Source organism: Pseudomonas sp. C321, from assembly GCF_055407105.1.
This window is the reverse complement of sequence record NZ_JBUZRB010000009.1, coordinates 1-115,343: the sequence shown is the minus strand read 5'-3', so window position 1 is coordinate 115,343 and position 115,343 is coordinate 1. Positions and strand designations below refer to the sequence as shown.

The following is a 115,343-nucleotide window of genomic DNA, read 5'->3' as shown; positions in this document are numbered from 1 at the left end:
AATGCGCCCGCCCCCAGCACCCTGGCCAAACCCTTTGGCTCGCTGATGATGCAGGCCGGTATTGATCTGCTGCCGGACTGGGCCAGTGACATGCTTGGGCAACAACAAAGCCCGTTGCAACGCCAACTGATCCGCGCAGGTGTCAGGCGTAGTGCGCCGTTGTTGCGCTGGGCAATGCGTAACGGCTCAGTACAAAGAGCCCACAGGCGTATGGGCCTGCTTTAAAAGCATCGCAGACTTGCCCGCGATAACTGCGTCAGCGGCACCACAGAGCTGAGAACTGTTAAACTCCTGCGCCCCCAATCACCCAGCAAGGCGCGCTCCATGTCTTCCCTGAATCAGGCGCTGCGCGCCGCCCTCGATCATCGCCAAGACCTGCTTGTTGAGCTTCACGCGCAAGGCACCGATAGCTATCGCCTGTTTCACGGCAGCCAGGAAGGCGCCGGCGGCCTGACCATTGACCGCTATGGCCCGCAGCTGCTGGTACAAAGCTTTCACCAGTCCTTGGAAAGAGGCGATCTGTTGGAGCTGCACCAAGCCATTAATCAGCACCTGGGCCTGGAACTGCTGCTGGTCTACAACGACCGCTCCCGAGGCAACTCGCGCATCGACCGCGAAGACACGGTCTACTGCGTAGAACCTGCCGCCCTGGAAGACCTGGTCGGCCACGAATGGGGACTCAATTACCGCGTGCGCGGCCGCCATGCCGGGCAAGACCCCCTGCTGTTTCTCGACCTGCGCAACACCCGCGGTTGGGTCAAGGATCACAGTGCCGGCAAAAGCGTACTGAACCTGTTCGCTTACACCTGCGGCGTGGGCCTGAGCGCAGCGGCCGGTGGCGCCCGTGAAGTGTGCAACCTGGATTTCGCCGAGAGCAACCTCGCGGTCGGTCGCGAAAACGGTCAGCTCAACCCGCAACTGCCGGCCATGGAGTTTGTGCAATCGGACTACTTCCCGGCAATCCGCCAGTTGGCTGGCCTGCCGATCACTCAGCGGCGCGGCCAGAAGCTACCGAGTTATCCACGCCTGGAGCAACGCCAATACGACCTGGTGTTACTCGACCCGCCAGCCTGGGCCAAAAGCGCCTTCGGCACCGTCGACCTGCTGCGTGACTATCAAAGCCTGCTCAAGCCGGCGCTGCTGGCGACGGCCGATAGTGGCGTGCTGATCTGCTGCAACAACCTGGCAAAAGTCAGCATGGATGACTGGCGTGAGCAGGTACTGCGTTGCGCTGAAAAAGCCGGGCGTACGGTCCGCGACTGGAAAATCATGACCCCGGGCGCGGACTTTCCCTCACAAGACCAGCAGCCACCGCTAAAGACCCTGATCCTGCAACTGTAGGACTTGTCCAAAAAGTATCCGCCTACAGTAATAAAGGCGCTGTTCTTCGGAACCGTAAACCCGTGCCATACTCCAAGGCACTCCTAATCGACGTAGATGGCGCCTCACATGCCCAAAGGATTGATACGCGCCGCTGGCGCCTTGCTGACCGCCCTTGCACTCTACAGCTTGCTGGGCTTCCTGATTCTGCCCGGTATTGCCCTTCGCGTAGCCAACCAACAGTTGGCCAATTACGCCACGGTGCCAGCGCGCATCGAGCGGATCGAGCTCAACCCGTTCAGCCTTGAATTAACCCTCTGGGGCCTGAAAATCGGCGACCCGGGCAAAGAGCAGGTGGGCTTTGAACGCCTGTATGCCAATCTGCAGATCGACAGTCTCTGGATGCGCGCCCTGCACTTGGCGGACGTACAACTGGATAAGCCGAAGACCGAACTGCTGTTCGACAAGTCCGGCACACTCAACCTCGCGCAGTTGTTCAAACTGCCTGCCAGTGAGCCCACCCCAGCCGACCCAGACAGTAAACCGTTCCCGCTGCGCATCGAGCGCATCAAGCTGGCCGACGGCTACGTACACTTCCAGGATTTGCGCCCCAGCGAACCCATTGAATTTCTCTACGACAAACTCGACTTCGAGCTGAAAAACCTCAGCACGCTGCCCGACGACAATGCCGATATGACCTTGGTCGCGGCCGGCCCCGAGGGCGGTCAGATCGACTGGAGCGGTAATTTCAGCCTGGTGCCGATTGCGTCCGAGGGCAAGCTCAAGGTCACCGATGGCAAGATGAAGGTCTGGTGGCCGTATGTGCGTGACGCGCTGCCGCTGGTCCTCGAAGACGGCTTGCTCAACCTCAGCACCGACTACAAGCTGAACCTGGCCAAGGAAACCGAGCTGAACCTGACCAACACGTCCGTAAGCATCGCGCCCTTTGCCATCAAGGCACCGGATGGTCGGCCACTGGTGCGCCTGGAGCGCCTGGACGTCAGCGAAACGACGGTGGACCTGGCCAAGCAGCAAGTGATCGTCGGCAAGATCCGCAGCAACAAACTCGAAACCTGGGCCACCCTTGAAGCCGACGGTCAATTGGACTGGCAGAAGCTGTTCGCCAGCCAGCCGAGCAAGCCTCAAGCAGCACCTGAGCCCGTGACTGCACCCGCCACCGCCGACTCGCCCAAGCCTCCCGCGGCACCCAGCAAACCCTGGCAAGTGCTGCTCAAGGACGTCCAACTGCGCAACTATCAGGTGCATTTGGCTGACCGCCAGGCTAAACCGGCGGTAGCGCTGGAGCTGGGTCCACTGAATGTCGACTTGCAGAATTTCGACAGCCTCAATCAGAGCCCTTTTACCCTCAAGCTCGACACTGGCGTGGGTAAACAAGGCAAGATCCAGGCAACCGGCCAGGTCAACCTGAACCCGGTCAGCGCCAAGTTGAAAGTGGACACCAAGGACATCGACCTGCGGGTCGCCCAGTCCTATATCAGCCCGTTCATTCGCCTGGAGCTGCGCAGCGGCATGCTCGGCAGCAATCTCGACGTAAACCTGAAGAGCACCGAGCCCCTTGCATTCCAGATCACCGGTCGCGCGCAGGTTGATCAGTTGCACACCTTGGACACTCTCAAGACTCGCGACTTCCTCAAGTGGCAGCGCCTGGTGGTGGAAGGCCTCAACTACCAGCACGGGGACAGCCTCTCGATCGACAAGGTCAACCTGCTGCAGCCCTATGCACGCTTCATGATCAACGACGACCGCACCACTAACGTCGATGACCTGCTCATTCCGCAGCCGGCCGACAGTGGCGCGAAGCCGGCGGCTAAATCCACAACAGGCAATCAAAAGCCCCTGGGCATTCACATTGGCCAAATTGCGATCAATGACGGTTCAGCCAACTTTGCCGACTTCAGCCTGACCCCGAACTTCGCCACCGCCATTCAGCAACTCAACGGTCAGATCGGCACCATCGACAGTCGTCAGGCCAAGCCCGCCAGCGTCGACATCAAGGGTAAGGTCGACCGCTATGCGCCTGTCACCATCAAGGGTAGCGTCAACCCGTTTGACCCGATGGCGGCGCTGGATATCGCCACCAGCTTCAAACGCGTCGAACTGACCACCCTGACGCCGTACTCGGGCAAATTCGCCGGGTTCCGTATCCGTAAAGGTCGACTCAACCTGGACCTGCACTACATCATCACCAATGGCCAACTGAAGGCGCAGAACAAGGTAGTGGTGGAACAATTGCAGTTAGGCGAAAAGGTCGACAGTGCAGACGCCGTAGACCTGCCGATTCGCCTGGCAATTGCCCTGCTCAAGGACACTGACGGCAAAATTTCCATTGAGTTGCCGGTTACCGGAGACCTGAACAACCCGCAATTCAGCGTGATGCCGATTGTCTGGCAGACCCTGCGCAACTTGGTGCTGCGTGCAGCCCAAGCGCCATTCAAGTTTATCGGTGGGCTGATTACCGGTGGCGGTTCAGAAGACCTGGGCACTGTGTCGTTCGCAGCCGGCTCCAGCGACCTGAGCAAGGACTCCGAATCGGCGCTGAACACCTTGGCCAAGGCGCTCAAGGAACGCCCAGCCCTGCGCCTGGAGATTGAAGGCACGGCCGCTGCCAGCAGTGACGGGCCTTTGTTGGCCGCACAACGGCTGGAGCGGGAATACCAGTACAACTACTACAAGATACTCCAGCGCCGTGGCGATAAAGTCCCGGCCCAGGCGTCGCTGATTGAAGTACCCGAAAGCGAAAAAGCGCCGCTCCTGGAAGGCATCTATCGCACTCGTCTGAAACAGCAGCCGCCAGCTGAGTGGAAAGACCTGAGCCGTGATGAACGTACCGCGAAGTTGCGGGACGGTTTGATCAAATTCTGGAGCGCAAGCGACGTGCTGCTACGCCAACTGGGCCAGGACCGCGCCAGCAGCATCAAGGACTTCCTGGTGGACAAAGGGCAACTGGAAGACGACCGGGTTTACTTTATCGATGCCAACCTGGGGCAAGCGGAGAAGGATGGTCGGGTGATTACCCAAATGCATCTGGATGCCGAGTAACCCCAACGACGACCCGGGCACCCCCATAGCCGTCAAGCATTAGCGAGGCTGCGTGTCAGGGCGACTCGGGGTAGGGGGCCGACCTGATGGAGGTGGTGCGGCCGTCGTAGCCTCGCTGGAGCTCGACTACTGCTACGGCTTATTCCCTCTCCCACATAGAACAGGCCCCGGCACAAGTGCCGGGGCCTGTAATGACCACATCCGTGTGGTCGGTCGCATGAACCTGTGAGGTGCATTGAGCAGATATCTAACTGAGCAGATATCTAACTCGCTCGCCGCCGCCTTCGCCTAGTCCAGACGATTTGTTGAGCGTTACTCTGCTTTCAGGCCGTCGGCCGAAACAGCTTTAACGCCTTTGATCTTCTTGGTGATGTTCACCGCAGTAGTTTTCTGCGCTTCAGTCACAGCGACGGTCGAAGACAGGGAAACTACACCTTTGTTGGTTTCGACTTTGATGTCGGTGCCAGGAATGCCTTTCTCGGTGACCAGATCACTTTTCACTTTGGTGGTGATCCAGGTGTCGGAGGTCGCTTCCTTGGCCTTGGTCACTTCACCGGCAGCTACAACCATAGGCGCCTGGGAAGTTTGAGCGAAAGCCACGTTGGCCATGGTCAGGGTCAGAGCGGTGGCAGTTGCAGCAGCGATAGCGAACTTCTTCATACGAGTAACTCCTGTTTTATAAAAAGTCTGCAGCGTGTAAACGCTGATGCTGCAGGGTTACCAGTACTATTGCAGGCGCTGTGCCAAGTTTTTATCACAATAAAAAACCTTAAAAATCAGCATGTTATAAAAATAATGATTTTCGAAATCGTGCAATTTGCATGAAGCCAATTGTAGCTGCATGCAAGTTGCGGTTTTTGAGTTTGGCTAAACAGCTGATTTCATGGCACTTTCCTGCAGACATGAAAAAGGGACTCCGAAGAGTCCCTTTTCAGCGTACAGCTACGGGGTGATTAAACGCCCGACGCCTTGGCTGCTGCAACGTCCTTGATGGACAGCTTGATACGACCGCGGTTGTCCACGTCCAGTACCAGCACTTCCACTTCCTGGCCTTCTTTCAGAATGTCGGTCACTTTCTCAACGCGAGCATCGCTCAGCATGGAGATGTGAACCAGACCGTCCTTGCCCGGCAGGATGTTGACGAATGCGCCGAAGTCGACGATGCGCTCAACCTTACCAACGTAGATCTTGCCGATCTCGGCTTCGGCAGTGATGCCAAGAACGCGCTGACGCGCGGCTTCTGCGGCTTCCTTGGTTTCGCCGAAGATCTTGATCGAGCCGTCGTCTTCGATGTCGATCGAAGCCTTGGTCTCTTCACAGATCGCACGAATAGTCGCGCCGCCTTTACCGATGACATCACGGATTTTGTCGGTGTCGATTTTCATCGCGATCATGGTCGGAGCATTTTCCGACAGCTCGGTACGGGACTGAGCAATGATCTGGTTCATCTGACCGAGGATGTTCAGGCGCGCTTCCAGGGCTTGGCCCAGAGCGATTTCCATGATTTCTTCGGTGATGCCTTTGATCTTGATGTCCATCTGCAGCGCGGTAACACCTTTGGCGGTACCGGCTACCTTGAAGTCCATGTCGCCCAAGTGGTCTTCGTCACCCAGGATGTCGGTCAGGACGGCGAATTTCTCGCCTTCTTTAACCAGACCCATGGCGATACCGGCAACTGGGGCCTTCATTGGCACACCAGCGTCCATCAGAGCCAGGGAAGCACCGCAGACCGAAGCCATGGAGCTGGAACCGTTGGACTCGGTGATTTCCGATACGACGCGGATGGTGTACGGGAACACGTCAGCAGCAGGCAACATGGCCTGAACCGAGCGACGAGCCAGACGGCCGTGACCGATTTCGCGACGACCAGCACCGCCCATACGACCACACTCGCCCACCGAGAACGGAGGGAAGTTGTAGTGCAGCATGAAGGGGTCTTTTTTCTCGCCTTCCAGGGTGTCCAGCAGCTGTGCGTCACGGGCAGTACCCAGAGTCGCGACTACCAGAGCCTGAGTTTCGCCACGGGTGAACAGAGCCGAGCCGTGGGTTTTAGGCAGAACACCGACTTCGATGTTCAGCGGACGTACGGTCTTGGTGTCGCGGCCGTCGATACGTGGCTTGCCATTAACGATGTTTTCGCGAACGGTGCGGTATTCGATTTCACCGAAAGCGGCTTTGACTTCGCTGGAGGTCGGCTGACCTTCTTCACCGGACAGCTTGGCAACAACCTGATCTTTCAGCTCGCCTAGGCGAGCGTAACGGTCGGCCTTGATGGTGATGGTGTAAGCCTGGGAGATCGCGTCGCCGAACTCGGAACGGATAGCGCCCAGCAGAGCAGTGGCTTCTGGCTTTGGAGCCCAGGTCCAGGTTGGCTTGGCTGCTTCGGCGGCCAGTTCTTTGATGGCGTTGATCACCACCTGGAACTCGTCGTGAGCAAACAGTACCGCGCCCAGCATCTGGTCTTCGGTCAGCTCTTTGGCTTCCGATTCAACCATCAGAACGGCTTCCGACGTACCGGCAACGACCATGTCCAGGCTCGAAGCTTTCAGTTGTTCGTAAGTCGGGTTCAGCAGGTAGCCAGTGCTTTCGTGGAATGCAACGCGGGCACAGCCGATAGGACCATCAAAAGGAATACCGGAGATTGCCAGTGCAGCCGAAGTACCGATCATCGCAGCGATGTCCGGATCAATTTTTTTGCTGGTAGAAACGACGGTGCAGACAACCTGCACTTCGTTCATGAAGCCTTCTGGGAACAGCGGACGGATCGGACGGTCGATCAGTCGGGAAGTCAGGGTTTCTTTCTCGGAAGGACGGCCTTCACGCTTGAAGAAACCGCCAGGGATCTTACCGGCAGCGTAAGTCTTTTCCTGGTAGTGGACAGACAGAGGGAAGAAGCCCTTGCCTGGATCGGCTTGCTTGGCACCAACAACGGTCACCAATACGCTGACGTCGTCGTCAACGGTGACCAGCACTGCGCCGGAGGCCTGACGGGCGATACGGCCTGTCTCGAGGGTAACGGTCGACTGACCGAACTGGAATTTTTTGATTACCGGGTTCACGGTGTCCTACCTTCTTTGTGGCTCTTGGGGAACTTGTCTTCTTGCGAAATTCTTGGGCAATGTCGGGAGTCGGCCCAACGCCTGTCCAGGGTAAAACGTGTATCCAGATAAAACTTGAGGCTGGGAGCCTGCCATGGGCCAGCGGGAATCCCACTGACACACGACAGACAGCCAACCTCTAGCGCAATCGCTGATTAGCGACGCAGACCCAGGCGACCGATCAGAGCCTGGTAACGGCCCAGATCTTTACCTTTCAGGTAATCCAGCAGCTTACGACGCTGGTTTACCATACGGATCAGACCACGACGGGAGTGGTGATCTTTACCGTTGGCCTTGAAGTGACCTTGCAGTTTGTTGATGTTGTGGGTCAGCAGTGCAACTTGCACTTCTGGCGAACCAGTGTCACCAACAGCTTGCTGGTAGTCAGCTACGATTTGAGCTTTTTCTTGAACGTCGAGAGCCATGAGGCAATCCTTTTATCAGGAAACCATCCAAGGGACAGTTTCAACAGGCCAGGGACAAATCCCTGTATCTAAAAATGAGTAGTGACCGTGCCTGCTAACAGCCACCCTCGTTCCAGTTTGTATAAAAGCTGCTGCGCTTTTACCTCAAACTGGTTCCGGTCATTCTGACCGAATCAGTCGACGCGGCGCGATTCGCCCGTCTTCGCTCACTTCACCGATACCGATAAAGCGACCGTTATGATCCTGTACCCGCACCATGCCGAACTTCGGGGCATCCGGGGCGCGTACCGGTTGGCCGTTAAGCCAATAGAACGCGCTGTGCTCCGAGAAGTGCAGCAATGGCCAATCCAGCAAACCGCTGTCCGATGGCATCAGGAAGCGATCAACCGCCTCGTTGCCGCCTTCGGCATGTACGGCTTCCAGCTCTTCCAGCGTGACCGTCTGGGCCAAGGTGAAAGGGCCTGCCTGGGTCCGTCGCAGTTCTGCAACGTATGCGCCACAGCCTAATTGCTCACCAATATCTTCCACCAGGGTACGGATATAGGTGCCTTTGCTGCAGTCCACCGCCAACCGGGCAGTGTCGCCTTCGCAGGCGAGCAATTCCAAGCGCGCAATAGTAACAGAACGCGGTTCGCGCTCCACCACTTCCCCAGCACGCGCCAGCTTGTAAAGGGGTTGGCCATCACGCTTGAGCGCCGAGTACATCGGCGGTATCTGACTGATTTTCCCACGAAAAGCGGGCAAAGCAGCTTCAATATCAGCACGACCAACGGTCACGTCACGAACCCGCAAAACATCACCTTCGGCGTCTGCCGTGGTGGTCGTCTTGCCCAGTTGCGCCAGGGTTTCGTAACCCTTATCGGAATCAAGCAGGTATTGCGAAAACTTGGTGGCCTCGCCAAAGCACAATGGCAGCACGCCAGTGGCCAGGGGATCGAGACTACCGGTGTGCCCTGCCTTCTCGGCATTGAGCAGCCAGCGCACTTTCTGCAAGGCAGCATTGGAGGTAAAGCCAATGGGCTTATCGAGCAGAATGATGCCGCTGACGTTACGACGGATACGTTTGACCTGAGCCACCGATTACTCCTTGGCGTCTTCAGGTGTGGCCGATTCCGGGCGCTGGCTGTCTTCAGCCACGGCCCGCTCTATCAGTGCCGACAAGTGCGCGCCACGCACGACGCTTTCGTCGTAGTGGAAGTGCAACTGAGGGACGCTGCGCAGCTTCATCTCACGCGCCAACTGCATGCGCAGGAAGCCTGCGGCGGAGTTCAGCACCTTGATGCTTTGCGCGATATCTTCGGCGTTGTCCTGACCCATCACAGTGATGAAAATCTTGGCGTGACCCACATCGCGGCTGACTTCAACGGCGGTGATGGTGACCAGGCCTACACGTGGGTCCTTAACTTCACGACGGATCAGCTGTGCCAGCTCACGCTGCATCTGATCGCCGATACGTTGGGTACGGCTGTATTCTTTTGCCATGTCTTGTTACCTGTTACTGCCACACGGTGAAACCCATGGGGTCTGAAAGCGGCAAACGCCCGGCCTGACAAAAGCCAGACCGGGCGTTGCGTTTAGAGTCCGGACGCTGCGCCGGGCACTTGCGTGCCGCGGCCCATCGTGGCCCTTGAAGTGCGCGAGTTAGAGGCTGCGAGCAACCTGAACCTTCTCGAAGACTTCGATCTTGTCACCGGCCTTGACGTCGTTGTAGCTCTTGACGCCGATACCGCATTCCATGCCGGCACGTACTTCAGAAGCGTCATCCTTGAAGCGGCGCAGGGATTCCAGCTCGCCTTCGAAGATAACGATGTCTTCACGCAGTACACGGATTGGACGGTTACGGTGCACAACACCTTCGAGCACCATGCAACCGGCGATCGCGCCAAACTTCGGCGAACGGAACACGTCGCGGACTTCAGCGATACCCAGGATGTTCTCCCGGACGTCACTGCCAAGCATGCCGGTAAGGGCCTTCTTGACGTCTTCGATGATGTCGTAGATGACGTTGTAGTAACGCATATCCAGGCCTTCCTGCTCGACGATCTTCCGTGCGCCAGCATCGGCACGCACGTTGAAGCCAAACAGTACAGCGTTGGAGGCCAGTGCCAGGTTAGCGTCGGATTCGGTGATACCACCGACACCGCCACCGACAACACGCACTTGCACTTCGTCGTTACCCAGGCCATTCAAGGCGCCGTTCAACGCTTCGAGGGAACCACGGACGTCAGATTTGAGGACGATGTTAAGCGTCTTCTTCTCTTCCTGGCCCATGTTCTCGAAGATGTTTTCCAGCTTGCCGGCGTGAGCACGGGCCAGCTTGACTTCGCGGAACTTGCCTTGACGGAACAGAGCCACTTCACGGGCTTTCTTCTCGTCTGACAGTACGCTCATCTCGTCGCCAGCGTCCGGGGTACCGTCCAGGCCGAGGATCTCGACAGGGATGGAAGGACCGGCTTCCTTGATAGACTTGCCGTTCTCGTCGAGCATGGCACGTACACGGCCATAGTTCGAACCGACCAGGACCATGTCGCCTTGGCGCAGGGTACCGTCTTGAACCAGAACGGTTGCAACCGGGCCACGACCTTTGTCGAGACGCGATTCAACCACAACACCACGACCTGGGGCCGAAGGGGTTGCTTTCAGTTCGAGAACTTCAGCTTGCAGCAGGACCGCTTCCAGCAGCTCGTCTACACCGGTACCGACTTTCGCCGAGACCGAAACGAACGGCGTATCACCGCCCCACTCTTCGGAAGTCACGCCGTGAACCGACAGTTCGCTACGGATGCGATCAAGATCGGCGCCCGGCTTGTCGATTTTGTTCACTGCGACAACCAATGGAACACCAGCGGCCTTGGCGTGCTGGACAGCTTCAATGGTCTGCGGCATTACGCCGTCGTCCGCTGCAACTACCAGGATCACGATGTCAGTCGCCTTGGCACCACGGGCACGCATGGCGGTAAACGCGGCGTGACCTGGGGTATCGAGGAAGGTGACCATGCCGCGGTCGGTTTCAACGTGGTACGCACCGATGTGCTGGGTGATACCGCCGGCTTCGCCTGCAGCTACCTTGGCACGACGGATATAGTCGAGCAGCGAGGTCTTACCGTGGTCAACGTGGCCCATTACGGTCACAACTGGCGCGCGGGAGAAGGTCTCGCCTTCAAACTTCAGGGACTCGGCCAGGGAATCTTCCAGGGCGGTGTCGCTGACGAGGGTCACTTTGTGGCCCAGCTCTTCAGCAACCAGTTGGGCAGTTTCCTGATCCAGTACCTGGTTGATGGTCGCTGGAGTACCCAGTTTGAACATGAACTTGATGATTTCAGCTGCCTTGACCGACATCTGTTGAGCGAGGTCGCCCACAGTGATGGTCTCGCCGATCTTCACTTCACGCACGACAGGGCCGGTTGGGCTCTGGAAACCGTGGGCGTTGCGTTTCTTCAGCTTGGCTTTGCCGCGACCACCACGACGGAAGCTGTCGCTTTCTTCGTCGGTAGTACGTGGAGCAACCCGCGGCGTTGGCGCCTTCTCTTTGACCGAAGCACGATGTGGAGCGTTTTTGCGCTCACCATCACCACTGCCACGACGATTGTTATCGTCGGCACGTGGTTTGTCCGGACGACGAGGTTCGTCGCGCTTACGAGCGTCAGCTGCAGGGGCTGGTGCTGTGGCAACCGGAGCGGCCTCACGCACAGCCTCTACAGGTGCAGCAGGTGCCGCAACTGCATCAGTACCAGCCGGCTGGCGACGCGCTTCTTCTTCGGCGCGACGCTTGGTTTCTTCTTCAGCCTTCTGACGAGCAGTATTTTCTACTGCGCGACGTTCTTCCAGTTCACGTTTGCGCTCGGCTTCGATTTCTTCCGGGCTGCGCTGTACGAAGACTTTCTTCTTGCGTACTTCAACGCTGATGCTCTTGCTACCAGCAACACGCAAGGTGCTGGTGGTTTTGCGCTGCAATGTAATCTTGCGCGGTTCTTCCACTTTCGCCTTGTGGCTGCTCTTCAAGTGAGTCAGCAAAGACTGCTTCTCACTATCGCTCACACCTTCATCGGCGGCGGTGTGCGGCAGACCTGCCTCACGCATCTGCTGCAACAGGCGCTCTACCGGTGTTTTGACCTCATCGGCCAGTTGTTTCACCGTGACTTGCGTCATGCACTTCTCTCCTCAGGCCGCGCCTAATTACTCGAACCAATGGGCTCGGGCGGCCATGATCAACTTGCCGGCACGATCATCGTCAATGCCGTCGATGTCGAGCAGGTCGTCAATAGACTGCTCGGCCAGGTCTTCGCGGGTAATTACGCCGCGCACCGCCAGTTCCATCGCCAAATCCTTGTCCATACCCTCAAGCGAGAGCAGGTCTTCGGCCGGATGGGCGTCTGCCAGCTTTTCCTCAGTAGCGATGGCTTTAGTCAACAAACGATCCTTGGCCCGAGCGCGAAGCTCGTTGACAGTATCTTCGTCAAAGCCGTCGATGTTGAGCATTTCTTCCAACGGTACGTAGGCAATCTCTTCCAGGCTGGTGAAGCCTTCATCTACCAGCACCTGTGCCAGGTCTTCGTCGACTTCCAGCTCGTCGATGAAGTTGCGCAGGATGTCACCGGTTTCTGCTTGCTGCTTAGCCTGGATGTCCGATTCGGTCATCACGTTCAGGGTCCAGCCGGTCAACTGGCTGGCCAAACGTACGTTCTGACCACCGCGACCGATGGCCTGAGCCAGATTGTCTGCGCCAACGGCGATGTCCATTGCATGGGCATCTTCGTCAACGATAATTGCCGCGACTTCGGCCGGTGACATGGCGTTGATCACGAACTGCGCCGGGTTATCGTCCCACAGCACGATGTCCACACGCTCACCGCCCAATTCGCCCGACACTGCCTGGACGCGCGAACCGCGCATACCAATGCAAGCGCCTTGCGGGTCGATGCGTTTGTCCTTGGAGCGGACCGCGATCTTGGCGCGCGAACCCGGATCGCGGGACGCAGCCATGACTTCGATCAGGCCTTCGGCAATTTCCGGCACTTCAATGCGGAACAACTCAATCAGCATTTCCGGCGCGGTACGCGACAGGATCAACTGAGGGCCGCGGTTTTCAGTGCGGATTTCCTTGAGCAGCGCGCGCAAACGCACGCCAACCCGGAAAGTTTCGCGAGAAATGATGTCTTCACGGGCCAGCAACGCTTCGGCGTTGTTACCCAGATCGACAATCACATTGTCGCGGGTCACTTTTTTCACGGTGCCGGAGATGATTTCCCCCAGGCGCTCGCGATAGGCGTCAACGACTTGAGCACGCTCGGCTTCGCGAACCTTTTGCACGATGACCTGCTTGGCGGTCTGTGCAGCGATGCGGCCGAACTCGATGGAGTCGATCTTTTCTTCAACGACATCGCCAACGTTGGCACCAGGATGCGTTTCAGCAACCTTGCTTGGCCAGGTTTCGATAGCCGGATCATCAAGATCAGCTTCTTCAACGACCGTCCAGCGACGGAAAGTCTCATAGGCACCGGTGTGGCGATTGATTTCCACACGCAGATCAACTTCGTCCTCAAAACGCTTTTTGGTAGCGGTGGCCAGGGCCAGCTCCAGCGCTTCAAAAATCACGTTTGCCGGTACGCCCTTTTCATTGGATACCGACTCAACAACCAGCAGTACTTCTTTGCTCATCGTACGCCTCGCCTTTCGCAAGCCATTGGATCCGCGGGATCCGCGTCTCAGTCAAAACTGGGAATAATGTTGGCCTTGTCGATCATATCGATCGGCAACAGGAACTCATGGTCTTCTACCTGCACCACGATGTCCTGCTCTTCTACACCGCGCAGAAGGCCCTGAAAGTTGCGGCGCCCTTCAAAAGGGGAACGCAACTTGATCTTCACTTGTTCACCGGCAAATTTTGCAAACTGCTCAATAGTGAACAGTGGGCGTTCCATGCCAGGCGAGGAAACTTCAAGGGTGTATTCAACGGCGATTGGATCTTCAACATCCAGGACACCACTGATCTGACGGCTGACAATGGCACAATCGTCCACCAGCACGCCGCCCTCTTTATCGATATAAACACGCAACATTGAGTGACGACCCTGAGCCGAAAACTCAATACCCCAGCATTCATAGCCTAGGGCCACGATCACCGGGGCCAACAAGGCCTGCAACTCTTCTAGCTTGCTCGACACCTGAACCCCCTAGTGCATGTATGTGCATGCTATGCAAAATAAAAAAAATGGGCGAAACGCCCATCCTTGAAACGCCGTCGAACAGCGGCGTTGAAAGTGTCCAGCTAACAAAAAGCCCCTTAAAAGGGGCTCCGCTAAAACTGGTTGCGGGGGCCGGATTTGAACCGACGACCTTCGGGTTATGAGCCCGACGAGCTACCAGACTGCTCCACCCCGCGACAAAGCTGGGGCGGAAGTATACGACCGATCCCTTACAGGGTCAATGTAACCTTCCACCTACAAGAAAGCCCGCAACAGCGGGCTCTCCTGACAATTGGTACCGAGAAGGGGACTCGAACCCCTACACCCTATGGGCACAACCACCTCAAGGTTGCGTGTCTACCAATTCCACCACCTCGGCAATACAACATTTACAGCGTGTAACCCTTCTTACTTTTGCTCTTGAGCTGGAGGCACGTCAGTCGCTGGGGTAGCCGACTTTTGCTCTTGAAGCACCGGTACATCATCAGAAGCCGGTTTTGCTTTTGGAACTTCCAACACTGCTGGGTTTGGCAAACCTACTTGAGTCAGCACATGAGCTTTCTCTTTAGCAAAGTAACCTAACCCCAAGCTGGTTATGAAGAAACCGGCGGCAAGTATAGCAGTAAACTTACTAAGAAAGGTAGAGGAACCTTGGCTTCCGAACACAGTATTTGAAGCACCTGCCCCGAAAGACGCACCAGCGTCCGCACCTTTACCCTGCTGCAGCAATACCAGAGCAACAACGCCCAGTGCACCCAACAGATGAAAAACGACTACGACTGTTTCCAGCATTTTCTCAGTTTCCCGCGGCGCGACAAATCGCACCGAACTCATCTGCATTCAGGGAGGCTCCACCAATGAGCCCCCCATCGATATCCGGCATGCCGAACAGTTCGACCGCATTGGCCGCCTTCACGCTGCCGCCGTATAGAAGCCGCACACCTCGTGCGACCTCAGAATTCTCTGCCGCCAACTGCGCGCGGATGGCTGCGTGCACATCCTGCGCCTGTTGCGGCGAAGCAGTCAGCCCGGTACCAATGGCCCAGACCGGCTCGTAAGCAATTACTGCACTTGCAAAGGCACCGACCCCCAGCTCCTCAATGATACTGCCCAGCTGACGCCCGACAACCTCAAGAGTTTTCCCGGATTCACGCTGCTCAAGGGTCTCCCCTATGCACAGCACCGGAATCAAGCCACAAGCCTGTGCCGCTGCGAACTTGCGATTAAGTGTCCCATCACGCTCGCCCATAATCTGACGACGCTCGGAGTGCCCAACAAGCACCAGGGAACAACCCGCATCAACCAGTTGACTAGGCGCAATCTCACCAGTCAACGCACCCTGCATGGATTCCACCGCAGAGTTCTGCGCGCCGACCTGAATCGACTTGCCTTTCAAGCCATCAATCACTTGATTGATATACAAGCAAGGCGGGAATACCGCGACATCAACACCGCTAGGCAAGGCCAAATGACGAAGGCCGTTGATCAGCTCAGCGACACTGGCGCGGGTACCGTGCATTTTCCAGTTACCAGCTACCATAGTGCGACGCATGCTGTACCCCGTCGGTCAAAGTGGGCGCAGATGTTACCCAACCACACCATCACTGGCAAGCCGAATTCAGGCGCAAACTTCAGTTACCAGTTTTGCCAGCTCTTCGGCATAGCCACGAACCTGGCTTTCATCCTCACCTTCGACCATCACCCGGACCAAAGGCTCGGTGCCAGACTTGCGCAACAAGACCCGACCACGACCTGCCATGGCCGCAGTAACGCGCTCGCAGGCCTCCTTGACGGCCGGATGCTCGACAGGATTATCACCGCCCGCAAAACGGACGTTAAGCAGCACTTGCGGGCACTTGCGCAGCGCCTGGCGCGCCTGAGCGAGGCTTTCTTCGCGACGTCGCAATGCCAGCAGCACTTGCAGCGCCGCAATGATCGCATCGCCGGTAGTGGTGTGCTGGAAACACACTATATGCCCGGAGTTTTCCCCACCCACCTGCCAGTTACGCTCCAGCAGGTCAGCGATCACGTAACGGTCACCAACATTGGCGCGCACAAACGGAATACCCAGATCTGCCAGCGCCAACTCCAGCCCCAGATTACTCATCAAGGTACCGACAACGCCGCCCTGGAGCTTATTACGCTCATGCAAGTCGCGAGCGATGATAAACAACAGGTCATCACCGTCGACAATGGCGCCAGTGTGATCGACCATCAATACTCGATCACCATCACCATCGAAAGCGATACCCAGGTCGGCGTGCTCGGCCAATACTGCCGCCTGCAACTGCCCCATATGGGTCGAGCCACAGTTGTCGTTGATGTTCAAGCCGTTAGGCTGAGCCGACAGCACCGTCACGTGCGCGCCAAGCTCCTTGAATACACTGGGAGCCACCTTGTAAGTCGCACCATGAGCGCAGTCGATGACGATTTTCAGGCCAGCAAAATTGGTACTGCTCGGTACGCTGCTTTTGCAAAACTCGATGTAACGGCCAGAGGCGTCGTTAATCCGCGAGACCTTGCCCAATTTGCTCGACTCGACGACGGTCATCGGCGCATCCAACAGCTCTTCGATCATATGCTCGATCTCGTCCGGCAGCTTGGTGCCCTGGCCCGAGAAGAACTTGATGCCATTGTCGTCATGGGGATTGTGCGAGGCACTGATCACGATACCGGCTTCAGCGTGAAAGGTACGCGTCAGGTAAGCGATCGCCGGCGTAGGCATGGGCCCCAGCAGCATCACATCGGCCCCAGCGGCGGACAGGCCCGCCTCCAGCGCGGACTCAAACATGTAACCCGAGATCCGCGTGTCCTTGCCCACCAGGATGCGGCACGCACCCATGCTGCGGAACGCCATCCCGGCGGCCCAGCCGAGCTTGAGCATGAAATCCGGAGTAATCGGAAACTCACCAACCCGACCGCGAATGCCATCGGTGCCAAAGTATTTTTTAGTCATAAGTGCTCCATCATTCTTATTCGGCTGATTCAACCGCTGCAATCATCCGCACCACATCTACCGTCTCGGCTACGTCATGCACACGCAAGATACGCGCACCCTTGACTACGGCAAGCGCCGCGAGAGCCAGGCCGCCATGCAGCCGCTCTCCTACCGGACGATTCAACGCCAGACCTATCATGCTCTTGCGCGAAACCCCAACCAACAGGGGGCGACCAAGGGCATGCAGGGATTCCATATGCTTGAACAGACTTAAGTTGTGTTGCAGTGTTTTGGCAAAACCAAACCCCGGATCGAGAATAATCCGCTCAGGGGCGATCCCGGCTGCGGCGCATTGGGCAATACGCTCGGCAAGAAACTCAGCCACTTCCCCGACAAGGTTGTCGTAATGCGGGTCGTCCTGCATGGTCCCCGGCTCATCGCGCATGTGCATGAGGCACACCGGCAGCCCAGTCGCAGCGGCCGCATCAAGGGCACCATCACGCTGCAAGGACCTTACATCATTGATCAACCCTGCCCCCAACCTCGCTGTTTCGCGCATGACGGCCGGCGTCGACGTATCCACCGAAATGATCACGTCCAACTCGCGATGAATGCGCTCAACAATCGGCGCGACGCGCTCCAATTCCTCCAAGGGAGAAACTGCACGGGCGCCGGGACGAGTTGACTCACCACCAACATCAATCAGAGTGGCACCCGCAGCAACCATCGCCTCGGCATGACGCAATGCCGCATCAAGCTGACTAAAGCGACCACCGTCGGAGAACGAGTCGGGAGTTACATTGAGAATGCCCATGACATGCGTATGGGACAAATCAAGAACCCGACTGCCGCAAGGCAACCGGGTTGAGGACAACACAGAAGTCATTTCAAACCTTAATGATCAGCAGCCGGGCCGCCGATCGGGGTTTCAGGGCGTTCGTCCTGTACAACCGGCGGTGTACCCGAAGTGCCCGAACCACCCTCCCAATCGCGAGGCTCGCGAGGAGTGCGACCAGCCATGATATCGTCGATCTGCTCGGCATCGATGGTCTCGTACTTCATCAAGGCATCAGCCATGGCGTCGAGCTTGTCCCGGTTATCCGTAAGGATCTGCTTGGCCGTACCATAGCATTGGTCAATGATACTGCGCACTTCGGAGTCGATCAGCTTGGCGGTCTCACCGGAGAAACTTGCACCTTGACCGCCACCACCACGACCCATGAACACTTCGCCTTCATCCTCGGCATACATCAAGGGACCAAGCTTTTCCGAAAGACCCCATTTGGTCACCATGTTCCGCGCAATCTGGCTGGCGCGCATGATGTCGTTGGAGGCACCCGTGGTGACACCGTCGAAGCCCAAGGTCATCTCTTCAGCAATCCGGCCGCCATACAGCGAACATATCTGGCTGATCAAGGCACGCTTGGAGAGGCTGTAGCGATCCTCTTCCGGCAGGAACATGGTGACACCCAGCGCCCGACCGCGAGGAATGATCGATACCTTGTAAACCGGGTCATGCTCAGGCACAACGCGCCCCACAATGGCGTGACCAGCTTCGTGATAAGCGGTGTTGCGCTTCTCTTTCTCAGACATGACCATGGATTTGCGCTCGGCGCCCATCATGATCTTGTCTTTCGCCAACTCGAACTCTTTCATTTCAACAACGCGCTTGCCGGTACGTGCGGCAAACAACGACGCCTCGTTCACCAGGTTGGCCAAGTCAGCGCCGGAGAAGCCTGGGGTACCACGGGCAATTACGGCCGGAGCCACGTCGTCGCCCATCGGCACTTTGCGCATGTGCACTTTCAGAATTTGTTCGCGACCACGGATATCTGGCAGACCAACTACGACTTGACGGTCGAAACGACCTGGACGCAGCAACGCCGGGTCAAGTACGTCAGGACGGTTGGTAGCCGCGATAACGATGATGCCGTCATTCATTTCAAAGCCGTCCATCTCAACCAGCAACTGGTTAAGGGTCTGCTCACGCTCATCATGACCGCCGCCCATGCCGGCGCCACGATGGCGACCAACGGCGTCGATTTCATCGATGAAGATGATGCACGGAGCGTGCTTCTTGGCCTGTTCGAACATGTCACGAACACGGCTGGCGCCAACACCGACAAACATCTCGACGAAGTCAGAACCGGAAATGGTGAAGAAAGGTACTTTGGCTTCACCAGCAATGGCCTTGGCCAACAGGGTTTTACCCGTACCTGGAGGGCCCACCATCAGCACGCCGCGAGGAATACGGCCGCCCAGGCGCTGGAACTTGCCCGGATCACGCAGGAACTCAACCAGCTCGCCCACTTCTTCCTTGGCTTCGTCACAACCAGCAACATCACCCAAGGTGGTCTTCACCTGATCTTCGGAGAGCAGGCGCGCCTTGCTCTTGCCGAAGCTCATCGGCCCGCCCTTGCCTCCCGCACCACCTTGCATCTGGCGCATGAAGAACATGAACACGGCGATAATCACCAGGATCGGGAAGCTGGCCACCAGGAGCTGGGTCCAGATGCTTTGCTGTTCAGGCTGTTTGCCTTCAACGACTACGTGGTTATCCACCAGGTCGCCGATCAGGCCATTGTCCTGGATTGCCGGACGAATGGTCTTGAAGCTGTCGCCATCGCTGCGCTTGCCGGTAATCACGTAGCCATCAACCGCTACGCGCTCGACCTTGCCATCCTTAACTTGCTGGATGAAGTCGGAATAGTTGAGGGTCTGCGGCTCGTTAGGGCTGGAGAAGTTGTTCATCACCGTCACCAGGACAGCCGCGATGATCAACCACAGGATCAGATTCTTTGCCATATCGTTCAATTAACTACCCTCTGAAGCAAGCTCCGCTACTGGCGCGTGCTTCGCATGATATTCATCGGCCTAACTTACTACATTACCGACAACTCTGGCAGGCGCCGTCTGTAACCCTTTGTGAAACTTTGACTACACAATATTCGTAAAGCTTCGTGACGAAAGCGATATAAAAAAACCTATCGACTCCCTTCAATCTCTCAAAAACGCTCATCGCTGGCAGCGCCTTCAATGCCACGGAAACCGCGACCCAGCAAATACTGCTCGCGGGACCTGCCCCGTGAAGAGTCAGGCTTGCGCGTCTGCACCTTATCGAACAGCTTGCGGATGTTTTTGTGGTATTCGTCGAAGCCTTCACCCTGGAAGACCTTGACCAGAAAATCACCACCAGGACGCAAAACCCGACCAGCCAGGTCCAATGCCAACTCGCAAAGGAACATCGCTCGCGGCATATCCACGGCTGGTAATCCACTCATATTGGGGGCCATATCGGAAATCACAAGGTCTACCTGCGATTTTCCAACGGCTTCGAGAATCTGCGCCAGCACGGCGTCCTGGGTAAAGTCACCATGGACGAAGGTCACATCCGGGATGCTGTCCATTTCCAGAATATCGGAAGCGATCAAACGACCCTGCCCACCAATCAGACGACTGGTCACCTGGGACCAGCCACCGGGGGCTGCGCCAAGATCGATAACGCTCATGCCAGGGCGGATCAACTTGTCCTTTTCCTGGATCTCCAGCAGCTTGTAACTGGCCCGGGAACGGTAGCCATCCTTTTGCGCCATTTTGACGTAAGGGTCGTTGAAATGCTCTTGCAGCCACTTAAGGCTAGTTTTGGAACGGGCCACGGGCCACCTCAAAAATAAACGGGTCGTGATTAACTGGGCGGTCCCGGACTCGCTCGGGTAAACTGGCCGCCGCTTTTTACAAGATCAGACACAGGGGTCAGATTATGCCGCTCACTCAAGAGCAGAAGAAACAGTACAAATCCATTGGCCACCATCTGAAACCAGTTTTGACTGTGGCTGACAACGGTTTGACTGAAGGTGTGTTAACCGAACTTGAACGCGCATTGGGCGATCACGAACTAATCAAGATCAAGGTCAGCATCCTTGATCGCGAGGCGCGCCTGGCGGCCATTGCAGAACTCTGCAAGGCCGGCAAAGCGGACCTGGTTCAGGTCATCGGCAAAATGGCACTGTTGTATCGCAGGAACTTCAGCGCCAACAAGCAACTGTCGAACGTCCATCGTTTCAAATGATACAAGGGTTAAGGGCGCGCTTCGCGCGCCCTGCCGCTCCACCCCGGCGCCGGTTGCACAACCAGCACCAAGCCGGAGAACCCTAGCACAAGATAGCTGAACAGCTGCCAGCGCAACGCTTCCGGCAGAAACATGCGCACCAAGCAATACATTGCGCACGCATACAACGCCATCAACAGCAGTTGCCCGCGAATATCCCGCCACAAACTCCCCAAGCCTTCGGCCTCGATCAGCACCAGCGCCTGAAGCGTCACGCACGCCGCTGCAAAACCCACCAGCAGCGCACTCAATAATCCGCCGACCTCATCAATCAGCAACGGCGCCAGACCAATCAGGCCCAACACCGGTAAGACACCAATATGCAACAGCCACAGGCCGCCGACCCAGAGCATCTGGGCCAACTGCCAGAGCATGGCGCCCGCACGTAGCGGGCGCCGCCTCTCAGATGTGACGAACTTCGACAATCTCGTACTCGATCACGCCACCAGGCGTCTTGACGGCCACCACATCACCCTCTTCCTTGGCAATCAAGGCGCGGGCCAGTGGCGAACCGACGGAGATCTTGCCGAGTTTGAAGTCAGCCTCGTCCTCACCCACGATGTGGTAGGTCACGCGCTCATCAGTCTCGACGTTGGCGATTTCCACGGTCGTACCAAAAATCACCTTGCCGGTGCGCGGGATGGTCGTGACATCAATGATCACCGCGTTCTGCATGCGGCCTTCGATGTCACGGATCCGAGCCTCGACCATACCTTGCTGCTCACGAGCGGCGTGGTATTCGGCGTTTTCCTTCAGGTCACCCAATTCGCGGGCGGTCCCGATGTCCTGACTCAGCTTCGGACGGACAACCTTGGTCAGATGAGCGTGTTCTTCTTCCAGGGCCTTGGCGCCCTGGACTGTCATTGGGTACTTGATCATGCCTTCAATCCTGCGTGTAGATCCTGCAAGCGGCGCACAGTCTTTTCTGGACCAAACTTGAGCGCTTCACAGATAGCTTCGCCAGCAGCAATAGTGGTGGTGCAATAGATTTTGTGCTGCAAGGCGTTACGACGAATGGAGTAGGAGTCCGCAATCGACTGGCGACCTTCGGTGGTGTTGATGATCAGAGTGACTTCGTCATTCTTGATCATGTCGACCACGTGTGGACGGCCTTCAGTCACCTTGTTCACGCGACGCACTTTCAGGCCTGCCGCCTCGATCAGCTTGGCAGTCCCGGCAGTAGCCACGATTTCAAAGCCCAAGTTGATCAGATCACGGGCCACGCCTGCAACCAGCGGCTTGTCATCATCACGCACGCTGATGAAGGCAGTACCGCCGATCGGCAGCACTTCGCTGGCGCCCATCTGGGCCTTGGCGAACGCTTCACCGAAGGTGTCGCCCACACCCATCACTTCACCGGTGGACTTCATCTCTGGGCCCAGGATCGGGTCCACGCCAGGGAATTTGGCGAATGGGAACACCGCCTCTTTCACACTGTAGAAGTTCGGAATGATTTCCTTGGTGAAGCCGATTTCCTTCAAGGTCTTACCGGCCATCACACGTGCGGCAATCATTGCCAGGGAAACACCGATGCACTTGGAAACAAACGGCACAGTACGGGAAGCACGCGGGTTGACTTCGATGACGTAGATGTCTTCGCCTTGCAGCGCCAACTGTACGTTCATCAGGCCGACCACACCCAGCTCCAGGGCCATTTTCTTAACCTGTTCGCGCATCTCGTCCTGGATGTGCGCTGGCAGCGAATACGGCGGCAGCGAGCAAGCGGAGTCACCCGAGTGAACACCCGCTTGTTCGATGTGCTGCATGATCGCGCCGATCACTACGTCGGTACCGTCGCAGACCGCATCCACGTCCATTTCGATGGCGCAGTTGAGGAAGTGGTCCAGCAGCACCGGGCTGTCGTTGGAGACTTTCACCGCATCGCGCAGGTAACGCTTGAGTTCTTCTTCCTCGTAGACGATTTCCATCGCCCGGCCGCCCAGTACGTAGGAGGGACGCACCACCAGTGGGTAACCGATCTTGCTGGCTGCACGGATGGCTTCGTCTTCGCTGCGTACGGTGGAGTTTGGCGGTTGACGCAAGTTCAGGCGCTCGACCATCTGCTGAAAGCGCTCACGGTCTTCGGCACGGTCAATGGCGTCAGGGCTGGTACCGATGATCGGTACGCCGGCCTCTTCCAGGGCACGAGCCAATTTCAGCGGAGTTTGGCCGCCGTACTGGACGATCACGCCTTTTGGCTTCTCTACACGAACGATTTCCAGCACGTCTTCCAGGGTCACTGGTTCGAAGTACAGGCGATCCGAGGTGTCGTAGTCAGTGGAAACGGTTTCCGGGTTGCAGTTGACCATGATGGTCTCGTAACCATCTGCGCGCAGGGCCAGTGCCGCGTGTACGCAGCAGTAATCGAACTCGATGCCCTGACCGATACGGTTGGGACCACCGCCAAGGATCATGATCTTGTCGCGGCCCGACGGTGCAGCTTCGCACTCTTCCTCGTACGTCGAGTAGAGATAAGCGGTGTCGGTGGCAAACTCGGCGGCGCAGGTGTCAACGCGCTTGTAGACCGGGTACACCTCAAGCTTGTGACGGTGGCGACGCAGGCTTTTCTCGGTGACACCCAGCAGCTTGGCCAGGCGCATATCGGAGAAGCCCTTGCGCTTGAGCTTGTACATCATGTCGCGGTCGATGCTGGCCAGACCCAGGGTCTTGACCTTCTCTTCGTCCTTGATCAGGTCTTCGATCTGTACCAGGAACCATGGGTCGATCATGTTCATGCCGAAGATCTCTTCGACGGTCATGCCGGCGCGGAAGGCGTCAGCCACGTACCAGATACGCTCGGCGCCCGGCACGGTCAGCTCGCGCTTGAGCACGCTCATGCTTTCCGGATTGCTCAGGTCGAGCTTCTCGTCCAGGCCGCAAACGCCCACTTCCAGGCCGCGCAGGGCTTTCTGCAGGGATTCCTGGAAGGTCCGACCGATGGCCATGACTTCACCCACCGACTTCATCTGGGTGGTCAGGCGAGCGTCGGCTTTCGGGAATTTTTCGAAGGCAAAGCGCGGTAGCTTGGTCACGACATAGTCGATGGACGGCTCAAAGGACGCCGGGGTCTTGCCGCCGGTGATGTCGTTCGACAGCTCGTCCAGGGTATAACCCACAGCCAGCTTGGCCGCGATCTTGGCAATCGGGAAGCCAGTGGCCTTCGAAGCCAGGGCCGAAGAACGCGAAACACGCGGGTTCATCTCGATCACGACCATACGGCCGGTGTTCGGGCAGATACCGAATTGAACGTTGGAGCCACCAGTTTCCACGCCGATCTCGCGCAGTACCGCCAGGGAGGCGTTACGCAGGATCTGGTATTCCTTGTCGGTCAGGGTTTGTGCAGGAGCCACGGTGATCGAATCACCAGTGTGCACACCCATCGGGTCAAAGTTTTCAATGGAGCAAACGATGATGCAGTTGTCCTTTTTGTCGCGGACAACCTCCATCTCGTATTCTTTCCAGCCGATCAAGGATTCGTCGATCAGCAGCTCTTTGGTCGGCGACAGGTCCAGACCACGAGCGCAGATTTCTTCGAACTCTTCACGGTTGTAAGCGATACCGCCACCGGTACCGCCCATGGTGAAGGACGGACGAATGATGCACGGGAAGCCAAGCTTCTCGAGGACCACATTGGCCTCTTCCATGTTGTGGGCGATACCCGAGCGCGGGCAATCAAGGCCGATGGACTTCATCGCCTTGTCGAAACGCGAACGGTCTTCAGCCTTGTCGATGGTGTCGGCATTGGCACCGATCATCTCTACGCCGAACTTTTCCAGAACGCCTTCGCGCTCCAGGTCCAGGGCGCAGTTCAGTGCAGTCTGGCCGCCCATGGTTGGCAGCAGTGCGTCTGGACGCTCTTTTTCGATAATCTTGGCAACGGTCTGCCACTTGATCGGCTCGATATAGGTGGCGTCGGCCATGTCCGGATCGGTCATGATGGTGGCTGGGTTGGAGTTCACCAGGATGACGCGGTAACCCTCCTCGCGCAGGGCTTTACAGGCCTGGGCGCCGGAGTAGTCGAATTCGCAGGCCTGGCCGATCACGATCGGGCCAGCGCCGAGAATCAGGATGCTTTTTATGTCTGTACGTTTTGGCATGGGTTTGTCACTCAAATCCGCAGGTCAGTCGGCAAGCCGTCTTGAACAATCCTTGAAGAGCCTGAGGGGGCCGCCGGTTTCCCGTGCCACCCTCAGGCCACTCACTTAGCGTCGCTTGGCCATCTCATTGATGAAACGGTCGAACAGCGGCGCTACGTCGTTCGGGCCCGGGCTTGCTTCAGGGTGGCCCTGGAAGCTGAACGCGCTCTTGTCTGTGCGTTCGATACCTTGCAGGGAGCCGTCGAACAGCGACTTGTGAATCGCCCGGACGTTGCCCGGCAAGGTCGCTTCATCCACCGCAAAACCGTGGTTCTGGCTGGTGATCATGACGACGCCGGTATCCAGGTCCTGCACCGGGTGGTTGGCACCGTGATGGCCGTGCCCCATTTTTAGGGTCTTGGCACCGGAGGCCAGGGCCAACAGCTGGTGACCCAGGCAAATGCCGAATACCGGAATCTCGGTCTCCAACACGTCCTTAATGGCCTGAATCGCGTAGTCGCAAGGCTCCGGGTCACCCGGGCCGTTGGACAGGAACACACCGTCCGGCTGCAAGGCCAGTACGTCGCTGGCCGGGGTTTGCGCCGGCACCACGGTCACGCGGCAACCGCGCTCGACCAGCATGCGCAAGATGTTGTGCTTGATACCGTAGTCGTAAGCCACTACGTGATACGGCAGCTCGGAGGCTTCGATGGTGGCATGGCTGTCGGTCTTCAAGTCCCAGACAGTGGAGCGCCACTCGTACTTTTCCTTGGTACTGACAACTTTCGCCAGGTCCATGCCTTTCAGGCCAGGGAAACCTTGCGCCGCGGCAATCGCTGCTGCTTCGGAAATATTGTCACCGGCCATGATGCAGCCGCTCTGCGAGCCCTTTTCACGCAGGATGCGTGTCAGGCGACGCGTATCAATACCTGCGATCGCCACTACGTTGTTGGCTTTCAGGTAATCGGACAGGGACATCGTGCTACGCCAGTTGCTCGCAACCAGTGGCAGGTCACGAATCACCAGACCGGCCGACCAGACACGATCAGACTCGGCATCTTGCGGCGTAGTGCCGGTATTACCGATGTGCGGATAGGTCAGGGTAACGATCTGTTGGGCGTAGGAAGGATCGGTAAGGATTTCCTGATAGCCGGTCATGGCGGTGTTGAACACCACCTCTCCAACGGTCTGACCGTCGGCTCCAATGGCTTCGCCGCGAAAAATGCTGCCATCAGCAAGGGCGAGTATGGCTGGCTTAGTCAAGAAGACCTCCCGTAAATAAAGCCTGAAAGGGCGATCGCAGGTTGCAAAAAAGCGGAGTGACGTATGGACACGTCACCCCGCTTCTTCACTGAATTATTCTGCGCGCTTTTAGTGGACACACTAAAGCTGTAGCTTACAGAAAAAGGCTTTTTTGGTCCACCGCTAATGAGCCTTAAAGGCAGGGGAATGCGACAGGACGTCGCTTAGCGGGTAAAAACAGAGCCCTAGGTTAATGCCTGAGCCCTGTTTTAGCTACTGCTTAACGCAGTTCAAGCACATCTTGCATGTCGTACAGGCCAGGCTCACGACCGTCCAGCCACAACGCCGCACGCACCGCACCCTTGGCGAAAGTCATACGACTGGAAGCCTTGTGCGTGATCTCAAGGCGCTCACCCTCTGCCGCGAACAACACCGTGTGATCACCCACCACATCACCGCCGCGAACGGTAGCAAAGCCGATGGTTTCACGATCGCGCACGCCGGTATGGCCTTCGCGGCCATACACCGCCACTTTCGACAGATCACGGCCAAGCGCATCGGCGATCACTTCACCCATGCGCATCGCCGTACCCGACGGCGCATCGACCTTGTGCCGGTGATGAGCTTCGATAATTTCGATGTCCGCATCATCACCCAACACACGAGCTGCCATGTCGAGCAACTTCAGCGACAGATTGACACCAACACTGAAGTTGGCAGCAAACACAATCGGGATATCCTTACCCGCAGCAACCAACAGCTGCTTTTGCTCGGCATTCAAGCCGGTGGTGCCAATGACCATGGCCTTGCCCGCCTTGCGGCAGAACGCCAGGTTTTTCAGCATCACCTCTGGAAGCGTGAAATCGATCAACACATCGAACTCATCAATAACCTTTTCCAGGCTACCGGACAACGACACACCGATCCTGCCCAGCGATGCCAACTCACCGGCATCGGCGCCGATCAGTGTGCTGCCCGGCCGAACGATCGCCGCCGTCAGACCCGACAGAGGCGAGCGCTGCTGCACCGCCTCAACCAGGTTCTTGCCCATGCGTCCGGCCGCGCCCATCACAGCTATACGTCGCATACTCACGTCCTTACAGGTCGCCGAAGAAGCGCTTCACGCCTTCGAACCAGCCAGCAGTCTTGGGCGAATGAGTGTCATCGCCCGCCAGGGAACTGCGCAACTCTTCCAGCAGCTCGCGCTGACGACGACCCAGGTTAACCGGCGTCTCTACCGCCACACGACACATCAAGTCGCCAGCACCACCACCGCGCACCGGCGCAACGCCTTTGCCACGGATACGGAACTGCTTGCCGGTCTGCGTACCCTCGGGAATCTTGAGTTTGACCCGACCATCCAGCGTCGGAATCTCCAACTCACCACCCAGAGCCGCATCGACGAAGCTGATCGGCACTTCACAAAACAGATGTTTACCGTCGCGCTGGAAGATAGCGTGCTCGCGCACATTGATCACCACGTACAGGTCGCCCGCCGGACCACCTTGAGCGCCCGCCTCACCCTCACCCGACAGGCGAATGCGGTCACCAGTATCAACACCCGATGGCACTTTCACCGAAAGGGTCTTGTACTCTTCGACACGGCCTTCACCGTGGCAGGAGTCGCACGGATCGGAAATGATCTTGCCCTGGCCATGGCAGCGCGGGCAGGTTTGCTGCACCGAGAAGAAGCCTTGCTGCATGCGTACCTGACCGATACCACCACAGGTCGGGCAAGTGATCGGCGAGGAGCCTTTCTTGGCGCCCGCCCCGTCGCACGGCTTGCAGTTGACCAGTGTCGGCACACGGATATTGACGCTGGTGCCACGCACTGCTTCTTCGAGGTTCAGCTCAAGGGTGTAGCGCAGGTCGCTACCACGCTGGGCACCGCCACGCTGACCGCCACGACCACCACCAAAGAAGTCACTGAACACGTCGCCAAAAATATCGGAGAAGTTCTGGCCGCCAAAACCGGCACCGCCGCCACCCATGCTTGGATCAACACCAGCGTGGCCATACTGATCGTAGGCCGCCCGCTTGTTTGGATCACACAGGCACTCGTAGGCCTCGTTGGCCTCTTTGAACAAGTCTTCGGATTCTTTGTTATCCGGATTACGGTCCGGGTGGTGCTTCATCGCCAGGCGACGGTAAGCCTTTTTCAGGTCCGCCTCGCTGGAACCGCGCTCCACACCCAACACTATGTAATAGTCACGCTTTGCCATAAGTCTTTGCACTCTTAAGGACGTTCGGCAAACCCCTCCTGAGCCTCGCCAAACTCGTTGAGCCCCAATACAGGCCCGGACCCAACTCACGTCAATTCAACGATCCTGGTCTTAAATGTTTTCAGCCAGGAACCCGGCCAAAAAAGCGGCGACTGTCGCTCGGAAAGCAGGAGCATCCCCGATCACACCGCCAGCATCCGAACGCTGTCGCATGCTGTAAAAATTCGCGTGCCCCAGACACGCCAACGCGGGAGCAAGCTCCCGCGCGGCGACATCCTACCAGTCACCGCCTGAAAGCGGTCAACCGGCCGACCAACTTACTGCTTACTTGTTTTCTTTGACTTCTTCGAACTCGGCATCGACAACATCGTCGTGCTTGGCTTCAGGCTCTGCTTGCTGCCCAGCGCCATCAGCCGGCTGGCCTTGCTCGGCATACATCTTCTGAGCCACTGGCGCGGAGACCTTCGACAGCTCCTCAACCTTGGCTTCGATAGCAGCCTTGTCGTCGCCTTTTACGGCGGCTTCCAGGGCAACTACAGCAGCTTCGATCGCAGTTTTCTCTTCGCCAGTCACTTTGTCGCCAGCGTCAGCGACCATTTTGCGAGTCGAGTGAACCAGTGCATCACCCTGGTTACGGGCAGCTGCCAACTCTTCGAACTTGCGATCTTCCTCGGCGTTGGTTTCAGCATCGCGAATCATCTGCTGAATTTCTTCCTCGGACAGACCGGAGTTGGCCTTGATCACGATCGACTGAGTCTTGCCGGTGGCCTTGTCTTTGGCGCCTACGTGCAGAATGCCGTTGGCGTCGATGTCGAAGGTCACTTCAATTTGTGGCACACCACGTGGTGCTGGTGGAATCTCGGCCAGGTCGAACTTGCCCAGGGACTTGTTCTGACCAGCTTGCTTACGCTCACCTTGCAGCACGTGAATGGTCACGGCGCCTTGGTTGTCGTCGGCAGTCGAGAACACTTGCGATTTCTTGGTAGGAATCGTGGTGTTTTTCTCGATCAGCGCAGTCATCACGCCGCCCATGGTTTCGATACCCAGGGTCAACGGGCTTACGTCCAGCAGCAGAACGTCTTTCACGTCGCCGGCCAATACCGCACCCTGGATGGCAGCACCCATGGCAACCGCTTCGTCCGGGTTGACGTCTTTACGCGCTTCTTTACCGAAGAACTCGGTCACCAGCTTCTGAACCAGTGGCATACGGGTCTGACCGCCGACCAGGATCACATCGTCGATCTTGCCAACGTCGATACCCGAGTCTTTCAGAGCAATGCGGCAAGGCTCGATGGTGCGTTGAACCAGGTCTTCAACCAGCGATTCCAGCTTGGCGCGGGAAATCTTCACGTTCAAGTGCTTAGGACCGGTGGCGTCTGCAGTGATGTACGGCAGGTTCACGTCAGTCTGCAGGCTCGAAGACAGTTCGATCTTGGCCTTCTCAGCAGCTTCCTTCAGGCGCTGCATCGCCAGCGGGTCACCCTTGAGGTTCATGCCGCTTTCTTTCTTGAATTCGTCAACGAGGTAGTCGATCAGACGAATGTCGAAGTCTTCACCACCCAGGAACGTGTCACCGTTGGTGGCCAACACTTCGAACTGGTGCTCGCCATCAACTTCAGCGATTTCGATCACGGAAACGTCGAAAGTACCGCCACCCAGGTCGTAAACGATCACAGTGTGGTCGCCCCGAGCCTTGTCCATGCCGTAAGCCAGAGCGGCTGCGGTTGGTTCGTTGATGATACGTTTTACGTCCAGGCCAGCAATACGGCCAGCATCTTTGGTCGCCTGACGCTGACTGTCGTTGAAGTAGGCCGGAACGGTAATGACCGCTTCAGTCACGGCTTCACCGAGGTAGTCTTCGGCGGTCTTCTTCATCTTTTTCAAGATTTCAGCCGAGATTTGTGGCGGCGACATTTTCTGGCCGTTTACTTCAACCCAGGCGTCACCGTTGTCAGCCTTGGCGATTTTGTAAGGGACCATCTTGATGTCTTTCTGTACGACTTCTTCGTCGAACTTACGACCGATCAGACGCTTCACCGCGTACAGGGTGTTATGCGGATTGGTCACAGCCTGACGCTTGGCGGACTGGCCCACCAGGATTTCGCCGTCGCTGGCATAAGCCACGATGGACGGAGTGGTGCGCGCGCCTTCGGCGTTTTCAATAACTTTGGATACGCCGTTTTCCAGCACGGAGACGCAGGAGTTGGTAGTCCCCAGGTCGATACCGATAATTTTGCCCATGATTTACTCTCCCGAAACTTTGGATTTGGTTGCCGCAGCAGTGGTGGCTAACTGCGGTAGCACTTAAACGCTTGACTTATAAATGGGGGCCTTGCGGCTAATTTCAAGCTTGCTCATCAATCGAAGGTGCGACCGGTGCAGGAGCCTTGCTCACCACCACCATCGCCGGACGCAACAAACGACCGTTGAGCTGATAACCCTTCTGAAACACCTTCAATACGCTGTTGGGCTCAACATCCGCGCTTTCCTGCATCGCCATTGCCTGGTGGTGCTCAGCGTTGAACGGCTCACCGCCTTGCGGATCGATAGCTTCCAGCTGATAACGCTTCAGGGTGTCCTGGAACATTTTCAGGGTCAGTTCGATCCCTTCGCGCATGGGGCGGATGTTTTCGTCGTCCGGATTGGACAACTCCAGGCCACGCTCCAGGCTGTCGATGATCGGCAACAGATCCCCGGCAAATTTTTCCAGAGCAAACTTGTGGGCTTTTTCTACATCCTGCTCAGCGCGACGGCGGACGTTCTGCAGATCGGCAGCAACACGCAAAGCCTGATCCTGAGCGCCTGCCAGTTGCTCTTCGAGCACTTGCACACGAGCCGCCAGGTCTTCACCCGATGCTTGCGAGGCCTGGTTGGCGTCTAGATTTTGCGTATCCAGCGTCTGTTCGTCAGCCATAGATTTCTCCTTTCAAAATCGTGCGCGAACTCGACTCGCGCTTCTGTTCCGGTATATGGGGCCACAATTTTCAGGTTCAAGGGCACCGATGTCTTTGACATGTATTGGATCAACTTCCCCGACTCATTCCTTGGTGCACTAAAAAACACCTATCACCAAGCGAATCGAGCTAAGCGGCAGGATTGTCAGCCCAGAACAAAACACTGTATAAATAACCATACCTTAAGCTTGGGAGCGGCCGTCATGCTGGTGCACCTGTCTGTACACAACTACGCCATCGTTGAACACCTGGATCTTGAACTGGATCGCGGGATGAGCGTAATCACAGGCGAAACCGGCGCCGGCAAGTCGATCATGCTTGATGCCCTGGGTCTCACCCTGGGCGATCGCGCCGACAGCGGCGTGGTTCGCCCAGGCGCCGACAAAGCCGACATTCTCGCGACCTTTGACCTGGCGGATATCCCGGAAGCCGGCGCCTGGCTTGCCGAACGCGATCTTGATAGCGATGGCCCATGCATCCTGCGCCGCGTGATCACCGCCGAAGGGCGCTCGCGCGGCTATATAAACGGCACGCCCTGCCCTCTTGGCGACTTGAAAGCCCTGGGCGAGCTGCTGATTGACATCCACAGCCAGCATGAACACCAGTCCCTGCTGAAAACCGACACCCACCGCCGCCTTCTCGACGAATACGCCGGCGCAACCGACCTTGCGCGCCAGGTGCAATTGGCCGCACAGCGCTGGCGCCAGACCCGCCAGGAGCTGGAACGCCTCTCCAACTCCGGCGACGAGCAGCGCGCCCGCCACCAATTGCTCAGCTATCAGCTCGAAGAACTGGAAAGCCTGGGGCTGGGCGAAACAGAGTTGGAGCAACTGGAGCAAGAGCACAAGAACCTGACCAATGCCGAAACCCTGCTGGGTATTTGCCGACAAGTGGTCGAGCAGTGCAGCGAGAGCGATTCCGGAAATGTGCTTAACGCACTGACCGCCAGCCTCAATCGCCTGTCGAGCGTGAACAACTCCTCCGGCTCGCTGAATGAAGCAACGACCCTGCTGACCAGCGCGCAGATTCAGGTGGAAGAGGCCGTGGGCGAGCTGAACCGGTTCCTTGACCATTTCGACGCCGACCCAGCGCGCCTGCAAGAGATAGAAGAGCGCCTGGACACTATCTACACACTGGCGCGCAAGCATCGAATCCAGCCAACCGAAGTGGCGACCATGCAGCAGAAGCTGCTGGATGAAATCGAAACACTAAATGCCAACGATGAATCCATCGAACGGCTGGCGGACGAACTGGCCTCCTTCGCGCGTCATTATCAAGAGAAGGCCCGTGAACTGAGCGATCTGCGGCATCAGGAGGCCACCGGCCTGGCCTGCGCGGTGGAGCAGGAGATTCAACGCCTGGGCATGCCTGGCGGGCGCTTCACCATTGAACTGCACGCCAATACCAGTAATGAATTGCTGCCCAATGGCCTGGAGCAGGTGGAGCTACTGGTTAGCGCAAACCCTGGCCAACCGTTGAAAGCGCTGGCAAAGGTCGCATCCGGTGGCGAGCTATCGCGGATCAGCCTGGCGATCCAGGTCATTACCGCCCAGACCTCACGAGTTCCGACACTGGTATTCGACGAGGTGGACGTAGGGATCGGCGGGCCTACAGCCGAGATTGTCGGCCAACTTCTGCGCCGGCTGGGTGATCGCGGGCAAGTATTGACCGTTACCCACTTGCCACAGGTGGCTGCGCAAGGGCATCAACACCTGTTTGTACATAAGGTGCGGGGCAGCGACGCAACCCATACCGCCGTGTCCAAGCTGAACAAGACCGAGCGGGTGGAAGAGGTGGCGCGCATGCTCGGCGGTATCGACCTGACCAAGGAGTCCCTGGCCCACGCGAAAAAAATGGTCGTGACAGCAAAGGCCTGAGCCAAGCCTTACAGACCATTTCCCTTCCGACACAAAGCACGAAGGCGACCCTAAGGTCGCCTTCGATCGTTTCGCAGAGCGAATCTGCGTAGATTTCTTACTTTTTCTTACGGATGTACAGAACCAAATTGTGATCCACCAATTCGACTCCGTGCGCCTCGGCGATAGCATTCTGGAGCTTCTCGATTTCCGGGCTGACGAATTCGACAACTTCGCCAGTTTCCACATCGACCATATGGTCGTGGTGGCCGCTGTCAGCCAATTCGAATACTGCATGACCGCCGTCGAAATTATGACGAACTACCAGCCCTGCGGCTTCAAACTGGGTCAGTACACGGTAAACCGTGGCCAGGCCGACATCCTCGTTAGACTCCATGAGCGCCTTGTAAACATCCTCGGCACTCATGTGGCGCTGCTCAGCAGAATCGAGCATTTGTAGAATTTTGACCCGTGGCAGGGTCACTTTAAGGCCGGCTTTACGAAGTTCGCTATTTTCAACCATGGTCAGCTTTCTCGCGGATGCTGCTTCGCAGCTTCTCTTAATACGGGTATGATCGGCGTTTACGTTGTCCCAGCCAAGATAGTGGAAGTCGCCCACCGATGCAAAACACCAAGCTCTTGCTAACCAGTTTCACCTTTGTGGGACTGCTCGCACTCGCCGGTTGTTCATTCCCCGGGGTTTACAAAATCGACATCCAGCAGGGCAATGTCGTCACGCAGGACATGATAGACCAGTTACGCCCGGGAATGACCCGACGGCAAGTACGGTTTATTATGGGCAATCCCCTGCTGACTGACACATTCCATGCCGATCGCTGGGATTATCTCTATAGCCTGCAGCCTGGAGGCGGGGAACGCCAACAGGAGCGCGTCAGTGTCATCTTCAATGGCAATGACCAGCTCAGCAGCCTGTCCGGTGACTTCATGCCCGGCGTAAGCCGCGATGAAGCCCTGCTGGGCAAGGACAGCGGCACCAACGTCACTGCGCCTGCGCAGAATGGCGAACAGCCAAAGTCCGAGGTGCCAGCCAAGCCAGGCTCCTTGCTGGATAAAATCCAGAAAGACGTCGACGGTGTGCAAACTGTTCCGGTGCCGACTCCAGAACCTTTGGATTCCAGCCCGCAGTAAGTTTAAACGCCCAACAAAAAGCCCGGCATGCCGGGCTTTTTGTTGCCTGTGGTTTCACAAATCACCGATTCTGCTGCTTCGCGCTGGCGGCCTTGGCCGCACGCAACCGGCGAACTTCTTTCGGATCAGCCATCAAAGGCCGATATATCTCAATGCGATCCCCGGCTTGCACAGTACGAATATCAGCGTCGACTACGACTTTCCCAAAGATCCCCAATGGACAGCCCGCCAGATCCAGTTCAGGAAACTGCGCTGCAATCCTCGACTCCAGTACTGCTGCCCTCACACTCGTGCCCGATGCAACCGCCAGCACCAACAACACCTGACGATCCACCGCGGCGTAGACCACCTCAATTTCGATCAATGACTCAACCATGCAATTGCTTGGCCCGCTGGCAGAAAGCATCCACCAACGTGTTCGCAGCCTGATTGAACAGCGGCCCGAGCGTAGCTCGCACGATAGGACCGGCATAATCGAACGCCAGGTCCAGGCTGATCTTGCAGGCTTTCTCCCCCAAGGGCTTGAACACCCAGACGCCATGCAACTGGCTGAACGGCCCTTCCTCCAGGTTCATCTCGATGGAGTGGCCAGGCACCAACGTATTACGTGTAACAAAATGCTGACTGAGCCCGCTCTTTGCCACTGCCAGACTGGCACGCATGTGTTCATCGCTGCTCTCCAGCACCTCGGCGGACGAACACCAGGGCAGGAATTCCGGGTAACGCGCCACATCGTTGACCAGGTCATAGAGCGCTTGCGCCGGATAGGGCAACAGGGCCGAGCGTTGAATATGCGTCGTCATGTGAGCGTTATTTCCACAGCTGAGCGGCAAACATCGCGAAAGAACTACATGATTCGCGAAAGAAAGAAATCTAAAGAAGAGCGTGTATTGTCCGGGATTCAGCCAACACGCTCAAGCACGCAGGTTGACCGTAGCCGACACGCTCGCAACTCCCTATAATGCCGCCCCTATGGCTAAACAAAAGAAACACCCCACAGGGACCATCGCGCAAAATAAAAAGGCGCGACACGATTACTTCATCGAGCATCGGTTCGAAGCTGGTCTGGTCCTGGCCGGCTGGGAAGTAAAGAGTCTGCGTGCCAGCAAGCTACAGCTGGTCGACAGTTATGTGCTGCTCAAGGATGGCGAAGCGTGGCTGCTCGGCAGCCATATCACGCCGCTGACCGCTGCCAGCACCCACGTCATCGCCGACCCGGTACGCACCCGCAAGCTATTGCTCAATGCCCGCGAACTGGAGAAGCTGGCCGCCGCCGTGCAACAAAAGGGTTACGCGTGCATCTGTCTGTCGTGGTACTGGAGCAAGCACTTGGTCAAGTGCGAAATCGCTCTGGGCAAGGGCAAGAAGGAATACGACAAGCGTGACACCGAGCGCGAGCGCGATTCCGACCGAGAATTGCAGCGTGCCGTACGTAACAAGGGCAAGGAAGATTAATCTTTCGCTCTAAATATGTGGCGCGATTGAAAAGATCGCAGCCAGCGGCCGCTCCTGAAAGAGCTACCGCAGGCTGCGATTTTTTGCATTAAGCAATCACATCCCTTTGCGCCGCTCCGCCCGAGCCATGCGCTGAACCTCCTGACGCACTTCCTCCAACACTTCCTGCACATACAGCAGGTGACGCGTGGAGACTTCCCGCGCCTGCTCGGCTCTCCCCTCGATAATTGCGAGGTACAAATCCCGGTGCTGACTGATCAGCATGTCCCGGGTTTCTGTGCGCTGCTGGTACATGCCGCCAATGTTAGTGACCACGTTGCGCTTGAGCAGGTCGAACAGGCCGCGAATGGTGTGCAGCAGCACTGCGTTGTGACTGGCCTCGGCGATGGCCAGGTGAAACCTGGCATCCGCTGCCCCCTCTTCCGCCCGGCTCACTTCATCAACCCGCGTGTAGCAATCCTGCAATGCGTCAAAGGCGGCGGTCAGCCGCTCGCGGTCTACTTCGGTGGCGCGCTGTGCGGCGTAATAGGCGCAAGACGCTTCGAGGGTCTGGCGAAACTCCAGCAGATCACGCTGGGCTTCCGGGTTATTTTCCAGCAGGTACAGCAGCGGATCACTGAAGGTTGAGCCCAGGGTTTCAACCACATAGTTGCCACCGCCCTGGCGACTGACCAACAAACCTTTGGCGGACAGTTTCTGAATTGCCTCACGCAACGACGGGCGTGACACGCCGAACTGCTCGGCCAGTGCGCGCTCGGCCGGCAAGCGCTCGCCCGACTTCAACGTGCCCTCAAGGATCATCCCCTCAAGCTGCTCGACAATATCGTCAGACAAACGGCGCTGACGCACCTGATCAAACCCCATAACTCACTCTCCACCATCCCGACCAAGTCGCCGGGCCCTCTATTCTGGCCTATTGCCGCGCTGCCGGCACCTATCAGAGCCCCTTTGATTTAGCCGCCCAGATCATTTGCCCGCCAGCATTCGACCAAAGTTTCACAAGCGACAAATTGACACATCGCCCCCAAGGCTTTTAACCTAGCCAACAGCGGTTGTAAATTGGTATTACCAATTAACCAAATCGGCTGCACAGTGCATGACCAACAACAATTAGGGGCCACCCCATATGCAAACCTGGCAACAGCTCTACAGTCCACTCGGCAACCTCGGCTTGTCCGCATTGGCCGCCGTTATTCCCATCGTATTTTTCTTCCTGGCCCTGGCCGTGTTTCGCCTTAAAGGCCACGTCGCGGGCAGCATCACATTGGCGCTGTCGATCCTGGTGGCGATCTTCGCCTTCCAGATGCCGGTAGACATGGCGCTCGCCGCTGCTGGCTATGGATTTGCCTACGGCCTATGGCCGATCGCCTGGATCATTGTCGCCGCCGTATTCCTCTACAAACTGACGGTCAAGAGCGGCCAGTTCGAAGTTATCCGCAGCTCCGTGCTGTCGATTACCGACGACCAGCGCCTGCAAGTGCTGCTGATTGGCTTCTGCTTCGGCGCATTCCTCGAAGGTGCAGCCGGTTTCGGTGCACCGGTAGCGATTACCGCCGCACTGTTGGTAGGACTGGGCTTCAACCCCCTGTACGCCGCCGGCCTGTGCCTGATTGCCAACACCGCGCCCGTGGCCTTCGGCGCGCTGGGTATCCCGATCATCGTTGCCGGCCAGGTGACGGGCATCGACGCCTTCAAGATTGGCGCCATGACCGGTCGCCAATTGCCGCTGCTGTCGCTGTTCGTGCCATTCTGGCTAGTGTTCATGATGGACGGCCTACGCGGCGTCAAAGAAACCTGGCCGGCAGCGCTGGTGGCGGGCTTGAGCTTCGCCATCACCCAATACTTCACCTCTAACTTCATCGGCCCGGAACTGCCGGACATCACCTCGGCCCTGGCCAGCCTGATTTCCCTGACCCTGTTCCTGAAAGTCTGGCAACCCAAGCGCACCGCAGGCGCACAAATTGCCGGGGCAACTTCCAGCGCAGCCGTCACTGCCCGCGTCGGTGGTTTCGGCCAACCTCGCACTTCCGTGGCTTCGCCCTACAGCCTTGGGGAAATTTTCAAAGCCTGGTCACCGTTCCTGATTCTGACGGTACTGGTCACCATCTGGACCCTCAAACCGTTCAAGGCGATGTTCGCTGCTGGTGGCTCGATGTACAGTTGGGTCTTCAATTTCGCGATCCCACACCTGGACCAACTGGTGGTCAAGGTTGCCCCGATCGTCACGAACCCGACCGCCATTCCTGCAGTGTTCAAACTGGACCCTATTTCCGCCACCGGCACGGCTATTTTCTTCTCGGCACTGATCTCTATGGCAGTGCTGAAAATCGACTTCAAAACTGGTCTGACCACTTTTAAAGAGACCCTCTACGAGTTGCGTTGGCCAATCCTGTCCATCGGCATGGTGCTGGCGTTCGCGTTCGTTACCAACTACTCCGGCATGTCGTCGACTATGGCCCTGGTCCTGGCCGGTACCGGCGCAGCATTTCCCTTCTTCTCGCCATTCCTCGGTTGGCTGGGGGTATTCCTGACCGGTTCCGACACGTCGTCCAACGCCCTGTTCAGCTCCCTGCAAGCCACCACCGCCCACCAGATTGGTGTCAGCGACACCCTGCTGGTCGCGGCAAATACCAGCGGCGGCGTGACCGGCAAGATGATTTCCCCACAATCGATCGCCGTGGCTTGCGCAGCAACAGGCTTGGTGGGCAAAGAGTCCGACCTGTTCCGCTTCACCCTCAAGCACAGCCTGTTTTTCGCCACGATTGTCGGGCTGATCACCTTGGCCCAGGCCTACTGGCTCACCGGCATGCTGGTGCACTAAGCCGTGCAGGGATTAGGGTAAGAACCGACGCCGGTCAGCGATTCCGGCGTCAGCTATTCACAACCCGGTCTGTAAGGCCGCCGAGCAATCAGCGGCCAACACGGACGGATAACCGGGACCACCCGGAGAATGCGCCTGATGAGCGAGCTTTTTTACAATGCCGTGCCTAATGCCACCCGTGTCGCGCCGCCCTTGGCCGAACCGCGCCAGTACCCCGGCGTAAAACCTCAACAGGTCTACCTGTTCGGTACCTGCGTAGTGGACCTGTTTTATCCCGAAGCCGGGATGGACGCGATTCACCTGCTGGAGCGCGAAGGCATTCGCGTCAACTACCCCCAGGGACAAAGCTGCTGCGGGCAACCGGCCTACACCTCGGGTTACACCGAACAGGCCCGACAAGTGGCACGCTCGCAACTGGCACTGTTTGCCGATGACTACCCGGTGGTGGTGCCTTCAGGCTCCTGCGCGGGCATGTTGCGCGAGCACTATGCCGACCTGTTCAAGGATGAGCCCGAAACGCTCAAACAGGTGCAGGCCCTCGCCGCTCGCACCTACGAGTTGGCGGAGTTCCTGCTGTTCGTGTGCAAGGTCCAGCTCAAGGACAGCGGTGCGCCAGTCAAGGTGGCGCTGCATACCTCTTGCTCGGCACGCCGGGAAATGAACACCCACCTGCATGGCCGTGAACTGCTGGCGCAACTGAACAACGTCGAGCGGGTCGACCACAGCCACGAAAGCGAATGCTGCGGTTTCGGCGGGACGTTCAGCGTGCGCATGCCGGATATTTCCGGGGCGATGGTCGCCGACAAGACCCGAGCCCTGAAAGAATCCGGCGCCCACCAAGTATTGAGCGCCGATTGCGGCTGCCTGATGAACATCAATGGCTCCCTGGAGAAACAGCAGGCTGCATTGCGCGGTCAGCACCTGGCCAGCTTTCTCTGGCAGCGAACCGGGGGTGCACAATGAACACCGCCACGCTGATCCCCACCGTCGACGTGTCGGAAGATTTCCGCTCCCGCGCCCATCAAGCCTTGGGTGACGCACAACTGCGAAACAACTTTCGCAGCGCGATGGACTCGCTGATGACCAAACGGGCAGCGTCTTTTAGCGATGCCCACGAACGTGAACACCTGCGAGCCCTGGGCAATGCTGTGCGTGCCCGGGCGCTGTCCAAATTGCCTGACCTGCTGGAGCAGCTTGAACAGAACCTGACCCGCAACGGCGTCAAGGTGCACTGGGCGCAAACAGTCGAAGAGGCCAACGCCATCGTGCTGTCGATCATCCGCGAGCGCGAAGCCATACAGGTGATCAAGGGCAAATCCATGGTCAGTGAAGAGATGGACATGAACCACGTCCTCGCCGCCCAGGGTATTGAATGCCTGGAGTCGGACATGGGCGAGTTCATTGTTCAACTGGACCACGAGAAGCCTTCCCACATCATCATGCCGGCCATTCACAAGAACGCCGGCCAGGTCGCGTCGCTGTTCCACGAAAAATTGGGCGTGGAGTACACCAAGGACGTCGATCAACTGATCCAGATTGGTCGTAAAGTCTTGCGGCAAAAATTCTTCGAAGCCGACATTGGCGTCTCCGGTGTCAACTTCGCCGTGGCCGAAACCGGCACCCTGCTGCTGGTGGAAAACGAAGGCAACGGGCGCATGTCGACCACCGTGCCGCCAGTGCATATTGCCGTCACTGGCATCGAAAAGGTCGTCGAAAACCTGCGAGATGTGGTGCCGCTGTTGTCGTTGCTGACCCGCTCGGCCCTTGGCCAGCCGATCACCACCTACGTCAACATGATCTCCGGCCCGCGCAAGGCCGATGAATTGGACGGCCCCGAGCAAGTGCATCTGGTACTGCTGGACAACGGCCGCAGCCAGGCCTTTGCCGACAGCGAACTGCGCCAGACCCTCAACTGCATCCGCTGCGGCGCCTGTATGAATCACTGCCCGGTGTACACGCGAATCGGCGGCCATGCCTACGGCGAGGTGTACCCAGGCCCTATCGGAAAAATCATCACCCCACATATGGTCGGCCTGGCGAAAGTCCCCGATCATCCCAGTGCTTCGTCGTTGTGCGGCGCCTGCGGTGAAGTGTGCCCGGTAAAAATACCAATCCCTGCGCTGCTGCGTCGCCTGCGGGAAGAGAACGTCAAAGCCCCCGACAGCCCTCATCAGGTGATGCGCGGCCAAGGCAGCAAGTACTCGCGCAAGGAACGTTTTATCTGGAACGCCTGGGCCCGACTCAATAGTTCACCGACGCTGTACCGGCTGTTTGCCTTCTGCGCCACCCGTCTGCGCGCCCTGGCGCCGAACAACCTCGGGCCGTGGACGCAAAACCACAGTGCGCCGAAACCCGCCGCACGCTCACTGCATGACCTGGCCCGCGAGCATCTGGCCAAACAGGGAGGTCGCTGATGAGCGCCAAGCACAACATCCTCGCCAAATTGCGCCATAGTCTGACGGGCACCACGCCGGTGCCTGACAACTTCGACGAAGCCCTGGTGACTGAGATCTACACCTACACTGCCGAGCAACGTATCCCGCAACTGCGCAAGCTGATGGAAGCGGTACACACTGAAATCCACCTGACGTCTGGTGCCGGCTGGCCAACGTTGCTGGCGCAACTGCTGCAAGACCGAACATTGCCCAGCCTGCTGATCGCCCCAACCACGCCCCACGGCCGGTGTGTTACCGAACACTGGGCGAACAATCCGCATCTGCCGGTGCTAAAAGCCTACAACCGTCCGGTAGAAGAGTGGAAAGCCGAGCTGTTCAATGACACCCCAGCCAGTCTTACAACAACCCTGGGCGCTATCGCCGCAACCGGTAGCTTGATTCTCTGGCCAACGCGGGAAGAGCCGCGCCTGATGAGCCTGGTGCCGCCGGTGCATTTCGCCCTGCTCAAGGCCAGTGAAATTTACGATAATTTCTATCAGGTCCAGCAGCAATTCGCCTGGGCCCAAGGCATGCCCACCAACGCCCTGCTGGTGTCCGGTCCGTCGAAGACCGCCGACATCGAACAGGTGCTGGCCTACGGTGCCCACGGCCCGAAAGACTTGGTGGTATTGATCCTGGAGGACCAATGAGTCTGCCCGCAGCGTTCCTTGATGATGTCGCACGGCTGATCCCGAAAGATCGGCGCTTCGACGATGCGCTTTCCACTCTGGCATTCGGCACCGACGCCAGCTTTTACCGACTGATCCCACAGCTGGTCATCCGCGTCGAGTCGGAAGAGGAAGTCGTCGACCTGCTGCAACTGGCCCAGCGCGACCGCGTACCAGTGACCTTTCGCGCCGCTGGCACCAGCCTTTCCGGTCAGGCCATCAGCGATTCAGTATTGATCGTGCTCGGCGACAACTGGAACGGTCGCGAGATTCGCGGCCAAGGCACGCAAATCCGCCTGCAACCTGGGGTAATCGGCGCCCAGGCCAACGCCTGGCTGGCACCGTTCGGACGCAAGATAGGCCCTGACCCGGCGTCGATCAACGCCTGCAAGATCGGCGGCATCGTCGCCAACAACGCCAGCGGCATGTGCTGCGGTACGGCGCAGAACACCTACCACACACTGGCCGGAATCCGCCTGGTGCTGGCCGATGGCAGCCGCCTCGACACCGAAGATAGGGCCAGCGTCTCGGCATTCCGTGAGCAGCACGGTGACCTGCTTGAACGCCTGGCGACCCTGGGCCGCGAGACCCGGGCCAATGCTGAATTGGCCGCAAAAATTCGCCACAAATACCGTCTGAAAAATACCACCGGCCTGTCACTCAACGCGTTAGTGGACTTCGACGAACCACTGGATATCCTCAGCCATCTGCTGGTGGGCTCCGAGGGCACCCTGGGTTTTATCAGCGCAGTGACTTACGAAACGGTCATCGACCACCCGAACAAAGCCTCGGCGCTGATCGTATTCCCAGACGTGGAAACTTGCTGCAACGCAGTAACGGTGCTGAAAACCCAGCCGGTTTCAGCAGTCGAACTGCTGGACCGTCGCAGCATGCGTTCGGTGCAGGACAAACCCGGCATGCCGGCTTTCGTACAGCAACTGTCGGAAAACGCTTGCGCGCTATTGATCGAATCCCGCGCGGCATCGTCCTCGCTGCTCCATGAACAACTGGCGCTGATCATGGCATCCCTGGCCGGTTTCCCGGTGGAGAAGCAAGTCGACTTCACTGAAGACCCGCTGGAAAACGCCCGCCTCTGGGCCATCCGAAAAGATACCTTCCCTGCCGTCGGTGCCGTACGCAAAACCGGCACCACCGTGATCATCGAAGACGTCACCTTCCCAGTGGAACAACTGGCTATCGGCGTAAACCGCCTGATCGAGTTGTTCGACAAACATCACTACGACGAAGCCATCCTTTTCGGACACGCTTTGGAAGGCAATCTGCACTTTGTCTTCACCCAAGGCTTCAACAGTGCCGAAGAAGTCACACGCTACCAGGCGTTCATGGACGACGTGGCACAATTGGTGGCGGTGGAGTTCGGCGGCTCCCTGAAGGCCGAACACGGCACTGGCCGCAATATGGCACCCTTCGTCGAGCTGGAATGGGGCAGCGATGCTTATCAACTGATGTGGCAACTCAAGCGCCTGCTCGACCCCAACGGCATTCTCAACCCGGACGTGGTGCTCAGCGAAGACCCGCAAATCCACCTGAAAAACCTCAAGCCTCTGCCGGCTGCCGACGAGTTGGTGGATAAGTGCATCGAGTGCGGTTTTTGCGAACCGGTATGCCCGTCGAAAGGCCTGACCTTGAGCCCGCGCCAGCGCATTGTGATCTGGCGCGATATCCAGGCGAAAAAACGCGCAGGCATCGACACCACCGAACTTGAAGAGGCTTACCGCTATCAGGGCATCGACACCTGCGCCGCCACCGGGCTTTGCGCTCAACGCTGCCCCGTAGGCATCAATACCGGTGACCTGGTGAAAAAGCTGCGCAGCCGTGACGCTGACCACACGAAAACAGCGGAGTGGCTGGCGACGCATTTTGCAACAGTATTGCAAGGCGCACGCTTTACCCTTCACGTGGCCAACGGTGCGCGGATGTTACTGGGCGCGCCACGCCTGGCAAAACTTTCCGCCACGGTGACCAAGCTGTCCAAGGGGCAAATTCCCCAATGGACCAGCGCCATGCCGCAGCCGGAAAAGGCCATTCGTTTCAGTCCGACCGTCAACGATGAACGGCCACGAGTGGTTTACCTGGCGGCTTGCGTATCCCGAACCATGGGGCCGGCAGCGAGTGACAAGGAACAGATGTCGCTGTACGACAAAACCCGTGGTCTGCTGGAAAAGGCCGGTTATCAAGTAGTCTTCCCGGACAATCAGGACAGCCTCTGCTGCGGCCAGCCTTTCGCGTCCAAAGGCTACGCCGAGCAAGCCGAGCACAAGCGCCAGGAACTGATCGGCGCCCTGCTTCACGCCAGCCGTGGCGGCCTTGACCCGATTTATTGCGACACCAGCCCTTGCACCCTGCGCCTGGTTCAAGACTTGGGCGAAACGCGCCTGGACCTCTACGACCCGGTGCGCTTCATCCGCACACACTTGATGGACCGCCTCGACTTCACGCCTCAGGACGCGCCCATCGCCGTGCATGTCACCTGCAGCACCCAACATCTGGGCGAAAGCCAGGCCTTGATCGACCTGGCCCGGCGATGCAGCAAAAACGTAGTGATCCCCGAAGGCATTCACTGCTGCGGTTTTGCCGGTGACAAGGGTTTCACCACACCCGAGCTGAACGCTCACTCACTGCGATCCCTGAAAGAGGCGGTGCAATATTGCAGCGAGGGCATCTCCACCAGCCGTACCTGCGAGATCGGCCTGAGCCAGCATGGCGGGATTGATTATCACGGGTTGGTGTACCTGGTGGATCGTGTCACTCAGGCGCGAACTCACTAATCCGGCAATAAAACAGAACCCCTGCGCGCCCGCGTAGTCATCTGCATAGGCCTCGACGAACGAGGCTCATCAGTGACCTCGCTGGCTGCACGGGAAATCCGGCGGCATCGAGCCCTCTTTGCACAAGGAGATACCCATGAAGCGTTCCGCTCTTGCTGGTTTGTTCGTTACCGCTGCAATGCTGGCTTCCCCGGTGTTTGCAGCCGGTACAACCGATGACCTGTGCCAGATCAATCTGGACAAAATCAACAACGGGAAAGCGTTGCTCGCCACTGACACCAGCGGCAAAAGCGGCGAAATTGATACGGCCGTCTCCCAAGCCAAAGCCGCCCATGCAGCGGGGGACGACAAGAGATGTATCGAGATCACCTCCAAGGCCCTGCAAGATCTGCAGGACAGCGACAAAGGCGGCAAGTAATTCGCCAACCGCTCAAGGCCAACCTTCGGGTTGGCCTTCTGTGACCGTTTGACGTACACTGCGCAGGCTTGTCGCTCATTAAGAAACACCGAGCAACAAGCACGGGGCCGTTTAGGATTCGACGCTGGTTGCGAACCTTTAGGTGCATGCCGAGTTGGTAACAGAACTCGTAAATCCACTGTTGCAACTTTCTATAGTTGCCAATGACGAAACCTACGGGGAATACGCTCTCGCTGCGTAAGCAGCCTTAGCCCTTCCCTCCTGGTACCTTCGGGTCCAGCAATCATCAGGGGATGTCTGTAAACCCAAAGTGATTGTCATATAGAACAGAATCGCCGTGCAGTACGTTGTGGACGAAGCGGCTAAAACTTACACAACTCGCCCAATGCACCCTGCCCGTCGGGCGGCTGAGGGTTAACTCAATAGACACGGCTACGCATGTAGTACCGACAGCAGAGTACTGGCGGACGGGGGTTCAAATCCCCCCGGCTCCACCAAATAAGCTATACAAATCAGGCACTTAGCGTTTATCGCAAGTGCCTTTTTTGTGCCTGATTGGGCTGTTTTGGCTCGGTTATGCCGACTTAATGACAGCTTCCATATCTACTTGGCAAGCCAATCCCGCCTCACATCCTCACGACTTTTTTCAGTCGCTTTTATGTTGCGAAATAGCGTCCCAGCTGGCTGGAGAGCGTATTAAATGGGTGTCTGCTTACACACAGAGACCCAGACATGCCGACACATACCCACAGATCAGCCACACCTCTCTACAGCGCTGCTTTGACCCTCAGCCTTGATCTGCTCAAAGAGTGTTTTGGCGCTCCTGCGGTTGTGCTTTGCCCGAAACGAATCGGCCTTGAGCGCCTGTTCCAGGGGCTCGTGAAATGGACTGAGTTTGTTGAAGCCTGTGCACCGCTGGTACGCCGGCTGAGTTGCTTCGGGTGCTCTGACCCATTTTCGGATGGTGTTTCTCGACAGCCCGGTACTCTTGGCTATCTGATGCAGCGAGAGCTTGTCGCGGAAGTACATCCGCAGGATTTTTCCCAACATTTCCATGCTGATCACCCTGTGTTCTCCTGCTCGAGAAAGTGAGCAGAAGCAGTTGAACACCTGGGTCAGTTTTCGGTCAGCGGCAACAGCGTACAACGTCCTTGAGGAAAAATGGAATGAGGCGGCAAAAGAACTCTTGGAAGTCGGCGGGAAGCTCTACGCGGCGGCGCGCCTGATCGACCGTGATGCAGTGTCGCTTCATAAGCTGGAAATTCCTGAGCAGGGAGAGAACTTCGGCAGCTGGCAGTTCCGTGATCTGGCTAATCGAGTGGACCTACACCCTATGCGAGAACTTCTTTCGATGTAAGGAATGGACAAAATTTACACCAAATAAAAAGCCGACAAAAAGTCGGCTTTTTATATCCACCCCAAATACCACAACGAAATTGCAGTGACCGCCCAGACTTAACGGCGCATACATAAAACTTAAAAACCTGGATTATACGAGTTAAAAACCATACTTACGTTTCCGATTCAAAAATGCGGGCTCTGTCCCTTCAAGAACCTCTATCACTCTCGCCCTTATTTGAGGCGATTCTATAGCCCCACTAACATAAGAAAAATTCTTACTAACCTTATCGCAAGTCGCACACACAATCTGCTCTGCATCACAAACCACCGCGAGGTTCGGATTATGCGTAACCATAATAATTTGACGCTTCTTTTTTGCAGACTTGATACACTCAACCAGAACTTTAAATATTGTTTGATTATCCAAATTCTCTTCTGGCTGATCGATAACTAAAGGAACATCATCTTTATCGACCATCAAATAGAAGACCAATAGCAATAACCCCCGCTCTCCCGGTGACAACTGGCTTATCTCTTGCTCATCATAAGTTAGTGAATAGTGAGGTTTGAGATATGAAAGCCCAAACAAATAGTCATACAACTCCACCGGACGATCTTTATACTCTTTACGCAACTGCTCTGGAATAGAAAGCTCTTGAGAATCATCCGCATCTATACGGCGATCAAAGTGGAGAAGATCATCTATTCGCTCGACAAAACTCTCAACAGAAGTGACGATTAGAAAGTCCGTCTCTTTGATTGTACGCCGAACAATTATTCCGCTCTCATCTACCCCACTAAAACTACCTCGAGCTTGTCGATTAATGCGTCCCAGAAACGCATCTTGAAAGCCATCCTCAACAATCTGTACATCAAAATCCAGCGGAAGTGGCATTTCCATTTGAGCCGTAGACTGTACGAAGCTCTGCACAGGCTGATACAAAACTTTATACTCATCGACTACTTTTTCTATCTGTTCGTATATCTGACGCGTTATTTTAATTCGTGTGATTTTCAGCTTGTCCCGCTTATTTGGCAAATCATCCAACGATGATATCTGAAACTCAAACCAAGCGATCGAACCGTTTCTTTCTTTATCTCCAATCAACTCAGCTTGGGCACGCACCCAATTAGCAACCTGCTCGCGATAAACCAAAAACAAACGTTCTTTCTCCCCCAATTTACTCTTTAAACTAACTATCTCAGATTCATACTTTTTCCTCCGAGAAAGCAATCCTTCCTCCCCTCCTTCCGTAAGTAACACTTCCTGAGCATTTAATATTTTTCGGAACGCTTGCCCCTCTCGCTCGACTGGCTCCAAATTAACAGTAAGGGAAACCAAGTCTGATGCTTTTAACTCAGTTTCAGCATCTGAAAGCATGACATCTAAATCAGTCATAAAGCTAGCATGAGCTTTTTCGTGGTTACGAACAGCCTGAAAAATGCGCGTCATGTGCGCCAACCCTTTGTTAGCGTCAGTTTTTAGACTTCTAGCTGCCTCTTCCTCTGCTTGAATATTCGCTAGATGAAGATCTAAATCGCTCAATTGCGCAGTTGCCGCCTCTGCTTCATATTTCGCGGCATCAGATTCTTGTGGATTCTCAACAAGCGCCGGTCGCGCGCCTTCTAGCGCCGCTAACTCTCGTTTCTTTTCGTGCAGTTGCGAAATAAGACTTTGACGAGATGCCGGAGATAGCCTCTCCTCAATGGAGACTATTTCAGAGTTAATCTTAGACAACGTCTCTTGCAATAATTTACGCTCATCCTCTAGCTCAGAAACTTTAAACCCCAACAAATCATCCAGTGAATCAAAACCTATCCGTTGGTCCTCCGGAACATGTGTATATATGATTTTCCGAAGCTCGCCATCAAACGTAGAAGACCCACCCCCGGCGAGCTCATTACAAAGAGTCTCAAGATAGCTCTGAGGTAAATATTTCACTCGTTCAACGCTGGAGAACTCAGGATCTTCTCCTAAGTTTCTTTTTGACTCACTACCATCATGCCAGCGCAACACGGCATTGAACTGTGATGCGAGTTTATTCCTAGGATCTCGAAATCGACCCTCATTCAAAAACGAAAAACTTTTATGATTCCGGCTATCCCCAACCAATGCAATAATATCCGCCAGAGCACTTTTACCACTACCCTTATTACCAATAATTGCTATTAGATCATTATTCAATCCTATATCAACATCAAACCAATCATCCACAACTGTGGAGTCGATTTTTTTCTTGATTGAAATAGACGATACATATTTCGTTCGATTTCTCGCCACGAGCAAACTTTTTTCTGGAATATCACCAACAAAAACTCGTTCATCAAATTCATTTACAGCCTGTACTAGCCCCTGAAATGTCGGATCTGCCTTTATCCACGTAAAGCACTGCCCTATACGATCCTTATCGTCCGACGTACTCAGTGCGTGAGCATCAGAGCAATCAAGTAATTTGGCGTTAACATTTGACTCAATAAGCTTTTTCCTAGCCTTATTGTAAGCCTCTGGATTTGCAGACGCGGTAAACACAATATCGACTTTATTAATAACATTTCGCTTTTCGGCAATGGACTGATCAGTCCACTTCATATTATCCCACTCGCACTTACCTACAGCTAAAAGATAGTGGCCTGCGAGGTCATGACGATCCAGTGCCTTCAGTACAGAGTCTAAACTGACACAGAGATTATTGAAGCCCTCTTGCAAAGAAGAAGAATAGTTGGCTCGTTGATCTGCAGGCGCAGCATCGATTATCATCTCGCCGAGCCGCACTAAGCTTTCTGGAGTGATAACAGCTTGCCACCTACCATTAAAACCTTCACTTTCAGGAATCAACTGATAGCTTTGCACTAACGCGCTGAGAAACTGCTGCCGAATTACTTCTGGAGGAAGTTGATCAAAAATCACATGGAGATTTATTCTATTCCAGTCAGATTTTGAATAGCTACCATCTGCTGCCTTCTTTACTGTCCCAGCAAATTTATCGAGCCGAAGCTCCAAAACAGGAAGTACAAGATCGATATTACTCAGACGACCCGCCTCCTTATACTTTAAAACCCTGGCATAACCCTCCACAAATATATAGTCATTTATACCAATAACTTTAAACTCTGGAGGCAAGTTTTCCAAATCAGAAATAAACGCTTCCCAAGCTTGCTCTTCTTCGCCAGGATAATTATGAACAATTGAAGAGGGCGTGTGTACGTGCAGATCCCATTTTCTCCAGGTGGAGCCTACTTGACTCATATCCATTTTCAACGTCCTTATCTGAACTCTCTGAAGAGGGCCTGGCAAATTTGCCAGCTTGAAGCACCAATTTTAGAACCGATCTAAAAACTTTCTTTACTGAGGTTAGCTTGAATATCTTCGCGCGTTGCATCAACCTCATATCTTTTCGAGATCTGCATTAGCATTTCTGCGACGTAAGTATGAGTCAACTGTACTCGCTCAGCCTGGTCTTTATAGTATGTTGCCAAATCTCGCTCCTGACCTCCCCCATCCCAAGGAGATCGACAAGTGACACCCCGATTATTCATTGTTCCAACACAGAATCCGAGACGCATATGCTCCATTTCAGGTATATCCAACACCTCTCTCACCAAACCGAGAGGTCGAGTTCCATCCTCATTAGCTGGAGCATGTGCAAAAATCTGCCCCAAAGTTTGATCACACATAGTCAATCGGTCGGCGTTGCCACATAACTCTCGCGCTACGCGAATGAATTCATTGAAAGCGTTCCCGTTAATACTTCCATCACTATTTGTTCCTGGGAGTCGCTTGCATGAGTGCAAAATGCTAAACGCACGCTGCGCAGCGGACTTAGTACTTTCAGTAACGGAATTTTCGCGCTCTCCGTGTTCAGGCTTGCACATCAGACAAATTAACTCGCTGAAAAATTTAGGTTCGGACATCACTCCTTCGTACAAGGCTGCAGCTTTAGTCTCACTGCCATATCTGAGAAGTGGAAATAACCCGAACTCGAGCTGCATTAGAGGCAGCCGGTCAATTTTTTCAGAAGCCTCCAGCTTTTCCAAGATTCGAGTAAGGTGCCAAGCCATAATCTGTGGACCTGCCCCCTCCTCTCCGCTTGCTAGTTTTTGAAGTATCATAAATAGCAGAACTGGTGAAACCTTCTCAATCGAAGATTGACAATATTGGAGCGCTGCACGTGGGCGCTTCGAATTTAATAGACGGCCTATTACATACTCTAGATCTGCGTCCTTATCTCGCTGATAAATATGAACACCCTCCCAGTAGAATTCAGATACATCTGGGGCGCAACCGCTTAACAAATGCCAAACATGCTGCCTAGGTGATACTAGCATTAAAAAATTGGCAATTTTTTTGGATGACCAATTCTCCTGCTTACCAAGAACAACCACTGCTTCAACAATCTCGCTACTGCGTTCAACTGGAGTCGAGCCCAAGACCCCTTTAATAAAAATAGCGAAGGGCGTGTTTTCAGTAAAGTCTCCACCTTTCATAGCGAGCCAAGTAGGCCAGTCTTCACTATTGAAGTCGATGTGAGCAAGAACCTCCCCAACCACTCCAGGCTCAACACATTCTTCAATCAATCTTTCAATACCGTCGATACCACTATCTTTAATAATCTCATTTACGGCTGCCAATCTAATATCAGCTCTAGCCTTGCTAACGCCCTCTAAATCGTCATGATTGTCTTTAGCAGGAAGTTCCAGCCAGTGACTACTGAACAGCCAGCGATGACGGTAAATCAGATCGTACGGTTCCAGCCGCTCGCACAACGAAAACAAAGGTTTCAGCCACTCATCCAACTCATCTGCTGGGCCATCATCGTAGTTACAGTGCCAATGAATTATCTTACGGAGTGCACCAATTAGATTCTCCTTCTCCTGATCACCACTTGTAGAATTGGTAAATTCTTCAAATAACGGTAGCACTCGCGAAATTTCATCTCGATATCTAAATATTGTTTCTTCCAGCAAACAAACAATTCGAGAAGGGTTTCCTTGACTAAGCTCGATCAGCTTCTCGGAGGCTATAGTCTGCATTTCGTAAAGTTCAGCATGTGTGATGTCACGTCCCGCGCCAGCATCGTCTTCCCGCCACCTTGGTCGATGCGCCGGGGTAGCAAACTGTTGACCACCAGATACGAGTTTTTTCAGGACGTTAAATGCAGCTTCAGGATCCTTACTGATCAACAGATCCAGCACTTTAATACGTTCGGAACAACTAGCCGCGGTTTGAGGAAACCACGCACGAAATAAACCGAATAGGCTCTCGCTAGGCTTGTTCCCCCAATTACCGTTCATAGGAACGTGGCTTAACTGAGCGAGTATGAGAGCGACAGGGGCGAGCCTTCTTGGAGACCAGCCCAAGCACTCTAATGCCCAAAGCAAACCGGAATGCCAACACCGTGCCGATATCCCCGTAGTGCTGGATTCGGTGATAAGCGCAGTCACCGGCGCATCGGGCATCCGTAGACTGCTTTGCAAGACGCGAATAAAATCATCTGGCGCGGCCTCTGCTAGCGTGGGTAAATAGCTTGCTAAAGATAGCCATCTCCGCCAATCAGCCCCATCCAGCAACTCATGGACAAGCCTAGCTACCCGTTCTTCGATATTGAGTGCCTGGAAACCTACTTGCTCTGGTCCACGCACTGCTAGCTTCACAAGCGAATCGCAAACCGATTCAAAGAGCAATCCAGAGTACGGATGGACCTTGCCGTGTATTTGAGCCATCCACCGGTCTTCGTCTGGCAGATCTAACTGTGGATCATGTGCTGAAAGCATTTCCAGAGCGATGGAGAAAAATCGCTCTAGTTGTGCACTAGTAATCCGGTCACCACATTGATTTAGTAGTTCTAATGGTGACTTGGCTTTCCAGATTGTCCCTATATTCAACAACGGTGCATCGTCTAATCGAACAAGTTGACGTAAGTCGTATTCAACTTCTTCGTAGGAGCGAGCAGCGATCCGCGCTACTACATGTCGATCCGCTTCTTTGTCCGCATTCCATGCACCCAATAGGCAAATGAGAGGAAGGCTGGCTGCATGAGGCGTGTCCAGCCACGCTGGACGCTGTACTGCAGGATTTTTAGCTCTCTCGCGACGAAGTACAGTCCAGGAACGACCAGTGCTTAAGGCATAGCGCTTGGCATCAGACTCTTCCATTCCGATGTCAATCAATGCTTTCTCAAACTCGTAAATGTTTGGCCGCTCTAAAATAAACTCATTCCCAGTCGGTTTACCGGCCAGATCGCCTGTCGCGTGGGGCACGATTACTTGCAGGTCCTCGCGCAGAACTAGATTTGAGGCGATTTCAGTTCGAGCCACAATCGCAATCCGTAGTTGAGGGTTCGCGTCCACATATCTCCACCCCTGAGATTCGGTCACTACCAACGCTTGATGCTGTAGGTCCCCAGTTGCCATGACTACCGCTACCGCGAAGGCTGTCGCCTCCTCCACGCTATCAGCGCGTATTACTAGGGGATTGATGGGGCCAGACGCGGCATTGACGGACTGAATTTTTTCACCTAACGCGCTTAACACTAGGGATCTGTCCATGAAGAGAGCGCTGGGAGTGATGGTAGGGCTGCACTGTCGTGCCCAAGAACTCCAATAGCGAGAGAGACTAATGACACCCAAGCCACTCAAGCCCAAATCCTCGGCGAGCTGCAGAGCTATTGAAGGACTTTGCTCCAGCCACTGCTCCAAATCGTCCGCATCATAAGCTCGGACGTCAGCCCACTCGCCCTTACGGCGCTGCTCTTCAATCCAACTGGATTTTTTTTGCCAGCGCCGGGGAGTAACAAATACAAACGTGCATTTCGAGCGTTCTTCCTTACTAACCTGCTCAACCCGCTTTTGATAGTCGCCGCTAGCCTTCCCGAGTACGTTCTGGTCGCAGCCGATTTCCCAGAGCGATGCTCCAGAGGGCACCCAGGCGGTCCCCCCTTCACTGAAAAGAACACCGTCCCATCCTGGTACGTAGGTTGAATCGCCGGCAGGGAATGAAATCTGTCGTGTAGCTCCCGGTTCATAACAAAGCCGCCTAACCCATCGGGGCAAATCGGATTGTGCTTCCTTCGCATGGGTGTTTGCCCAATTGACTATATGGGAGGCTGTTACTCGCATCATTCACTCCTTAAATGTGGGCGCTACTGGCTGCAAACGGAGGATTTACCCACAGACACTTGACCTTATGCACACAGGTAATAACAACCAATGAGCCCGAATAGGCCTGCTCTATGGAGATTAACAGCCCCCCAATCCCCTCAGCCACAAGCAATCTGGTTGTCGAGGATTGATTAATGACCCAGCAAATACAATCTCCGCAAGAAAGGCTGCGCATTGCAGTAGTCATAGCCGAAACCCCTCCGATGTAACACTACTGCCCAGATATTAAGTCGGTGTAGCGGACGCAAAAAAATGGCTGAACATAAAATCTCTTTTATTTTCAATACGTTGTCTACAAAGATACACCTGTAACACTTGTTTCACAGGAAACAAATGACTTCTCCTTAAGCCCCCCTAGAACCCCATGCGAGGGTAACCATCAGCGCGAGAACCGAGTTGTCTCCTTCCTTCGGAGTTTCTACCGGCCTCGACTAGCCAACATTGGTAACGGGCAGATTAAAGTTCTGGGGCCCCAGAGGAATACCCCTCGACACGGGGCGAGTAACCCGCCCGATCTTGTTAGCGGAAAGGTGCCCAGCTTAGTGAACAGGTGAACTTGGTGAACTGCGGTTCACCTGTGCATCTGCCCTATAGCTTTGGAGGTGGTCGGGGACCCTGGGCAATTGCGATTGGTACGGGGCAGAAAAACCGCGCGTTCGTGTTAGCGGGTGGATTTTTGAAGTTGGTTGACAGGTTGACTCGGTTGACGAACGCCATGCGTGCGTTATCAGCAACACAAAAGGATATCTTTACCAGCACGGTAACGATGACCTTTTTTCTTCAAGATCCTTTCAATTTCAACGTTGAAATTTCAGTAAGCTGGGAAGCCTATCGCTACCACGATGTCGCGGGTTTCCGACCCCGTGTGCAGCCGAAAACGTCAGGCCCCCCCGCTGTTTCTGCGCTCTGAAAACCTAATGTTCTCAGTGGGCCTAGCCGGCGATGCATCGATCTAGGTATGGTTCCATCTCGTTAAAATAAGCAGGGATGCGCTGTGTTCTGGAAGAAAGATAAATCGATCCGTGTGGAGTTAGTGACCCCCATCACCCTCGTAGCCCAAAATCCTCTAGTGACACCGCCGGCCAAAACTGCCCCCGAGCGAACACCCGAACTGAAGGGGTCTGAAACCAACATTGACTTGGCATTTAAGCTCATCAACTACGCGGGCCTTGGCCTTCAAGCGGCGCTCGTGGTGTATGGCTACTCTCTTCTAGTTGGCTACTACAATGGCTTTGGTATCGATACCAACGAAATTGCCCTGAGTACACCTAGCCTGCTTCTCTACGGCTACATCAGCCTGTTCTCTGGCGCTCTGGCCGCAGCGAGCTACGTCCCAATCATCGGCCCAGGTATTCTCGCCTTTTGCTTCATCGCAGTAGCGGCGGCTTTTGTAAGTCTTGTGGGCAATAATGCAAGAGTAGATACCGTTATCGGCCTAGCATGCTGGATTGGTTTCCTGATTTTCATGGCCTTTTTTGCCCCATCGATGGGTGTCCAACAGGGCATAAAAATGAGCACGGCTTAAGTGAAGGGCTTTACTCCTCAGGAGCTTAGTAAGGGCCTAGACAAGCAACACTCTCTCACCACTGATAAGGGCGCGAAACTGACAGGCACGCTTATATTGGCTGACGGCAAGAGCACATTTCTTCTGATAGAAAGAACCGTGTACAAAGTAGACAGCGCTAGCGGTCGTGTACTGCGGGAGACCCTACTGTCTACTAAGCCAGACCTGATTCCCTCGTCAAAGCATGAAATCCGGAAAAATGAGAATTCAGGGGAAGTGCAATGAGCTATACCGCCGAAACCTTCAATGTGATGATCGCGTCTCCAGGCGATGTTGCATCCGAGCGAGCAATTGTTCGTGACGTCATCTACGAGTGGAATGCGGTCAACTCAAACTCCAGGAAGATTGTCCTACTCCCTATTGGATGGGAGTCGCATTCATCTCCCGAGATGGGTGCCCCTCCCCAAGCCATTATCAACAAACAAATCGTTGAAAATTGCGACCTGCTTGTAGGGGTATTCTGGACGAGAATTGGTACTGCAACTGATGGCTATGCGAGCGGCACCGTTGAGGAACTGGAAAGGCATATCGAGTCCGGTAAACCCGCAATGCTTTATTTTTCCTCTCAGCCTGTGGCCATGGATATGGTCGACTTGGAGCAGGTTGCAAGCGTTAAAAAATTCAAAGCTGATTGTCAACGTAGGGGGTTGTACGAAAGCTACGACAATCATGCTGACTTTAGAACGAAGCTCTACCGCCACCTGCAATTGAAGGTGAATCAACATCCCCTATTTAACAAAGCGCAAAGCCAACAGGTTACAGAAGTCGTTGAGTCCAAAACGGAGATTCCCGAGCTAACGGTTGAAGCCCGGGTTTTGCTGAAGGAAGCGAGTCAGGATCTGCATGGAAGCATCATGTACATCCGTCACCTGAACGGCACCAACGTGCAGACAAATGGCAAGAATTTTGTCGGTAGTGGAGATAGGCGAGAAATTGCAAAGTGGGAGCATGCCCTCGAAGATTTACGCACGAAAGGATTGGTCGTTGCACGAGGTGCAAAAGGAGAGATGAACGAGCTTACAAATCTGGGCTTTCAGATCGCTGACATGATCGAGCTTTAACCCTAATTAAGATTAGGAGAAGGGAGCGTGTATCCCGTGCTGTATCCCCAGAAATCAGCCCCTAGGTGCGGACCAATAGAAATGGGGATAAACAAGTCGAGTTCAAACGACCCCGGCCCACCACTTCAACGAAAAAAGACGTCCTAGGACGTCTTTTTTTGTGCCTGGAACTCAGTAAATATGGGGGCTTTCAGCGCCATTGGTTGGCGCTCCGCAGAAGCTTCTTGAGTTCCAGCGATTTTGGTATTCCAAATGCTATTCCCTGCCTTCCGGGGCTAGTTTTTGGAATGCCAAAAGGTGTCATGGAGTACTTCTCATATACGCTCAAACCACCTGCCTCTCAGACCGTCAGCTCGGCCTAGGCAAATTTTCGGTCTTGCTGACCAACAAAATGCTGGCAGATTTTACGTAGCCGCGCAGACTGCAAAACGGAGCATGCGTTTTCACACAATCTGGACCCATAGCGGCCCATCGCATGAGGCAGAAAACGGGGGGGGATTTAGTTTTAGATGTGCTTTTTAGTAAAAAATTTGCACTATTAAAAAAGGAAGCTGGACACTATTTCCAGTTTCCTTTTTATAATTTCACATGCGATCTCGCATTAACCGCCGGCACTAATAAGTACCCATGGCGGTTTCTGCGTTGACAAATAAATGTCTGTTATGCGTTTGGAGGCGTGCCTTCCGCGTGTGACAAAACTGCTTCGATTTGGATCAAAGCATCTTGAAGCAAAGCTGATACACCCACTGTCCTTCGTGCAGGAATACCGCCTGGGAAGAATGTTGTGTAAACCTCATCTACAGCGTCAATATCTTCGATATTTTTGAGGAAGATATTTATCTTAACCACATCACCCATAACGTGATTGATACTTTCCACAATTGCCTTGATGTTTTTCAAGCACTGACCAGCCTGCTCTTTTACACCACCGCCAACCACTTCACCCGTTTTTGGGTCTACAGGCAATTGAGCTGAGAGGTGGTTGTAATGAGAAAAAGCTACCGTTTGTGTAGATAGAGCGCTTTTTGGTGCGTCTTCTGTATTGTTTGCCCTGATGACGAGGCCATGTCTATCTTCAACAATTTGCGGTGGTGTGCCATCGCCGTGTGACACAACTACTTCGATTTGTACCAAAGCATCCATAGGCAAAGCTGAAACTGCAATTGCCGTCCGTGCAGGAACATAGGCTACGGTCCTAGCGATAGCTGAGTCTGGGAAAAATGTTGTGTAAACTTCGTTTACAGCTTCAATATCCGAGAGATCTTTAAGGTAAATATTTACTTTAACAATATCATCAAAAGGAACGTCGATACTTTCTAAAATTGCCTTGACATTCTTCAGGCACTGACCGACCTGCTCTTTCACACCACCCGCTACCAATTTCCCAGATTTTGGGTCGATAGGTAATTGGGCTGAAAGGTTATTATAATGAGAGAACGCTACAGTTTGCGTAGACAGAGAGCTTACTGGTGCGTTTTCCGTATTTTTTGTAGTCTTTACTAGATCGCCTGCCTGTGGCGCGTTTGGAATTGTACCCTCGCCGTTCGACACAAGTGCTTCAACTTGCACCAAGGCATCCATAGGTAGGGCGGCAACTGCGACGGTCGTCAGTACAGGAACATAGCCAGAAAAAAATGTTGCATACACTTTATTTACAGCGTCAACATCTGAAATATTCTTAAGAAATATGCTGACTTTAACAATATCATCCATAACATGGTCGATACTTTCTAGAATTGCCTTGATATTTTCAAAGCATTGCCCTGCCTGCTCTTTTACACCACCAGCTACCAATTTCCCAGATTTTGGGTCGATCGGCAATTGAGCTGACAGGTTGTTATAATGAGAGAACGCTACAGTTTGTGAATATGGACCTATACTTCTTGCAGCATTTTTCGTATTTCTTGCCAATACTGCGTTATAGCCACTCATAATAATACTCCGCTTTTTTCTGGGACTTCGTGGATTGCGTGGCAAATTGGGTTGCTTGGCAAACACGGACAATATAAACCTGAATACGCTCACAAATATGACAAGGATCAAGTCTCTGACTAGTTATGTCTTCCGTTAGCCGTATAGATCCGGACGTGCGCAATTACCGCACCCGGCTACTGCATTGAGTTCTAACGCCGAGGCTAGTTATGGGATAAGGATATATATGTAGCTCGTGCGGATAGGAAATGAACAACCTGGCTAGCGCAGCCATGCGCTCCCGGTTCAGTCGGTGTCGCTGGCTGATCGGCTGACCGCGTTGTTGCTCCAGCACTTGATCGTGGTTTCCGGCGCGAACTAAACCACCGCTCCGAACAACGCCCCCACCAACGCTGTAATGCCCATGGCCAGGGCGCCCCAAAGCGTCACGCGCCAGGCGCCGATCATGACCCTGGCGCCCCCGGCCTTGGCGGCGATGGCCCCCAGCCCCCCGAGAAACACCAGCGACATACCACAAATCCACGGCACAACACTCTGCGTTGGCGCGATGAAAATCACCGCCAACGGCAAGGCTGCGCCAACCACAAAACTGGCGGCCGAGGCAAGAGCGGCCTGTAGCGGTTTGGCGGTGAGCGCTTCGCTGATACCCAGTTCGTCCCGGGCGTGGGAGCCGAGGGCGTCATGGGCCATCAATTGGTCGGCAACCTGATGCGCCAGTTCGGGTGATACACCGCGATGCCTGTAGATATTGGCCAGTTCGGTGTGTTCGGCCTTTGGGTCGCTCGCCAGTTCGGCCCGCTCCCGGGACAGGTCCGCCCGTTCGGTATCCGCCTGAGAATGCACGGAGACGTATTCGCCCGCCGCCATGGACATGGCACCCGCCACCAACCCCGCCATCCCGGTGACCAGCAGGGTTGAGTGAGTGGCGTTGGCGGCAGCGACGCCAATCAACAGACTGGCGGTGGAGACGATTCCGTCGTTGGCCCCCAGGACGGCGGCGCGAAGCCAGCCGATACGATCACTGCGGTGAGACTCGGTATGTCTGTGCATGAATTTCATGGTTTAACGTGACTCACTGTCATTGTGCGGATAAGACCGTTTGTAAAAACGTTCGCTCGGCAAGGGGACTCAGCGCGTTTCAATCTGCGCCTGCAATTGGCCACCGACAATGGATATTTCCTTGAACTGTTTACCGTCGCGCAGCACGAACAACGCGTCCATCTCGCGCGCCTGCGCCAGGCGTGGGCCTTCGATTTCGCCCAGCACCATCAGCGCCGTGGCCCAAGCATCGGCGAGCATGCACGAGGCCGCCACCACGGTGACGGCCGCGAGAAGGTTGCACAACGGTGCGCTGGTGGCCGGGTTTATGGTGTGGGCATAGGACTGCCCCCTCACATCGACCCAGTGTCGGTAGTCCCCGGACGTGGCGATGGCGGCATCACTGAGTTCCATCACACCCATGACTTCCCGCACGCCCCGACAGGGTTTTTCAATGGCCACGACCCAGGGCTGAGCATCAGGTTTGACGCCACGGGCGCGCATCTCGCCGTCGATGCCAACCAGGTAGCAGGCGATGCCAAAGCCCTCCAGGCAGCGGGCCAGTTCATCGACGCCAAACCCCTTGGCGATGCCATTCAAGTCAAGGTTGAGCGGCGCACGTTTACGCACTTGATTGCGTTGCGGGTCAACCACCAGCGCTGCGCTGGCGGACAGCCTGGTTCGCGATGGCATCGTACCGAGCGCCGGCTCCGTGACTGATTGTTCGCCGGGACCGAACCCCCAGGCGGCCACCAGATCACCGACGGCGATGTCGAAGGCTCCGCTCGATTGCTGACTGACCCGCAGCGCGGCGGACAGCACCGTGGTCAGCTCCTTGGGCACAGACAGCCATTGCTGCTCGGGCGCCGTGTTGAGGCGGTTGAGGTCGGAGTCGGGTCTCCAGGTGGACATTTGCTGGTCCACCCGGCCCACGGCACGTGCCAGGCTAAGGCCGATCTCGTCGGTATCGATCCCGACACCGGCATAGAACAGCGCGGTGTAACGGGTGCCCATGGTCTCGCCGTTGAGGCTGTAGCGTTGCACATCAGTAGACATCTTCACGGTAGCGTCCTTGTGCCTTGAGGATCAGCACGCTCAGGTTGAGCGGCGCCAGTACTTCATCCAGGGCTTGCATCACGCCTTTGGCCATCTCGCGACTGCCACACACCAACACTTGGGCGCCTTTTTCAATTAGCCGGCGCAAGGCCAGGGCATCGCTGATCAGCCGGTCTTGCACGTAACTGCGGTCCTGCACCTGGGAAAAAGCTGCGCGCAATACGGTCAGGCGCCGGTCTGCCAGGTAACGGTTAAGCTCCGGTTCGTAGAGAAAATCCGAGGCCGGGTTGCGCCCGCCCCAATACAAGTGCATGGGATGTCGGGCCTTGTTGTTGCGGATAAAACCGGCCAGGGGACCAATGCCGGTACCGGCGCCGATCAGAATCACCGGGTGCGCACCCGACGCCGGACGAAATTGCGGGTTGGGCTGGATAAAGGCTTCGATCGACGCGCCGATGTTCAGGCCATGAAGAAATTCCGAGCACACGCCGCCTTCGTGTTTACGTACGCAGATCTCCAGCACATCGTCTTCTGAGCTGCTGGCCAGCGAGTAAAAACGCGGGACCGGGCTATCCGGAGGAAAAATCCCAACCAGGTCACCGGCCAGAAAGCCCGGCATCTCGTTGGGTGCCTTGAAGCGTAGTACGTGGGTCGGCGCATTCACCTGTTCGCCGTAGACGATGCGCTCCGTCAGCTCCAATTGATGGGTGTGCGGCCGCTGCGGGGCATGGACCAGTAGCAGGTCATGCCCCAGTACTTCGCCCAACGCATGGCCCCAGCGAGCAAACTCCTGAGAGGACTGACGGTTGACGGTTTCCAGCCCCAGCAACGACGAACCACCGGCCTGTAACATGGCGTCCTGCACCTGATGGGCGTACTGACAGAACTGCGCAAACTGCCGGTCACCCAAACCCAGCACGGCAAATGGCAGGCCGGGTTTGAGGCCGACTTTGGTCAGTCGTGCCAGGAACTGCGAGGCCGAGGCCGGTGCGTCGCCGTCGCCGTGGGTCGCGGTAAGGATGAACACGCGCTGAGCGTTGCCGTAGTCGTTGGCGTATTGATTCATCGCCGCGCTATGTACCCGATGTCCGGCCAGGTGCAAGGCTTCATGCAAGGTTTTGGCAAAGCCCCAGGTGCTGTTGTTTTCACTGCCCACCAGAATCACGCTGTCGGCGGATTGGGCGGGGCTGTTGTGGCGGATGTTCGGGCCGGCCTTGCGGCGGCGCCACCACAGCAGAATGCCGGTCACGCTCATCAACGGTACACAGAGGGCGCAGAGCCCGAGCGGCAGACCCAACCACCAAAGACCTTCACCGGTGTGCAACCGGTATATCCATTCGTAAACGTTGTGCATCGAGTCGTGGGTTTGATAGGACAGCAAAGCACCGCTGGCCGGGTCCACGTAGCCATCGCCTTGAGCCGTGCGCAGGGAAAACACGTCCTGCGGATTACCGGGGCTTGGGTAAACCAGTTCGCGCAGGTCATTCAGGTCGGTGGCCTGCAAGGCTTGCAGGTTCGCCACTGGCAAAGCCGAGCCGGCGCTGACGTGGGCGGGGTAGGCCGGTTCACTCTGACTGCCGTCGGAGATCAAGCCGAAGGTAGTGGCCGACATATAGAGCCCGCTCAATGCCGACAGCAGCAGCCCGAGCACTGCCAGGCGCCCGACTTGCGCGTGCCAGCGCTGGTTGAAGGTGCCCTGCAGTGGCCGGAGCAGATTTCGCCAGCCGCCCAGGCGACGGGCCAGCAACAGCGCGCCGGACACCGACAGCATCAACATGAACAGCGCCCCGGCGCCCGACACCCCGTGGCCCGGTGTGCCCAGAAACAGCGAGCGATGCAGGTCTTTCATCCAGCGTGAGAAGGCCGAGGGCTCGTAGGGCGCGAGGCCCTGGCCGGTCAGTGGGTCAACCTTTTCGGCCCCGGCCTGACCGTTCTGGTTGTAGTAGACGATGACCGTGCCGGACGCTGTGCGCTGGATTTGCTCCACGCCCGGGAAGTGGCTGGCAACACGCCCGGCCAACTGGCCAACGTTGAGATGCCCGATAGCGGTGGACGTGCTGTGCAGGCGTTCCAGGGCCGGATCAACGGACAACACCGCACCGCTGATGGCCAACAGCATGACCAACAGGGCAGCGATCAGGCCGGGCAGTGAATGGAACTGGCGAAGCATGTTCAGCCTCCAGAAATGGCAGGTGCTACAGATCGTAAGTAAAGGACTCGACGTAGGTACTGCCGGTCACCGGTTTGCCTGCGCCCTTGGAAGTCAGAGGTACGCTGACATCGGCGCGGGCATCACGCTTGTCCTCGACGGCGCTGTCGATGCGGATCTGATACCCGGCATCGATCAAGGTGTCTGCCAGTTCAACGCTGACTTTGAGGGTGCGCCCGCTGCCGACACTGGCCCCGCTGACCCCGTCAAATTCGCTCGGCTTCATCCCGCTGCCACGAGCCCAGTCGGTCAAGTGCCGGTAGTACTTGGCCTTCTTGCCGGCCACCCACAGGGTTTTCTGGTATTGGCCATTGGCGTCGGTGACGTAGATCGCCAGATACGCATCGTTTGCGCTGTAGTCCTTGAGCTGGGTGGTCAGCGTCACTTCACGGGCCTGGGCCAGGCCCGGCAGGACAATGGCACCGACGAGGCAGGTTGCAGCGATGATTTTTTTCATGGGAGTGTCCTGTTTGAGTGTTGTGGCGAGAGCCTGGACCTGCTGGCTGACAGCAACCTGAAAGGCCTGGAAAAAATCAGTTCTCGGGCGGGGGCGATCACTCAGGGGGACGGCTGACGAGATAATCCCCGGCGTCGCCATCGTCGCGAAAATTGATCTGCAACGTGCGCAGACGCAGAGAGGCCGGCGCGTAGCGAGCTTCGATAGCGTTGCCCTTGCGGTCAGCACCCTTGAGCTTGTAGCAACCGTCGTCGACCTTGATGCGCTGCACGCTCCAGCCGTATTGCTGCTCCACCTGCTGACGCAAGGTTTCGCGCGGTTGCCAGTCGCTGACCGGGTCGCTGCAGTCGTCATCGGCCAGGGCATAACCGCTGAGCAACAAGCTCAACAGCGCGGTACTGGCAATAAAGCCTGTTTTCATGATCTGTCTCCTGCGGGGGGTGGCATCTGAGGCATACCCTAAGGTGCATTCCTGACAACCAACTGAATCTTCAGATTCACGTCAGGTAAGGCAATTAAGGTGTTGCACGACAACCATCACAGGAGGTGCCAGATGCGAGTTTTATTGGTCGAGGATGCACCTGGACTGGGGGAGGCAGTGCGCGAGCAGATCGCCGATGACGGCCATGCCGTGGACTGGGTGCAGCGCCTGGACCATGCGCGCAACAGCGTGCGCACCACGCCTTACGACTTGATCCTGCTTGACCTGATGTTGCCGGACGGTCGCGGGCTGGACTTTTTGCGCCAGCAGCGCTCAGCGGGGGACGTCACCCCGGTGATTATCCTGACCGCCCAGGATCAGATTTCCGATCGTATCGCCGGCCTCAACGCCGGGGCCGACGACTATCTGGTCAAACCGTTCGACCTGTTCGAGCTCTCGGCTCGTGTGGCCGCAGTGGCCCGACGTTACAGCGGCAACCCCAATCCGCAGATCAAACTCGGCGATTTGCAGGTCGATATGAGCGCCCGTACGGTACATCGCTGCGGTGCGACCGTGGACCTGACGTCCCGCGAGTGGGCGCTGTTCGAAGCGTTTGTCCAGCGCCCCAGTGCGCTGCTGTCCAAATCGCAGTTCGAAGAACGCTTGTACGCCTTTGGCGCCGAAATCGAGAGCAACACCATTGAGGTCTACATCAGTCGCCTACGTAAAAAACTGGGGCGCGAGCTGATTGAAACCGTGCGCGGGATGGGTTACCGGTTGATGTCCGCATGAAGTCGTCTTCAAGTCTGCAAAAGCGTCTTGGCCTGGGGTTAACCCTGGGCATGACCTTGCTCTGGCTGGGGGCGACCGTTGGCGCCTGGCTGGTGGTGCAACATGAGTTGAACGAAGCGTTCGACAGCGCACTGGAAGAGACCGCACAACGCATCCTGCCCCTGGCCGTGCTGGAAATCAGCAACCGGGAAGAACCCCGTGAGGCACAGCACGTGGCCACCCTGAAAATGCACAAGGAATATCTGACGTACCTGGTGCGCAATGCCAAGGGTGAGATCCTGATGCAGTCCCACGACGCCAACCCGAAGATTTTCAACAAGCAACCGGCTGAAGGTTTTTCCACCACTAAAAAATACCGTCTGTATGGCGCCAGCGCACTGCGGGAAACGGTGTTTATTGAGATCGCCGAACCCCTTGACCATCGCCGTGAAGCTGCGCGGGAAGCCTTGTTTGCCTTGTTGTTGCCGTTATTGGCGCTGATTCCCATCAGCCTGTTGGGCACTTGGTTGTTTGTGCGCATCAGTCTGCGCAGCGTGTTGGCCTATCGTCGTGCTGTGGAGGCTCGCGGTGTGGGTGATCTGTCGCCAATTAAAGTGGAGCGCCTGCCTGCAGAAATCGATCCATTGGCCGACGCGGTCAACCATTTGCTGGAGCGTTTGCGCAAAGCCTTGGAGGCCGAGCGCAGCTTTACCGCCAATAGTGCCCACGAACTACGCACGCCACTGGCCGCGACGCTAGCGCAGACTCAACGGCTGTGCCAGGAAGCGCCCGAAGGCCCGTTGCGAGTGCGTGCGATGAAGATTGAAAACTCGTTACGGGAGCTGGCGCGGCTCTCGGAAAGGCTTATGCAACTGGCCAAAGCCGAGGGTGGCGGGCTATTGTCCGAATCGCCCCAGGACCTGATACCGTTGCTGGCCCATGTAGTCGATGAGTGGAACCACAGCCGCGGGTACCGGATCGAGTTGCAATTGCCAGCCCAGGTCAGCGTGTACTCGGCCATTGACCCAGACGCCTTCGGCATCCTGTTGCGCAACCTGATCGAGAATGCGCTGAAGTACGGCGCAGCGGAACAACCGATTGTGGTCAGCCTCACCGACCAGGCGTTGCTGAAGGTGGTCAACAGTGGCCCGACGGTGCCTGAGCCGATGTTGCAGCGCTTGACCGAGCGCTTTGTACGGGGCAACAGCGAAGCCAGCGGTTCAGGGTTGGGGTTAGCGATTGTCAAAACCATTGTGCAGGGAGTCAACGCGAGAATGGTATTGGCTTCGCCTGCAACAGGTCGACAGAACGGATTTGAAGTTTGCATCTGGTTACCGCTCGCGTCGACCATCGAAAAGGCTGAGTAAAGTCATCTAAACGCGCACTTTCCTCAGGGCGACTCAATGACGCCAGCAAAATGAGCCCCTCATATCGAGTGACAAAACCAGGGTCGATTCAGTAAACGGCAGCCCGCCGGCTCAACGGAACTCGAAGAGTTCGATGTGCAGGTTGGCTTCCGGAATCTGGATGGCACGCATCAGTTCACGAACCTGAGCCAGTAACCCCTTGGGACCACAGAAACTGACCTGAACCTTGTGGGGTTCGGTCTGGGCTACTGCCTGACGCAGGGTTTCGGCCAACTGATCGACGCCACCGACATTGCCTACGAACTGCACTCCACGTACCTCGGCCATGGCTTGCAACTGTTCGGCGGGCGGGAAGGCCCGCGAGGGGTTGAAGCAATAGACCAAGGTGGCTTTGTCGAAGTCTTGGCCGCCCGGGTCTTGCAACCAGGAAATAAAAGGTGAAATACCCACACCTGCGCCAATCCAGACTTCTCGTTCGGCCTGGGGCTGGCGCTTAAAGCGTCCATAAGGGGCGTAGATATCCGCGAGCATGCCAATTTTGACCTGCTCGCGCAGCTTTTGGGTGTAATCACCCAGGGCCCTGATCACGAACTCAATTTGCCCATTTGCCTCATAGGCGCTGGCAATGGTGAACGGGTGCGGCTCACGCAGACCCTTTTGCTTCATCGCCAGAAAAGCGAACTGCCCGGCCTTGAAGGAAAACCCTTTATGCACGGTTGCCAGTGTCAAATGTAGCGCGCCTTTGTCGCTGGAAACTGCCGTAACTCGGTATTCCCCTGCACGGGCGAGAAATGGATAGAGCATCAGTTTATAGAGTGCTGCCACCACACCCAGCCCGCAGAACAGCATCAACCAAATGCCTGAAGGACTGGCCAGGGTGATGGGTGACTTGAAGCTCAGCCAATGCAAAATTACGATCAGAAACAGCGGGCCGGATAATTTGTGCCACCAGCGCCAAAGGCGGTAAGGGATCTTACGGTTTAAAGCGAGCAGTACAATCAGGCCCAAGGTGACGTAGCTCAATTGGCGTACCAGTCGCGTCCAGTACTTGGGGAGTTCCAGAATAGGTACGCTGTTCCACACGTCCAGGTTAGCCTTGAACACAAAGTGATACGTGGCAAATACCAGAGCCCAAATTCCCAGCCACTTATGCGAATCATAGACCCGGTCCAGGCCGCCAAACAGGTTCTCAACCACACGCCAGCGACTGGCCAACAGGCAGGACGCGGCCATATAAACCAACGCTGTAGTACCGAGGACCAGGCTCAGGGTCGCCGAGGTCAGCCAGGTATCAACAGGGACCTCAATCAACAAAGTAAGGGTGGTGATTAGCAATATACCAACGATACAGTGCCAGCTTTTCAACGTGAATGCTCCGATCATCAATCCGTTGTCATGGGGACTGAAATCTAGCCTTCCGTGGAAGTTTCAGGGGCTTTAGACCTTAGCAGGTTGCTGAAAGGGGAATATGACCTCGGTCATCATCAGCCCAGAGTATCGTCTGAACCACGATATGCGGATGACTTACTATAAGCGTCCGAGCTACGCCGCAATCACCGACCGGCGCCCACCATGGATCAACACATGAACCGCCAGGCCCGCCGCCAGCCCCCAGAACGCGCCGCCCACGCCCAGCAAGGTCACATTGGCTGCCGTTGCCAGGAACGTGATCAACGCTGTCTCACGGGTGCGTGTATCGGCCATCGCATTGGCCAGGCTGGTACCAATGGCCCCCAGCAAGGCGAGGCCCGCCAGCGTGGTGATAAAGGCCCGCGGCAAGACCATGAATAAGGTCGCAAGCGTGACCCCGAAGATGCCGACGGTAACGTAGAGCAGACCGCACACCAGCCCGGCAATGTAGCGCTTGGACGGGTCCTCATGGGCGTCCTTGCCTGTGCAGATGGCTGCTGTGATGGCCGCGACGTTGAAGGCGTGCGCACCGAACGGCGCCATGAGCAGCGAGCCCAGGCCGGTGACGGTGATAATCGGATTGGCACTGGTCTTGAAGCCGTCATTGCGCAGCACCAGCATGCCGGGAATGTATTGCCCGGTCAGGGTGATCACGAACAGTGGCAGCGCCACGCCCAGCAGCGCAGCAATGGAGAACTGCGGCATTTCAAAGACCGGCGCAGCCAGTTGCAGATGAATGCTCTGCAAGTCAATCCGCTCCTGACCGATCAGCATTACCAGGCCGATCAGCAGAATCCCGACCATCGCAAATCGCGAGGTGAAGCGACGCAGCACGGCGTAAGACGCCAACAGCACGATCACCAGCAACGGGTCGACGCTGGCGCCACCAAACGCCGCCACGCCAAATTGCAGCAGGATACCGGCGAGCAAACCAGCAGCGATGCCGCCGGGGATCAGCCGCACCAGGCGTTCGAACGCACCGCACATGCCCAACACGATAAAACCGATGGCGCACATGACGTAAGCGCCGATCACTTCACCGTAGGGGGTAAACGGCATGACGGTTGCCAGAAAGGCGACGCCGGGTGTCGACCAGGCCGTGATGATCGGCTCGCGGTAGCGGTAACTCAACCAGGCCCCAGTCACGCCAACGCCGATGCTCACCGACCAGACCCAGGACGCGGTTTGCGCCGCGCTGAGTTGCGCCAGTTGCGCGGCCTGGAAAACCAGGACAAAGGTTCCAGCGTAATTGACGATCACTGAAATCAGCGCGCTGATGCTGGGGGCGATGATATCGGTGGGGCGCAGTCCGGTGGCTGATCGGCTCATGGGGGCGTTCCTTGCTGATGGGGTTGAGGCGTGCAGGAGAAATGGCTTCACTCCCCTGGCAGTCAGGGCTCAAAGCCTAACAGCCAGCCGGACCGCCCTCTCAGTCCACTTCCCCTTATCCAGCCAGACCGCATTATCAGGATTGGCCCCCGTCGAATGACTAACGGATTGCCTTGGCCAACTGCTGTATAGCCGTCTCGATTTCATTCGGGGTGAGCGCCGCGAACCCCAACAACCATCCTCCCTGGGCAGGCGGCTGGGCATAGAGGCGGCTCAGGCTCGGCAACTGGATGCCCACCCGTGCGGCCTGCCTGATCGTCTCAATCTCCGACCAGCCTTCGGCCAGTACACAAGGCATCTGCAATCCACCCGGAGGCAAGCGGGCCGTGACGATTTCACGCAGATGACGCTGTACGGCTTGCCCCATCGCGTCACGGCGAGCCCCATAGATTTTGCGCATTGCGCGAATGTGGCTGGCGAAGTGACCGCCCTCCATAAAGCGCGCCAACGTCAGTTGCGCGATCTGCGGGGTGTGGCCATCCAGAATGCTGCGGGCGTAAGTCATGGGTTTGACCAGCTCAACGGGCAGCACCATGTACCCCATCCGCAAACCGGGGTACAGGGACTTGCTGAATGTGCCCAGGTAAATCGTTCTCTGGTACGCGTCCAGCCCTTGCACGCAGGCGGTCGGCAAACCTTCATAGTGGAACTGGCTGTCGTAGTCGTCTTCGATAATCCAGCCTTGGCGCTGCTCGGCCCAGGCGGTCAGCTCAAGGCGTCGCTCCAGGGCGAGGGTGGCGCCGGTGGGATACTGGTGTGAAGGCGTGACATAGACGGTATTGGCACCGCTCTTGTCTGCGCGCAGTTGATCCATGCACAAGCCTTTGTCGTCCACCGGGATCGGCACAATCTTGAGCTGAGCCATTTCGAAGGCCTTGCGCGCACCGAAGTAGCCAGGATCTTCCATCAGGATTGGCTGACCGGCGTCCACCAGAACCTGGGCGCACAAGAACAGTGCCTGGCGGGTACTGGACAATACCAGCACCTGGTCCGGCGTCACGCGGGCGCCGCGCTCCAGGTTCAGATAGTCGGCAATGGCCTGGCGCAGTGGTTCGGCGCCTTGTGGGTCGCCGTGCAACAACACGCTCGATCGGCAGTCCTTCAAGGTCTGGCGCTGCAAACGCTCCCAGATATCGACCGGGAAGGTGCGCGTTTCCGGCAGCCCTGTCGCGAAAGCCTTGACCACTTGCTGGTCGCAAACGCCGCCACTGGCGAGGATGTCCGCGCCCCTTGCGCTGAGCGCTGCGCACACACTCACCGGCGTGGATTTACGCCTGCGCACGCCACGCAGGCTCGGCCCGATTTTCTCGGAAACGAAGCTGCCCGAGCCTTCACGCCGGCAGAGGTATCCGTCCAGTTGCAACTGGACGTAGGCAATCTCCACCGTGTCCCGGGACATACCCAATGACCGTGAGAGCGTGCGGGTGGCGGGCAAACGGCAACCAGGCGCAAGCACGCCTTCAAGAATCAATTGGCGCAGTACCCGCTGCACGCGTACGCGCAAATCCAGTGAAGCCAGTTTTGAATCCGCAAGGCGGATCTTGAGCGTATCCAGCTCGAAGTTGTGGGTCATGTACTTTGCCAGGGAAGAAGAAGGCGACGTGCTCAAACCATCCATCTTTGTTCGGCGATGCCGATATGTCCATGAGCAAGATCGGCAGTGCGTTTCGGGACGGCGCAATGGTAGGTATTTCACACGGTTCAAAACCGACCACTTCAGCTCAACCTGGCAGGCCAATCCTGTGCCGGTTGTCTGGGATATGATGGCGACCCGGCGTTTTGCTGAAGATAAACGCACGATTTACCTGGGGCCGGTACATTCCAAGGGAAATGCTTGAGCCATTGGCCGTTGCTACGCCAGGGCTAGCCTTATAAAAACTCCTCACTCATTCACAATTCGTTAAGAATTGCCCTCGTATACTCGCCGATTGCCTGGAACGTTCCCCCGAACGCTCCCCTGCCCCGGTAGCCAGAATCCATGACGCGTCCTGCTCCTCTGCTGCTTCTGCTTGGCTGTCTGTTGTTCTTTTTTGCCCTTGGCAATCACGAGCTGCAAGGCTCGACAGAGGCCCGGGTGGCCGGGATCGCCATGGCCATGCACCTGGATAACGACTGGGTAGTGCCGCGACTGTTTGGTGAGCCCTTCCTGGAAAAACCGCCCTTGAGCCTGTGGCTCGACGCGGGTGCGATTCGCCTGTTTGGCGCCAGTACCTGGGCGGTGCGGCTGGCCTCGGCGTTTGCCGGGTTGTTCAGTGTGATGCTGCTGTACGGCATGCTGCGCAAGTTCGGGAGGCCAAAGACCCTGGCGTTCGTCGCGGCCCTGATGCTGGCAACCATGGCCAGTTACTGGAGCAACGTACGCGGTGTCGGTGAAGACGCATTGCTCAGCCTGGGCGTGACCATGGCGCTGCTGGCGTTTTACCAGGCGACCCGCCCCGAGGCGAAGCAATCATCCGCCATGTGGGGCCTGTTTACCCTGGGAATGGTGATCGCCACCTTGAGCAAAGGCGTACTGGGCCTCGCGATGCCGGGCATCGTGATCTTCGTCTACCTGGCCTGCACCAGCCTGTTGGACAAGCGCCTACGGATCGGCGACTGGCTGCGGCCAGGGCTGTTCACATTATTAGCGTTGGTACCGTTGCTGATCTGGTTGGGCTTTCTGTTTCAACGCGACGGGATGCAGGCGGTCGGTGCGGTGCTGTGGACCAACAGCGTCGGACGCTTCAGTGGCTCGTTTGTCGAAGCCGGGCATTACGAGCCCTTCTACTATTACCTCGTCAAATTGCCCGAGGCGTTCCTGCCGTGGAACATCCTGGTGTACCTGGGGCTGTGGCATTTTCGCAAAAGCCTGGCACGCAATCGTTATCGACTGTTCTTCAGCGTGTGGCTGGTGGCGCAATTCACCCTGCTGACCCTGGCATCGAGCAAGCGTACGGTGTACCTGATGTCACTGACGCCGGCCGCCGCCGTGCTGGCAGCGGAGTACGCTGGCGTACTGCTGGACGGGTTAAAACACCGCGCACGCACATCGAATTTCGCCGAGCGCTTTTATGACCATCGGCGCGGCCTGATCAGCAGCTTCTTTGCCCTGGTGATTGCCAGCTACCTGGTCGCCGCGTTCTGGTTTGCGCCCAAGGCCGATGTGCGCCAATCGTTCGTGCCGCTGGTCAGCCAGATCCAGGCGCTGCAAGCCGAGGGCAAGCAGGTGGTGTTGTATCAACCGAACGAACGAATCGCCGGAGCCACGGTGTTCTATACCCAGGCGTATCTGACCATTGTGCAGTCGGAGCCTGAGCTGCGAACGTTCCTCGCCGCAAAGCCGGGCAACGTGGCGATGCTGGATCGCACCGATCAACTGACGGCGCCGGTGACGGTAGTCAAGGAGATGGCGGTGAACCGGCAGCGTTACTACTTTGTCGAGCAGTGATCAGAGGGAACGCCTACCACAACGCCAAATCGTAAGTCAGATAGACCCGATAGTTATCCCGGTCGCGGGCATAGGTCGAACGGTACGGCGCCTTGCGTAGCCCGGTGCCCACAACGGGCCCACAACCGGGTACATCTGAGCCGGGATTTTGCGTCGCGATTGATCCTGACGATTCTTCCTGCGAGCGCCGCAACCGACCTCTGACCGCCCCTCAAGTGCCCTCTCGGGGCGCTTGCATTTAATGGCCCCCATCCCCACATCATGCCTTCTTGAAAAAACTGTTTCAGCTCTCGCCCTGGCTGCCGATATCTCCTGACTAACTATAGGCTGGGCGAACTCCCAGTAACTGTCGTACACGTAATCTGTTCCAGGAGGAATTAGATGAACCAGTGGTTCGGTAACATCAGCGTCAACCTGAAACTGGGACTGGGCTTCGGCTTGGTACTGGTGCTCACCTCGATCCTGGCCCTCACCGGCTGGACCAGCCTCAGTGGCCTGATTGACCGTAGCAACTGGATGAGCGACATCAACCAGCTCAATGCTTCGCTGACCAAACTGCGCATCGTTCGCCTGCAATACATGCTGGCCAACGGCGACGAAACCGTGGCGCAAAACGTGCAGAACAGCCTCGACGACTTTGTCGCCCAGCAGCAAAAACTGCTGAGCAGTTTCAAGAGCCCGGAAAACCTCAAGCTGCTCAACGAGCAGAAGAGCATCATCACGGCCTACCAGCAATCCCTGAACAAAATGCGCGAGGCCTACCGCACCGGTAACGCTGCTCGCCAAACCATGGGCGACCGGGCCGACGCTGCGGGCGTGCTAATTACCGCCCTGGACCGCAACGTGCGCCAGATGCCGGAAAGCCCTGAACGCTTCGCCGAGTTCGATGCCGTCAACCACGCCAAGGAACAGTTTCAAGTGGCCCGCTATGAAGTACGCGGCTACACCGGCGACACCAACCCAGACACCGAAGCCCGCGCCGCTGCGCAAATTGAGGCTGCAATCAACGGTTCGAAAGGGCTGAGCGCAGTATTCGGCACCAGACAGAAAACCGAGCTCGCCGCACTGGAAACAGCCCTCGGCGCCTACCGCAGCGCGATGCAAACCTACAAGGCTGCCAACGCCAATATCGTCCTCGCCCGCCAGGAGATGACAGTCCAGGGTGCAGGCATTCTCGCCCGCAGCGACGCGTTGTACGACATCCAGCTGGAGCGCCGCGACATGGAAAGCGCCCAGGCCCGCAGCCTGCAACTGATCAGCACCCTATTGGCACTGCTCGTTGGCATCATCGCCGCGCTGATCATCACCCGCCAGATCACCCGCCCACTGCGCGAGACCCTGGCCGTGGTAGAGCGCATCGCCTCCGGCGACCTGAGCCATAACATTGCAGTCACTCGCAGCGATGAGCTGGGCGTGCTGCAACAAGGCATCCAGCGCATGGGCACCACTTTGCGCGAATTGATCACGGGTATCCGCGACGGCGTGACCCAGATCGCCAGCGCCGCCGAAGAGCTGTCGGCCGTGACCGAACAGACCAGCGCCGGGGTCAACAGCCAGAAGATCGAGACCGATCAAGTAGCCACCGCCATGCACGAGATGACTGCCACCGTGCAGGAAGTCGCGCGCAATGCCGAACAAGCTTCCCAGGCTGCCTCGGATGCCGACAGCCAGGCGCGCGAAGGCGACAAAGTGGTAGCCGAGGCCATCACCCAGATCGAACGCCTGGCTGCCGAAGTGGCTCGCTCCACCGACGCCATGGCGCACCTGCAACAAGAGAGCAACAAAATCGGCAGCGTGATGGACGTGATCAAGGCCGTGGCCGAACAGACCAACCTGCTGGCCCTCAACGCAGCCATCGAAGCTGCCCGTGCCGGTGAAGCCGGTCGCGGTTTTGCCGTGGTCGCCGACGAAGTACGTGGCCTGGCCCAGCGCACGCAAAAATCCACCGAAGAAATCGAAGGCCTGGTAGCCGGTTTGCAGAACGGCACCCAGCAAGTGGCCACTGTGATGAACAACAGCCGCAACCTTACCGACAGCAGCGTCGAGCTGACCCGCAAGGCCGGTGTGTCACTGGAAAACATCACCCGGACGGTGTCGAATATCCAGTCGATGAACCAGCAGATCGCCGCCGCTGCCGAACAGCAAACCGCTGTGGCTGAAGAGATCAGCCGCAGCATCGTCAACGTGCGTGATGTGTCGGAACAGACCGCAGCGGCCAGTGATGAGACGGCCAAGTCCAGCGTGGAACTGGCGCGATTGGGCGGGCAGTTGCAGCAGATGGTTAGTCACTTTCGGGTGTAGCACGCTCAACTCTGGCGAGGGGCTTGCCCCCTCGCCACAGAGTATGCGTCAGCCTTAAATTTCTTCGACAAACACCAACCGATTACCGGATGGGTCACGGATGGTCATCTCCCGCGTCTCCCAAGGCGTCTCTTCAATTTCTGGCTTGGCATAACGGTAGTCCTTGGCCAGCAATTGCTGCTGATACGCCTCCAGCCCCTGCGCCTGAATCCGCACCCCGACACCCGGCGAACCATCGCCATGGTGCTCGGACAAGTGCAACACGCAATCTCCCAGCGACACTTGCAGGTACAGCGGAAAATTCGCTTCGAAACGGTGTTGCCAGTCGATCTTGAAACCGAGGAAATCGACGTAGAACTCAACGGCCCTGGCCTCGTCGAAGATTCGCAGGATAGGGGTAACTTTTCCTAAGTGCATAGCGCTGACTCCCTGTTAAGAGCAGCCACTATAGAGCAGCAAACCCCAAGCGCAAATCCCCGCTACGCGCCAAAAACCGCCCCGGACGCTGCCCGTTTGCCTGCCCGTCGCTGTAGCTCAACACGCCGTTGACCCACACCCCGTCAATCCCCTGCGCCGCGCGTTGAGGCTCCTTGAAGTCCGCTACGTCGCGCACCCGTAACGGGTCAAATAACACCAAATCCGCCCAATGCCCTTCGCGAACCTCACCGCGCCCGATCAGGCCAAACCGCGCTGCCGACAACCCGGTCATTTTGTGTACGGCGGTATGTAGCGGGAACAAACCCAGATCACGACTGAAATGCCCGAGTACCCGTGGAAACGCCCCCCACAAGCGCGGATGGGGAAACGGATCTTCCGGCAAGCCATCCGAGCCAATCATCGACAACGGATGAGCGAGGATGCGCTGCACGTCCGTCTCGTCCATCCCGTAATACACCGCCCCCGCCGGTTGCAGGCGCCGTGCGGCTTCCATCAGCGGCACCGCCCAGTCGGCTGCGATGTCCTGTAAATCGCGCCCACCCATATCCGGGTGCGGCGTCGACCACGTGATGGTGATGCGAAAGGCATCGGTGACTTGCTTGAGGTCCAGGGTCGAAGAACTGGCGGCATAGGGATAACAATCGCAGCCCACCGGATGGGTCTTCGCCGCCTGTTCCAGGGACGCCAACAACAGCGGGCTGCGCCCCCAATTGCCGGCACCGGCGCATTTGAGATGGGAGATGATCACCGGCACCTTGGCGTGGCGGCCAATCAGAAACGCCTCGTCCAGCGCCTCCAGCACCGGTTCGAATTCACTGCGCAAATGGGTGGTGTACACCGCGCCGAACGCGGTCAGTTCTTCACTCAATTGCAGCACTTCGTCGGTCTCGGCGCTGAAGGCGCTGGCGTAGGCCAGGCCTGTGGATAAGCCGAGGGCGCCGGCCTCCAGGCTTTCCTGCAACTGTTCACGCATCGCGGCGATTTCAGTGGGCGTGGCGGTGCGATGCAGGTCATCCATATGGTTGCTGCGCAGCGCCGTATGACCGATCAACGCGGCGACGTTGACGGCCGGGTGGGCGTTTTCCAGCGCTGCGCGGTAGTCGGCAAAACGCGGGTAGACGAACGCGTCGCGCTTGCCCAGCAGGTTCATCGGGTCTGGCGGATCGCCGCGTAAGTTGACCGGCGATGCGCTGATGCCGCAGTTGCCGACGATCACCGTGGTCACGCCCTGGCTGAGTTTGGGCAGCATCTGTGGCTGGCGGATCACCACCGTGTCGTCGTGGGTGTGGACGTCGATAAACCCCGGCGCCAGCACCCGGCCAGTGGCGTCGATTTCATGCTCGGCATGGGCTGCCGACAAATCGCCGATCTTTTCGATGCGCCCCTCGCGCAGGGCCACATCGGCGACATAACCCGGCGTATTGCTGCCATCAATGATCAGGGCGTTGCGGATCAGCGTGTCGTACTTCATTTCAGTCTCCAAGCGGCAGGCAATCAGCGCCGCCGCGATAATCGTCCAGGGCCAGCTTGATCCGTCGCAGGCGTTCCTGGTTGTCGTCCGGCATGGCCAGGGCCAGCTCGGTGGCGAGCACGTCGATGGCCAACAGCATTCCGTAGCGCGCCGCCGTTGGCTTGTAGATAAAACTGGTTTCCGCCGGTTGCAGCGGTAGCAGCACATCGGCCAACTGCGCCAGCGGTGAATCAGGCAGGGTGATGGCGATAATGTGGGCGCCGTAGTTACGGGCCAGCTCCACCACGCTCAGCAACTCCGGGGTGAGGCCGGTCAGCGAGCAGACGATCAGCGCGTGTTCCGGGCCCAGCGTGGCGGCGGTCACGCGCATCATCACCGGGTCGTGACTGGCTGCAATGGGGTACCCCAGCCGCACCAGGCGTACTTGCAACTCGTCGCTGCACAAGCTCGACGGGCCGCCCATGCCAAACGCATGGATCATCCGCACCTTGCCCAGCAGGCTCACTGCATCGACAAAACAACGTTGATTGAAGCCGGACAAGTGCTGACGCAAGGTCACCTCGATATCGCCGAGGATCTGCCGGTGAAACGCCGACTGTTCGGGTAAGCCCGCCGGGTCGAGAAAGCGGCTGCCGACGCCGCTGGCCTGGGCCAGTTGCAGGCGCAGGTCACGCAAGTCACGGCAACCGACGCTGCGGGCAAACCGCGACAACGTGGCGGTGCTGACCTCAGCCCTTTGGGACAACTCTTCCAGGCTAGCGGACGCGGCAAAGCCGACATCGTCGAGCATCAGCTTGGCGATACGCCCTTCGCCGGCGCTGAAGGAATCCTGGCGGGCGCGGATCTGGTAGAGGATGTCCATCAATTGGGCTCCGAATTACAGAATGATGCTCATAACAAAAGTGACAGGCCGTAAGTCAGACCGAAGGCGACCACCGAAATCAGGGTCTCCAGCACGGTCCAGGTCTTGAAGGTCTGGATCACCGTCATATTGAAGTATTCCTTGACCAGCCAGAAGCCGCCGTCGTTGACGTGGGAAAAGATCACCGAGCCGGCACCGGTGGCCAGTACCAGCAATTCCGGGTGTGGATAACCCAGGCCCATGGCAACGGGAGCCACCACGCCTGAGGCGGTGGTCATGGCCACGGTGGCCGAGCCGGTAGCAATGCGCATCAACGCGGCGAACAACCAGCCCATCACCAGTGGCGACAGGTTGAAAGCATGGGCCAGGCCAAGAATCTCATTGGTGACGCCGGCATCGATAAGAATCCGGTTCAAACCACCGCCCGCCCCCACCAGCAAGGTGATGCTGGCGGTCGGCGCCAGGCATTCGTTGGTGAACTTGAGGATTGATTCGCGACTGAAGCCCTGAGCCAGGCCCAACGTCCAAAAACTCACCAGGGTCGCCACCAGCAGCGCGATCACCGAGTTACCGATAAACAGCAGGAACTGGTTAAAGGCGCTGCCTGGGGTGGAAATCAGGTTGGCCCAGCCACCAATCATCATCAACACCACCGGCAACAGGATGGTGCCCATGGTCAGCGAGAAGCTCGGCAGCCGGGTGCGTGGTTCGCGGTCGATGAACTGACGTTCCAACGGGTTTTCCGCCGGCAGGTGAATGCGCGGCACGATGAACTTGGCGTAGACGGGGCCGGCGATGATCGCCGTCGGGATGCCGATCAAGATCGCATACAGCACGGTTTGCCCGACCGATGCGTTGTAGGCCAGTACCGCCATCATCGCCGCGGGATGGGGCGGAACCAGTGCATGTACCACCGATAAGCCGGCAACCATGGGTAGGCCGACCATCAAAATCGAAACACCCACCCGCCGCGCTACGGTGAAAGCAATCGGCACCAGCAACACAAAACCGACCTCGAAAAACAGCGGCAGCCCAACCAGGAAGGCAATGCACACCATCGCCCAGTGGGCGTTGCGCTCGCCGAAGCGGTCGATCAACGTGCGCGCCACCTGCTCGGCGCCGCCGGACTCGGCCATCATCTTGCCGAGCATGGTGCCCAACGCCACCACTAGAGCGATGTGGCCCAAGGTCTTGCCGACGCCCGCCTCGTAGGAGCCCATGATCGTGTCCGCCGGCATCCCGGCCAGCAGCGCCAGGCCGATGGACACCAGGGTGATGACGATAAACGGGTTGAGCCGGTAGCGTGCGATCAGCACGATCAATGCAATGATGGCGATGGCTGCGTATGCCAATAGCCAAACGCCCGGTGATGCGGCCATGCGGTACTCCTCGGAAAGGGTCACGTCGAATAGGTTGTGAAAGTCATAAATCATTACCAAGGATTATTTTCAATTTTTATGAAAGTAAGTTTCGCCCACAGATAAGCGCTGTCGCTTTGAGATATGCCCAGAGACAAAGAATGAAAATCGAAGGTGCGTTCTTACATGAAGATTGAGAGGGACGCTGGAAACTCAAATGCCGGTGTCAGGTCATAGACAGCGGACCGAATCCTGATCAGGAAAAACCGACAATGAATCGAAAAACCCTGCTTGCCCCCTTCGCCGCCAGCGCCTTGTTGCTGGCCTTGTGCGGCACCGCGTCGGCCGCCGACAGCGCGGCGTTGAAAAAATGTATGGATGGCGCGAATACGACCGCGGACATGGTCAACTGCAACACCAAGGAAGCCAAGGTGCAGGACACGCGCCTGAACACCGCCTACAAGACAGCCATGGCAGCCCAGGAAGGCAATCGCAAACAGAAGCTGCAGGATGTGCAGCGTCTGTGGATCAAATATCGGGATGCCAATTGCGGGTTCGCAGGCTCGGCAACCGGCGGCACCATCGATCAGGTCAACGGTGCCATCTGCCGGCTGGACATGACCCGGACCCGCGCGCAGGAACTGGAAAACCTTGTAGGCCCGTGAAGTGATCAGTCGCTCTAGCTAGTCATGCTGAACGCGGGCACGCTTGAGCAGTTTCTTGCAGCGTTCGGACAAGTGCAGCACCCGTAAATGCTTGCCGGCCTTGGCGTAGCGTTCGCGTAGGGTCATCAGCGCGGCGATGGCCGAATAGTCGACGAAACTCAGGTGGAGACAATCCAGGGTCACCTGTTCCGGGTCGCTCGCCGGGGCGAACTGGTTGAGGAACGGTGTGGTCGAGGCGAAGAACAGCGTGCCGTGCAAGCGATAGAGCTTGCTACCGTCGGCTTCAAGATGCTCGTCGGCGTACAGCTCACGGGCTTGTTGCCAGGCAAAGTTCAGCGCCGCAATCACAATGCCGCACAGCACCGCCGTGGCCAGGTCGGTAAATACCGTGACCACCGTCACCGCAATGATCACCAGCACGTCATTGAGTGGCACCTTGTTGATCACCCGCAAGGAGGCCCAGGCGAAGGTTTGCTGGGACACCACGAACATCACCCCCACCAGCGCCGCCAGTGGAATCCGCTCGATCAACGGTGACAGGAACAAGATAAAGAGAAGGATCATGACCCCGGCAAACACCCCGGAGAAGCGTCCGCGCCCGCCGGAGCTGAGGTTGATCACGGTTTGCCCGATCATCGCGCAGCCGCCCATGCCGCCGAACACGCCAGAGACCATATTCGCCGCGCCCAGGGCCACGCTTTCGCGGTCCGGATAGCCTCGGGTTTCGGTGATTTCGTCGGTAAGGTTGAGGGTCAGCAGGGTTTCCAGCAGGCCGACCATGGCCATCAGGATCGCGTAAGGAGCGATAATCTGCAGGGTTTCCAGGGTCCAGGGAATCTGCGGCAGGGCAAACGTGGGCAGGCCACCGGCGATGTGGGCCATGTCGCCCAGCGTGCGGGTCGGCAGGCCCAGCAGGTACACCGCAAGACCCACGCCAAGAATCGCCACCAACGCCGGCGGTACCGCGCGGGTCAGGCGCGGCAGCAGGTAGACGATGGCCATCGTCGCTGCCACCAACCCCGTCATCACGTACAACGGCGTGCCGCTGAGCCAGGTTTCACCGCTCTTGAAGTGCTCCAACTGCGCCAGCGCAATGATAATTGCCAGGCCATTGACGAAACCGAGCATCACCGGGTACGGCACCATGCGCACCAGCTTGCCCAGGCGCAGCAGGCCAAAGGCGATCATGATCAGTCCGCCCAGCAATACAGTGGCCAGCAAGTACTGCACGCCGTGTTGCACCACCAACGCGACGATCACCACCGCCATCGAACCCGCCGCACCAGAGACCATGCCTGGCCGACCGCCGAACAGCGCGGTCAGGGTACAGATGATAAACGCGCCATAAAGGCCCATCAGCGGGTTGAGGTGCGCCACCAGGGCGAAGGCTATGCACTCGGGCAACAAGGCAAAAGACGTGGTGAGACCGGCCAGGGAGTCGGCACGCAGGCGGGTGAGGTTCATGGGGTTACCGGGGGAATAGCGAAAATAAGACTGAGGATGGTACGCAAATGCAGGGGGTGGGGCCAGGTTTTCAGGGTCAACGAATGACCTGTGGCAAGCGGGCCTGCCATAACAAGCCCGCTCGCCACAAGGTAATGTCAGGTGCTCCATTTCCTTAATTTACCGGCGTTAGGGCTGCCACAAGGTTTAGTGTTTACAGGGACCTATCAAACCATCTCGTTGCGAATCCACTCCACCACGCTGGTACGCTTCGGCACCCAATCCAACAGTTCACGGGCATGTTTGCCACGCACGCGGCTGTTGGAGCCCAGGCCGTAGTTGGCCATTTCATAGCCCCACTCGGCTTCGGCATCGGCCAGTGGCCAATCCTGTGGTTTACCCAGGTTCAGCGCCTCGGCGATGGCGGTAGTCATGTCGACGAAGGCCGCTTCGCTGCTTTCGACAAAGTAGAAGGTGCCGGGGACGTTTTTTTCCAGCGCCAGCAGGTACAGGGCGACCACGTCTTCAATGTGCACGTTGGACCAGATGTTTTGGCCGGTGCCAACATGGCGTACCACGCCGCTTTTGCGCGCCTGTTTCAGCAGACGAGGTAATTGCACGCTGTCGCGCTTGACCCCCAGGCTGTGGCCGTAGATCAAGGTGTTACAGATCACCGCCGAATTCACGCCGTCTTTGGCGGCAGCGAGGATCAGGTTGTCGATAGCCACGCGAGCGGCCTTGTCGGCGGTCGGTTCCGGCAAGTTGTCTTCAAAATAGATGACATCACTGGATTTGCCGCCGGACGCATCGCCAACGATGCTCGAACCGCTGGTGTGCAGGAACGGCTTGTTGGAGCCGCGTAGCGCCTTGATCAGGGTTTCAACGGCGCCGCGATGGTCGCTGCTGGCGGCGTTGATCACGGCATCGGCTTTGCTCGCTTGCTCGGTCAGCAGGGCGCTATCGTCCAAGGTGCCAATCACCGGAGCGATGCCCAGTGCAGTCATTTCTTCAGCCTGTTTGGCGCTGCGCACCAGACCCGTTACGTGGTGGCCGGCCTTGACCAGGCCAGTCGCAATGGAGCCACCGATAAAGCCGGCAGCACCGGTAATAAATACGTTCATGGAAAGCATCTCCTGCATGGCTTTGTGAAAGGCGCTAAGTGTTGGATCGAGTATCAAGGACTTATCCATGCCGAATAAGTCTGTATTGCCCAATTCAATCTTGCGCATGAGTCACGAATCAGTCGGCGTAGCTGGTCAACTTGCCCTGGATAAAGTCCAGGAAACACTGGATGCGCAAGGCCAACTGCGAGTTGCGGTAGTACACCGCGTTGATCGGCTGGCGATAACCGCTGTTGAACTCCGCCAGGATCGGCTGAAGGCGCCCGGCATTGATGTCATCGTTAGTCATGAAGTGCGACAGGCAAGCGATGCCCTGCCCTTCCAACGTCAAGTGGCGCAAGGTTTCACCGCTGGAGGCAGAAATACTCGGCTGGATCTGCCAGCGATCACCGTGCACATGGCGCAGCGGCCAGTGGTTGAGGGTTTCGGTCTGGGTGAAGCCCAGCAGTGTGTGATCGGCCAACTCGGCAACCGTGGTCGGCGTACCGTACTTTTCCAGATACGCGGGGCTGGCGAGGATATGCAGCGGGCTGCAGCCCAGTGAACGGGCGTGCAACGTCGAGTCCGCCAGGGTGCCGATACGGATAGCGATGTCGGTACTCTGTTCCAGCAGGTCGATGATCAGGTCGTTGCTGTTGAGTTCCAGCTGGATGTCCGGGTACAGGCCGCGAAACTCGGCGATGTAGGGCACGATCGCATGCAGCATGAACGGCGAGGCGGCGTTAATTCGCAGCCGCCCGGACGGGGTTTGCTGGCGCGAGGACAGGCGCTCTTCCAGGTCATCCATTTGTTCCAGGATCAGCTTGGCCCGCTCGAAGAAGTATTTGCCCTCTTCGGTCAGGTCCATGCGCCGCGTGGTGCGGTTGATCAGCGTGGTGTCGAGCTTGGCTTCCAGCCGCGACAAGGTGCGGCTGACCGCCGAGGGCGTCTGTCCAACCTGTTCGGCGGCGGCGGAAATCGACCCGCATTCAATCACGCAGACGAAGATCTGTAGCTCATCGGATCGGGCTTTCAACGTGAATCCTCTTTAAGCGGCTGCCTGGATACTAGCCGCATTACCGAGCCAGGTTAAACACCTCAGTCAGATGCTGCTCATAACGCGCCACGTCAGCCTCGATGGCCGGGCGTTTCATCACGTCGACGCAGAGGAAAGTCGGCAAGCTGGTCATGCCAAGAAACTCGTTGGCCTTGTGGAACGGGAAGTACACGGCGTCCACGCCCTTGGCTTCGAAGAAATCGCTGGGGTCGTCGAAGGCTTGCTGCGGTGCGTTCCAGGTCAGCGACAGCATGTATTGCTTGCCCTGCAACAGGCCGCCGCTGCCGTATTTTTGCGAAGCATCGGAGCGGGTCCGGCCATCGCTGGCGTACAGGCTGCCGTGGCCTTCGGTGAACACTTCATCGATGTACTTCTTGACGATCCACGGCGCGCCCATCCACCAGCCGGGCATCTGGTAGATGATCACATCGGCCCAGAGGAACTTGGCCACTTCTTCGGCCAGGTCGTAGCCGGCGTCGATGTGGGTGACTTTGACGTCCATACCGTCACGGTCCAGTACGGCCAGGGCGGCATCATGCAGGGTGTTGTTGTAGCGGCCGTCGGAGTGGGCGAACTTTTTGCCGCCGTTGAGCAACAGGACTTTTTTCACGGGGAGCCTCAAAAGATTAAAAATATTTGGAGGCAGGGTATCGACAAGACCCCTTGGGAATAAGCGTTGGCGGGGCAAAACACATTTGACTGCTCCGCACGAATCGACAGGGGATTGTTGCCTTAGAATTTCCAAACACCTTTTGAGGACTCACCCAGATGACCGAGCAAGCAGGCTTTAGCGCCATCGACATGCTCAGCGCCTCGTCCGCTAGCCACTGATCAGCAGGTGGCTGCCCAGCGCCGCCATGCCGATAAAGAACACCCGTTTGAACAGCACGGCACTGATGCGTTGGCGCACGGCCTGGCCCAGCCACATGCCCAGCAGCGCTGGCACCAGCGCCAGCAGCGAGGCATTGATTTCGCCGCCGCCGAGGCTGCCACGCCAGAACAACCCCGCCGCCAGCGCCAGGGTGGACACGGTGAACGACAGGCCCAGCGCCTGGACCAACTGATCACGGTTCAAGCCCAAGGCTTGCAGATAGGGCACCGCCGGGATCACGAAGACGCCGGTGGCCGAGGTGATTACGCCGGTGAGCACGCCGCACAGCGGACCGAGCCAACGCTCCATCGCCGTGCTCACCTTGAAGTTGGGCAAGAACAGACCGCTCAAGGCGTATACCAGCAACGCCCCGCCCAACGCTCGCACCACCCACGCCCCGCCATCCATACCCAACCACAAACTGCCAAGCCCCGTGCCGAGAAAAATCAGCAGCAGCATCGGCCATAGCCGTTTGATCAGGGCACTCAAATTCCCGCCAAACGCCAGTTGCCAGAGGTTGGTGACGATAGAGGGAATAATCAGCAACCCCGCAGCCTGCGCCGGAAACATAGCCAGGCCGAGCATACCCATGGCAACCGTGGGCAAGCCCAGGCCAATAACGCCCTTGACGGTGCCCGCCAGCAGGAAAGTGCCGATGACCAGCAACGTCAAGGCTGGACCGAGGCTTTGGTAGAACGCCAGGAATGTATTCATCGGCTGATTTTGAAGGGTTGGGTCGAGGTTGGAAATTCGCCATATACTGAGCCAGCCTCTTGCCTGGATAGAGGCTACGGATAAAGGATTTGGCCATGCATTTTGACCTGATCGACCTTCGCCTCTACCTGCACATTCTCGACACCGGCAATATCACCGCCGGCGCCAGCCGCAGCCATTTGTCCCTCGCGGCGGCCAGTGCCCGGGTTCGGGCGATGGAAGCGTCGTTGGGCATCGAGCTCCTTCAGCGTGGCCGCCGCGGTGTGACGCCGACAGCGGCGGGCAAGGCGTTGGCCCAGCATGCCCGGCTGTTGTTGCAGCAAGCCGAGCGCATGCAGCAGGACCTGGCGGAATACGCCAACGGCGTCAAAGGCCAGGTGCGCCTGCTGTGCAACACCACGGCGATCAGCGAATACCTGCCGGAACTGCTGGCGGATTTTTTGCGCGAGCATCCCAACCTCGATATCGACCTGCAGGAACTGCCTAGCCTGCGCATCACCCACGCCTTGCGCCAGGGCGCGGCGGACCTGGGGATTATTTCCGATGCCGTCGACACCCACGGCTTGCAGACCCTGCCCTTTCGCGATGATCCGCTGGTGTTGATCCTGCCTCTGGACCATCCGCTGGCTGAAGGGCCGCCGGTGAGTTTTATCGACAGCCTGCAGCATGACTATGTGGCGCTGGCCGCCGACAGTGCCCTGGCGGTTTATCTGGAAGAACAGGCCTTGCACGCAGGCTTTCGCTTGCAAACACGCATTCGCGCCGAAGGTTTTGACGGGGTGATGCGCATGGTCGCCCGAGGTGCCGGCCTGGGCATCGTGCCGCTCGCGGCGCTGGAGCGTTGGCCCCTGGAACACCGCTTCAAGGCCCAGCCTCTGGATCAGGAATGGGCCTGTCGCAAGTTGCTGTTATGTGCACGCTCGTTCGATCAGTTGCCAGGTTACGCCAAGGCCTTGCTCGACGACTTGTCGCGCCCCTTGCGGAAGAACCCGTAATACACCGCCGACAGAATCAGCAGGAACGGCACACCGAACACCAAGGTCATTTTGAACGCCTCGGTGAAGTAGGTGGTGATCATCACCGCCCCCATCAACACCAATCCCAACAAGGTGCTGTAGGGAAAAAAACGCAGTTGAAACGACAACTTCGCCCCGCCGTGACGCTTGCGGTAGCGGCGGAAAAACAGGTGCGTGAGGAAGATCATGAACCAGGTGAAGATCGCCCCAAACATCGAGATCGCCATCATCAGGGTGAACGAACTTTGCGGGTACACCACGTTAAGCAGTGTGGCCAGGGCGATGCCGGAACTGGACAGCAGCAAGGCATTGAGCGGGATGCCGCTCTTGCTCAAGGCGCCCATGGACTTGGGTGCAAAGCCGGCGCGGGACAGGCTGAACATCATCCGCGTGGTGATGTAGAGCTGGCTGTTCATCGCCGACAGCGCGGCGATCAGGATCACGAAGTTCATCACCCCAGTAGCGCCGGGAATGCCGATGGTCTGCATCACCGTGACGAACGGGCTCTGGGCATGGCCGGCCTGGTTCCACGGCACGATGGCCAGCATCAGCGCCAGGGTCAGCAGGTAGAACACCACCAGGCGCACGATGGTGGCGCGAAAGGCCCTCTTCACCGCCTGTTCCGGGTCTGCCGCTTCGCCCGCCGCCACGGCGATCATCTCAACGCTCAGGTAGCTGAAAATCGACACAATCACGGCGATCCACATGCCGCCCAGACCGTTGGGGAAAAAACCACCGTGGGCGCTGTAGTTCTGTACGCCGTAATCCGGGTTGCCGGAGCCGAACACCACATACACCGCAAGGATGATGAAGCCGACGATGGCGCTGATCTTGATGGTGGAAAACCAGTACTCGAAGGTACCGAAGGCCTTGACGCTGATAGCGTTGAGGACGATCAGCACGCTGGAGAACGAGATGATCCACACCCATTCCGGTACGTTGGCGAACCAGTACTTCATGTACATCGCCACCGCCGTGACCTCGGCGCCCACCGCCAGCACAATCGCCGCCCAGTAGGCGTAGCGCACCAGAAAACCAGCCAGGGGGCTGATGTAAAACTCGGCATAGGCGCCGAAAGAGCCGGAGGTGGAATGGGCCACCGTCATTTCCGCCAGGCACCCCATCAACAGCAGGGTGATCAGCGCGCCGATGGCATAGCTGACCAGCACGCTGGGCCCGGCATAGCCGATGGCGTAGGCGCTGCCCATAAACAGCCCAGTGCCGATGGCGCCACCGATGGCGATCATGCTCATCTGGCCGGAGGTGAGCTGGCGCCGCAGGCCCAGTTCGCGCTTGGTGATTTCAGCAAAGCCTTTGTCTGGCGTGGTCACGTGGCGTGCCCCTTTATTATTGTGATTGCACTGTTTGTTGCTTGCCCTTCGTAGGAGCTGTCGAGAGCTGCCGCTTAAGTGACGCTATGGCGAACCTGGAATTGCGGCTGGTCCCAAGTCTTCTGGTCGAGAATCTCGCCAAGAATTTCCACCGCATCCCAGACTTCGGTGAAGCTGGTATACAGCGGCGTAAAACCAAAGCGCATGATCTGCGGCTCGCGATAATCACCAATCACGCCTCGGGAGATCAAGGCTTGGACGATTGCATAACCTTGCGGGTGCTCGAAGCTGACATGACTGCCGCGCCTGGCATGCTCACGCGGAGTAATCAGGTTCAGTTCGTGGGCAGCGCAGCGGGCTTCTACCTGCTCGATAAACAGATCGGTCAGCACCAGGGATTTTCGGCGCAGGCTGGCCATATCGGTCTGGGCAAAAATCTCCAGGCCACACTCCACCATCGCCAGCGAGGTAATCGGTTGAGTGCCACACAGGTAGCGGGCGATGCCGTTGCTCGGGGCATAGCGCGATTCCATGGCGAACTGCCGGGTATGCCCGAACCACCCCGACAGCGGCTGCATCACCACATCCACCAGCGCCGGATTGACCCACACGAACGCCTGGGAGCCAGGCCCGCCGTTGAGGTATTTGTAGGTGCAGCCGATCGCGTAATCGGCGCCGGCCTGATGCAGGTCGATCGGCACTGCGCCCGCCGAGTGCGCCAGGTCCCAGATCGCCAGGGCACCACACTCATGGCTCAGCGCAGTCAGCGCTTGCATGTCGTGCATGTAGCCGGTCTTGTAGTTGACGTGGGTGAGCATCACCACCGCCGTGTCCTGGTCGATGGCTTGCGGCAGTTCGTCGGGGCTGTTCACCAGACGCAGGGAATAGCCCTGTTGCAGCAGCTCGGCCAGGCCTTCGGCGATGTACAGGTCGGTGGGAAAGTTGCTGGTTTCGCTGATAATGACCTTGCGGTGCGGCGCGCGCTCACGCTGCACGCTCAACGCTGCGCTGAGCACCTTGAACAGGTTGATGGACGTGGTGTCGGTAATCACCACTTCGCCGTCGCGGGCGCCGATCAGCGGGGCCAGGCGATTGCCCAGGCGCTCCGGCAAATCGCGCCAGCCGGCGCTGTTCCAGCTGCGAATCAAACCATTGCCCCATTCCTCGGCAATCACCGCTTGCGCCCGTTCCAATGCCGCCACCGGGCGCGCACCGAGGGAATTGCCGTCGAGGTAGATCACCCCATCCGGCAACGCAAATTGCTTGCGCAAAGGCGCCAACGCGTCCTGGGTATCAAGGGCCAGGCAATGGTTTCTTGTAGTCATGGTCAATCCTGTTGTTATCGATGACGTGTCCTGCACGCTGGAGCAAATAATGAACGAAGCTTTAGAGAATTTTCGTGCAAAGTGGTGGGTAACAGGCTAATTAAGCTGTAGGAAATTCGAATTTAACTCCAAAACACGCGGATTTATTCCAATCATGATTCTCGACGCCACCGACCTGCGCCTCCTGCATTTTCTGCAACAGGATGGCCGTATCAGCAACCAGGAACTGGCGGAGAAAGTCGCCCTGTCGCCGTCCGCCTGCCTGCGCCGTTTGCGCCTGCTGGAAAGCGAGGGAATCATCAGCGGTTATCGTGCGGTGTTGAATGCCGAGCAGTTGGGGATCGAGCTGGAAGCCATCGTCCACCTGTCATTGCGCCAGGATGTGGAGGATTGGCACGAGACGTTTATCAAGAAGGTTCAGGGCTGGCCGGAAGTGGCCAGCGCCTATGTGATCACCGGCGCCAGCAACTATGTGCTGCGGGTGCAGGCGCGCAATCTGAAGCACTTTTCGGACTTCATTGTTAATCACCTGAATCGCACGGCGGGGGTGATGGATATACGCTCGGAGATTGTCTTGCAGAAGATCAAGGATCGGGATGACTTGTTGGACTTGGTAGTGCGCAAATAGCCCCTGCCGACAACGTGCCCTCTGTAGGAGCGAGCTTGCTCGCGAAAAAGGTACATCCACCGCAGCGATGCGCCTGAAATACCTTCGCGAGCAAGCTCGTTCCTACAAAGGGTGTGGGGGTTTAGTCTTCCAGCGCTCGAACCCGCTGCATGCGTTTCTGCTCCACCGGCGCCGCTGCCGGCTGTAACTCAAAGTCAAAATCAATCTGCGCAAACCGCCCTTCTACCCCAAACTCCCGCGCCAGACCCTGGTCATCGCTGAAGCTAATCTCGGCAATCAACTCATCGCGCGTCGCGTAGGCAAAATCATCATGCAGGTACGGATCATCCGACAGGTTGATCTGCGTGGTCAGGTGCCGATAACCCGGCGCCGAAATGAAGAAGTGAATATGCGCCGGCCGCTGGCCATGGCGCCCCAACTGGTCCAGCAACTGCTGCGTAGGACCGCTCGGCGGGCAGCCGTAACCCGACGGCACGATGCTGCGAAAGCGGTAGTTGCCCTGGGCATCGGTCTCGATGCGGCGACGCAAATTGAACTCCGTTTGAGTGCCGTCGAACCACGAATAGGTGCCGCCCGTATTGGCTTGCCACACATCGACAATCGCCCCCGCCAATGGCTTGCCATCGGTGTCACGGACCTGGCCCTGCATGAACAGCGGCACGCCTGGGTCCAGTCCGTCATCCAGTCGCGCCTCAAACTTGGACAGCGGCGCACCAGCGACATACAGCGGGCCTTCGATGGTGCGTGGTGTACCGCCGGACTTGCCGGCTTCTTCGTCCGCTGCATCCATCAACAGGTCCAGGTAATGCTCCAGCCCAAGGCCGGCGGCGAGCAGTCCGGCTTCCTGGTTCTTGCCCAGTTCGTTGAGGTAGTTGACCGCCGTCCAAAACTCTTCCGGGGTCACTTCCAGGTCTTCGATGATGTTTACCGTGTCGCGCAGGATTCGGTAAATCAGCGCCTTGGCCCGTGGGTTGCCGCCGTCATGGTGGTGGCCGCTGGCTTCTTCGAGAAACTGTTGGGCGTGGGCAGTTTGGGACAGTCGGATGGACATGGTGCAATCCTCATCTTGTAATTATTAGTTGGAAAAACAGACTCAGCGATCATCCTCATGGATCGACGACGGATGCCGGCACAGGGCATTCACCTCAATGGCCATGTAGGGATAAAGCGGCAGTTGCATCAATAGGTCGTGCAGTTCTTGCACGCTATCGACATCGAACACGCTGTAGTTGGCGTACAGCCCGGCGATGCGCCACAGGTGGCGCCACTTACCCGCTTGTTGCAGACGCTGGGCCAGGGCTTTTTCCTCGGCCTTGAGGGCGGTGGCACGCTCGGGGTTCATGTCGACAGGCAGGTTCACGGTCATTTTTACGTGGAACAACATGGCAGGTTCCTCTTAGTGTTTATCGCGACGGAAGAACGCCAAGCGCTCCTCATCGATGGCCAGGCCCAGGCCCGGCGCGGTCGAGACATGCAGGTGGAAATCGCGGTACACCAGCGGCTCGCTGAGGATGTCTTCGGTGAGCAGCAGCGGGCCGAACAGCTCGGTGTCCCACGCCAGCTTGTTCAGCGTGAGGAAGGCATGGGCCGAGGCCAGCGTGCCGATGCCACCTTCGAGCATGGTGCCGCCGTACAGGCCGATGCCTGCCGCCTCGGCAATCGCCGCCGTGCGCAACACCGCACGCGGGCCGCCGTTTTTGGCGATCTTCAGGGCAAACACCGAAGCCGCGCCTTCGCGGGCCAGGTTGAAGGCGTCCTCGACACATTCGATAGATTCGTCGGCCATGATCGGCGCCGGGCTCGACAGGTTTAGACGAACCATGCCACTGCGGTTATGGCGCGAGATCGGCTGCTCGATCAGGTCGATGCCGTTGTCCCCCAGCACCTTGCAGGCGCGCAGGGCCACGGCTTCATCCCAGGCCTGGTTGACATCGACCCTGACGCTTGCGCGGTCACCCAGGGCTTTTTTGATGGCGATGACGTGGGCCAGGTCGTGACTGACTTCACCCGCTCCGATCTTCAATTTGAAAATACGGTGGCGGCGCAGATCGAGCATTTTCTCGGCTTCGGCAATATCCTTTTCGGTGTTGCCGCTGGCCAGAGTCCAGGCCACCGGCAAGGCATCGCGCACCCGGCCGCCAAGCAGTTCACTGACCGGTAAGTTCAGGCGTTTGCCGAGGGCATCGAGCAAGGCGCTTTCGATGCCGGACTTGGCAAAGGTATTGCCGCGAATGCTGCGCTCCAGACGCAACATGGCCGCGTTGATGTTGCTGGCGTCCTGGCCGATCAACAGCGGAGCGAAATGTTTGTCGATGTTGGTCTTGATGCTGTCGGGGCTTTCATTGCCGTAGCTCAAGCCACCAATGGTGGTGGCCTCGCCGATGCCTTCGATGCCGTCGGCGCAGCGCACGCGGATGATCACCAGGGTCTGGTTCTGCATCGTGTGCATCGCCAGTTTGTGCGGGCGGATGGTGGGGAGGTCGACAATGATGGTCTCGATCGACTCGATGGTACAAATCGGCATGGTAATACCCACTGGGTTCTTTATAGATTTGGCCCGATTCTGTCCCGCATCTTTAATGGCTTCCAATATAGAATTAGTCTCGAACGATACCCTTAAGGTATGAAAGGAGTCCCAATGGAGCTTCGCCATTTACGTTACTTCCAGGTGCTGGGAGAAACCCTGAACTTCACCCGCGCAGCCGAACGCCTGCACATCGCCCAGCCGCCGTTGAGCCGGCAGATCCAGCAATTGGAGGAAGAGTTGGGTGTGGTGTTGCTGGAACGCGGTCGCCCCCTGCGGCTGACCGAAGCCGGACGGTTTTTCTATGAACACGCCAATGTGTTGCTGGAACAACTGGGCAAGGTCTGCGACAACACCCGGCGTATTGGCCTTGGCGAAAAGACCTGGCTGGGCATCGGTTTTGCGCCGTCGACGCTGTATGGCGTGCTGCCTGATTTGATTCGTCGCCTGCGTAGCCACGATGGGCTGGAGCTGGAGTTGGGATTGTCGGAGATGACCACCCTGCAACAAGTCGAAGCCCTCAAGGCCGGGCGGATTGATGTGGGGTTCGGGCGGATTCGTATCGATGATCCGGCAATTGTGCAGCGGGTGTTGGTGGAGGATCGGTTGGTGGCCGTATTGCCAGCCGGCCACCCGCTGCTGGGCGCCCCGGCGACCCTTGCGCAATTGGCCGAGGAGCCGTTCGTGCTCTACCCCGGCAACCCGCGCCCCAGTTACGCCGACCATGTGCTCGCGCTGTTCGATGCCCATGGCTTGAGCCTCACGGTGGCGCAGTGGACCAATGAATTGCAGACCGCCATCGGCCTGGTGGGTGCCGGTATGGGCGTGACGCTGGTGCCGGCTTCGGTGCAAATGCTGCACCGTGCGGATATCGGCTACACGTCGATTGTGGAGGCCAACGCCACCTCGCCGATCATTCTCAGCCGGCGGGTCAATGACCAGTCGCCGGGGCTCAGTCATTGCCTGCAACTGGTGGAAGAGTTGATCTAGCCACGCATGCGCCGGGCGTCGTTACGTTGCAGGGTTTGGCTGGGAGACTCATCGAACAGCTTGCGGTACTCGGCAGAGAATCGCCCCAAGTGGGTAAAGCCCCAGCCCAGGGCGATTTCAGAAATGGTTCGGGTTGAGCCGTGCTCAAGGATTTCCTGGCGCACGGCACCCAAGCGATATTTCTTCAGATAGGCCATGGGCGACAGGGCGAAGTACTTCCTGAACGCATCGAACAGCTTGAATCGCGACACTCCGGCGGCCGTTTCAAGGTCTTCCAGATGCACCGCCTCCCGGGCGTTGTCGTGGATGTACTGGCGGGCGCGAATTAAATAGTGCGGCAGCTTCACCCCCAGCACGTCCCGCAGCTCTTCGGAATAGTTGTTCGGCTGGGCGAGGATCAGGCCCTTGATCAGCGAGCTTTCCAAATCCCGCGTAAAGGCCGCCTGGTCATACAGTTCGCTGCTGCGTTCCAGCTCCGCGATGAAGTAACGCGCCATGCGCCACCAGGACGCCGAGGCGCCCTCCACCGCGTCCATCACCGACTCGAACTGCAAAGGCGCTTCAATCGGCCGTTGCAACAGGCCTTCCAGGGATTCGCTCATGGCCGCACGAGTGATCACTACTTGCAGCTTGCGGCAGTCGCCAGAGATCGCCAGCACCTGGTGCTCATTGGGCGAGATGATCACGCCTTGGTCGCGGTTGGAACTGAGCCGCTCGCCGTTCTTGCTCAGTTCCTGCTCGCCCACCAGAGGCAGACTGAGGCTGTAGCTGCTGAAGTGCTCGGCGTCTTCGATGTCGATGGTGACGTCGGTGCCGTATTCAATAATCCCCAGCGTCGTGGCGCGGGACTTGAACACATTGGCACTGTGGTGGAAGCGGATGCGCTCCGGCGTCGCCGTCTCCAGCCGGTGCGGCCCGCAAATACCGGACATCCAGCTGCGGGCGCCTTCAAGGTCGAAGCGCTCGATACATATATCGCGTGTATTGCTAGTCATCACGGGCACCCACGGCGGTTGTGGCCTGCGCGCTCTGACGGCGCGTCTTGGCTGAGCTCTCTAGTGGAAGAGAGCAAGTTCTGCGCCACGCCAGCGGCATTGCCACTGGGTGGATAGCAACCGTCGACTATGTGGATAACAAGCAGACTTTTCCGACAATTGCCCTGCAAGACAGTAGCGCATTACGCCACCGCCCTGCACTGCAGTGGGTATTTCTTGCCCAACTATCCGGCCCACCTTCCCCCATTAACCGGATAGCCCGCCGCCCCTTCGCAGCCTCTTAATGGCCTACCCGATTAGCCATTATCAAAAAGGTGCCTCCCATGAGTGGTGCAAGAAGCGTCGAGCAGTGGAAAACGTTTATCGAAGGCTGCCTGGATTTTCGCCCGGTGGACGAAGTGTTCCGCATTGCCCGGGCTATGTTCACCGAGCCGGAACTGTTCGAACTGGAGATGGAACTGATCTTCGAAAAAAACTGGATCTACGCCTGCCACGAAAGCGAATTGGCTAACCACCACGACTTCGTGACGATGCGCGCCGGGCGCCAGCCGATGATCATCACCCGTGACGGCGACGGCCAGCTCAATGCGCTGATCAACGCCTGCCAGCATCGCGGCACCACCCTGACCCGGGTCGGCAAGGGTAACCAGTCGACGTTCACCTGCCCCTTCCACGCCTGGTGCTACAAAAGCGATGGCCGGCTGGTGAAGGTCAAAGCCCCAGGGGAATACCCGGAAGGCTTCGACAAGGCCACCCGCGGGCTGAAAAAAGCGCGGATCGAGAGCTACAAGGGGTTCGTGTTTATCAGCCTGGATGTGAATGGCACCGACAGCCTGGAAGACTTTCTCGGCGACGCCAAAGTGTTCTTTGACATGATGGTCGCCCAGTCCGCCACTGGTGAACTGGAAGTGCTGCCCGGCAAATCTGCCTACACCTACGATGGCAACTGGAAGCTGCAAAACGAAAACGGCCTGGACGGTTACCACGTCAGCACCGTGCACTATAACTACGTGGCCACGGTGCAGCATCGCCAGCAGGTCAACACGGAAAACGGCGCAGGCGTAGGCACCACGCTGGACTACAGCAAGCTCGGCGCCGGCGATGCCAATACCGATGATGGCTGGTTCGCGTTCAACAACGGCCACAGCCTGCTGTTCAGCGACATGCCCAACCCGACGGTGCGCTCCGGCTACGCCACCATCATGCCGCGCCTGGTGGAAGAGCATGGCCAGGACAAGGCCGAGTGGATGATGCATCGCCTGCGCAACCTGAACATCTACCCGAGCCTGTTCTTCCTCGACCAAATCAGCTCGCAGCTGCGGATCATCCGCCCGCTGGCCTGGAACAAGACCGAGATCATCAGCCAGTGCCTGGGAGTGAAGAACGAATCCGACGCCGACCGGGAAAACCGTATTCGCCAGTTTGAAGATTTCTTTAACGTGTCCGGCATGGGCACCCCGGACGACCTGGTGGAATTTCGCGAAGCCCAGCGTGGTTTCCAGGGCCGCCTGGAGCGCTGGAGCGATATCTCCCGTGGCAGCCATCGCTGGGAAAACGGGCCTACCCCCAACAGCGAAACCATCGGTATCCAGCCAGCCATGACCGGCACCGAATTCACCCACGAAGGGCTGTATGTCAACCAGCACCGCAACTGGCAGAAGTTTTTGCTGGACGGTCTCGACCAGCAATCCCTGAAACTGCGTGAGGTGTGATGATGAATGCGCAACTGCAATACCAGATCGAGCAGTTCTTCTACCGCAAATCCGAGCTGTGCGACGCCCAGGACTGGGACGCCTATGTGCAGTTGTTCGACCCGCAGAGCGAATTTCACCTGCCGCAATGGGACTCGGAGCACGTCTACACCCGCGACCCCAAGCGCGAGATGTCGCTGATCTATTACGCCAACCGCTCGGGCCTGGAAGACCGAGTGTTTCGCCTGCGCACCGGCAAGGCGGCGTCTGCCACACCGATGCCGCGCACCTTGCATTTGATCAACAACGTGCGCATTGCCGAGCAGCCAGACGGCGTGCTGGAAGTGCGGTTGAACTGGCACACGTTGTTTTATCGGCTGGCCACCTCGGAGCAGTTCTATGGCCACGCCACCTACAGCCTCAAGCCCCATGGCGACAGTTGGCTGATCACGCGCAAGCATGCGCTGCTGCTCAACGACACCATCAACTCGGTGCTCGATTTCTACCACCTCTAACCCTCAACTGTAGGAGCGAGCTTGCTCGCGAAAAACCCAAGGGCGCCGCATGCATTCAGGATGCCCGCGTCATCGTTAACGTTTTTCGCGAGCAAGCTCGCTCCTACAGGTATTACCCAATCCATGGAGAACGGTGGATGAATCACAAAGTGGCCTTCAGTTTTGCCGACGGCAAGACGTTGTTTTTTCCGGTGGGCGCCAATGAAATCCTGCTGGATGCAGCGTTGCGCAATGGCATCAAGATTCCGCTGGATTGTCGCGAAGGTGTCTGCGGCACCTGCCAGGGTCGCTGCGAGTCTGGCGATTACAGCCAGGACTATGTGGACGAGGAAGCCCTCTCCAGCCTCGACCTGCAGCAACGCAAGATGCTCAGTTGCCAGACTCGGGTCAAATCCGATGCGGCGTTTTATTTCGATTTTGATTCGAGCCTGTGCAATGCGCCGGGACCGCTGCAGGTCCGCAGCACGGTCAGCAACGTGCAACAGGTCTCGGCCAGCACGGCGATCCTGTATCTGCAGCTAGACCAGACATTGGATTTTCTGCCAGGCCAATATGCGCGGCTGTCGATTCCCGGCACGGACAGCCAACGCTCCTATTCCTTCGCCAACCGCCCCGGCAATCAGTTGCAGTTTCTGATCCGCCTGTTGCCCGATGGTGTGATGAGCAATTACATCCGCGAACGCTGCCAGGTCGGCGATGAACTGCTGCTGGAGGCGCCGCTGGGGGCGTTCTATTTAAGGCATGTCACCCAGCCACTGGTGCTGGTAGCCGGTGGCACCGGGTTGTCGGCGCTGCTGGGCATGCTCGATGAGCTAGCCGAACGCGGTTGCGCTCAACCGGTGCATCTCTATTACGGCGTACGCGGTGCCGCCGATTTGTGCGAAGCCGAGCGCATCAACACCTACGCCGAAAAAATCCCAGGTTTCCGCTATACCGAAGTGCTCAGCGACCCGCCGCCCGACTGGGCCGGTAAGCGCGGCTACCTCACCGAGCATTTCGATTTGGCACAATTGCGGGACAGTTCGGCGGATATGTACGTCTGCGGTCCCCCTCCGATGGTCGAATCCATCAAGCAATGGCTGTTGGATCAGGCACTTGATGGCGTTCAGCTGTATTACGAAAAGTTTACCGAGAGTAATATCTGACCCCTCAGCAGGTGTGAGGGGCTGATTCAGCGTGCGATCAACCCTGAAAAAAACAAGTAGAAGGGAATGTTAATGGCGGATGACATGGTTAACCCGGTAGGCCTCAAACGCGGCCTGAAGAACCGGCATATTCAGCTGATTGCCTTGGGTGGGGCGATTGGCACGGGCTTGTTCCTCGGTTCGGCCGGGGTGCTCAAGTCGGCGGGGCCGTCGATGATCCTCGGCTATGCGATAGCCGGGTTCATCGCGTTTCTGATCATGCGCCAGCTGGGCGAGATGATCGTTGAAGAACCGGTAGCGGGCTCCTTCAGCCACTTTGCCCACAAGTACTGGGGCGGCTATCCGGGCTTCCTGGCGGGCTGGAACTACTGGGTACTCTACGTACTGGTGGGCATGGCCGAGCTGACGGCGGTAGGCAAGTACATCCAGTTCTGGTGGCCGGAGATTCCGACCTGGGCCAGCGCGGTGGTGTTCTTTATCGCGGTCAACCTGATCAACACCCTGAACGTGAAGTTCTTCGGCGAGACCGAATTCTGGTTCGCGATCATCAAGGTAGTGGCGATCATCGGCATGATTCTGCTCGGTTGCTACCTGCTGTTCAGCGGCACTGGCGGCCCGCAAGCCTCGGTGAGTAACCTGTGGGACCACGGCGGCTTCTTCCCCAATGGCGGCATGGGGCTGTTGATGTCCATGGCATTCATCATGTTCTCGTTCGGTGGCCTGGAGTTGGTGGGTATTACTGCCGCCGAGGCCAGCGAGCCGCGCAAGGTGATCCCCAAGGCGATTAACCAGGTGGTGTACCGGATCCTGATTTTCTACGTCGGCGCACTGACCGTGCTGCTGTCGTTGTACCCGTGGGATCAACTGCTGCAAACCCTCGGCGCGTCCGGCGATGCCTACAGCGGCAGCCCGTTTGTGCAGATCTTCTCGTTGATCGGCAACGACACCGCCGCGCACATCCTCAACTTCGTGGTGCTGACCGCCGCGCTGTCGGTGTACAACAGCGGCGTGTACTGCAACAGCCGCATGCTCTTCGGCCTGGCCGAACAGGGCGATGCACCCAAGGCGTTCATGAAGCTCAACAAACAAGGCGTGCCATTGCGGGCCCTGGGCATTTCGGCCTTGGTGACGCTGCTGTGCGTGGTGATCAACTACGTCGCACCCCATAACGCGCTGGAGTTGTTGTTCGCGCTGGTGGTTGCCTCGCTGATGATCAACTGGGCGCTGATCAGCCTGACCCACATCAAGTTCCGCAAGGCCATGAGTGAGCAAGGCGTGGTGCCGTCGTTCAAGACCTTCTGGTTCCCGTTCAGCAACTACCTGTGCCTGGCGTTTATGCTGATGATCATCTGCGTGATGCTGGCGATCCCGGGTGTGCGGGCGTCGGTGTATGCGATTCCGGTGTGGGTGGGAATTATCTATGTGGCGTACCGGTTGCGCATGAACAACGCCAAGGCTGTGGCTACGGCGCAATAACCTTCTGAAGGTTGATAAAAAGCCCCGGCATTCGATGAATGCCGGGGCTTTTTGTTGGGCGCAGGTTACAGCGTGGAACGCACCCGCCACAGCTCGGGAAACAGCACAGTGTCGAGCATCTTGCGCAGGTAGCCGACGCCTTCGGTGCCGCCGGTGCCGGGCTGGAAGCCGATGATCCGCTCCACCGTGGTGACGTGGCGAAAGCGCCATTGGCGGAAGGAGTCTTCAAGGTCGATGAATTTTTCGGCCAACTGATACAAGTCCCAATAACGGCTCGGATCGCGATAGACCTCACGCCAAGCCGCCTCCACGGACGCGTCGTGAACCGTGGCCGCCGTCGGATCGCGTTCGGCGCGCTGGGGATCAATCGCCAAGCCGGCCTTGGCCATCAAGTTGATCGCTTCGTCATACAGCGACGGCGTGGCTATCGCCACTTGCAACTCCTGCAACAACTCCGGGCGATGAGCGTGAGGCCGCAACAGCGCCGCACTTTTGTTGCCGAGAATAAATTCGATTTCCCGGTACTGGAACGACTGGAAGCCGGACGACTGGCCCAGGTACGGGCGGATCGACTTGTACTCCGACGGTGTCATGGTCGCCAACACGGCCCAGGCATGCACCAATTGATCGAAGATCCGCGACACCCGCGCCAGCATCTTGAATGCCGGCGGCAACTCGCCCAGGCGCACGTGTTCGCGGGCGGCCTTGAGTTCGTGGAGCATCAGTTTCATCCACAGCTCCGAGGTCTGGTGCTGGATGATGAACAGCATCTCGTTGTGGTCCGGCGACAGTGGGTGCTGGGCGCTGAGCACTTTGCCCAGGTCCAGGTAGTCGCCGTAGCTCATGGACTCGGAAAAATTCAGCTCGGCGTTATGCCATTCTTCCGGCGGCTGGTAATCAGGGGAGAAAGGACACTGGCTCATCGCGTGGGCTCCTTGAGCGGACGGAGGATTGCTCGTACCGGGCTGGCATCGAGGTTGGCAAAACGCAGCGGCAGCGCGATCAACTCGTAATCGCCCTCCGGCACGTCGTCGAGGACGATGCCTTCAAGAATTGCCATGCCGTGACGGGCGACGGCGTTGTGGGAATCCATGGTTTTGGATTGCTGTGGGTCGAGCGACGGGGTATCGATACCAATCAGGCGCACGCCGAGGCTGGCCAGCAACTCGACGGTTTCCTTGGCGACGGCGGTGAAATTCGAATCCCAGGTGGTCAGCGGCGCCTGTTGATAAGTGCGCAGCAGAACACGTTCAGGCACATTTTCCAGGCGGCCCTCCAACTGCTGCGGCTGCACCAGCGCGCCGCTGTCCAGGCAATGCAGCACCCGGCACGGCCCCATGTACACATCCAAAGACACTTCGCCGATGGGCGCGCCATCAGCGCTGTAATGCAACGGCGCATCGACATGGGCACCGGTGTGAGGCGAAAGGGTGATGCGCCCGACATTCACCGGGCATTCGGGGCCGTACTGCCAGACCCGCTCTTCCTGAAATGGCGTATCCCCAGGCCAGGTCGGGGTCGCTGTGCTCAAGGGCGGGCTGATGTCCCACCACGTTTTTATTGGATTCATTCAAAAGGCTCTCGGTCGTTCCTGGGTGAATGATACGAGGGCCAGCTGTAAATATTCTTGCGAATTCCAGCGCATAGCGGGAAATCTTTCGCACTTACTGCGAGGAAATGGCTGATTAGTGATTGGATGTTTCAAATTTCGCGCCTGCGCTTCTGGGCATCCCGATGTCGAGTTCAGACCATTGGCCAGCAGCCCAAGGCGATAGGGTTCGCACTTCCCTTCCTGCCTCGGAGTCATCATGTCCAAGCCAATCACCGTCCTGCGCGATACCCACCCCCTGCCGGTGCTGGATGCCTGCAAATGGGAAAAACTCGAAGGTGACCCGCACACCGTCAACCTCAACGCCTACACCAGCGAAGACGGCAGCAAGATCATGGGCACCTGGATCTGCACCCCGGGTAAATGGCGGGTTGAGTACGTGAAGTGGGAATACTGCGATTTTCGTGAAGGCTACTGCATCATCACCCCTGACGGACAGGAGCCGATTCATTTGAAGGCCGGTGATATTTTTGTGGTTGAGCCGGGTATGAAGGGCACGTGGGAAGTGGTCGAGACTGTGCGTAAGTATTTTGTATTTGCCTGATCAGCAAACACCCATTGTGGCGAGCGGGCAAGCCCGATCGCCACAGTCTCGGGAAATCCTCTATTGGGGTTTGCGATAGCTGTTGATGATCGCCGAGAAGTCCTTGCCCCCTTCACCACGCTGGCTCATCGCCTGATACAACTGCTGGGCCACGGCGCCGAGGATCACCGGCTGGTGGGCCTGGCGGGCGGCTTCAGTCGCCAGTCCCAAATCCTTGAGCATCAACTCCGCACCAAAACCACCGGTATAACCCCGGGACGACGGTGCGGTTTCGATAATGCCCGGCCACGGGTTGTAGGTGTCCGAACTCCAGCAGCGCCCGGTGGAGCTGTTGATGATCCCGGCCAGCACCTGGGTGTCGATCCCCAGCGCATCGCCCAGGGCCATGGCTTCGCTGACGCCGACCATGGTGATGCCCAACAGCAGGTTGTTGCAGATCTTGGCGATTTGCCCGGTGCCGACTTCGCCGCAGTGGACGATGTTACGGCCCATCTGCACCAGTACCGGTTGCAGGGTGGCGAACAGTTCCGGGGTGGCGCCAACCATAAAAGTCAGGGTCCCGGCCTGGGCACCGCCGGTGCCGCCGGAAACCGGTGCATCGGCCATGGTCACGCCGTGCTTGACCGCAGCAGCGGCCACGTCGCGGGCGGTCTGCGGATCGATGGTGCTGCAATCTACCGCCGGTACGCCTTTGCCGATGCCAGCGAGTACGCCGTCTTCACCGAGCCAGACGCTGCGCACATGAGCGGCAGCCGGGAGCATCGTAATGACCAACTCGACGCCTTGGGCGGCGTCACGCGGTGAGGCGCTGATGCTGCCACCGAGCTCAGCCAGTTCGGCGAGCACGGTTTGGTTCAGGTCGAACAGGTTAAGCGCGTGGCCGGCCTTGATCAGGTTGCGGGCCATGGGCGCGCCCATGTTGCCCAGGCCGATAAATGCAATCTTCATGGTCGTCTCCTCGATCAGCGCAGGTTGATGGTGGTGTTGACGCCATCGTTGACGCTGTCATCGTCGAACCAGCGGCTGGTGACGGTTTTGGTCTGGGTGTAGAACTGCACCACTTGCTTGCCGTACGGGCCCAGGTCACCGAGTTTCGAGCCACGGGAACCGGTGAAGCTGAAGATCGGGACTGGCACCGGAATCGGGATGTTGATGCCGACCTGGCCGACGTCGATCTCGCTCTGGAATTTACGCGCCGCCGCACCGCTCTGGGTGAACAGGCCGGTGCCGTTGCCGAACGGATTGGCGTTGACCATGGCGATGGCTTGGTCGAGGGTGTCGACTTCCAGTACCACCAGCACCGGGCCGAAAATTTCCTGGGTGTAGATCTGCATATCGGTGGTCACGCCCGAGAACAGGGTTGGGCCGATGAAGTTGCCTTGTTCGAAACCCGGCACCTTGATGTCGCGACCGTCCAATTCCAGCTTGGCGCCTTCTTTCACGCCGCTTTCGATCAAGTCGAGGATACGTGCCTTGGCGCGCTTGGAAATCACCGGGCCAACATCGGTACCCGCTTCGCTGCCGGCATTCACTTTGAGCTTTTGCGCCAGGGTCTTGAGGTCCGGCAGCCATTGTTTGGCCGCACCTACCAGCACCACCACGGAAGTGGCCATGCAACGCTGGCCGGCTGCACCGAAACCGGCACCTACCAGGGCGTTGAGGGTTTGCTCGCGATTGGCGTCCGGCAGCACCACAGCGTGGTTCTTGGCGCCCATCATCGATTGCACGCGTTTACCGTGTTTGCCGGCCAGGTCATAGACGTGAGTACCGACAGCGGTCGAGCCGACGAAGGACACGGCCTTGATGTCTTTATGGGTACAGAGCGCATCCACTACGTCCTTGCCACCGTGAACCACGTTAAGCACGCCAGGCGGCACGCCGGCTTCCAGCGCCAGCTCCACCAGCAGCAGGGTCGACAATGGGTCCTGTTCCGACGGTTTGAGCACAAAGGTGTTACCGCAGGCGATGGCCATCGGGAACATCCACAGCGGAATCATTGCCGGGAAGTTGAACGGGGTAATGCCGGCGCACACGCCGATGGGCTGGCGCAGGGTGTAGGTATCGACACCGCCAGCAACGTTTTCAGCGAATTCGCCCATTTGCAGGGTGCCGATGGAGCAAGCGTGCTCAACCACTTCCAGGCCACGGAAAATATCGCCTTCAGCGTCGGCAATGGTCTTGCCCTGCTCGGCGCTGAGGACCACGGCGATGCGCTTGGAGTGTTCGCGGATCAGCGCTTGCAGCTTGAGCATGATGCGCATGCGCGCACCGATCGGCGTCAGTTTCCAGGTCTGGAAGGCGCGATGGGCGGCGTCGATGGCGGCGTTAACTTCTTGCGGGGTAGCAAAGGGCACACGGGCCAGTACTTGCTGGGTCGCCGGGTTTACGATGTCTTGCCATTGGGTGGTCTTGGACTCGACCCATTCGCCATTGATCAACAGTTTGGCCTGTTTTACGGCGGTGTCGGCAGACGTAAGCGATGCGTTCATTGTGGTCTCCAGATCTTGTAGTTATGCAGAGACAAGGCGCATGAACCGCCTTGAGGATGAGGCGTTCGGACTGTTTTTGGAGTATAGATGTGCAAACTTCTAATAAGAACGCACATAAAAGCCGGTCCAATATGCAAAAAAACATCACCTCCCTCGGCGCCCTGAACTGGGATGACCTGAAGTTTTTCCTCGAAGTGGCCCGTACCCGCAAGGCCAGCGTCGCCGCCAAACGCCTGGCGGTGGACTACACCACCGTGTCGCGGCGCATCAGTTCCCTTGAAGGGTCGCTGGGCACGCTGCTGTTTGAAAAATCCCGGACCAACGGTTTCGTCCTGACCACCGAAGGCCAGCGATTGCTGGGGTACGCCGAATCCATCGAAAGCACCCTGCACATGGCCTGCGAACAGGTTTCCGGCTCTGGCGTGGCGCTATCCGGGCATGTGCGCATGGGCTGCACCGAAGGTTTTGGCAGCTTCTTTGTCACCCCGCAATTGAGCCACTTCGTCGACACCTACCCGGCGATCTCGGTGGATATCTTGCCCCTGCCCCACTTCATCAGCCTGTCTAAGCGCGAGGCCGATATCGTCATCGCCCTGGAACGGCCGGAACATGGGCCTTATGTGTGCTGCAAGCTGTGTGACTACAAGTTGCAGCTGTACGCGACCCAGGAATATCTCGATCAACACCCACCCATCCACCGCCCGGCAGATTTGGCCGATCATCCGTTTATCAGCTATGTCGATGACCTGGCGTTCAGTTCGGAGCTGCTGTACCTGGCCAATGTGGTACCCGGCGCCAGCGCCAGCTTGCGCAGTACCAGCGTGATAGCCCAGTACGTGGCGGCGCAGCAGGGAAGGTCGTTGGCGATCTTGCCGTGTTTTCTGGCGGCGCAGGATGCACGGTTGCTGCCCGTGCTTGGGGAGGAGATCAATATTACGCGGCAGTTCTGGATGTACTGCCGCGAGGATTTGCGCAAGTTGAAGCGGATTACGTTGCTATGGGATTACATCCGCGAGGTGACTGAGCAGAACCGGCCGTTGCTGATGGGGGAAACCCGGGAGATGGTGTTTGCGGATTAGTCGGTGAGTGCTTACGCGACGTCGCGGGCAGGCCCGGCTCCCACACTGACCGCATTCCACATTGGATCTGACCGGGGGCCTGTTTAATCCGCAATCACCACAATCGACACCCGTCGATTCTCGGTGCGGCCAGCCGCCGTGGTGTTAGGCACCACCGGTTCGCTGCTGCCCAAGCCGCGCAGTTGCACGTTTTCTTCCTTCATACCCACACCAGTCAACACCTTGCCGACGCTTTTCGCCCGGCGCAGGGACAGTTGCTGGTTGTAGGTTTCCTTGCCTGAGGCGTCGGTGTGGCCGTCGACGCGTACGCGTTCGATGCCTACGTCCAGCAGGGCCTTGCCGATGCGTTCAACAATCTCGGTGCTGGGTTTATTCAACGACTCGACATCACTGCCAAACAGCACTTTGCTCGACAGGCCGAAAGCCCAGCCTTCGTCGGTCAGTTCGAAACCTTGCTGTTTAAGCACAGCGATCTGCGCCGGGCTCAGGCCTTTGGGCGGGGCTGTCTGGCAGCCGCTCAGGGCCAGCAACGCCACAAGCAGGGTGATAAATAAAACACGTGCAGTAGAGAACAAGGGATCAACTCCTGTGTTGAATATTGGCGGCTAGGGGCTCTGGCTCCGCCGTTTGCTGGCCTCCCAGGGAAAGGCGTTTGGCTTGATACATCGCCGCGTCGGCGGCATTGAGCAGGGCGCCGGGTGTGGCGCCATGATCGGGGTAAACGGCGATGCCGATGCTCAGAGAGGTCAACACCTGGGTATTGCCGGGCAGCTGGATCGGCGTGTCCATGCTGGCGATGATCTTGTCGGCGATGCGCTGGGCATCTTCAAGCTTGTGCAGGGGCGAAAGCAGGATGGCGAACTCGTCTCCCCCCAGTCGCGCCACAAGGTCGTCTTCACGCAACTGCGCACGAACCCGCGCAGCCACTGCCACCAGCACCGCGTCGCCGGCTGCGTGGCCGAAGTTGTCGTTGATGTCCTTGAAGCGATCGCTGTCGAGGAACAGCACCGCTACTCGCTCGTTGAGTTTGGAGGCGCTGCGCAAGGCACGGATCAGCCGCCCTTCGAAGAAGGCCCGATTGGGCAGACCGGTCAGGCTGTCGTGGGAGGCCTGGTGAGCGAGGGTTTCGTTTTCGCTTTGCAGGTGGGTTTGCCAGGCTTCCAGTTCGTCGAGCAAAGCATTGAAGTCATTGCCCAGGCTGTCGAGTTCGGCAATTTGCGCCGGCGGCACACGGCGGTCAAACGCTCGCTCGCTGCGGGCAGCGTGGGCCACTTCGGCAAGGCTGTGCAAGGGGCCGGTGATGCCCCGCAGCATCCGCCGCGCCAGGTACAGCGCGACCCAGGCGCTGAGGGCGGTGCAGACAATAATCCCGGCCAGGCCGCTGAGTAAAAAGCGCAACAGGCTGCCGCCATGACCGCTCACCTGGACGCTGCCGATGGTCTGGCCCTGGTGGATGATTGGCTGGCTGATGGGCTGTTCCAATAACGCGTGGGCCAGCTCCAATTCGACCGTGGACAGCATGCCGGTTTCCGGGCGCACCCAATGGGCCAACTGCTTGCCATTGGCGTCCAGCACTTGAGCTTCTGCGATCTCTTCAGTGGCTGCGATCATGGACAAGGCTTCATTGGCGGCGGTGCTGTCATCGAACACCACTGCCGCTTCCACGGTGTAGTTGATGGAGCGGGCGATCAGGTGCAGGTTATGGTCGGCGTAGACCCGTAGCGCCAGCACGCCAAGCAGGGTCAGGGATACGCTGGCCATGGCCACCGCCACCAACGCGACACTCAGGTGCCCTCGGCCAAGGACCGAGCGCAGGGTTGGGCGCGCAGGGGTTTTAACCGGCGTCATGACTCCGGCGCCCGGCGGCGGGATAGCTGCAACACGCTGGGATGAATGCGCACGCCGCTACGGGCGACAGAGTCGAGGTTGACCTCAAACGATACTTGCTCATCGCCGACCCGCAGGCAAAACAGGCTGCCCACGGTGCATTGGTCGCCACCTTCGCTGATGCTGAGTACAGGATGGCCGGTCAATGAGGCGAACAGGCGGCTACGTTCATCACCGGTCAACTTGCCGATGTACACCGCGTCGCAGGCATTGGCGATGTCCGGATGGTCGGCCAGCAGGCGCTGCACCACCACCGGTCGGCCGGTGGCCTGGGTCGTGCCCTTGACCAGGTCATCGGTGTATTGGGTGGGCCCGACGATGCACAGGCGCAGTTGCGCAGGCTCCACGGGCCAGCGGGCATAGCTGAGAATCCCGAGCACCACTTGCGTCACGGCGCTGGCCCTTTGATCGGCCATGCCAGATGGGCTGGGCGGCTGGGCATAAGCGAGGGGCGCGAGGACGCAAAGTACGGCCAGCAGCATTCGTCTCCAGCTCAAACTACGCTCTGTGGGCGAGACAGCCACGTTCATGCAGCGATTCTCTTTGATCTTCTCGGGATGATGCCGCAACGATAGCACATCGACAGAAAAGCCCGCGAGGCGACACCTCGGGGGATTTTGCCATTTCTTCAGAAAAATCAGACGCATGGATCAGAATCAAACCATAACCCTTCGGTCAGTTTTTTTGCCGCTCAAGCCCCCAGTTCCAACATCAGTCCGCTCAAGCGCTTCACCTTGCGTCGTACCGCCTCTTCGAAGACGCCGCCACGGGGTTCGATCAGACTGAACCAGTCCTTGGCGCGGGTGATGCCGGTGTAGATCAGCTCCTTGGTCAGAACCGGGTTCAAGGCATCCGGCAGGATCAACGCGGTGTGGGTAAATTCCGAGCCCTGGGATTTGTGTACGGTCATGGCGTAGACGGTTTCCACATCATTGAGCCGGCTGGGCAGCACGAAACGTACGCCGCCCTGACCATCGTTGCGCGGGAAGGCCACTCGCAGCACCTGAGGCCCTCCGTCGCTTTCGGGCAGTTTCAAGGCGATGCCGATGTCGCCGTTCATCAGGCCCAGCCCGTAGTCGTTGCGGGTCATCAATACCGGGCGACCTTCGTACCATTGCTGCTCGCCGTCGATCAGGCGGGCCTTGAACAGCGCGGCGGTGATGCGCTGGTTGAGGCCTTCAACACCCCACGGCCCTTTACGCACCGCGCACAGCAGTTGGAAAGCATCGAAGGCTTGCAAGAGTTGGCGGGCCCAGTCGGTCCAGCGGGGGTCATCTCGCGGCGTGTCGGGAGACGGGCGCAGGGTTTGCAACAGGTTCAGGTAATAGCGATAACCGTGGGCGCCCTCGCCCTGCCCGTCCAGCACCAGGCGTTCCAGGGCGCGATCGTGCTCACCCTTGAGGCTGACACAAAACAAGTCGGCGTGACTGCGGGCAGTCAACAGTTTGCGGGCTTCTTCGGCATTTTGCTGGTTGACCCAGCGCGCCAGTTGACCGATGCCGCTGCCTTCGCCGAAACGCCGGGAGTAGCGCAGCATCACTACTTGTTGCGCCAGGGGATGAGAGCCGTCGAGGTCCTCCTGCAAGCCGCTGGCGCCCAGATTTTCTCCGCTGACACTTTCCAGCCACTGCCGGGTTGGCGGGCTGTACCAACCGGCTTCGGCATCGCGGCACAAATCACCAAGGACCGCACCGGCCTCAACGGACGCCAGTTGATCCTTGTCACCCAGCAATACCAGCCGCGCATGGGGCGCCAAGGCGTCCAGCAGGTTGGCCATCATTTCCAGGTCGATCATCGAGGCTTCGTCGACTACCAGCACATCCAGGGGCAAGGGATTACCAGCGTGATGGCGGAAGTGCCGGGTGCCGGGACGACTGCCCAACAGGCGGTGAACGGTGGTGACCTCGGCAGGAATTTTCTCTCGTACCTTGTCGTCCACTTTCAGGGAGCGGACCTGCTGGCTGATGGATTCGGTCAGGCGCGCGGCGGCCTTGCCGGTGGGTGCTGCCAGCCGAATACGCAACGCGGTGCCTTTTTCCACTGCCGGCGCCTGCAGCAACGCGAGCAGTCGCACCACCGTAGTGGTTTTGCCGGTGCCGGGGCCGCCGGTGACGATGCTGAACGCACCGCGAGTGGCCAGCGCACAGGCGAGCTTTTGCCAATCGACCACACCATCCGGCGGGGCTTGCTCAAACAGAGTATTCAAGCGCTGGGGCAGGTCCGCCGCGACCGCTTCCCGGGTAGCAAGCCGGCGGCGCAACGCGTTGTCGATACGCCGTTCATAGGTCCAGTAACGGCGTAAATACAGACGTTTGCCCGACAGCACCAATGGCCGGCTTTGTGCCGCGTCACTGCCATCGACGGCCAGCGCCACCAAATTGCTGGCGGCCAGGGCGTGGCACCAGGGGCCGCCGTCCAGGCCGTCGAGTAACTGCGAAGGCAGCAACATGGCGCCAGTTTGCAGGTCGCCTTCCGGTGGCAGGGACAGGGCGAAGTCCGGCGCCTTCAGTGTTTCAAACAGGTCCAGGCAGACATGGCCATGGCCCAACTGGTGGCTGGTCAACGCAGCGGCCAGCAACACCAAGGGGTCGGCCTGCGGGTCGAGTTCGTGGAGAAAGCCGACGAAGGCCTTGTCCAACGCCCGCAACCAGCCGCGCTCAACCCAACGCTCAAGCAGCATCACCAGGTCGGCAGCGCGACTGAGGGGCGTCAATTCCTCAAGCGGTAAGGTCGACAGGCTCATAACAAAACTCCTTGTTCCCAGGCGGGCTCGACCTTGGATGGTTGCGGTTTGCCTTGAAACAGCAAGTCCAGGCGCTCGATCAGTTCTCGCGGTGGCCGGGTGAAATACACACCCTGGCTGGCAGCCCGGGTGCCGCGCAGGAACAGGTAGAGCGCGCCACCGACGTGGCGGTCGTAGTCGTAGTCTTTTAACCGCGCCTTGAGTTGGCGGTGAAGGGCCAGCAGGTAAAGGACGTATTGCAGGTCATAGCGATGATCAAGGATCGACAGTTCCATAGCCTGCAGTGTGTAGACGCTGTCGTCGGGGCCGAGCCAGTTGGATTTGTAATCTGCCACGTAGTAGCGGCCTTCATGTTCGAAGGTCAGGTCGATAAAGCCTTTGAACATGCCATTGAGTAACACCGGTTCGGCGGCCACACGGGACACGCCGTCATGGGTGTATTGGCACACCAGTTGGTCGAGGGCGAGCACGTCGACCTTGTGGCTGGCGAACCAGAACTCCATTTCGATCTGGTAGTGCTGCAAGCCGCTCAGCGTTACCGGCGGCTGGCCGTTGCCCAGGCGCAATGGTTCTTGCTGCAGGTGTTGCAGCCAGCCGCTCAGAGTGCCAATCCAACCTTCCCAGCCGCGCCGGTTGCAACGACGGGCGACCGCGTCTTCGATGGCGTCTGGGCTGGCGGTAAAGCTTTCACCGCCGGCCCATTCCAGCAGGCCATGGAGAAAGGTCCCTGGATTGGGGCCCCGTGGAAAACGGTGAATATCACCGCCGGACGCCGGTACTTCGCGCGGGGCGTCCGGGTCCAGGCGTTCGTCGTCGAACAGCTTCTGGGCCTGTGGGTTTTCTGGCGCTTCGAGGCTGGCGGCGCTCATGCTTTCGCCGATGCGCAGGGCACTGTAGGAGGCGATCCACCAGTTTTCGGCGGCCTTGCGTTTAGGCAGCAGGGGCGCGAGCAACTTGGCTTCGTTGCGCGGGGGGAGGAACGCAATAGCGTCGGCTTCGGGCATGTGTGCGTAGTGCAGCGCCGGGCAGCCTTCCTGCAAATCGAGGAGCCAGCGGGCCAGGCCTGCGGACTCATTCAAAGAGGCACCGCCACCGAGCAGATAACCCAACGCCGACAGGTGCAGCACCGAGCTGTTGTTATTGCCGCGCTTAAGGTCGGCGACGCCGAGCCAGCAGGCATGTTTTGCCCTTGTCAGCGCCACGTAAAACAAACGCAAATCTTCAGCCAGACGTTCGTCGTCGGCTTGAGCGATCAACTCGGCGGTCGGCCTGAGGCTCACTTGGGGTTTGCCGTTTCCATCGTGGTAATGCAGCGGCAGGCGACTTCCGTCCACAGGCTTGGCCGAGCAGATAAACGGCAGGAAAACCAAGTCGTATTCCAGGCCCTTGGATTTGTGGATGGTCACCACCTTGACCAGTTGCTCATCGCTTTCCAGGCGCAGTATCTGCTCTTCGCCGGCCTGTCCCGACAACGCCAGATGCTCGGCCAGATGACGGATCAGGGCCTGTTCGCCGTCCAGTTCGGCTGCCGCTTGCTGGAGCAGTTCAGAGAGGTGCAACAGGTTGGTCAACACCCGCTCGCCGTCACTGTGGGCGATCAGGGTTTGCGGCAACTTGAAGTCGTGCAGCAGACGCCGCAGCATCGGCAGCACGCCTTGGGTGCGCCAGATGCTGCGATAGTCGCGGAACTGCATGACACGTTTTTCCCAGGCCAATTCATCCTGGTTCAGTTGTTCAAGTTCGGACAGCGACAGGTTGAGGGTGACGCAGGCCAGGGCGGCGCGCAGCGGGCGCTCGACGTCTGGTTCGGCACAGGCCTTGAGCCAGGCCAGCAGGTCGTGGGCCTCTTGGGCGGCGAACACTGAATCCTTGTCGGACAGGTACACGCTGCGCACACCACGGGCGGCCAGTTCAAAGCGCACAGCCTGGGCTTCCTTGCCGTCGCGGACGAGGATGGCAATGTTGGAGGGCAGCACGCCTGCGAAGGTATCGTCTTTGACGAATCCGGCGCTGCCTTGCTGGCCGCCGTTGAGCAACGCGACGATTTGGCTGGCACAGGCGGCGGCCATCTGCTGGCGATAGAGCACACCGGAGATCGGCTGGTCGCCGGGCAGGTGCCAGATGTTCAGGGCTGGCAGCGTTTGGCCGTTGACCTGTAGTTGCTCTTTTCGGCCTTGGGACGATACCGGATAGAACGGCACCGGATTTGTGCCGTCTGGCTCACGGAACAGGAACGCACCGCGGCCTTGTTCCGCACGCTGGAACACATGGTTTACCGCTTCCACCATGGCGTGGCTGGAGCGGAAGTTAGTGCCCAGGGTGTGCAAACGTCCAAACGTGGCCTGGCGTGCCCGCAGGTAGGTGTAGATATCGGCGCCACGGAAAGCATAGATCGCCTGCTTCGGATCACCGATCAGGAACAGGCCACTTTCGGGGTTGTTGTCTTCGATGCGGTAGATGCTCTCGAAGATGCGGTACTGCACCGGGTCGGTGTCCTGGAATTCGTCGATCAGTGCGACTGGAAACTGCTCGCGAATAACACTCGCCAGGCGTTCGCCACCCTCGGCTTGCAGGGCGGCGTCGAGGCGAATAAGCATGTCGTCGAAGCCCATTTCGGCGCGACGGCGTTTTTCTTCTTCGAAGCGTTTGCTCACCCAGCCGGCGGCATGTTGCAGAACTGCGGCATCGGGGGTTGGCAGGGCGTCGAGACTGGCTTTCAGACCAGCCATGGCGTCGAGGCCAGGGTGGTGCGGCGCATCGCCCTTCCAGGCTTCGGCCATGCCGTCGGGGGTCAGGCGGGTGAAACCGGTGCCGATGTCCAGTTGTTCCAGGGACTCGTCGGCGGCCCAAACGCTGATCTTTTCAAACCAGGGTTCGAAGTAACGAGCCTGCATCTTGCGGCCATCGACGGCTTTAGCGGCGACGGCTTGCAGGCAGATGTCCCGCAGTTCGATGGCCCACTGCTGCCAGGGGGCCTTGAGGTCGACCAACGCTTGGCGGCGCTCTTGCAGGCAAGCGTTGATCAGTTCAGCGGGGGCGCGTTGTTCATCGGTGGGCCGCTCGCTGCCAAACAGGGCGCGCACGCGGGGCATCAAGGCCGCGGGGCCGCCCCAGTTGTTGCGCACCCAGTTCAATGCATCGTCGTGCATCGGATAGCAGAACAGGCGCCAGTAGTCGCGCAGCACTTCGCCCAGCAGGTCGCTGTGGTCGGTTTCCAGGGTCTGGGTAAACAGGCTGCCGCTGTCGAAGGCGTGTTCGCGCAACATGCGCTGGCACCAACTGTGGATGGTCGAAACGGCCGCCTCGTCCATCCACTGGGCGGCGATGTCCAGGCGGTTAGCGCAGCCTGGCCATTGTTCGGGACTGTATTGGTCGCGCAGCTCGTCGATCAGGGCATCAGGCTTTTCGATTTCGTCGCGGAAAAAACGTGCAGCTTCCGCCAGACGTGTGCGGATGCGTTCGCGCAGCTCTTTGGTGGCTGCGTCGGTGAAGGTCACGACGAGGATTTGTGGCGGCAGCAGTTCACGGCCAAAGCCAGATGCTTCGCCGCCGTGGCCCAGTACCAGGCGCAGGTATAGCGCCGAAATGGTAAAGGTCTTGCCGGTGCCAGCGCTGGCCTCGATCAGTTGGCTGCCTTTTAGCGGGAAGGCCAGGGCCAGGGGTTTTGTGCTGCTCATACGCCTGCCTCCTCACTGCTCAGTGATCGCCAGGGGGCGTTGATCAACGGTCGATACAGGGTTTCGCACCAGCCTTCGAAATCTTCGCTCGCCACCAAGGCAGCGTAATCGCGAAATTGTCGGGTGAGCGCGGGGCTTTCACGGCGTTCGCCATCGGTCGTTTGGCCGTCGCCTTCGTAGGCTTTGCGGGCGGCAGCCTGAGCCTTGTCCGGATCGGTTTGGCCGAGCCAGGCGAAGGCCGTTTTGACGGCGACGGGCAACGGTTCGCTCATGCCGGTTTTCCAGGCGAGGAGCAGATTGCTCAATAGCTCTTGCGCCGTATTTTGTTCCAGCGGGGACAGCAGGAGGGTGTCATCGCTGGCCACCAGGCCGGTACTCAATGGCAGGCCACAGGCGCAGGCCACCAAGTGATTGACCCAGGGGCGAATCAGGCGATGCCACTTGCGGGTCTTGATCGAGCCAATACTGTTGGGGATGGTGGTGACGCTTAGAAGGCCGCTGTCGCTGCGCCGGTGCAGGCCGCTGATCCAGCCTTCCAGCGCAATACCCTGATGCGCAAAACTGATCGGTTCGGCGCTGTTGTGGGGTGTAGGCCAAAGGGCCAGGAGTTGCTGATAGCGTTGCAGCAAGTCGGGCAAGGGCTCGATAAGTTCGTTGCGCAGGCATTCGCCGAAACCGACCATCGGCAGCAAGCCACTGGCTTGTAGGCGCAGAGCTTGGGCATTGAGGGCTTCGTCGGGGTTCTCGGGTTCGGTTAACGCGGCGGCGAGCAGGCTGTCGCTCAAGCTATAGCGTTGCAAGGCATCAAGGACGAAAGGCTCTTCATCGGCCAAGGGCACTTCGGCGGCGTCGAAAAACACCTTGAGGCGCTGGCTAAAGAAGTGTTTGACCGGGTTACGCAGGAAGTCTTGTAACTGGCCGAGGCTCAGGGGATCTTCCTGGAGGTAGGGCGTCAGGGTACCGATATCGGCGAGGTCGTCGTGGGTTTCGTGGAGCAACTGCCATTCACGGGCGTAGCTGAATAGTTTGCCGCCTTCGTGAAAATAGCGGGCGCTGAAAGGTTGAAGCGGGTGTTCCTGAGTCATGGCCTCCAGCAACAGCTCATCGTTAGCGGTGTGCCAGCCGCTGGCGAGGTGGTCGCGCAGTTGGCCGATCAGCACCGAGGCTGGGCGGTCGCTGTTGTCGCGGATGCTGCGGCCGACCCAACTGATGTAGAGCTGGTCGCGGGCCGAAAGCAGGGCCTCGAGCAGCAAGTAGCGGTCGTCTTCGCGGCGGGAGCGGTCGCCAGGGCGGTAGTCACTGCCCATCAGGTCGAAATCCAGTGGCGGCTGGGCACGGGGGTAGTCGCCGTCGTTCATCCCCAGCAGGCAGACCAGCTTGAACGGGATCGCGCGCATCGGCATCAGGGTGCAAAAATTGACAGCTCCGGCGAGAAAGCGCTGAGACAGGCGACCTTGGTCAAGGCCGGCCAACCATGCCTCACGGACGACGGTCAGTGGTAACTCGTCGTACAGGCCGACGGACTCGCAGGTTTCCAGCCAGGTTTCCCGCAGTTGTTCAAGCTGGCCCAACAGGTAGTCATCGTGCTCGTTGCTGGGGAGGAAAAACAGTTGCATCAGGTCTTGCAGGCGCTCGCCCCACTCTGTGGGTACGGCAGGCATGGACAGGGTTTGGTGGGCGCTGTGCAGTGCGTCGAGCAATGCAACCAGCGGACCGATCAGGGCCGCGTCGAGGCCACCGATTTCGTCGTAAGGTTCGATACCTTCACAGGCCAGTCCGGTGCCGACTGCGTAACCCAGGAGCATGCGGCGTAGACCGAAACGCCAGCTGTTTTGTTCAAGCTCCCCCGGCAAGCCGAGGCCGGCGCGCTGTTCGGCGTTAAGTCCCCAGCGAATGCCCGCGCCTTCGATCCAGCGGTGCAAGGTAGGCAGGTCGCGTTCCTTGATGGCGAAACGTTCGCGCAGGGCTGGGACATCCAGCAGATCGAGGATTTCGCTGACCGGGAAACGGCTGTCGGGGAGTTTGAGCAGGTGTTCGACAGCGATCAGCAGCGGGTCGCGTCCGCGTTGACCTTGGTCGGTGAGCGTGAAGGGGATGAAGCGGGGGTCGCTTTTTTCAAGCTGGCCGAAAACCGCGCGAATGTGCGGAGCGTAGCTGTCGACGTCCGGGACCATGACGATGACATCCCGTGGACGCAACGCAGGGTTGTCGCTGAAACGCTGGAGTAGCTGGTCGTGGAGGATTTCCACTTCTCTTTGGGCACTGTGGGCAATGTGGAAGCGGATTGAGGTGTCCTGCTCCAGGTTGATGGCCGGCCAGTGTTCACGGGTTTCGTTGAGTGGGCGCAACTCCAGGATATCGTCCTGGAGTTGGTTCAGCAGCGTGGTGGGGGCGCTGTCACTGAACAGGTCGATGCGACCATCGCGAAAAGCCGAGCGGTAGCTGCTGGGGTCATCGTAGCTGTCCAGCAAGTTGATGTAGTCACGCCCCTGTTTGCCCCAGGCGGCGAGCAGCGGATGGGCGTGTTGGTGCAGTACCTGCGGGTCGATGGTGACGGGCATCCCCGCTTTGCGTGCCTGGCGTTTGTATTCGCTCCTTAGCAGATCTTTGTCGGCAACAATGTCAGACCAATGATGGCGACAAGGGTTATGCACGCAAAGTAGAACCTGGCTGAAACGGGCCAGGCCGGCGAGGGCTTCCAACGCTTGGGCGGGCAGGGAAGAAATGCCAAAAACAATCACTCGGGAGGGTAGGCCAATCGGTGCTTTTTCGAGCTTGTTGATGCGTTCGATAAATCGCAGGTGAACGCCGGCACGGCTCTGCGCCATGCCCTCCTCTCCGACATCCAGCAGCAACGCACGCCATAGCTCGGCTTGCCAGCAGTTCGCTGGGCTCAAGGGTTTGGAGTCGCCTCGGCCGTTACGCAGTTGGTGGCGACCGGCGGCCCAGTCTTCCAGCCAGTCGGCGCGATAGACCTGGTATTGGTCGAACAGGTCGGCCAGGCGCTCTGCCAGTTGGTAGCGTTTGCGCAGGTCCGTGTCGTGGGTCAGGAAGCGTTGCAGCGGCTCGAAATGTGGCTGATCGATCAGTTCGGGGAGCAGGCGCATAAGTCGCCAGGTCAGCGGGGCTTTATCCAGCAGGGACTTGGGCGGAATTTCATCGCGGCCCAGGACCATGCGATAGAGCTGCCACATAAAGCTACCGGGGAGCTGAACGTCGATGGCTGCCGCAATGCCGCAGCCACCCATATCGTCATCTTCGGGGTCTTCGGCCAAAGCCAGCTTTAACCATTGGGCAATGCCATTGCTTTGCACCAGGGCGATTTCGTTTTCCAGGGGAGCCAGGGGATAACGACGCATCCAACTGACTACCAGGCTGCGCAGCTCATCCAGGCGATTGCCGTGAACCACCATGAATCCAGGGCTGAGGGACATCGCATCCGGCATAACGGCTTCCTTGGGAAAAGCAAAATCGAGGGATGGACTTTAGCATTGAAGGCGACTGGCAGGCGCTCGCTCATACTTTTCGAGCGCCCAAAACAAAACCCCATCTGCTTTCGCAAATGGGGTTTCGGAATTT

The 115,343-nt window shown here is 58.0% G+C and carries 92 protein-coding genes, 2 tRNA genes, 1 other RNA gene and 2 pseudogenes (1 of these 97 running past the window's edge); 32 read left to right on the top strand and 65 right to left on the bottom strand.

Features of this window, described 5'->3' with window-relative positions:
• From ACZRJ6_RS22625 to ACZRJ6_RS22615, 3 genes are all read left to right on the top strand, one after another.
• Positions 1 to 225 carry the end of an oxygenase MpaB family protein gene (locus ACZRJ6_RS22625; RefSeq protein ID WP_463970177.1) on the top strand. Its footprint begins 645 nt before the window's first position, so only the last 225 of its 870 coding nucleotides appear in the window; its start codon lies beyond the left edge, outside the window; it ends in the stop codon at positions 223 to 225.
• Positions 226 to 324: 99 nt separating this feature from the next.
• Positions 325 to 1,341 (top strand): class I SAM-dependent rRNA methyltransferase, encoded by a 1,017-nt coding sequence (locus ACZRJ6_RS22620; RefSeq protein WP_463970176.1) that lies wholly within the window; start codon positions 325 to 327, stop codon positions 1,339 to 1,341.
• 108 nt (positions 1,342 to 1,449) lie between these two features.
• Positions 1,450 to 4,380 (top strand): DUF748 domain-containing protein, encoded by a 2,931-nt coding sequence (locus ACZRJ6_RS22615; protein WP_463970175.1) that lies wholly within the window; start codon positions 1,450 to 1,452, stop codon positions 4,378 to 4,380.
• Between the two features lie 312 nt (positions 4,381 to 4,692).
• Here the strand turns inward: ACZRJ6_RS22615 and ACZRJ6_RS22610 are convergent, their stop codons facing one another.
• From ACZRJ6_RS22610 to rlmE, 16 genes are all read right to left on the bottom strand, one after another.
• Positions 4,693 to 5,040 (bottom strand): BON domain-containing protein, encoded by a 348-nt coding sequence (locus tag ACZRJ6_RS22610; RefSeq protein WP_025857115.1) that lies wholly within the window; start codon positions 5,038 to 5,040, stop codon positions 4,693 to 4,695.
• Positions 5,041 to 5,333: 293 nt separating this feature from the next.
• A complete protein-coding gene (gene pnp / locus ACZRJ6_RS22605) occupies positions 5,334 to 7,439 on the bottom strand; it encodes a polyribonucleotide nucleotidyltransferase (RefSeq protein WP_133103513.1) in 2,106 nt (701 codons plus the stop codon).
• 194 nt (positions 7,440 to 7,633) lie between these two features.
• Positions 7,634 to 7,903: a 30S ribosomal protein S15 gene (gene rpsO / locus ACZRJ6_RS22600; RefSeq protein ID WP_003176135.1), complete on the bottom strand. Its 270-nt coding sequence runs from the start codon at positions 7,901 to 7,903 to the stop codon at positions 7,634 to 7,636.
• Positions 7,904 to 8,062: 159 nt separating this feature from the next.
• Positions 8,063 to 8,980, bottom strand: coding sequence for a tRNA pseudouridine(55) synthase TruB (gene truB / locus ACZRJ6_RS22595; RefSeq protein ID WP_463970174.1), 918 nt, complete (start codon positions 8,978 to 8,980; stop codon positions 8,063 to 8,065).
• Between the two features lie 3 nt (positions 8,981 to 8,983).
• A complete protein-coding gene (gene rbfA, locus ACZRJ6_RS22590; RefSeq protein WP_133103511.1) occupies positions 8,984 to 9,385 on the bottom strand; it encodes a 30S ribosome-binding factor RbfA in 402 nt (133 codons plus the stop codon).
• A 159-nt stretch (positions 9,386 to 9,544) separates the two neighbouring features.
• Positions 9,545 to 12,052, bottom strand: a complete 2,508-nt coding sequence (gene infB / locus ACZRJ6_RS22585) for a translation initiation factor IF-2 (RefSeq protein WP_463970173.1) — start codon at positions 12,050 to 12,052, stop codon at positions 9,545 to 9,547.
• A 27-nt stretch (positions 12,053 to 12,079) separates the two neighbouring features.
• On the bottom strand, positions 12,080 to 13,561 hold the full coding sequence (nusA, locus tag ACZRJ6_RS22580) for a transcription termination factor NusA (RefSeq protein ID WP_133103509.1): 1,482 nt from the start codon (positions 13,559 to 13,561) through the stop codon (positions 12,080 to 12,082).
• A gap of 47 nt (positions 13,562 to 13,608) precedes the next feature.
• Positions 13,609 to 14,067 (bottom strand): ribosome maturation factor RimP, encoded by a 459-nt coding sequence (rimP, locus tag ACZRJ6_RS22575; RefSeq protein ID WP_133103508.1) that lies wholly within the window; start codon positions 14,065 to 14,067, stop codon positions 13,609 to 13,611.
• 141 nt (positions 14,068 to 14,208) lie between these two features.
• Positions 14,209 to 14,285 (bottom strand) — tRNA-Met (locus ACZRJ6_RS22570).
• A 96-nt stretch (positions 14,286 to 14,381) separates the two neighbouring features.
• Positions 14,382 to 14,467: transfer RNA gene (locus ACZRJ6_RS22565), tRNA-Leu, on the bottom strand.
• A 29-nt stretch (positions 14,468 to 14,496) separates the two neighbouring features.
• The gene (gene secG, locus ACZRJ6_RS22560) at positions 14,497 to 14,880 is read right to left on the bottom strand and encodes a preprotein translocase subunit SecG (RefSeq protein WP_133103507.1); all 384 of its coding nucleotides are present in this window, start codon (positions 14,878 to 14,880) and stop codon (positions 14,497 to 14,499) included.
• Between the two features lie 4 nt (positions 14,881 to 14,884).
• Positions 14,885 to 15,640: a triose-phosphate isomerase gene (gene tpiA / locus ACZRJ6_RS22555; RefSeq protein WP_463970172.1), complete on the bottom strand. Its 756-nt coding sequence runs from the start codon at positions 15,638 to 15,640 to the stop codon at positions 14,885 to 14,887.
• A 66-nt stretch (positions 15,641 to 15,706) separates the two neighbouring features.
• Complete coding sequence (gene glmM, locus ACZRJ6_RS22550; protein WP_463970171.1) at positions 15,707 to 17,044, bottom strand: phosphoglucosamine mutase; 1,338 nt, start codon at positions 17,042 to 17,044, stop codon at positions 15,707 to 15,709.
• Positions 17,045 to 17,060: 16 nt separating this feature from the next.
• A complete protein-coding gene (folP, locus tag ACZRJ6_RS22545) occupies positions 17,061 to 17,912 on the bottom strand; it encodes a dihydropteroate synthase (RefSeq protein ID WP_463970170.1) in 852 nt (283 codons plus the stop codon).
• Between the two features lie 8 nt (positions 17,913 to 17,920).
• Positions 17,921 to 19,831: an ATP-dependent zinc metalloprotease FtsH gene (ftsH, locus tag ACZRJ6_RS22540; RefSeq protein WP_463970169.1), complete on the bottom strand. Its 1,911-nt coding sequence runs from the start codon at positions 19,829 to 19,831 to the stop codon at positions 17,921 to 17,923.
• A gap of 200 nt (positions 19,832 to 20,031) precedes the next feature.
• A complete protein-coding gene (rlmE, locus tag ACZRJ6_RS22535) occupies positions 20,032 to 20,682 on the bottom strand; it encodes a 23S rRNA (uridine(2552)-2'-O)-methyltransferase RlmE (protein ID WP_133103503.1) in 651 nt (216 codons plus the stop codon).
• A 104-nt stretch (positions 20,683 to 20,786) separates the two neighbouring features.
• On the opposite strand from rlmE, the gene ACZRJ6_RS22530 reads away from it, so the two are divergent.
• Positions 20,787 to 21,095 carry a YhbY family RNA-binding protein gene (locus ACZRJ6_RS22530; protein ID WP_133103502.1) on the top strand — a complete coding sequence of 103 codons (309 nt, stop codon included), beginning with the start codon at positions 20,787 to 20,789 and terminating at the stop codon, positions 21,093 to 21,095.
• Positions 21,096 to 21,103: 8 nt separating this feature from the next.
• Here ACZRJ6_RS22530 and ACZRJ6_RS22525 read toward each other — a convergent pair whose 3' ends face one another.
• The 8 genes from ACZRJ6_RS22525 to grpE all read right to left on the bottom strand — a co-directional run bounded on the left by ACZRJ6_RS22525 (position 21,104) and on the right by grpE (position 31,588).
• Positions 21,104 to 21,508 carry an MFS transporter gene (locus ACZRJ6_RS22525; RefSeq protein WP_149413228.1) on the bottom strand — a complete coding sequence of 135 codons (405 nt, stop codon included), beginning with the start codon at positions 21,506 to 21,508 and terminating at the stop codon, positions 21,104 to 21,106.
• Positions 21,509 to 21,536: 28 nt separating this feature from the next.
• Positions 21,537 to 22,013 (bottom strand): transcription elongation factor GreA, encoded by a 477-nt coding sequence (greA, locus tag ACZRJ6_RS22520; RefSeq protein ID WP_149413229.1) that lies wholly within the window; start codon positions 22,011 to 22,013, stop codon positions 21,537 to 21,539.
• Positions 22,010 to 25,231: a carbamoyl-phosphate synthase large subunit gene (carB, locus tag ACZRJ6_RS22515; protein ID WP_463970168.1), complete on the bottom strand. Its 3,222-nt coding sequence runs from the start codon at positions 25,229 to 25,231 to the stop codon at positions 22,010 to 22,012. The genes greA and carB overlap by 4 nt, the downstream gene beginning before the upstream one ends.
• A gap of 105 nt (positions 25,232 to 25,336) precedes the next feature.
• Positions 25,337 to 26,473 (bottom strand): glutamine-hydrolyzing carbamoyl-phosphate synthase small subunit, encoded by a 1,137-nt coding sequence (carA, locus tag ACZRJ6_RS22510; RefSeq protein ID WP_133103498.1) that lies wholly within the window; start codon positions 26,471 to 26,473, stop codon positions 25,337 to 25,339.
• A 259-nt stretch (positions 26,474 to 26,732) separates the two neighbouring features.
• A complete protein-coding gene (gene dapB / locus ACZRJ6_RS22505) occupies positions 26,733 to 27,539 on the bottom strand; it encodes a 4-hydroxy-tetrahydrodipicolinate reductase (RefSeq protein ID WP_463970167.1) in 807 nt (268 codons plus the stop codon).
• Positions 27,540 to 27,549: 10 nt separating this feature from the next.
• A complete protein-coding gene (gene dnaJ, locus ACZRJ6_RS22500) occupies positions 27,550 to 28,674 on the bottom strand; it encodes a molecular chaperone DnaJ (RefSeq protein WP_149413233.1) in 1,125 nt (374 codons plus the stop codon).
• Between the two features lie 324 nt (positions 28,675 to 28,998).
• On the bottom strand, positions 28,999 to 30,915 hold the full coding sequence (gene dnaK, locus ACZRJ6_RS22495) for a molecular chaperone DnaK (RefSeq protein ID WP_463970166.1): 1,917 nt from the start codon (positions 30,913 to 30,915) through the stop codon (positions 28,999 to 29,001).
• A gap of 103 nt (positions 30,916 to 31,018) precedes the next feature.
• Positions 31,019 to 31,588: a nucleotide exchange factor GrpE gene (gene grpE / locus ACZRJ6_RS22490; protein WP_463970165.1), complete on the bottom strand. Its 570-nt coding sequence runs from the start codon at positions 31,586 to 31,588 to the stop codon at positions 31,019 to 31,021.
• 243 nt (positions 31,589 to 31,831) lie between these two features.
• On the opposite strand from grpE, the gene recN reads away from it, so the two are divergent.
• Entirely contained in the window at positions 31,832 to 33,505 is a 1,674-nt protein-coding gene (gene recN, locus ACZRJ6_RS22485) for a DNA repair protein RecN (protein WP_463970164.1), read from the top strand.
• 97 nt (positions 33,506 to 33,602) lie between these two features.
• Here the strand turns inward: recN and fur are convergent, their stop codons facing one another.
• On the bottom strand, positions 33,603 to 34,007 hold the full coding sequence (gene fur / locus ACZRJ6_RS22480; RefSeq protein ID WP_133103545.1) for a ferric iron uptake transcriptional regulator: 405 nt from the start codon (positions 34,005 to 34,007) through the stop codon (positions 33,603 to 33,605).
• A gap of 98 nt (positions 34,008 to 34,105) precedes the next feature.
• On the opposite strand from fur, the gene ACZRJ6_RS22475 reads away from it, so the two are divergent.
• A complete protein-coding gene (locus tag ACZRJ6_RS22475) occupies positions 34,106 to 34,633 on the top strand; it encodes an outer membrane protein assembly factor BamE (protein WP_133103492.1) in 528 nt (175 codons plus the stop codon).
• A 61-nt stretch (positions 34,634 to 34,694) separates the two neighbouring features.
• Here the strand turns inward: ACZRJ6_RS22475 and ACZRJ6_RS22470 are convergent, their stop codons facing one another.
• Entirely contained in the window at positions 34,695 to 35,009 is a 315-nt protein-coding gene (locus tag ACZRJ6_RS22470; protein WP_463970163.1) for an RnfH family protein, read from the bottom strand.
• The gene (locus tag ACZRJ6_RS22465; protein WP_463970162.1) at positions 35,002 to 35,436 is read right to left on the bottom strand and encodes a type II toxin-antitoxin system RatA family toxin; all 435 of its coding nucleotides are present in this window, start codon (positions 35,434 to 35,436) and stop codon (positions 35,002 to 35,004) included. Before ACZRJ6_RS22465 ends, ACZRJ6_RS22470 begins: the two co-directional genes overlap by 8 nt.
• A 169-nt stretch (positions 35,437 to 35,605) precedes the next feature.
• Here ACZRJ6_RS22465 and smpB point away from each other — a divergent pair, with 169 nt between their 5' ends.
• A complete protein-coding gene (gene smpB, locus ACZRJ6_RS22460; protein ID WP_133103657.1) occupies positions 35,606 to 36,088 on the top strand; it encodes an SsrA-binding protein SmpB in 483 nt (160 codons plus the stop codon).
• A gap of 96 nt (positions 36,089 to 36,184) precedes the next feature.
• Here smpB and ACZRJ6_RS22455 read toward each other — a convergent pair whose 3' ends face one another.
• Positions 36,185 to 36,952: an FCD domain-containing protein gene (locus ACZRJ6_RS22455; protein ID WP_463970161.1), complete on the bottom strand. Its 768-nt coding sequence runs from the start codon at positions 36,950 to 36,952 to the stop codon at positions 36,185 to 36,187.
• Positions 36,953 to 37,214: 262 nt separating this feature from the next.
• On the opposite strand from ACZRJ6_RS22455, the gene ACZRJ6_RS22450 reads away from it, so the two are divergent.
• The 7 genes from ACZRJ6_RS22450 to ssrA all read left to right on the top strand — a co-directional run bounded on the left by ACZRJ6_RS22450 (position 37,215) and on the right by ssrA (position 45,716).
• The gene (locus ACZRJ6_RS22450) at positions 37,215 to 38,909 is read left to right on the top strand and encodes a lactate permease LctP family transporter (protein WP_463970160.1); all 1,695 of its coding nucleotides are present in this window, start codon (positions 37,215 to 37,217) and stop codon (positions 38,907 to 38,909) included.
• A gap of 138 nt (positions 38,910 to 39,047) precedes the next feature.
• Positions 39,048 to 39,872 (top strand): (Fe-S)-binding protein, encoded by an 825-nt coding sequence (locus ACZRJ6_RS22445; RefSeq protein ID WP_149413241.1) that lies wholly within the window; start codon positions 39,048 to 39,050, stop codon positions 39,870 to 39,872.
• The gene (locus tag ACZRJ6_RS22440) at positions 39,869 to 41,323 is read left to right on the top strand and encodes a LutB/LldF family L-lactate oxidation iron-sulfur protein (RefSeq protein WP_463970159.1); all 1,455 of its coding nucleotides are present in this window, start codon (positions 39,869 to 39,871) and stop codon (positions 41,321 to 41,323) included. The genes ACZRJ6_RS22445 and ACZRJ6_RS22440 overlap by 4 nt, the downstream gene beginning before the upstream one ends.
• The gene (locus ACZRJ6_RS22435; RefSeq protein ID WP_133103662.1) at positions 41,323 to 41,994 is read left to right on the top strand and encodes a LutC/YkgG family protein; all 672 of its coding nucleotides are present in this window, start codon (positions 41,323 to 41,325) and stop codon (positions 41,992 to 41,994) included. The genes ACZRJ6_RS22440 and ACZRJ6_RS22435 overlap by 1 nt, the downstream gene beginning before the upstream one ends.
• On the top strand, positions 41,991 to 44,801 hold the full coding sequence (locus tag ACZRJ6_RS22430; RefSeq protein WP_463970158.1) for an FAD-binding and (Fe-S)-binding domain-containing protein: 2,811 nt from the start codon (positions 41,991 to 41,993) through the stop codon (positions 44,799 to 44,801). The genes ACZRJ6_RS22435 and ACZRJ6_RS22430 overlap by 4 nt, the downstream gene beginning before the upstream one ends.
• 136 nt (positions 44,802 to 44,937) lie before the next feature.
• Positions 44,938 to 45,219 (top strand): hypothetical protein, encoded by a 282-nt coding sequence (locus tag ACZRJ6_RS22425; protein WP_149413244.1) that lies wholly within the window; start codon positions 44,938 to 44,940, stop codon positions 45,217 to 45,219.
• Positions 45,220 to 45,322: 103 nt separating this feature from the next.
• Positions 45,323 to 45,716: a transfer-messenger RNA gene (gene ssrA / locus ACZRJ6_RS22420) on the top strand.
• A 286-nt stretch (positions 45,717 to 46,002) separates the two neighbouring features.
• Here the strand turns inward: ssrA and ACZRJ6_RS22415 are convergent.
• Positions 46,003 to 46,275: pseudogene (locus tag ACZRJ6_RS22415) on the bottom strand (IS21 family transposase); the annotation flags it as partial.
• On the opposite strand from ACZRJ6_RS22415, the gene ACZRJ6_RS22410 reads away from it, so the two are divergent.
• Positions 46,274 to 46,576, top strand: a complete 303-nt coding sequence (locus tag ACZRJ6_RS22410) for a hypothetical protein (RefSeq protein ID WP_463970157.1) — start codon at positions 46,274 to 46,276, stop codon at positions 46,574 to 46,576. The pseudogene ACZRJ6_RS22415 and the gene ACZRJ6_RS22410 sit on opposite strands and share 2 nt — an antisense overlap.
• A 141-nt stretch (positions 46,577 to 46,717) precedes the next feature.
• Here ACZRJ6_RS22410 and ACZRJ6_RS22405 read toward each other — a convergent pair whose 3' ends face one another.
• Complete coding sequence (locus ACZRJ6_RS22405) at positions 46,718 to 49,813, bottom strand: TrlF family AAA-like ATPase (protein WP_463970156.1); 3,096 nt, start codon at positions 49,811 to 49,813, stop codon at positions 46,718 to 46,720.
• Positions 49,814 to 49,890: 77 nt separating this feature from the next.
• The gene (locus ACZRJ6_RS22400; RefSeq protein WP_463970155.1) at positions 49,891 to 53,676 is read right to left on the bottom strand and encodes a hypothetical protein; all 3,786 of its coding nucleotides are present in this window, start codon (positions 53,674 to 53,676) and stop codon (positions 49,891 to 49,893) included.
• 1,036 nt (positions 53,677 to 54,712) lie between these two features.
• Here ACZRJ6_RS22400 and ACZRJ6_RS22395 point away from each other — a divergent pair.
• Both ACZRJ6_RS22395 and ACZRJ6_RS22390 read left to right on the top strand, forming a co-directional pair.
• Positions 54,713 to 55,243 (top strand): hypothetical protein, encoded by a 531-nt coding sequence (locus ACZRJ6_RS22395; RefSeq protein WP_463970154.1) that lies wholly within the window; start codon positions 54,713 to 54,715, stop codon positions 55,241 to 55,243.
• A 260-nt stretch (positions 55,244 to 55,503) separates the two neighbouring features.
• Entirely contained in the window at positions 55,504 to 56,343 is an 840-nt protein-coding gene (locus tag ACZRJ6_RS22390) for a DUF4062 domain-containing protein (protein WP_463970153.1), read from the top strand.
• Between the two features lie 660 nt (positions 56,344 to 57,003).
• On the opposite strand, the gene ACZRJ6_RS22385 is transcribed toward ACZRJ6_RS22390, so the two are convergent.
• The 6 genes from ACZRJ6_RS22385 to ACZRJ6_RS22360 all read right to left on the bottom strand — a co-directional run bounded on the left by ACZRJ6_RS22385 (position 57,004) and on the right by ACZRJ6_RS22360 (position 63,456).
• Complete coding sequence (locus tag ACZRJ6_RS22385; RefSeq protein ID WP_463970152.1) at positions 57,004 to 58,275, bottom strand: Rid family detoxifying hydrolase; 1,272 nt, start codon at positions 58,273 to 58,275, stop codon at positions 57,004 to 57,006.
• Positions 58,276 to 58,632: 357 nt separating this feature from the next.
• Positions 58,633 to 59,334 carry a VIT1/CCC1 transporter family protein gene (locus ACZRJ6_RS22380; RefSeq protein ID WP_463970151.1) on the bottom strand — a complete coding sequence of 234 codons (702 nt, stop codon included), beginning with the start codon at positions 59,332 to 59,334 and terminating at the stop codon, positions 58,633 to 58,635.
• A 69-nt stretch (positions 59,335 to 59,403) separates the two neighbouring features.
• A complete protein-coding gene (locus ACZRJ6_RS22375) occupies positions 59,404 to 60,369 on the bottom strand; it encodes an FAD:protein FMN transferase (RefSeq protein WP_463970204.1) in 966 nt (321 codons plus the stop codon).
• Complete coding sequence (locus ACZRJ6_RS22370; protein ID WP_463970150.1) at positions 60,359 to 62,539, bottom strand: PepSY domain-containing protein; 2,181 nt, start codon at positions 62,537 to 62,539, stop codon at positions 60,359 to 60,361. Before ACZRJ6_RS22370 ends, ACZRJ6_RS22375 begins: the two co-directional genes overlap by 11 nt.
• Positions 62,540 to 62,564: 25 nt before the next feature.
• On the bottom strand, positions 62,565 to 63,035 hold the full coding sequence (locus ACZRJ6_RS22365) for a DUF2271 domain-containing protein (protein WP_463970149.1): 471 nt from the start codon (positions 63,033 to 63,035) through the stop codon (positions 62,565 to 62,567).
• 97 nt (positions 63,036 to 63,132) lie between these two features.
• Entirely contained in the window at positions 63,133 to 63,456 is a 324-nt protein-coding gene (locus ACZRJ6_RS22360; protein ID WP_463970148.1) for a PepSY domain-containing protein, read from the bottom strand.
• A gap of 132 nt (positions 63,457 to 63,588) precedes the next feature.
• Here ACZRJ6_RS22360 and ACZRJ6_RS22355 point away from each other — a divergent pair, with 132 nt between their 5' ends.
• Together ACZRJ6_RS22355 and ACZRJ6_RS22350 are read left to right on the top strand one after the other, a co-directional pair.
• On the top strand, positions 63,589 to 64,248 hold the full coding sequence (locus tag ACZRJ6_RS22355; protein WP_463970147.1) for a response regulator transcription factor: 660 nt from the start codon (positions 63,589 to 63,591) through the stop codon (positions 64,246 to 64,248).
• Positions 64,245 to 65,594 (top strand): sensor histidine kinase, encoded by a 1,350-nt coding sequence (locus ACZRJ6_RS22350; protein ID WP_463970146.1) that lies wholly within the window; start codon positions 64,245 to 64,247, stop codon positions 65,592 to 65,594. Before ACZRJ6_RS22355 ends, ACZRJ6_RS22350 begins: the two co-directional genes overlap by 4 nt.
• Before the next feature lie 111 nt (positions 65,595 to 65,705).
• Here ACZRJ6_RS22350 and ACZRJ6_RS22345 read toward each other — a convergent pair whose 3' ends face one another.
• From ACZRJ6_RS22345 to pdxR, 3 genes are all read right to left on the bottom strand, one after another.
• Complete coding sequence (locus ACZRJ6_RS22345; RefSeq protein ID WP_463970203.1) at positions 65,706 to 66,959, bottom strand: ferredoxin reductase family protein; 1,254 nt, start codon at positions 66,957 to 66,959, stop codon at positions 65,706 to 65,708.
• 177 nt (positions 66,960 to 67,136) lie between these two features.
• Positions 67,137 to 68,333, bottom strand: coding sequence for a benzoate/H(+) symporter BenE family transporter (locus tag ACZRJ6_RS22340; protein WP_463970145.1), 1,197 nt, complete (start codon positions 68,331 to 68,333; stop codon positions 67,137 to 67,139).
• Positions 68,334 to 68,493: 160 nt separating this feature from the next.
• Positions 68,494 to 69,966, bottom strand: a complete 1,473-nt coding sequence (gene pdxR / locus ACZRJ6_RS22335; protein ID WP_463970202.1) for a MocR-like pyridoxine biosynthesis transcription factor PdxR — start codon at positions 69,964 to 69,966, stop codon at positions 68,494 to 68,496.
• A gap of 405 nt (positions 69,967 to 70,371) precedes the next feature.
• On the opposite strand from pdxR, the gene ACZRJ6_RS22330 reads away from it, so the two are divergent.
• The 3 genes and pseudogenes from ACZRJ6_RS22330 to ACZRJ6_RS22320 all read left to right on the top strand — a co-directional run bounded on the left by ACZRJ6_RS22330 (position 70,372) and on the right by ACZRJ6_RS22320 (position 74,121).
• Positions 70,372 to 71,820, top strand: coding sequence for an ArnT family glycosyltransferase (locus tag ACZRJ6_RS22330; protein ID WP_463970144.1), 1,449 nt, complete (start codon positions 70,372 to 70,374; stop codon positions 71,818 to 71,820).
• A 381-nt stretch (positions 71,821 to 72,201) separates the two neighbouring features.
• A pseudogene (locus ACZRJ6_RS22325) lies at positions 72,202 to 73,266 on the top strand (methyl-accepting chemotaxis protein); the annotation flags it as partial.
• Entirely contained in the window at positions 73,258 to 74,121 is an 864-nt protein-coding gene (locus ACZRJ6_RS22320; protein ID WP_463970201.1) for a methyl-accepting chemotaxis protein, read from the top strand. The pseudogene ACZRJ6_RS22325 and the gene ACZRJ6_RS22320, both read left to right, overlap by 9 nt.
• Before the next feature lie 54 nt (positions 74,122 to 74,175).
• Here ACZRJ6_RS22320 and ACZRJ6_RS22315 read toward each other — a convergent pair whose 3' ends face one another.
• From ACZRJ6_RS22315 to ACZRJ6_RS22300, 4 genes are read right to left on the bottom strand one after another with little or no spacing between them, the layout of a single operon-like run.
• A complete protein-coding gene (locus ACZRJ6_RS22315) occupies positions 74,176 to 74,538 on the bottom strand; it encodes a glyoxalase superfamily protein (protein ID WP_463970143.1) in 363 nt (120 codons plus the stop codon).
• A 28-nt stretch (positions 74,539 to 74,566) separates the two neighbouring features.
• Positions 74,567 to 76,030, bottom strand: a complete 1,464-nt coding sequence (locus ACZRJ6_RS22310; RefSeq protein WP_463970142.1) for an N-acyl-D-amino-acid deacylase family protein — start codon at positions 76,028 to 76,030, stop codon at positions 74,567 to 74,569.
• Between the two features lies 1 nt (position 76,031).
• Positions 76,032 to 76,892, bottom strand: a complete 861-nt coding sequence (locus ACZRJ6_RS22305; protein WP_463970141.1) for a MurR/RpiR family transcriptional regulator — start codon at positions 76,890 to 76,892, stop codon at positions 76,032 to 76,034.
• A gap of 29 nt (positions 76,893 to 76,921) precedes the next feature.
• Complete coding sequence (locus ACZRJ6_RS22300; protein ID WP_463970140.1) at positions 76,922 to 78,271, bottom strand: GntT/GntP/DsdX family permease; 1,350 nt, start codon at positions 78,269 to 78,271, stop codon at positions 76,922 to 76,924.
• Between the two features lie 251 nt (positions 78,272 to 78,522).
• Between ACZRJ6_RS22300 and ACZRJ6_RS22295 the strand changes: the two genes are divergently transcribed.
• Positions 78,523 to 78,915: a lysozyme inhibitor LprI family protein gene (locus ACZRJ6_RS22295; RefSeq protein ID WP_463970139.1), complete on the top strand. Its 393-nt coding sequence runs from the start codon at positions 78,523 to 78,525 to the stop codon at positions 78,913 to 78,915.
• 18 nt (positions 78,916 to 78,933) lie between these two features.
• Here ACZRJ6_RS22295 and ACZRJ6_RS22290 read toward each other — a convergent pair whose 3' ends face one another.
• The 5 genes from ACZRJ6_RS22290 to ACZRJ6_RS22270 all read right to left on the bottom strand — a co-directional run bounded on the left by ACZRJ6_RS22290 (position 78,934) and on the right by ACZRJ6_RS22270 (position 84,100).
• Positions 78,934 to 80,379 (bottom strand): SulP family inorganic anion transporter, encoded by a 1,446-nt coding sequence (locus ACZRJ6_RS22290; protein ID WP_463970138.1) that lies wholly within the window; start codon positions 80,377 to 80,379, stop codon positions 78,934 to 78,936.
• 206 nt (positions 80,380 to 80,585) lie between these two features.
• Complete coding sequence (locus ACZRJ6_RS22285) at positions 80,586 to 81,479, bottom strand: NAD-dependent epimerase/dehydratase family protein (protein WP_463970137.1); 894 nt, start codon at positions 81,477 to 81,479, stop codon at positions 80,586 to 80,588.
• A 118-nt stretch (positions 81,480 to 81,597) separates the two neighbouring features.
• On the bottom strand, positions 81,598 to 82,494 hold the full coding sequence (locus tag ACZRJ6_RS22280) for a LysR substrate-binding domain-containing protein (RefSeq protein WP_463970136.1): 897 nt from the start codon (positions 82,492 to 82,494) through the stop codon (positions 81,598 to 81,600).
• A gap of 40 nt (positions 82,495 to 82,534) precedes the next feature.
• The gene (mdaB, locus tag ACZRJ6_RS22275) at positions 82,535 to 83,125 is read right to left on the bottom strand and encodes an NADPH:quinone oxidoreductase MdaB (RefSeq protein ID WP_463970135.1); all 591 of its coding nucleotides are present in this window, start codon (positions 83,123 to 83,125) and stop codon (positions 82,535 to 82,537) included.
• A 210-nt stretch (positions 83,126 to 83,335) separates the two neighbouring features.
• Entirely contained in the window at positions 83,336 to 84,100 is a 765-nt protein-coding gene (locus ACZRJ6_RS22270; RefSeq protein WP_463970134.1) for a sulfite exporter TauE/SafE family protein, read from the bottom strand.
• Between the two features lie 95 nt (positions 84,101 to 84,195).
• Here ACZRJ6_RS22270 and ACZRJ6_RS22265 point away from each other — a divergent pair, with 95 nt between their 5' ends.
• Positions 84,196 to 85,095 (top strand): LysR family transcriptional regulator, encoded by a 900-nt coding sequence (locus ACZRJ6_RS22265; protein WP_463970133.1) that lies wholly within the window; start codon positions 84,196 to 84,198, stop codon positions 85,093 to 85,095.
• Here the strand turns inward: ACZRJ6_RS22265 and ACZRJ6_RS22260 are convergent.
• Both ACZRJ6_RS22260 and kynU read right to left on the bottom strand, forming a co-directional pair.
• Positions 85,041 to 86,447 (bottom strand): amino acid permease, encoded by a 1,407-nt coding sequence (locus ACZRJ6_RS22260; protein ID WP_463970132.1) that lies wholly within the window; start codon positions 86,445 to 86,447, stop codon positions 85,041 to 85,043. The genes ACZRJ6_RS22265 and ACZRJ6_RS22260 overlap by 55 nt on opposite strands.
• 74 nt (positions 86,448 to 86,521) lie before the next feature.
• Positions 86,522 to 87,772: a kynureninase gene (kynU, locus tag ACZRJ6_RS22255; protein WP_463970131.1), complete on the bottom strand. Its 1,251-nt coding sequence runs from the start codon at positions 87,770 to 87,772 to the stop codon at positions 86,522 to 86,524.
• A gap of 154 nt (positions 87,773 to 87,926) precedes the next feature.
• Between kynU and ACZRJ6_RS22250 the strand changes: the two genes are divergently transcribed.
• A complete protein-coding gene (locus ACZRJ6_RS22250; protein ID WP_003212305.1) occupies positions 87,927 to 88,400 on the top strand; it encodes an Lrp/AsnC family transcriptional regulator in 474 nt (157 codons plus the stop codon).
• A 121-nt stretch (positions 88,401 to 88,521) separates the two neighbouring features.
• On the opposite strand, the gene catA is transcribed toward ACZRJ6_RS22250, so the two are convergent.
• The 3 genes from catA to ACZRJ6_RS22235 are packed head-to-tail and all read right to left on the bottom strand — an operon-like array spanning position 88,522 to position 90,924.
• Positions 88,522 to 89,451: a catechol 1,2-dioxygenase gene (catA, locus tag ACZRJ6_RS22245; RefSeq protein WP_463970130.1), complete on the bottom strand. Its 930-nt coding sequence runs from the start codon at positions 89,449 to 89,451 to the stop codon at positions 88,522 to 88,524.
• A gap of 42 nt (positions 89,452 to 89,493) precedes the next feature.
• A complete protein-coding gene (gene catC, locus ACZRJ6_RS22240; protein WP_133103641.1) occupies positions 89,494 to 89,784 on the bottom strand; it encodes a muconolactone Delta-isomerase in 291 nt (96 codons plus the stop codon).
• Between the two features lie 12 nt (positions 89,785 to 89,796).
• Complete coding sequence (locus ACZRJ6_RS22235; protein ID WP_463970129.1) at positions 89,797 to 90,924, bottom strand: muconate cycloisomerase family protein; 1,128 nt, start codon at positions 90,922 to 90,924, stop codon at positions 89,797 to 89,799.
• A 114-nt stretch (positions 90,925 to 91,038) separates the two neighbouring features.
• On the opposite strand from ACZRJ6_RS22235, the gene ACZRJ6_RS22230 reads away from it, so the two are divergent.
• The gene (locus ACZRJ6_RS22230; protein WP_463970128.1) at positions 91,039 to 91,914 is read left to right on the top strand and encodes a LysR family transcriptional regulator; all 876 of its coding nucleotides are present in this window, start codon (positions 91,039 to 91,041) and stop codon (positions 91,912 to 91,914) included.
• Here the strand turns inward: ACZRJ6_RS22230 and ACZRJ6_RS22225 are convergent.
• On the bottom strand, positions 91,911 to 92,909 hold the full coding sequence (locus ACZRJ6_RS22225; RefSeq protein ID WP_350616854.1) for an AraC family transcriptional regulator: 999 nt from the start codon (positions 92,907 to 92,909) through the stop codon (positions 91,911 to 91,913). The genes ACZRJ6_RS22230 and ACZRJ6_RS22225 overlap by 4 nt on opposite strands.
• Positions 92,910 to 93,232: 323 nt before the next feature.
• Between ACZRJ6_RS22225 and antA the strand changes: the two genes are divergently transcribed.
• From antA to ACZRJ6_RS22205, 4 genes are all read left to right on the top strand, one after another.
• A complete protein-coding gene (gene antA, locus ACZRJ6_RS22220; RefSeq protein WP_463970127.1) occupies positions 93,233 to 94,621 on the top strand; it encodes an anthranilate 1,2-dioxygenase large subunit in 1,389 nt (462 codons plus the stop codon).
• 2 nt (positions 94,622 to 94,623) lie between these two features.
• A complete protein-coding gene (antB, locus tag ACZRJ6_RS22215; RefSeq protein ID WP_463970126.1) occupies positions 94,624 to 95,115 on the top strand; it encodes an anthranilate 1,2-dioxygenase small subunit in 492 nt (163 codons plus the stop codon).
• 137 nt (positions 95,116 to 95,252) lie between these two features.
• Entirely contained in the window at positions 95,253 to 96,260 is a 1,008-nt protein-coding gene (gene antC, locus ACZRJ6_RS22210) for an anthranilate 1,2-dioxygenase electron transfer component AntC (RefSeq protein ID WP_463970125.1), read from the top strand.
• A gap of 72 nt (positions 96,261 to 96,332) precedes the next feature.
• Positions 96,333 to 97,736, top strand: a complete 1,404-nt coding sequence (locus ACZRJ6_RS22205; protein ID WP_463970124.1) for an amino acid permease — start codon at positions 96,333 to 96,335, stop codon at positions 97,734 to 97,736.
• A gap of 65 nt (positions 97,737 to 97,801) precedes the next feature.
• Here the strand turns inward: ACZRJ6_RS22205 and kynA are convergent, their stop codons facing one another.
• Both kynA and kynB read right to left on the bottom strand, forming a co-directional pair.
• Entirely contained in the window at positions 97,802 to 98,659 is an 858-nt protein-coding gene (gene kynA, locus ACZRJ6_RS22200; RefSeq protein ID WP_463970123.1) for a tryptophan 2,3-dioxygenase, read from the bottom strand.
• Positions 98,656 to 99,306: an arylformamidase gene (gene kynB, locus ACZRJ6_RS22195; protein ID WP_463970122.1), complete on the bottom strand. Its 651-nt coding sequence runs from the start codon at positions 99,304 to 99,306 to the stop codon at positions 98,656 to 98,658. The genes kynA and kynB overlap by 4 nt, the downstream gene beginning before the upstream one ends.
• A gap of 238 nt (positions 99,307 to 99,544) precedes the next feature.
• Here kynB and ACZRJ6_RS22190 point away from each other — a divergent pair, with 238 nt between their 5' ends.
• Positions 99,545 to 99,889, top strand: a complete 345-nt coding sequence (locus ACZRJ6_RS22190) for a cupin domain-containing protein (RefSeq protein ID WP_133103650.1) — start codon at positions 99,545 to 99,547, stop codon at positions 99,887 to 99,889.
• 60 nt (positions 99,890 to 99,949) lie between these two features.
• On the opposite strand, the gene mmsB is transcribed toward ACZRJ6_RS22190, so the two are convergent.
• Both mmsB and ACZRJ6_RS22180 read right to left on the bottom strand, forming a co-directional pair.
• Entirely contained in the window at positions 99,950 to 100,837 is an 888-nt protein-coding gene (gene mmsB / locus ACZRJ6_RS22185; protein ID WP_463970121.1) for a 3-hydroxyisobutyrate dehydrogenase, read from the bottom strand.
• A gap of 14 nt (positions 100,838 to 100,851) precedes the next feature.
• Entirely contained in the window at positions 100,852 to 102,378 is a 1,527-nt protein-coding gene (locus ACZRJ6_RS22180; RefSeq protein ID WP_463970120.1) for a CoA-acylating methylmalonate-semialdehyde dehydrogenase, read from the bottom strand.
• Positions 102,379 to 102,509: 131 nt separating this feature from the next.
• Here ACZRJ6_RS22180 and ACZRJ6_RS22175 point away from each other — a divergent pair, with 131 nt between their 5' ends.
• A complete protein-coding gene (locus ACZRJ6_RS22175; protein WP_463970119.1) occupies positions 102,510 to 103,457 on the top strand; it encodes a LysR family transcriptional regulator in 948 nt (315 codons plus the stop codon).
• Positions 103,458 to 103,540: 83 nt separating this feature from the next.
• Here the strand turns inward: ACZRJ6_RS22175 and yfiB are convergent, their stop codons facing one another.
• From yfiB to recC, 6 genes are all read right to left on the bottom strand, one after another.
• On the bottom strand, positions 103,541 to 104,032 hold the full coding sequence (yfiB, locus tag ACZRJ6_RS22170; RefSeq protein ID WP_463970118.1) for an outer membrane lipoprotein YfiB: 492 nt from the start codon (positions 104,030 to 104,032) through the stop codon (positions 103,541 to 103,543).
• Between the two features lie 4 nt (positions 104,033 to 104,036).
• The gene (gene dgcN, locus ACZRJ6_RS22165; RefSeq protein ID WP_463970117.1) at positions 104,037 to 105,305 is read right to left on the bottom strand and encodes a diguanylate cyclase DgcN/YfiN; all 1,269 of its coding nucleotides are present in this window, start codon (positions 105,303 to 105,305) and stop codon (positions 104,037 to 104,039) included.
• Positions 105,302 to 105,874 carry a regulatory sequestration protein YfiR gene (yfiR, locus tag ACZRJ6_RS22160; RefSeq protein WP_463970116.1) on the bottom strand — a complete coding sequence of 191 codons (573 nt, stop codon included), beginning with the start codon at positions 105,872 to 105,874 and terminating at the stop codon, positions 105,302 to 105,304. The genes dgcN and yfiR overlap by 4 nt, the downstream gene beginning before the upstream one ends.
• A 161-nt stretch (positions 105,875 to 106,035) precedes the next feature.
• Entirely contained in the window at positions 106,036 to 108,087 is a 2,052-nt protein-coding gene (gene recD, locus ACZRJ6_RS22155) for an exodeoxyribonuclease V subunit alpha (RefSeq protein WP_463970115.1), read from the bottom strand.
• The gene (gene recB / locus ACZRJ6_RS22150) at positions 108,084 to 111,764 is read right to left on the bottom strand and encodes an exodeoxyribonuclease V subunit beta (protein ID WP_463970114.1); all 3,681 of its coding nucleotides are present in this window, start codon (positions 111,762 to 111,764) and stop codon (positions 108,084 to 108,086) included. The genes recD and recB overlap by 4 nt, the downstream gene beginning before the upstream one ends.
• Positions 111,761 to 115,210 carry an exodeoxyribonuclease V subunit gamma gene (gene recC / locus ACZRJ6_RS22145; RefSeq protein WP_463970113.1) on the bottom strand — a complete coding sequence of 1,150 codons (3,450 nt, stop codon included), beginning with the start codon at positions 115,208 to 115,210 and terminating at the stop codon, positions 111,761 to 111,763. The genes recB and recC overlap by 4 nt, the downstream gene beginning before the upstream one ends.
• Positions 115,211 to 115,343: the final 133 nt, after the last annotated feature.

Excerpts from the sequence above, each read along its gene's own strand:
- ACZRJ6_RS22375 (WP_463970204.1), bottom strand. The coding sequence starts at position 60,369 with ATGTCTACTGATGTGCAACGCTACAGCCTCAACGGCGAGACCATGGGC.
- ACZRJ6_RS22620 (WP_463970176.1), top strand. The coding sequence starts at position 325 with ATGTCTTCCCTGAATCAGGCGCTGCGCGCCGCCCTCGATCATCGCCAA.
- kynU (WP_463970131.1), bottom strand. The coding sequence starts at position 87,772 with ATGACTACAAGAAACCATTGCCTGGCCCTTGATACCCAGGACGCGTTG.
- dgcN (WP_463970117.1), bottom strand. The coding sequence starts at position 105,305 with ATGACGCCGGTTAAAACCCCTGCGCGCCCAACCCTGCGCTCGGTCCTT.
- recN (WP_463970164.1), top strand. The coding sequence starts at position 31,832 with ATGCTGGTGCACCTGTCTGTACACAACTACGCCATCGTTGAACACCTG.
- antA (WP_463970127.1), top strand. The coding sequence starts at position 93,233 with ATGAGTGGTGCAAGAAGCGTCGAGCAGTGGAAAACGTTTATCGAAGGC.
- ACZRJ6_RS22410 (WP_463970157.1), top strand. The coding sequence starts at position 46,274 with ATGCTGATCACCCTGTGTTCTCCTGCTCGAGAAAGTGAGCAGAAGCAG.
- ACZRJ6_RS22295 (WP_463970139.1), top strand. The coding sequence starts at position 78,523 with ATGAATCGAAAAACCCTGCTTGCCCCCTTCGCCGCCAGCGCCTTGTTG.
- ACZRJ6_RS22405 (WP_463970156.1), bottom strand. The coding sequence starts at position 49,813 with ATGGATATGAGTCAAGTAGGCTCCACCTGGAGAAAATGGGATCTGCAC.
- antB (WP_463970126.1), top strand. The coding sequence starts at position 94,624 with ATGAATGCGCAACTGCAATACCAGATCGAGCAGTTCTTCTACCGCAAA.
- ACZRJ6_RS22190 (WP_133103650.1), top strand. The coding sequence starts at position 99,545 with ATGTCCAAGCCAATCACCGTCCTGCGCGATACCCACCCCCTGCCGGTG.
- ACZRJ6_RS22435 (WP_133103662.1), top strand. The coding sequence starts at position 41,323 with ATGAGCGCCAAGCACAACATCCTCGCCAAATTGCGCCATAGTCTGACG.
- ACZRJ6_RS22610 (WP_025857115.1), bottom strand. The coding sequence starts at position 5,040 with ATGAAGAAGTTCGCTATCGCTGCTGCAACTGCCACCGCTCTGACCCTG.
- ACZRJ6_RS22445 (WP_149413241.1), top strand. The coding sequence starts at position 39,048 with ATGAGCGAGCTTTTTTACAATGCCGTGCCTAATGCCACCCGTGTCGCG.
- glmM (WP_463970171.1), bottom strand. The coding sequence starts at position 17,044 with ATGACTAAAAAATACTTTGGCACCGATGGCATTCGCGGTCGGGTTGGT.
- recB (WP_463970114.1), bottom strand. The coding sequence starts at position 111,764 with ATGAGCAGCACAAAACCCCTGGCCCTGGCCTTCCCGCTAAAAGGCAGC.
- ACZRJ6_RS22370 (WP_463970150.1), bottom strand. The coding sequence starts at position 62,539 with ATGCTTCGCCAGTTCCATTCACTGCCCGGCCTGATCGCTGCCCTGTTG.
- ACZRJ6_RS22320 (WP_463970201.1), top strand. The coding sequence starts at position 73,258 with ATGGGCACCACTTTGCGCGAATTGATCACGGGTATCCGCGACGGCGTG.
- antC (WP_463970125.1), top strand. The coding sequence starts at position 95,253 with ATGAATCACAAAGTGGCCTTCAGTTTTGCCGACGGCAAGACGTTGTTT.
- catA (WP_463970130.1), bottom strand. The coding sequence starts at position 89,451 with ATGTCCATCCGACTGTCCCAAACTGCCCACGCCCAACAGTTTCTCGAA.
- ACZRJ6_RS22175 (WP_463970119.1), top strand. The coding sequence starts at position 102,510 with ATGCAAAAAAACATCACCTCCCTCGGCGCCCTGAACTGGGATGACCTG.
- ACZRJ6_RS22250 (WP_003212305.1), top strand. The coding sequence starts at position 87,927 with ATGATTCTCGACGCCACCGACCTGCGCCTCCTGCATTTTCTGCAACAG.
- ACZRJ6_RS22385 (WP_463970152.1), bottom strand. The coding sequence starts at position 58,275 with ATGAGTGGCTATAACGCAGTATTGGCAAGAAATACGAAAAATGCTGCA.
- ACZRJ6_RS22470 (WP_463970163.1), bottom strand. The coding sequence starts at position 35,009 with ATGGTTGAGTCATTGATCGAAATTGAGGTGGTCTACGCCGCGGTGGAT.
- yfiR (WP_463970116.1), bottom strand. The coding sequence starts at position 105,874 with ATGAACGTGGCTGTCTCGCCCACAGAGCGTAGTTTGAGCTGGAGACGA.
- mmsB (WP_463970121.1), bottom strand. The coding sequence starts at position 100,837 with ATGAAGATTGCATTTATCGGCCTGGGCAACATGGGCGCGCCCATGGCC.
- ACZRJ6_RS22230 (WP_463970128.1), top strand. The coding sequence starts at position 91,039 with ATGGAGCTTCGCCATTTACGTTACTTCCAGGTGCTGGGAGAAACCCTG.
- tpiA (WP_463970172.1), bottom strand. The coding sequence starts at position 15,640 with ATGCGTCGCACTATGGTAGCTGGTAACTGGAAAATGCACGGTACCCGC.
- dnaK (WP_463970166.1), bottom strand. The coding sequence starts at position 30,915 with ATGGGCAAAATTATCGGTATCGACCTGGGGACTACCAACTCCTGCGTC.
- kynA (WP_463970123.1), bottom strand. The coding sequence starts at position 98,659 with ATGAGCCAGTGTCCTTTCTCCCCTGATTACCAGCCGCCGGAAGAATGG.
- ACZRJ6_RS22205 (WP_463970124.1), top strand. The coding sequence starts at position 96,333 with ATGGCGGATGACATGGTTAACCCGGTAGGCCTCAAACGCGGCCTGAAG.
- ACZRJ6_RS22615 (WP_463970175.1), top strand. The coding sequence starts at position 1,450 with ATGCCCAAAGGATTGATACGCGCCGCTGGCGCCTTGCTGACCGCCCTT.
- infB (WP_463970173.1), bottom strand. The coding sequence starts at position 12,052 with ATGACGCAAGTCACGGTGAAACAACTGGCCGATGAGGTCAAAACACCG.
- dapB (WP_463970167.1), bottom strand. The coding sequence starts at position 27,539 with ATGCGACGTATAGCTGTGATGGGCGCGGCCGGACGCATGGGCAAGAAC.
- recC (WP_463970113.1), bottom strand. The coding sequence starts at position 115,210 with ATGCCGGATGCGATGTCCCTCAGCCCTGGATTCATGGTGGTTCACGGC.
- carB (WP_463970168.1), bottom strand. The coding sequence starts at position 25,231 with ATGCCAAAACGTACAGACATAAAAAGCATCCTGATTCTCGGCGCTGGC.
- ACZRJ6_RS22180 (WP_463970120.1), bottom strand. The coding sequence starts at position 102,378 with ATGAACGCATCGCTTACGTCTGCCGACACCGCCGTAAAACAGGCCAAA.
- dnaJ (WP_149413233.1), bottom strand. The coding sequence starts at position 28,674 with ATGGCAAAGCGTGACTATTACATAGTGTTGGGTGTGGAGCGCGGTTCC.
- ftsH (WP_463970169.1), bottom strand. The coding sequence starts at position 19,831 with ATGGCAAAGAATCTGATCCTGTGGTTGATCATCGCGGCTGTCCTGGTG.
- ACZRJ6_RS22315 (WP_463970143.1), bottom strand. The coding sequence starts at position 74,538 with ATGCACTTAGGAAAAGTTACCCCTATCCTGCGAATCTTCGACGAGGCC.
- ACZRJ6_RS22390 (WP_463970153.1), top strand. The coding sequence starts at position 55,504 with ATGAGCTATACCGCCGAAACCTTCAATGTGATGATCGCGTCTCCAGGC.
- pdxR (WP_463970202.1), bottom strand. The coding sequence starts at position 69,966 with ATGACCCACAACTTCGAGCTGGATACGCTCAAGATCCGCCTTGCGGAT.
- ACZRJ6_RS22455 (WP_463970161.1), bottom strand. The coding sequence starts at position 36,952 with ATGGGGTTTGATCAGGTGCGTCAGCGCCGTTTGTCTGACGATATTGTC.
- catC (WP_133103641.1), bottom strand. The coding sequence starts at position 89,784 with ATGTTGTTCCACGTAAAAATGACCGTGAACCTGCCTGTCGACATGAAC.
- ACZRJ6_RS22300 (WP_463970140.1), bottom strand. The coding sequence starts at position 78,271 with ATGGCCGCATCACCGGGCGTTTGGCTATTGGCATACGCAGCCATCGCC.
- ACZRJ6_RS22475 (WP_133103492.1), top strand. The coding sequence starts at position 34,106 with ATGCAAAACACCAAGCTCTTGCTAACCAGTTTCACCTTTGTGGGACTG.
- ACZRJ6_RS22400 (WP_463970155.1), bottom strand. The coding sequence starts at position 53,676 with ATGCGAGTAACAGCCTCCCATATAGTCAATTGGGCAAACACCCATGCG.
- ACZRJ6_RS22235 (WP_463970129.1), bottom strand. The coding sequence starts at position 90,924 with ATGCCGATTTGTACCATCGAGTCGATCGAGACCATCATTGTCGACCTC.
- recD (WP_463970115.1), bottom strand. The coding sequence starts at position 108,087 with ATGAGCCTGTCGACCTTACCGCTTGAGGAATTGACGCCCCTCAGTCGC.
- secG (WP_133103507.1), bottom strand. The coding sequence starts at position 14,880 with ATGCTGGAAACAGTCGTAGTCGTTTTTCATCTGTTGGGTGCACTGGGC.
- grpE (WP_463970165.1), bottom strand. The coding sequence starts at position 31,588 with ATGGCTGACGAACAGACGCTGGATACGCAAAATCTAGACGCCAACCAG.
- nusA (WP_133103509.1), bottom strand. The coding sequence starts at position 13,561 with ATGAGCAAAGAAGTACTGCTGGTTGTTGAGTCGGTATCCAATGAAAAG.
- rbfA (WP_133103511.1), bottom strand. The coding sequence starts at position 9,385 with ATGGCAAAAGAATACAGCCGTACCCAACGTATCGGCGATCAGATGCAG.
- smpB (WP_133103657.1), top strand. The coding sequence starts at position 35,606 with ATGGCTAAACAAAAGAAACACCCCACAGGGACCATCGCGCAAAATAAA.
- ACZRJ6_RS22310 (WP_463970142.1), bottom strand. The coding sequence starts at position 76,030 with ATGAAGTACGACACGCTGATCCGCAACGCCCTGATCATTGATGGCAGC.
- ACZRJ6_RS22330 (WP_463970144.1), top strand. The coding sequence starts at position 70,372 with ATGACGCGTCCTGCTCCTCTGCTGCTTCTGCTTGGCTGTCTGTTGTTC.
- ACZRJ6_RS22425 (WP_149413244.1), top strand. The coding sequence starts at position 44,938 with ATGAAGCGTTCCGCTCTTGCTGGTTTGTTCGTTACCGCTGCAATGCTG.
- kynB (WP_463970122.1), bottom strand. The coding sequence starts at position 99,306 with ATGAATCCAATAAAAACGTGGTGGGACATCAGCCCGCCCTTGAGCACA.
- ACZRJ6_RS22440 (WP_463970159.1), top strand. The coding sequence starts at position 39,869 with ATGAACACCGCCACGCTGATCCCCACCGTCGACGTGTCGGAAGATTTC.
- ACZRJ6_RS22270 (WP_463970134.1), bottom strand. The coding sequence starts at position 84,100 with ATGAATACATTCCTGGCGTTCTACCAAAGCCTCGGTCCAGCCTTGACG.
- greA (WP_149413229.1), bottom strand. The coding sequence starts at position 22,013 with ATGATCAAGTACCCAATGACAGTCCAGGGCGCCAAGGCCCTGGAAGAA.
- ACZRJ6_RS22360 (WP_463970148.1), bottom strand. The coding sequence starts at position 63,456 with ATGAAAACAGGCTTTATTGCCAGTACCGCGCTGTTGAGCTTGTTGCTC.
- ACZRJ6_RS22350 (WP_463970146.1), top strand. The coding sequence starts at position 64,245 with ATGAAGTCGTCTTCAAGTCTGCAAAAGCGTCTTGGCCTGGGGTTAACC.
- ACZRJ6_RS22355 (WP_463970147.1), top strand. The coding sequence starts at position 63,589 with ATGCGAGTTTTATTGGTCGAGGATGCACCTGGACTGGGGGAGGCAGTG.
- ACZRJ6_RS22305 (WP_463970141.1), bottom strand. The coding sequence starts at position 76,892 with ATGGACATCCTCTACCAGATCCGCGCCCGCCAGGATTCCTTCAGCGCC.
- folP (WP_463970170.1), bottom strand. The coding sequence starts at position 17,912 with ATGACTTCTGTGTTGTCCTCAACCCGGTTGCCTTGCGGCAGTCGGGTT.
- rpsO (WP_003176135.1), bottom strand. The coding sequence starts at position 7,903 with ATGGCTCTCGACGTTCAAGAAAAAGCTCAAATCGTAGCTGACTACCAG.
- ACZRJ6_RS22450 (WP_463970160.1), top strand. The coding sequence starts at position 37,215 with ATGCAAACCTGGCAACAGCTCTACAGTCCACTCGGCAACCTCGGCTTG.
- ACZRJ6_RS22365 (WP_463970149.1), bottom strand. The coding sequence starts at position 63,035 with ATGAAAAAAATCATCGCTGCAACCTGCCTCGTCGGTGCCATTGTCCTG.
- ACZRJ6_RS22525 (WP_149413228.1), bottom strand. The coding sequence starts at position 21,508 with ATGCTCTGGCAGTTGGCCCAGATGCTCTGGGTCGGCGGCCTGTGGCTG.
- ACZRJ6_RS22465 (WP_463970162.1), bottom strand. The coding sequence starts at position 35,436 with ATGACGACGCATATTCAACGCTCGGCCCTGTTGCCCTATCCGGCGCAA.
- ACZRJ6_RS22285 (WP_463970137.1), bottom strand. The coding sequence starts at position 81,479 with ATGAACGTATTTATTACCGGTGCTGCCGGCTTTATCGGTGGCTCCATT.
- fur (WP_133103545.1), bottom strand. The coding sequence starts at position 34,007 with ATGGTTGAAAATAGCGAACTTCGTAAAGCCGGCCTTAAAGTGACCCTG.
- ACZRJ6_RS22380 (WP_463970151.1), bottom strand. The coding sequence starts at position 59,334 with ATGAAATTCATGCACAGACATACCGAGTCTCACCGCAGTGATCGTATC.
- ACZRJ6_RS22265 (WP_463970133.1), top strand. The coding sequence starts at position 84,196 with ATGCATTTTGACCTGATCGACCTTCGCCTCTACCTGCACATTCTCGAC.
- ACZRJ6_RS22290 (WP_463970138.1), bottom strand. The coding sequence starts at position 80,379 with ATGAACCTCACCCGCCTGCGTGCCGACTCCCTGGCCGGTCTCACCACG.
- ACZRJ6_RS22430 (WP_463970158.1), top strand. The coding sequence starts at position 41,991 with ATGAGTCTGCCCGCAGCGTTCCTTGATGATGTCGCACGGCTGATCCCG.
- ACZRJ6_RS22225 (WP_350616854.1), bottom strand. The coding sequence starts at position 92,909 with ATGACTAGCAATACACGCGATATATGTATCGAGCGCTTCGACCTTGAA.
- ACZRJ6_RS22530 (WP_133103502.1), top strand. The coding sequence starts at position 20,787 with ATGCCGCTCACTCAAGAGCAGAAGAAACAGTACAAATCCATTGGCCAC.
- ACZRJ6_RS22340 (WP_463970145.1), bottom strand. The coding sequence starts at position 68,333 with ATGAGCCGATCAGCCACCGGACTGCGCCCCACCGATATCATCGCCCCC.